This window comes from Lunatibacter salilacus (assembly GCF_009797935.1).
In the GTDB taxonomy this organism is placed as follows: domain Bacteria; phylum Bacteroidota; class Bacteroidia; order Cytophagales; family Cyclobacteriaceae; genus Lunatibacter; species Lunatibacter salilacus.
In genome coordinates, this window is the sequence record NZ_VOLC01000008.1 from 173,014 (window position 1) to 265,286 (window position 92,273).

The following is a 92,273-nucleotide window of genomic DNA, read 5'->3' on the forward strand; positions in this document are numbered from 1 at the left end:
AGCTAATCCCGACAAATTAATACAGGCCTTTGATAATGAGGTAAGTAGAAGGACTCCCAGGGACAATTTTGAAAACTGCCTCAAAAACTCTGCCGGGCAGTTTATCAGCAGGAGAAACGGAGAGACCCGCGTAATTGCTGGTTATCCTTGGTTTGGTTGGTGGGGAAGGGATACCTTTATAGCACTTCCCGGATTAACCCTTACACTTGGTGATACCAAGACATTTCTCGAGGTAATGGACACCATGTCTAGAGACCTTATGGGACCACTTTTCCCAAATGTTGGGAGTGGGGTAATGACCAACATGAATTCCATTGACGCACCGCTTTGGTATTTTTGGGCACTGCAGCAGTATGTTGTATTCACCGGAGACGAACAGACCATAAAGGACAAATATTTGGGAAAATGCAAGGGGATTATTGACGGCCTGCTTGAAGGCACCGAATTTAATATACATGTTCAGGAGGACGGCTTATTGTATGGCGGGATGGACGGTACTGCACTGACCTGGATGGATGCAGTGACAGCTGACGGACCTGTAACCCAACGGCGCGGGTGTCCCGTAGAGATTAATGCCTTATGGTACAATGCACTGAAATTCTACGAGAGTCTGACGGGTGATACAGAGATAGGTGATTTAGCAGAAAAAGTGGGAAAGAGTTTTGTAAAGGAATTTTGGGATGAAAAGAGGGGGTACTTGGCCGATGTGGTCGATGGAGATAAAAAGGACTGGTCAATCCGGCCCAACATGGTTTTTGCGACATCGCTTCCTTATTCCCCACTGTCCGAAGAGCAAAAGGACAGGGTTTTGGAAGTAATTAAAAGCAATTTATTTACAAACAGAGGGCTCAGAACTCTAGCCCCAAGCGACCCCTCCTACAAGGGATACTACCTCGGGAACCAATACGAGCGGGACAATGCCTATCATCAGGGCACAGTTTGGCCGTGGTTGATGGGGCATTTTGCAGAGGGGTATATCAAACTTCACGGCAAATCCGGTAAGAAGTTTATAGAAACTATGGTCAGTAGTTTTGACGGTGTAATGACCCAATACGGGATAGGAACTGTAGCTGAAATCTACGACGGAGACCCTCCGCATAGACCTAAAGGGGCGATCTCCCAAGCTTGGAGTGTTGGGGAATTGTTAAGAATGAAATCAATAGTCAAAAACTATTAAAAGGATCTTTCATGAAAGTATTAATGTTTGGGTGGGAATTTCCCCCTCATATCTCCGGAGGATTGGGCACCGCATGTTACGGGTTGGTGAAGGGACTGGCCCACCATAAGCAGGACATGATATTTGTTGTTCCCAAACTTTGGGGGGACGAAGATCCGCTGGCTGAATTTGTCAATGCAAGTGACATTGAAATTGACTACAGGGAAAAACGCTTCAAACAAATTTGGAAGAATCTGACCTATCTAGAAGTTAGTTCATATTTGGTTCCTTACCTAAGTCCTGAACAGTATTCGTCCTACACCCAGGGTATGAAGGAAGGCAGTGAAAACCTTGACGACAGTGTGTTCTCCACCAAGTTTAATTTTAGCGGGAAATATGGAAAGGATCTAATCCAAGAAGTGTCTAGGTATGCGCTTGTTGCCGCCCAGATAGCCAAAGATAAAAATCACGATATAATTCATGCCCATGACTGGCTTGCCTTTCCGGCGGGAATTGCGGCAAAAACAATCAGCGGTAAGCCCCTGGTAGCTCACGTTCACGCCACTGAATTTGACCGGTCTGGCCAGACGGTAAATCAGCAGGTTTATGCCATCGAGCGTGCAGGCATGGAGGCGGCTGATAAAATAGTCGCTGTAAGCCAGCTCACAAAAAATACGATTGTAGCCAAATATGGAATTCCTGAGGAAAAGGTAGTAGTGCTGCATAATGCGGTCTTGGATACCAGTGCCATCACGTACAAGGCTACCAAGATGGTACCCGAAAAGATAGTTACCTTTTTGGGAAGAATCACGTTTCAAAAAGGCCCGGAATATTTTGTGGAGGCAGCGGCAAAAGTATTGAAAAGGGACGAAAATGTTCGCTTTGTAATGGCTGGATCGGGGGATTTGCTTAATCCCATGATCCAACGGGTAGCTGAACTACGGATAGGAACCAAGTTCCATTTTACAGGATTTCTTAAAGGGAATGATGTGGACCACATGTTTGCCATTAGTGACGTATATGTCATGCCTTCCGTGTCAGAGCCATTTGGGATTTCACCCTTGGAGGCGGTTCGCCACAATACTCCGGTGATCATATCCAAGCAGTCCGGTGTGGCCGAGGTTTTGCAAAATGCAGTAAAAGTCGACTTCTGGGATATTGATGCCATGGCGGATGCTATCTTTGCCTTGCTGCATTACAATGGCATATCCAAGATGTTTAAGGAATTGGGTCGTGAGGAGCTCAAAAAATTGAAGTGGGAACACGTCGCTTTGAAACTTATCAATATTTACAAAGAAACCGTTAAAAAATAGTATATGAGAACCATCTGTTTTTACTTTCAGGTACATCAACCCTATCGCCTAAAACCATACCGATTTTTTGAAATTGGAGATGACCATAATTATTGGGATGATTTCTCCAACAAGAGCATCATGCGTAAAGTGGCCGAGAAATGCTACATTCCAATGAACAATTTATTGCTGGAGTTAATCCATAGGAATAATGGTGCCTTCAAAGTAAGTTTTTCGATCTCCGGAACCTTTTTGGATCAGATGCAGGAATATGCCCCGGATGTGCTCGAAAGCTTCCAAAAACTGGTGGCAACAGGTCATGTGGAGTTGCTAAACGAAACCTATGGACACTCCCTCTGCGCTTTGAAAAGCGAAAGCGAATTCAAGGACATGGTCCACTCACATCAGCAAAAAATAAAGGAACTCTTTAATGGATATACCCCCAAAGTATTTCGGAATACAGAATTGATTTATTCCGATACCATCGGCAAGATGGTATATGAAATGGGATATGAAGGGATTCTGACTGAAGGGGCCAAGCATATCCTGGGATGGAAAAGCCCCAATTATGTATATGTTAATTCCTTGGAGCCCAAGCTAAAGGTACTGCTCAAAAATTTCCGACTCAGTGATGATATCGCTTTCCGATTTGGGGAGCCCAAATGGTCTGATTACCCGCTGACCACTGATAAGTTTGTCAAATGGATCAATCAGATACCCCAAGAAGAGGAAGTGCTGAACTTGTTCATGGACTATGAGACCTTTGGAGAGCATCAGTGGGCGGAAACAGGAATTTTTGATTTTATGAAACACCTGCCGGAAGCGGTTTTTGCCGGTTCTGACTTTGGATTTTCCGCGCCATCGGAGGTGATTGCCCAAGCCTCCCCCGTAGGAATGATACATGTCCCTACTCCCATCAGCTGGGCGGATGAAGAGCGTGACCTTACAGCATGGTTGGGAAATGACCTTCAGGATGAGGCCTTTGACCGTCTGTATGAACTGGAAAAACGGGTCAAGAAATCCAAAAATCCGGATATCCACCGGGATTGGAATTACTTGCAGACCAGTGACCATTTCTATTACATGTGTACGAAGTTTTTCTCCGACGGTGACATTCATGCCTACTTTAGTCCCTACGAGAGTCCTTATGAAGCCTTTATAAACTATATGAACGTGTTGAGTGACTTTATGCTTAGGCTAAAGGAGGAAGAACAGGCATCTGTCGCCAATTAGACTATTCTATAAAAATTCAAAGCCTCTGCAAGATATTACAGAGGCTTTTTTGTGGTCCTCAAACTTTAAGGTTTTTATTCAGGTCTGTGGGTGAGTCGAAGCCCTCTCAAAAAATTCCTGAGAACCTGATCTTTGCAAGGTCGGTATTGGGATTGGGACGGATTGCGGAAAAACGCACTCAACTCGTGCTTACTGATATGTTGACCTGTCTTTGATAATATTTCCAACATGTCCTCGTCCTGAAGTGACAGGGCAATTCGGATTTTTCTCAACACGCCGTTATTACTTAGGGTTTTTTCAACTACGAGAGGTTTGTCATCCTTTTTACCCCTTTCTTTCACAATCCATCCATTTAGAAACTGGGCCAAGTCTTTGTCATAAATGGGTTTAAATGCAGGATCATCGTCTTTCTTTAGCCAGTCGGAGACCTCTGACCGGGTTGCTGGTCTTCCCCCCAATTCAAACAAGGACATCATTTGGTCATCACTGAAATCAAAGGTGTATCGAAGGCTTCGAAGGGTATCGTTATTATTCATGCAGCGGAGTTGAGTTCAAATTATTATATAGCCAAAGATAGGAAACTTCTACTATAGAGCTTACAGATGGTCTGCCTTGATGCAAAAAAAGGCCCTGGAAACGTCCCAGGGCCTTCGTTTGTACATTATTTGATTCTATTTTTGAGAAATTAGCCCACTTCCACAGCCTCGATATTTTTGAAATAAATCTGCTTATCCGAATCCAAATCCACCAAGACAGCACTGTCGTTTTTGATGTAGCCACTGAGGATTTGCTTGGAAAGCTCGTTCAATACAAGTCGCTGCATGGTTCGCTTTAGGGGTCTGGCACCATACTGCGCATCGAAACCTACCTCGCCCAAATGATCCAACACGTCCGTCGTTGCATCTATCTCGATGCCAGACTCCGCCAGTCTGCTTTGGATTTCTCTCCATTGTATGTCCACGATTGTCCGGATGATGGCTTTGTTGAGCGGTTCAAACATAATGACCTCATCGATGCGGTTAAGGAATTCTGGTCGCACTGATTTCTTTAGCAAGCCGAATACCTCCGCTTTGGTGTCCTCCATGACCTGCTCCTTGTTCCATTCTTCCATCGTGTCGAACCGTTCTTGGATCAGTGTTGAGCCAATATTGGTCGTCATGATGATGATTGTATTTTTAAAATTGGCCAATCTGCCCTTATTGTCGGTCAAGCGTCCGTCATCCAAAACCTGCAGTAGGATATTGAATACATCCGGATGTGCCTTTTCGATCTCGTCCAGCAGAACGACAGAATAAGGCTTTCTTCGCACTGCCTCCGTCAACTGACCTCCTTCGTCGTAACCAACGTAGCCGGGAGGTGCTCCTACCAGCCTGCTTACGGCATGGCGTTCCTGATATTCAGACATGTCAATCCGAACCATCGCATTGTCATCGTTGAAGAGGTACTCAGCTAGGGCTTTTGCCAGTTCGGTCTTACCTACTCCTGTAGTACCAAGGAAAATAAAGGAACCAATCGGCCGCTTTGGATCCTGAAGGCCCGCGCGGCTTCTACGTACGGCGTCAGAAAGGGCAGTGATGGCCTCCCTTTGGCCTGCCACCCGTTTGCCCAACTCATCTTCCAAGTGCAGCAATTTTTCACGCTCACTTTGCACCATTTTCGAAAGGGGTATGCCAGTCCATTTCGACACGACAGACGCAATATCCTCGATGTCGACTTCTTCTTTCAGCAACGGTGAACCTTCCTGCATCACTTTCAACTGCTCCTGAAAGGAAATGAGTTTTTTCTCACTTTCACCTATTTTCCCATATCTGATTTCTGCAACTTTCCCGAAATCCCCAGCCCTTTCGGCCTGTTCAGCTTCGATTTTTAGCTTATCGATGTGCTCTTTTTCCCGCTGAATACCCTGTATAACGGCTTTTTCACTTTCCCATTTGGCTTTTACGGTTTGTCTTTTTTCGGATAGGTCAGCGATTTCTTTGCTAAGTACGGTTTCCTTGTCCTTGTTTTTTTCTCTTCGGATCGCTTCCCTCTCAATTTCCAACTGCATTACGCGGCGGTTGAGCTCGTCAAGTTCCTGTGGAAGGGAGTCGATCTCCATCCGAATTTTCGCAGCTGCCTCATCCATCAGGTCAATAGCTTTGTCGGGGAGGTAGCGGTCGGAAATATACCGTTGGGAAAGCTCCACAGCGGCAATAACCGCGTCATCCTTTATGCGTACCCCGTGGTGGAGTTCATATTTGTCCTTGATACCCCGAAGGATTGAAATGGCATCTGCCGCATCGGGTTCGTCCACGATCACCTGCTGAAACCTACGCTCTAGTGCCTTGTCTTTTTCGATGTATTTTTGATATTCCTTGAGAGTGGTCGCTCCGATGGCGTGTAATTCACCCCGAGCAAGTGCCGGCTTCAGTAAGTTGGCCGCATCCATCGCACCTTCGCCACCACCTCCGGCACCGATCAGGGTATGAATTTCGTCAATAAAGAGGATGATCTGACCTTCCGAGTCCGTCACTTCCTTGATGACTGATTTCAACCTTTCCTCAAACTCCCCCTTGTATTTGGCACCGGCCACCAACAATCCCATGTCCAAGGAAATTATAGTTTTACTCTTCAAGTTTTCAGGCACGTCTCCGCTTACGATGCGTTGGGCAAGGCCTTCTACGATCGCAGTCTTTCCCACACCGGGCTCTCCCAATAGGATGGGGTTGTTTTTTGTCCTTCTGGCAAGAATCTGCAGTACCCTGCGGATCTCCTCATCCCTTCCTATCACAGGATCGATTTTGCCCTTCTTGGCCAGTTCATTTAGGTTTTTGGAGTATTTTTCCAAAGACCTGTATTTGGATTCTGCGTTTGGATCTGTCACTTTATTTCCTTGTCTAAGTTCTTTTATTGCCTCGGTTAATGCTTTTTCATTTACCCCTTGATCTTTTAATAGACCTGCGGCAGCCTCTGAACCAGCAAGTATAGCTAGAAGCAGGTGCTCTACCGCCACATATTCATCACCAAAGGATTTCAGGTAGTCTTTTGCCTTTTGAAATACTTGGTTGGTGGTATTGGATAGATAGGGTTGTTGTTGACCTGATACTTTGGGAAACCTTTTAATGATTTCTTCAAGCTTTTGTTGAATCAGATTGGGGTTGATGCTTAGTTTTTTTAGGATAAAACCGGTGACATTTTCATCTTCGAGTAGGATAGCTTTGAGCAGGTGAGCTGGCTCAAGTACCTGTTGCTGTTCGGCCGTACAAAGCTCCAATGCTTTTTGTACAGCTTCCTGTGATTTTATGGTGAATTGTTTGAAATCCATGCCTTTGATGAGTTTGTTTGAAGATCAGTTCAGTATTATCGCCTGTTTTACCCATTAAAACAAATATGTTACCAAATTTCAAAATTTGAATTACCCTGAAAAAACGTCCGAATACGAACAGGTTAAGACATAAATCCAGCCGTTTTGTCAGTCATTGAGATAGACGAATTCCCCTTAATCTAGATTGGTAATCACTTTCCGCACGTTTCTCAGCGGTCAGGAATGTACGAAATTTTTTGATTAAGTTAAAATTTGGTTTATTGAGCTACTTATTTATTGTTGGGTATAAAAAGCATAATCAGTAATAATCTGCTGAAGAAACTCCAAGGATCGTTGTTCATGGGTCACTGCAAGAAGAGAGGAGGTTTGTTCAGCAAGCTTTTTAATCACTTGGAACTCCCTTTTTACCAGTGCCTTGTCCAAAATGGTTTTTATCTGCTGAATTTGGGCATCCGTAAGCTGGGTTACCTGTGGGTAGCGCGGGGAGTAATTTTCCGGTAAGGAGACCATGAGGCTTGTGCCTAGAGTTGGGTTGTTTTTCTCGCTTATTACGGTAGTACCCGCAGCCATATCCCCCAGGCGCTGACCTTTGCCGCCGACCAAGATCACTAAGACGGCTATTCCGCCGGATGTGAGGGAAATGTCAATCAGTCGAAGTACCCAACGTATAAAAAAAGTAAACATGTCGGGTTTGGATCCGTCCAACTTGACGACACGTAGCTGCATGGCGGCTTTTCCGGGGGTACGGCCATTCATAAAGGTTTCGAAAAGAAAAAAATACAACAACAACGGCACGGCGAGAATCATGTAAATCACCCACATTTCGTTGCCTCCAGATGGATTCATGTTTCCCATGCCTATTAATAAAATTAGGATATAGGCGACTTGAACAACTATATCTATGAAGTAGGCAAGGATTCGGTCGCCAACTCCGGCAATTGTTTGCTGAATTCGGATATTTTGTGCCGTTTCTATTTGAAAATTATCCATTTATTTCTTTATTTGATAAAAAACTTTTTGGTACCTATGCGAGAGGCAGCATTTATAAAGGCAAATAAAGATAAATGGTTAGCATTTGAAAATGTGCTGCAACATAAAATAAATATTTCTCCGGATGAACTGGCAGATTTATATTTGGAAGTGACGGACCACCTCAGTTATGCCAGAACCTTTTACCCCCAAAGCAATACCTCCGCATACCTCAACCAATTGGCTACGCAATCTCACCTGCTATTATATAAAACCAAGAAAAATGCTTCTAGACAGTGGTTTTCTTTTTTCATCACTGACTTTCCGTTGATGTTTCATCAATACAGGGGTGTTCTGGCAGTTGCCTTTTTGGTGTTTGTTGTATTTTCCGCTATTGGTGCGTTCAGTGCAGCGACAGATGCGGCTTTTGTCCGAAGCATTTTGGGAGATGAGTATGTCAACCAAACGTTGCAAAATATAGATCAGGGAGATCCCATGGCCATTTATAAAAGTTCCGGATCCATTGAGATGTTTCTTGGGATTACCATAAACAATATCCGGGTGGCAATCACGGCATTTGCCATGGGAATGTTGCTCGGAATAGGAACTCTCTATGTCTTAATGAAAAACGGCGTGATGTTGGGTTCTTTTCAGTATTTCTTTGCCGATAAGGATCTATTTTGGGAATCATTCCGTACGATTTGGATTCACGGAACTATAGAAATATCCGTCATCATCATTGCCGGCTGTGCAGGGCTCGTGGTAGGGAACTCCATTTTGTTTCCAAGGAGCTACCCCCGGTTGCAGTCCTTTAAGCGTGGGGTGATGGATGGGGCGAAGATCATGTTGAGTACGGTTCCTTTTTTTATCCTTGCGGGGTTTTTGGAAGGATTCGTTACCCGGCAAACCCAGATGCCGGTAGTTTTGGCCTGGGTTATAATATTGGGTTCTTTAGGGTTGATTTTGTTTTATTTTGTTTTTTATCCATATCATTTAAACCGCAAACATTCTCATGGAAAACCAACACATTCAACTTAAAGCTGAAAGAAGCATTAGTGCAATTATTTCAGATAGTTTTAAATTCGCAAGAAGTAATTTTGAGGCATTGAAGTCCCTTTTTATCAAGGGCCTATTAATCCCATTCATCATTCTAATATTGCTAAGCGGCATTCAAGCCGCTTACACCCCTATCAATTTTTCCCCAGATCCGGATATTACTCCTTTTGGCCTGACTTATTTTTTAATAATGGTTGCATCCGTAGTTTACATGGTGTTGATGGTTGGTATCGTATTGAACTTTGTCAAAGCATACGCCAACAATACAAGGGAAATTGATCAGCCGACTGTAATTATTCAAGGGAGAAATGTAGCACTATCCTTATTGGGATATGTTGTTGTGATGGTGATTTTGGTGGCGTTGGGAATGATATTGCTCATCTTGCCCGGGATATTTATCTATGTTCCACTGATTGTGGGCTATGTGGCACTTGTGATGGAAAATAAATCCATCAAAGCGGCGATTTCCAGGGGATTTCAGCTGGTAAAGGGAGAATGGTGGGTGACTTTCGGTACACTCTTAGGTGTAAGTATTGTTTTTGGAATCATTTCCTTTGCCTTCCAACTGCCTGTTTTTGTTTACGGGATGTTGAGGGGATTTGGTGTGGCGGAGGAAGTCTCTGCTTCAGCAGGGGGGGTCGATATTGTTGCTGCCGTATTGACCATGGTGTCTGCTGCTCTCACCTATCTGTTGTATATAGTATTTATTATAGCCTTGGCATTGATTTACTTCGACCTTGACGAAAAAAAGGGAAGTACAGGCTTATTGGAACAAATCAAACATCTTGGAAAAGAGGAAATATAAGATCATACTTAGTTTGGCCTGGGCATGCTTAGGCCTATTATCTCTTGATTTATGCGCCCAAGGAGCAACTTCTTTGGGAGAGGAGCACTGGGACTTGGCACCGAGGGAACAAGTTGTTTTCGACAGTTTTTCCATAGAGAAATTTAAAAATGACCCGGCATTCGCTTATTACGAGGAAATTGCTGACGAATCATTCTGGAATAGAATCAGACGATGGCCGGAGAAAATTTGGGATAAATTTTGGGCTTGGATCTTGGCTGGTGAAGAAGCCACTGGATTGATAGCTTGGATGATACGGATCCTTCCTTATATAGCGGTGGCGGGAATGCTGGCCGTATTGGTATGGATTCTAGCCAACTTGGAACGGGACGTTTCTGGTAGAGGAGCCATGCAAAACAGTCAAGTCCGCATGCTTGCTGAGGAAGACATCATACACCATACTGCTATAGGTCAACTTATAGAACAAGCCATAACTGCTGGAAACTACCCCTTGGCGATACGGTATTATTACCTTCAAACCCTACAGTTGCTGACCCAAAAAGGGCTGATCACCTGGCAGGACCAGAAGACGAATGCAGATTACATGCGGGAAATTCCCAATGGAAACCTGAAGGATACTTTTGCCCGGGTTACCCTGGCCTATGATTCTATCTGGTACGGAAAATTCGAAGTGGATGAATTGCTTTTCTCCCGAACGGTACAATCCTTTGAACGGCTAAAAGCATTGCTATGAAAAAAGGACAGGTATTGCTAGCCGCTGGATTACTGATCATTGTCACTGCTATTTTTTTCTTTGAATCCTTCTCCGATCCTCCGGTAAATTGGAACGATAGTTTTTATAAATCGGATAATATACCCCGGGGATCCATGGTTTTCCATGAAGCCCTTCAAGCTTGGGCCGGCGAGGAGCGGTTTGTGGAGGTAAACATACCGGTGTTTGAATTTATGCGGGATTCTACAATAAAGGGTACCTACTTCCTATTTAACAGAAGCCTTACCTGGAATGCCACCACTACCCATCAGCTTATGGATTGGGTGGCTGAAGGAAATACGCTGTTTATGGCCGCCAGTGAGTTGGATGAATTTCTTCTTGATACTTTGGGCCTAATCATTGAAAGGCGATTGGAATATGATATAGCAGCGAGTTCCCTCTATCTGGACTTGATCAATCCCCACCTAAATCCACAAATACCGATTCAATACGACAGGGAAGAACCGCTTGTCGCTTTTACCGAAATGAAAAGCATTTGGTCCCCTCAAGTACTTGGCAGGGGAGCTAAGGTGTCGTCGGACCAATTGCCAGATTGGAGTGAAGCCGATATTAATTTCGTCTCTGTGGAAATGGGAGAAGGTAGGATTTTTTTACATACCTTTCCGGCTATTTTTACCAATTACTTTCTGTTAAAAGATGACAACTTCGCCTATATGCGCGGTGTCCTTGCCTATCTTCCCGATGATAATCCGCTGTATGTTGACAGTTACTACAAGGTGGGGAAGTCTTTTTACAGTTCTCCCCTTTACGTGCTTCTAGGCACCCGGTCGTTGAAGATGGCCTACTACATACTTTTGGCAATGGTTGTACTCTGGGTGTTGTTTGTAGGCAAACGCCGGCAAGCGGCAATTCCTGTCATCCTTCCCCCAAAAAACCAGTCACTTGCCTTTGTTGATACCCTGGCATCCATGTACCTAGCCAAAGGTGACCACAAGGCCTTGGCCACTCATCAAATCAATTACCTCTTTGAATACCTTCGAAGAACTCACCACATAGGCACGGAGCACCGGGATTCAGAGTGGCGCAGACGGCTTTCTGAAAAATATGGAGAGACCTTAAATGCGACTGAGGAGGCCGTTGATTTTATAGAAGAACTGCTAAAAAGCAAGACTGTTACACCAAAAGAACTTATCCGATTAAATCAACTTGTAACCAACTATACACAGCGCCATGACAGCACAACATGAAGATCCCCAAAATGACAGGGAAGAAAGCCAGCCAATGAATGAAGGGGACGACTTCCAATCCCGCCTGCCCTTGCATGAGCTGAAAGAAGCGGTGGATCAAGTAAAATCGGAGCTAAATGCTATTATTATAGGGCAGGAGTCCTTTATAGAGCAGCTTATTGTGGCTCTTTTGGCCAATGGCCACGTTTTGATAGAAGGAGTTCCAGGCATTGCCAAGACCATTACTGCCAAGCTATTCGCCCGAACACTTGATACCGGATATAGCCGTATCCAATTTACCCCCGACCTGATGCCAAGCGATGTGCTGGGTACGTCAATACTGAACAGGCAAAGTAGTCAGTTTGAGTTTAGGCCAGGGCCTGTTTTTTCAAACATTGTTCTTATAGATGAAATCAACCGTGCCCCCGCCAAAACCCAGTCGGCCCTATTTGAGGTCATGGAGGAACGTCAAATTACTCTTGACGGAAAACGGATGAGCATGGATTTCCCTTTTATGGTTTTGGCTACCCAAAACCCCATCGAACAGGAGGGCACCTACGCCTTGCCGGAGGCACAACTGGATCGATTTTTATTTAAGATCAACGTATCCTATCCTTCCTTGGAAGAAGAGGTTCTTATCCTCAAATCCCACCACCACCGAAAAGGGGAGGATCCGTTACCAAAAATTAGGCAAATCTTAAACCCCGAATCCTTGGCTACTTATCGCAAACTGACCGCAGAAGTATTGCTGGAGGAAAAGATAATGCGCTATATTGCCGAACTGGTTATCAAGACCAGAAATCATCCCCATTTGTTTTTGGGAGGTTCCCCGAGAGCTTCCTTGGCCATTATGCATGCGTCCCAGGCTTTTGCGGCTATTGCGGGAAGGGATTTTGTGACTCCCGATGATGTAAAAAAATCCGCGTTACCTGTGCTTTGTCATCGGTTGATCCTTACGCCGGAGCGGGAGATGGAGGGCATGACGGCCGAATCGGTCATTGATACAGTCATTCAGACCACACCTGTGCCGCGATGAGTATGGTCCGCTTTTTCAGGAGCCTTTACCTTCCTCCTAGGCCTTTTTATTTGTTAGCCGGGATCGGGTTGCTTTTTATGCTTTCCTATTGGGTGACGTTCCTCTACCCCGTTAGCGTTATCCTCCTATGGCTAATGTTGCTGGCGATTCTGGGTGATGCGGTGTGGTTGTTTGCTTCGTCAAAAGGAATTATTTCGAGTAGATTCCTGCCGGATAAGCTTTCCAACGGTGATCCCAACCCGGTAAGTATCCATGTAACAAGTGGATATCGATTTCCGGTAAATCTTGAAATTATCGACGAACTGCCTGCGCAGTTTCAGAAGAGGGATTTTTTGCTAAAGCTACGGCTGGAGAGCTTTGACACCCGGCAGCTAATCTATGAAGTGACGCCGCTTCAACGGGGAAATTATGTGTTTGGGTATCTACATGTCTATGTTTGCTCCCAATTGGGATTGATAAGAAGGAGGTTTAGTTCTGATCAGGGGCAGTCGGTAAAGGTGTATCCCTCCTTTATACAGATGAGAAAATTTGACTTTTTAGCTTCGGACAAGAAGAGCCTTTCTTATGGAGTCAAGCGGATTAGAAGGCTTGGGCACTCCATGGAGTTTGACCGTATCAAAGACTATGTAGCGGGTGATGATGTACGGGCTGTCAACTGGAAGGCAACAGCCAAACAGTCCGACCTGATGGTTAACCAATTTCAGACAGAGAAATCTCAACCAATTTACCTACTGATTGATACGGGACGGGTCATGAAGATGCCTTTTTCTGGAATGACCCTGCTGGACTATGCCATCAACAGTTCCCTGGCATTTGCCAACTTAGCCCTTAAGAAAAAGGACAAGGTAGGCATGATTAGTTTTTCCAATGGCATCCACCAGGCCTTGCCGGCAAGTAATAGCCGCTCCCAACTTCGTGGATTATCCGAGGCCCTATATCCCATAGCCACCCAGTTTCATGACACCGATTTCGGCGTAATCTACGGTACCGTCAAAAGGAAAGTACCGCAGCGGAGTCTGCTAATTCTGTTCACCAATTTCGAACATATGGGGGGATTAAGAAGGCAATTGCCCTTTCTGCAGGGATTGGCCCGTAAGCACCTACTTGTGGTGGTCATCTTTCAAAATACCGAAATGCAGGAATTGCTAGAGTCTCCAGCGGCAGATTTATCGGACATTTACCGCAAGACTGTAGCACAGAAGTTTGATGTGGAAAAGCGGCAAATGGTCTTGGAGTTGGGAAAGCGGGGCATCCAGGCAATCCTGACTCCTCCGGAGGAACTGACCGTAAATGCCATCAACAAATACTTGGAGATTAAGGCGAAGGGGATGTTGTGAAAAGTTATTTTCGAGTAGCGTTTTTGATATTGGGGAATTGAAATATGGCCTACGCCTGAAATATGGGGAATGATATTGCTAGATATTGGATATTAATTGATATTAGATATATGTTGAGACCGGAGTGCGGCGGTTAGGGGATATGGAGGAAATATGGTAGAAATATGGCCTGCGCCCGAAATATCGCCTAAGGTTTTAATATGGTAGAAATTGGAGAGTAGTTAGCTTTTTTTCAAGGGTGCTTGTGAATTAATTAATCGCATCGTAACATTTTTTCATACCTAATCCCTCTTTATTGAATGTCAAGCTAACCACTTGTTATGATGTTCTAGAAAGTTTTCACTACGAGTATATTGATTCTTCAGGTTTTACTTTCAGCCTATTATCTATTTGTTGTCTTTGCCCTATTTCCGACAATTTTCTCCTTTATAGATACCCCTTTAAATAGATAAAATCCTATCAATACGTAAAGCAGAAACTTTTCTTTGTAGCTCATCGGCCTCACGAAAACTCTTATCTTTTGAGCTATAAACACTTAGCTGTGAAAAATTGTACTATTCGCTGATTATTCCTAACAAGTAATACGTACCTTTGCAGGATGAATCAGGAAAGCAGTAGGAGAGACATTAGAAAGCTAAGCTTGCGGGAATTGGAGGAATTTTTTGTTTCCATAGGAGACAAAAAATTCCGGGCCAAGCAAGTATACGATTGGCTGTGGAACAAAACCCTGAAAAATTTTTCTGACATGTCCAATATTTCCAAGGCTACAAGGGAATTATTGGAAAAACATTTTATCATCAATCACGTCCATGTGGATCAAATACAGCGGAGTAGTGACGGGACTATAAAAAATGCAGTCAAGTTATTTGACGGAAATATTGTTGAGTCCGTGCTTATCCCTACGCCGAAGCGGATTACTGCCTGTGTATCCTCGCAGGTGGGATGCAGCTTGGACTGTAATTTCTGTGCAACAGCCAGGCTCAAGCGGATGCGAAACCTAAATCCGGATGAAATATTCGATCAGGTAGCTACCATAATGGAGGAGGCAAGCTTATATCATGACAGGCCTCTAACTAATATCGTATTTATGGGCATGGGTGAACCCCTACTGAACTATGCCAATGTGTTGGCAGCCATCGAGAAAATCACTTCACCGGAGGGCTTGGGAATGTCGCCGAAGCGAATTACAGTATCTACGGTGGGAGTGTGTAAAATGATCAAAAAGCTAGCGGATGATGACGTGAAGTTCAACTTGGCGGTATCTCTCCATTCCGCAATCAATGAGACTAGAAGCAGACTCATGCCTATCAATGATACGAATCCTGTAGAAGACTTGGCAGAGGCACTCCGATACTGGTATGCCAAAACAAGACGCAAGGTGACCTATGAATACGTCATCTGGAAAGGCATCAATGACGACGAACACCATGCCCATGCACTTGCCAAATTTTGCAAAATCATTCCTTCCAAAGTAAATCTTATCCAGTATAACCCTATTGATGATGGGGAATTTCAACAGGCCGATCCAGAAAAAGTGGACATGTATTTGCGAATTATGGAGGGTCAGGGCATCATTGCCAAAGTTCGAAAATCCAGGGGGCAGGATATTGATGCTGCTTGTGGACAGCTAGCCAATAAAAACGACTTGGAATTGATACCTGAATGAAGTGGACCAAAATCCTATATTATATAGGTCTAGTCAAAATTTTTAAAATGACCATTACACAATGAATAAAGCGGAAATGATTTCCATCGCTACATCTAGCTTCAACGAACATGGGTTTCGGTTGGCTGAGGGCGAAAAATTAATACAGCAAAGTGGCATACCCCTGCCCTCATATAGAGAGGAGTTCGGCTCATTACAAGCACTTGTTGCAGATATTTTCTATCAATTGTGTGAAGAATCTGACTGTATTTCGGAAGGGCTTGATACGGACGATACCTCACTTGCCAAGCTCCTAAATTCCACCAAGGAATCGTACAAGATTCAAACAAAATACCGGTTTATTTTCTTAAACCTCCATGAAATCATAGAGCATATTGAGCCAATCAAAGATAGGTACTACGAACTAATTTCCCTTAGAAAAAGTCAGTTGCTTCATCTCTTTCAACGTCTGGAAAACGAGCGGTTAGTACGGGGGGAAATGATATCAGGCCAATACGACAACTTAGCAAATCAAATGATTATTTTGTCAGACTTTTGGCTGACGCATAACAACATGGTTTTTGGTAAAGATAATTTTAAGCCGGAATACTACAGTAAATTGGTGCTATCCATACTAGTTCCCTATCTGACTGAGAAGGGATTGGAGGATTACAAGTTTATAGAGGCTTAAACTATTTATTGCTGAAGTCAAAAAGCTTTCTTTTTTCTTCCTTGCTCAGATTGTCGTAGCCTTTTTCAGCGATTTTATCCAATATTTTATCGATTTCTTCTTGGGTACTAGTAGTGGTGTGGGAGGAGGAAGAAGACGGAGAACTTGGCTTACTCTTCATCTCAGTTCCGGGTCTCCGATAGGTCACCTTAACGTTTGGTTTTTTGGAGAACAAATTTCTAACAAATGCCCCAATGGCTTGAATGGGCATACCAATATCCTTGCCTTTATTCAGCTGCAATACATAGTAATAACCTAAAATCGCTCCCCCCAAGTGGGCCAGTTCGCCACCAGCGTTGCTTCCTGTAGAATTTGCAAAAGCAACCAGCACATAAAAAATGGCAATATATTTAATCTTGACAGGGCCAAGCAATAAGAGTCGAAATTCTGTATCAGGCCTTAACGTCGCAGCTGCCACTACAACAGCAAAGACACCAGCACTTGCCCCGAGCATTAGTGATCGTTCAACCTCGTTGCTGAAATATGGAGCGAGGTTATAAATGATAACATAAAAAAGCCCACCTGCCAAGCCTCCCAGGATATAGAGATTCACCAATTTCCTACTTCCCAGAAACTCGTTGACCAATAATCCAAACCAATACAGAAAAAGCATATTGAATAAAATATGCAAAAACCCCTCATGCAGAAACATATAGGTGAAGAGTGTCCAGGGTTTGGTCAATAATGCCGGAATATGGGCTGGCATCATAAAGAACGAAATGATCGATCGGTATACTTCTCCCCCCCCCCCAAGTGTCAAAAACACCCGTAGCACCATAAAGGAGAGAAACAAAATAATGTTTATAGCGATGATCTTATAAAGACCGTTGTCTTTATGGTCGAAAGCATGCTTGAGATTAAACCAGAATCCTCCGTACATATTAGTAGAAATTTTTTCTATCCTGCTTCCAATACGTCACCAACCCCGCACCTACAGCCAAACCGGCCAGGTGGGCAAAGTGAGCAACGTTGTCAGCAGGATTACTTACAAATATATTATATACTGTGTATAGTCCATAGAACAACACAAGGTATTTTGCCTTTATTGGCATAGGTGGGAATAATAAGAACAACTGCGTGTTTGGAAATAACATGCCAAATGCGATTAATACCCCGAATAAAGCGCCGGATGCACCTACCATGGGAATGTTGACCATGCGGTCACGTATACCCAACATATTCATTTTAGCACGCTCAATAAGGTCGGTGCGGTCGGGATTATTACTGAATTCTTCAGTCAAGTCATATATACCGGAGTTAAATAGATGGCTGTTGTCTGACACGAACTCCCTGAATATTTCCGGATCAGGGTTCGCTACAAATGCTTCTATATGATTGTCAAGCTTATTGATTTTGTAAATGTTATATCCGTTGTATAGAATCCCTGATCCGATCCCACATACCATCCAAAGTATGATTATCTTTTTAGGTCCCAGAAATTGCTCCAAAAGCGGACCGAAAATAAACAGTCCAAACATATTGCTAAACAGATGCCAAAAATCCGCATGCATGAACATGTAAGTCAAAAACTGAAAGGGCATAAAAAAACGCGACTCTATATGATACAGCGCAAACAATGACTTCAATTGGGGCATGAAGAACTCGCTGATAAAGTGAATGCCAACCGTAATAATCAATAGGTTTTTCACGGTGGGTGTAAGCGATCTGAACATAGAAGAAGGTTTGTTATGAATGGGTAAAAAAACTATCTATTTTAGTTAAATCCAATTTTACAAAGGTTTTGTTCCCTGTAGGGCTATAATTTGGGTTTTGGCAGGAAAACAGTTGTCCTACCAAGTTTTCCATTTCTTGCTTATTCAGGGAACTCCCCCGTTTGATAGCGGATTTTTTCGCAAGGGAGCGGGCCAAATTTTCCCTTTTATCTAGGGAAAGCTCTGATTTGAAATGCTTGAACTGCTCTAGCAGGGATTCAAAAAGAGCCTTCTCATTGGTTATGCTAATATCAGCGGGAACTCCGTCGATCACCAAGGTATGGTTGCCAAAAGGGCTCACCAAAAACCCTAGATTAGCCAGCTCTTCTTGAAGGTCCATCACCAGTACGTAATCTGCTGGACTGAGGTTTACCGTTTGTGGAAAGAGGCATTGTTGTGAGGATGCTTTCGCCTGATGCAATTGCCGCACAAAACGCTCATAGAGTATACGTTCGTGGGCGGCTTGTTGATCGAAAATCAGTACGCCGGAAGCCATTTGGGAGACTATGTATCGGGATTCTATTTGAAAAGTGCTTCCTGATACCTCTTTTTCGGTTGTGAATTGCTCAGCGGGAAGCATAGGCTGGCTGGCTTTGCTGGAGAAGGTAATGGTTTCCTTGGCTGCATTCCGCCGGTCATCCAGGAATCTGTCCTCCCCCTCCGAAAAGGCCTCTTTTTTGCCGTCAAAGATCCGTTCCCATCCACTGACATCCTGTTTGCGGAATGCGGAGGAATGAAAGTTTTTGTAGGAATTTTCGGCACTTACTTCCTGTTTTTTTCCCAAGTCGTTTTTCCAGGTTTCAGTGAAATTCACATCCATGCTGAAGTCAATGGTAGGTACTACGTGGTGGGCCCCCAAGGACTGTTTGACCGCTGAGCGAAGTAGCCCGTATACCGTTCGTTCGTCATCAAATTTAATTTCCGTTTTCGTCGGGTGCACGTTGATGTCGATATGCATGGGGTCTATCTCCAGAAACAAAGCGTAAAAGGGATGCTGGTCTTGCGCCATTAGTCCCTCGAATGCATTCACTACAGCATGATGCAGGTAGTTGCTTTTTATATATCGGTGATTCACAAAAAAGTATTGATCTCCCCGAGTCTTTTTACCGCTATTGGGTGTCCCAATATAACCTTGAATGCGCAAAAGTGGAGTTTCTTCCTGACAGACCACCAGTTGATCTTTGTAGCCTTGGCCCAGCAGTCCTAATATACGCTTGCTCAATTTACCCGGGCCTAGCTTGAAAAGCTGCATGTCGTTTTGATAGAAAGAAAAACTCACCTCCGGATAGGAGAGAGCAACCCGCTGAAACTCCTCGACCAGATGTCTCATTTCCACTGCGTTGGATTTAAGAAAATTTCTACGTGCCGGGACGTTGAAGAATAAGTTTTTTACGGATATGGATGTCCCCTCGGGGCACACTATGGGCTCCTGCTTTTTCACCTCGGATCCTTCGATACACAGCAGTGTACCCAGTTCATCAGAACTCCGTTTGGTTTTCATTTCAACTTGCGCCACGGCAGCGATGGAGGCTAGTGCTTCTCCTCTAAACCCAAAGGTCCGCAGTCTAAAAAGATCATCCGATTGTCTGATTTTGGAAGTAGCATGCCGCTCAAAGGACATGCGGGCATCTGTGAGTGACATGCCAGCACCATTGTCTATCACCTGTATAAGTTGCTTCCCCCCTTCCTTTACCACTACCTGCACTTCAGTGGCGCCTGCGTCAATGGCATTCTCCAAAAGTTCTTTTAGAGCGGATGCCGGGCGTTGGACGACTTCTCCTGCTGCGATTTGATTGGCAATGGCATCAGGGAGAAGCTGAATCAGATCGTTCATTGGGAGCTTTTTCCTTTAAGCTTAAAAAGAACTACCAAAGATCCTATCCCCAAGCCTAAATAAATAAAATAATAAATGATATCTGGACCTATGTAAATATAACCTCCAAAACCGCCTATCAATAAAACGATAATCATAAGGCGTATGACGCCCGTACTTTCAAATATGCTGCTTGGCTTTTGTTTAATTGGGCTTCCTTTTGTAAATGCCCCACGAATGGAGGACCCCCTGCCTAGTCGTAGTGCTTCCTCCGCATCCTCGGAAGGTAGAACCCCATCTTTCTCAAGGTCTTTTCTTATTTGAGAAGTACGCATTTCGATCTCTTCTTTTACAGGATCGTAATGCCTGGGAACGATGTTAAACCGCTGAGGTTGACTGACTCTGAATATGGAAGGGAATTTCATAATATTGTAATGTTGTTGTTTATCGTATTACCCGACACATGGATTAAACTAAATATCTACCGGACGATTGGATCCTCAGGCAATGACCCCCTTTTAAAGGACATACTTCGCCCTAAACTTCAAAGGTTACTCTCAATATGCAATTACTGCCACGCCAAACTTGGCATATTACCACGGATTTTTAAGTAAGTCCTCTTTTAATAAATAAAATTAAACCGCTTACACAATTAGTTGTTGGTTCAATTGAGGAATTTCTGTATGTTTGGTTTAAGAGTATTAGACTTACAAATTTAGGTTTAATTTGTGTCAGATAAAATTTTAACGCCCACATGTACCAAAAAGTTTGTTCTGTAATTTTTGCAATGGTTTGTCTCGGTAGCATAGGTCTTTCTTCCTTTGTTCCTGCATCGGCCTATCGGGACCCATTCATCAGCGAGAATCCGTCCTCCCAATTGACGTGGGTGGATAGCATTTTTAATAGTATGACATTCGAAGATAGACTGGGACAGTTGTTTATGGTGGCAGCTTATTCCAATATGGACCATCGCCACGAAAATCAAATCAGTAAGCTTATCCAAGAGCAAAAGCTGGGGGGATTGATTTTCTTTCAGGGAGGGCCAGTGCGCCAAGCCCACCTCACAAACCGCTATCAGGAACAATCAACTGTACCACTCTTCATCGCTATGGATGCCGAATGGGGCCCGGGGATGAGACTGGACAGTGTGCTGTTATTTCCAAAACAGATGACGATCGGGGCTGGTCCAGACGAGAAGTTAACCTATGCTATGGGGTCGGAGATCGCCCGCCAATTCAAAGAGCTTGGCATGCATATCAATTTCGCACCTGTCGTGGATGTAAATTCCAATCCGGACAATCCAGTAATTGGTTACCGGGCTTTCGGAGAGGGAAAGGAGTTGGTCAGCCGCAAGTCAATCGCTTATATGAAAGGGATGCAGGACAACGGCATTGTGGCTAATGCAAAACACTTTCCTGGTCACGGCGATACGAGTTTGGACTCTCACCTCACCACGCCTGTTATCACCAACTCCAAGGAGCGGATAAAGGACATCGATCTATATCCATACCGGCAAATGATCCAGGAAGGCCTAATGAGTGTGATGGTGGCCCACCTGCATGTTCCCAGCTTGGGAAGTGAGAGAAACATGCCCACCACCCTTTCCCCCAAAGTCGTTACTAATTTGCTGAAGGAAGAGATGGACTTTAAAGGTCTTATTTTTACAGATGCATTGAACATGAAAGGAGTGAGCAGCCTACACCCCCCGGGGGAAGTCGACCTGTTGGCACTCAAGGCCGGAAATGATGTGTTGCTTTATTCGGAGAACGTTCCAAAATCAAAGGAGCTAATTCTGAAAGCCATTGAAAATGGAGAAATAAGCAGGGAAGAGATAGATGAAAAAATAAAGAAGATCTTAAGCGCTAAATATTGGTCTGGACTGGATAAAATGTCCAAAATTGAGCCACACCGAATCACTGAAAGAATAACTACTTTAGGTACGAGAGATCTTATTGAGCAAATGTATGCTGCTTCCATCACCGTAGCCAAAAATGAGGACTTAGTCCTTCCCCTTAGACATGTAGATGTCAGAAAAATGGCTTCACTGACCTTGGGGGAGAGGGGTAAGGAGTTTAAGGAACAATTGGATAAATACGGGAAGTTCACCCACTATACATTGCGGTCGTCAAGCGGGTCGGACAATTACGGTGGGATGGAAGAAAATCTCAAACAATACAATACGGTGGTAGTCGGGGTGATGGGAGTAAGCAATAATCCCAAGAAAAACTTTGGAATAAGCCCCGACGACGTTCGGTTTATCAGCCGCCTTAGTGAGACACACCAAGTCATTACAGTCGTATTTGGAAATGCCTATGCAGCCAAGAATTTCGAAAAGTTGCCAAGCCTTGTATTGGCATACGAAGAAAATGAATTCACGGAGAAACTTGTTCCCCAGATACTTTTTGGTGCAAGATCAGCCACAGGAACCTTGCCGGTCAGCCTCAGCGCAACACTTACACAGGGAATGGGTTGTGAGACGGTCCAATTGGAAAGGTTAGCATTTAGTTCGCCCGAATCCCAAGGCATGGATAGCGAAGTGTTATCACAGATCGACCGGGTAATGGACGATGCGATCGCTAAAAAAGCATTTCCCGGAGGAGTAGTTTTAGTTGCCAAAAATGGGAAAGTGGTAATGGAGAAGGGATATGGGCATCTAGATTATTCCAACACCCGACAAGTTAACAACGAGACTGTCTATGATTTGGCGTCCCTTACTAAGGTCATGGCAACTACTCAGGTGATCATGTTCATGCATGGAAGGGGATTGATTGATATGAATATGCCAATAGAAACGTATTTGCCTGAACTGAAAGTGACCAACAAGGGTAAATTGCTTATTAAGGATATCATGACCCATGAATCCGGATTGTTGGGATATATACCTCATTTTTCAAAGACGATGGAAGGTAATATCTGGAAGAAGGAGTTTTACAGCGGTACACAAGATGATGTTTTTAGTATTCCGGTAGCCGACGGGATGTTCGCTCACCGTTCGCTCCCAGATAGTGTGTGGCATTGGACGGTGCAGTCGAATCTCAAAAAGTCAGGGTCTAGAGGGAATGGCCGATTTTCCTACACCTATTCAGATATTGGCATGTATTTACTACAACGACTGATTGAGCAGCAAACAAGCCAGCCCATGAATGAGTTTTTGGAGCAGAATTTTTATTCCCCAATGGGGATTTATCGACTTGGATACAGACCGCTTGACAGGGTTGAAAGAGGAGATATTGCACCTACTGAACAAGACTTGCTTTTTAGAAAAACACTGGTTCACGGATATGTCCATGATCAAGGTGCTGCCATGTATGGCGGTGTCGCGGGACATGCCGGACTTTTTGGCACAGCTCATGACTTGGCTGTAATCATGCAAATGATGCTTCAAGGAGGCAAGTACGGCGAGGTGAATTTATTGACAGAGGAAACGGTAAAGTCGTTCACGACCGGTCAATCCCAGCATAGTCGCAGAGGTTGGGGATGGGACAGGCCAAATCCAGATCCGACAAAACGATCTGCCGTTGGCACATTAGCACCAACAAGCACCTTTGGGCATACTGGTTTTACTGGTACGGCCATTTGGGCTGATCCGGATAATCAACTCGTTTATATTTTTCTTTCCAACCGGGTTCACCCGTCTGCGGGCAATAATCTGATTACTAAGGATAAAATTCGGGGGAAGATTCACGACATTATCTATAAATCCTTTGCAAACGTAATTCTTTTGGCTTCCAATTGAACAAATCAGAGTGCTGGTGGTGTTATCCTTAATATTTGTCCGTAAATAACCTCATAAAACATGAACATAGGGATCGTTTGTTATCCTACATTTGGTGGTAGCGGCGTGGTGGCTACTGAATTGGGAAAGGCCTTGTCCAAAAAGGGATATAAGATCCACTTTATTACATATAGTCAGCCGACCCGGCTGGATTTATTCAACGAAAACCTTTTTTATCACGAAGTTGATATTAAAAGTTACCCACTTTTTGAGCATGCTCCCTATGAACTGGCTTTGGCAAGTAAAATGGTGAATGTGGTGAAATTTGAACAACTGGATTTGCTTCACGTGCATTATGCCATTCCCCATGCCTCTGCGGCATATATGGCCAAGCAGATTTTAAAGGAGCAGGGGATACATATTCCCGTGGTGACTACGCTTCATGGTACAGACATTACCTTGGTAGGAAAGGATCCAAGTTATGAACCTGTTGTTACTTTCAGTATCAACAAATCTGACGGAGTGACTGCTGTGTCTGAAGATTTAAAAAAAGACACTTTGAACCACTTCGATATTAAAAATCACATTGAGGTAATACCAAACTTCATTGATCTGGAGCGATTTAAAAAACAGAAAAAAGAGCATTTTAAGCAGGCTATCTGCCCAAATGGTGAGAAACTGTTAGTCCACACTTCAAATTTCAGAAAAGTAAAAAGGGTGGATGATGTGATTCGTGTATTTAATGAAGTGAGGAAAGTAATACCTGCAAAATTACTTTTAGTGGGTGATGGGCCTGAGAGGGACAAGATGGAAAGGCTTTGCAGGCAGCTAGGGACCTGTGATGATGTGCGATTTTTAGGGAAGCTCGAGGCTGTAGAAGAAGTACTTTCAGTGGCGGATTTGTTCTTGATGCCTTCCGAAAAGGAAAGTTTTGGGTTGGCTGCATTGGAAGCAATGGCCTGTGAGGTTCCCCTGCTTTCTTCAAATGCCGGGGGTATTCCTGAATTAAATATAGATGGCGTAACCGGCTATGTGTGCGAAATTGGAGATGTGGTTACCATGACTGCCCGGGCACTGGATATCTTGAAAGATGAGAATCTCCCCACTTTCAAAAAGAATGCACTCGAAAGAGCGAAGGAATTTGATATATCAAAAATCTTATACCTCTACGAAGATTTTTATAAAAAGACCATCGAAACGTCCTTTGCTGCCTTAGCAAAATAACTGGTTTCACTTTTAATTTAGGGGTAAAATGAAACTACTTGTGGTACCTATTACGTTAAAATGGCAATTGTTAAAAATTGTTAGCTAATTAATGGGCTCTTTTTGAACGAAAAGACCCATTATAAAAGGGGTCAGTAGATTGTTTAATAAAACCATAAGTAGTTTCTAATGAAGAAAATAGGGAGATTAGATCGACCGGACAATAATGGGACAGCTAAAATGTTTGCTAACCCGTTACTGGAAAAAATTAGTAGGACGCACATTAGCATACCCATTGCAATGTTTATAGGCGTAGGTATTTACGCTCTTTATATGGGCATCTCAGCCACCAGTATTTCAGGCTATACGGCAGTTTTATTGATTTTTGGCGGATTTTTGTTATTCACCTTCGTTGAGTACCTAATGCATCGGTATCTCTACCACATGGAGCCTGATTCCGAGGTGAAGGACAAGATTCAATATTCCATGCACGGTGTGCATCATGACTACCCCAAAGACAAGGATCGACTCGCTATGCCGCCCTTTATTTCGGGACTATACGCCTTTGTGGCCTATGTTGCTTTTAACTTTGTGATGGGGGATTATTCGTTTTATTTTCTTCCTGGTTTTTTGTTTGGGTATGCGGGATATTTAGGAGTGCATTATATTGTACACGCTTTTCAACCACCTAAAAATTTCCTGAAGGTGCTATGGGTGAACCATGCCATTCATCATTATAAAGATCCGGATGTGGCATTTGGAGTGAGTACTCCTATTTGGGACTATGTTTTCGGAACCATGCCCAAAAAAAGCTAAAAATTCTATAAATCAAGGCTGAGGTGTTCAGCCTTTTTTTTTGAGCTTAAATTAAAAATTTAAACGTGATTCTCAAGTTATGGTTGAAAAGAAACCAATTGTAGGGATTTTGGGATTGGGTTGGATTGGGGAGCCCTTAGCCCGCAAACTTCGTGACAGTGGACACTCCGTTGTGGGCACGACCACACAAACCCAAAAAAAACAACGGCTACAGGAATCCGGTATTTCAGCCAAATTGTTGCAGTTCAATCCTTTGCCGGAAGGGGAGGAAACAAAGGAAATATTTGATGTAGATATTTTATATATCAATATTCCGCCCTCAAGGAGAACCAATCCGGATAGTTTTCATCCCGAACAGATTACACAAATACGTAGCTTGGCTGTCAATGCCGGTGTTTCCAAAATCATATATGTTTCGGCTACCTCAGTATATCCCGATCTTGGTCAAGAAGCCTATGAATCCGATGAGCTAAACCTGTCAAATACCGGAAATCCTGCTCTCTGGCAGGCAGAACAGATTCTTTGGGAAAATAAATCGTACGACCTTACAGTTGTCCGCTTTGGAGGTCTATTGGGAGACAATCGGATTCCTGGCAAATATTTTTCAGGAAAAGAAAATGTAGCAGGGCATCCACCTGCCAACTACGTTTATAGAAATGATGCGGTTAGGGCTATTGAATGGATTATATCTCAGTCACTTTGGAATGCCACCTACAATGTAGTGGCTCCAATCCATCCAAAAAAAATCGAGATTTATGAGGAAAACGCAAAGTCTTTGGGTTTTCCTCCTCCAAAAAGTTATGAATCCGTATCTCTCAGTTCCTGGAAACAAATCAGTCCAGCATTGTTTTTGAAAACTGGATTCAAATTCGATTATCCGGATCCCTTGAAATTCCCATATACCCCATAAATACGTGTTAAAAAATAAATAATTATTTTTAAAAAAATTTCAAAGCCTCTTTCCGAACCTATTGCCAAAATCAACTGCGAATTTGAAATATTCCACATGAAAACGATTTAACTCAATATAATATTTGGTAACGAAAATTAAAATACAATGATAATCAGATGTATTTGTATATTCGCATAGACGGTTTTTAAAGAATAACTTATTTCTCTACTTTTGTAGGGAATAAAAAATAACCATGGATAAATATTCATATATCTCCAATGCCCACGTAGCCTATATTGATGAGCTATACGTGGATTATAAATCCAATCCTGACGCCATCGACCCAAGCTGGAAGGCTTTTTTTGACGGGTTCGATTTTGCCATCACCAAGTTTGGTGAGGATGAAAACGGAGGGGCTTTAGCTCAAGTACCGGAAAACGGTAATTTAGCCACTAAGGGTTCCATCATGGATATGGAAGAGTTGCCCAAAGAAATTAAGGTGCGGGCATTGATTCATGCCTATAGGTCGAGGGGACACCTACGGTCCGACACTAATCCAGTAAGAAAGAGAAGAGATAGAAGGGCGCTGTTAGATTTAGAAGATTTTGGTCTTGCCAAAAGTGATTTATCGACGGAGTTTCAGGCTGGAAATGAAATAGGAATTGGAACAGCAACCTTACAACGGATCATAGATGCCTTAAAGAAAATTTATGAAGGCTCTATGGGTTTTGAGTATCTCTATATTAGGGATCCTGAAATGCTGGATTGGCTGAGAGTGAAAATTGAGAAAGACGCCTTGGTATTCGATCCCCCATCTGAGGAAAAGAAGCGGATTCTGTGCAAGTTGAATGAAGCGGTAGTTTTTGAAAACTTTTTGCATACAAAGTATCTGGGGCAAAAGCGGTTTTCTCTGGAAGGAGGAGAAAGTACCATTCCATTTTTGGACGCATTGATTTCCAATGCCGCGGATTTGGGAGTGGAGGAAGTAATGATTGGAATGGCTCATCGGGGCAGGTTAAATGTTCTGGCCAATATAATGGGGAAAACATACGAACAGATTTTCTCTGAATTTGAAGGAACGGCGAAGCCTGATTTGACCATGGGGGATGGCGACGTGAAGTATCACATGGGATTTTCCAGTGAGGTGCCTACTTTTCATGACAAAATGATGATTCTTAAGCTCGCTCCCAACCCATCCCATCTGGAAGCCGTGAATCCTGTTGTTGAGGGATTTGTCCGAGCTAAAATCGATCATCAATATGCCAATGATGCCGGAAAGATGATTCCTGTTTTGATTCATGGCGATGCTGCGGTCGCCGGTCAGGGTATCGTTTATGAAGTCACCCAGATGGCAAACCTGAAAGGGTACCACACAGGTGGTACCATTCATTTTGTCATCAACAACCAAGTAGGTTTTACCACGGATTTTGATGATGCCCGTAGTTCTATCTATTGTACTGACGTCGCCAAAGTTATCGATGTTCCTGTCATTCACGTAAACGGAGATGACCCGGAAGCGGTGGTATTTGCTGCCAAGCTAGCCGTGGAATTCCGTCAGAAGTACCATAAAGATATTTTTGTAGACATGGTGTGTTACCGCCGTCATGGACATAACGAATCCGACGAGCCGAAATTCACCCAGCCGGAACTCTACAACATCATCTCCAAGCACCCTAATCCCAGGGAAATATATAATAAAAAACTTTTGGAAAGAGGTGATGTGGATGCTGAACTTGCCCAACAAATGGACAAGGAATTCAGGCAACTTCTCCAGGACAGGTTGAATATGGTAAAGGAAAAGCCCCTCCCTTACACATATTCCCCCTTTGAAAAAGCTTGGCTGGAACTAAGGAGATCTCTCCCAGAAGATTTTGACCAGTCACCGGAAACGGCGATTTCACAGGAGGTGATAGACAAAGTGGCTGAAGCCCTTACAATTACTCCAAAGGGGTTTAAGCCTATCAAACAAATCGAAGCGCAGATGAAGCAGCGCAAGGAAATGTTCTTCCAAAACAGGTCATTGAACTGGGCAGCTGCGGAATTGCTTGCTTATGGGTCTTTATTGATGGATGGTAAAACGGTCAGACTAACTGGTCAAGATTGTCAGCGGGGCACCTTTTCCCACCGACATGCAGTGATCCATGATGCCCAGTCAAACAAGCCCTATAATTCCCTAAAGGAATTGAAGGATAGTAAGGGCAAGTTTTATATTTATAATTCCCTGCTTTCCGAATATGCTGTATTGGGATTTGAATACGGTTATGCAATGGCCAACCCCTCTGCGCTTACGATATGGGAGGCCCAGTTTGGAGACTTTGCAAACGGAGCACAGACCATGATTGACCAGTTTATTACGTCTGGAGAATCCAAATGGCAGAAGATGAACGGGCTGGTTATGCTGTTGCCTCACGGCTACGAAGGCCAGGGCCCGGAGCATTCAAATGCCAGGCCGGAAAGATTCCTTCAAATGTCGGCAGAATACAATATTGTGGTAGCCAATATTACCGAACCTTCCAACTTTTTCCACATGATTCGAAGACAGATGACTTGGGAATTCCGAAAGCCTTGTGTGGTGATGTCACCTAAATCCCTCCTGAGGCATCCAAAAGTTTTCTCTCCGATTGAAGAATTCACTTCTGGCAGGTTTCGTGAAGTGATTTTGGATAAGACCGTTCAGAAAAAAGACGTCAAGCGGGTAATCCTTTGCTCAGGGAAGATTTTTTATGAGCTGGATGAATTAAGAGAAAAAGAGAAGGTAAAAGATGTGGCCATCATCCGTATAGAACAACTTCACCCCCTTCCTAAAAAACAGTTGCTGAATGCAATAAAGCAATATGAAAAGGCTGAAGTGGTGTGGGTTCAGGAAGAGCCGGAAAATATGGGCTATTGGGCCTACATGGTCAGAAACCTTTTTAAGGATGTTGTCATGGATGTCATTGCGCGAAAACCAAGTGCCTCGCCGGCAACAGGCTTCAACAAAGTCCATGTAGCGGAACAAAAGGCTATCTTGGAAATGGCGTTGAAAATTAATTCCTAAAATCATAACTGTAATAAATAGCAATAGGACAACGAACTTTTTTAGTTCATAGCCAAAAGTAACTAACACATGAGTATAGCAATCAAAGTTCCCGCAGTAGGGGAATCCATCACAGAAGTGACCATTGGCCAATGGTTTAAAAATGACGGCGACTATGTAGAAATGGATGAGGTCATCTGTGAGCTGGAGTCTGATAAAGCAACTTTTGAACTAGCGGCAGAAGCGTCAGGCGTTCTCCATACGAAGGCTGAAAATGGAGAAACGTTGGAAATTGGCGCGGTGATTTGTGAAATTGACACCAACGCTAAAGAAAGTACCGATAGTGCATCTACATCAAAATCAGCGGCCGCGGAGAAGGAACCTTCAAAATCCGAGGCCGAAAAACCGGCATCCACTGGAGAAACAAAGGAAATGGTTGTTCCTACGGTCGGAGAGTCAATCACCGAAGTGACGCTGGCTACTTGGGTGAAAGAAGATGGTTCTCATGTGGAGCTGGACGAAATTATTGCAGAGGTAGATTCCGACAAAGCGACTTTTGAATTGCCAGCCGAAGCTACTGGAATATTAAGGCATGTTGCCCAAGAAGGAGATACCCTTGAAATAGGTGGCCTTATTTGTAAAATAGATGTTTCGGGGCCTGGTACCGCCGACAAATCAGCTGAAAAGCAATCCTCAGCTCCTTCCAAAGCGGAGATTTCTGCCAATGAAACCTACGCCACGGGCCATGCTTCTCCGGCGGCTGCAAAAATTCTTGCAGAGAAAGGGATAAATACTTCTCAAGTAAATGGAACCGGTAAAGATGGCAGAATTACTAAGGAAGATGCGGAGAAAGCAGAGAAAACATCCAAGGAAGCAACCCCTGCTAAAAAGGAAGAATCAGTTGTAAAGGATACGACTCCATCCGTGAAGCAGGGAGACCGCAATCAGCGGAGGGAAAAAATGACTTCTTTAAGAAGGACTATAGCCCGTAGACTGGTAGCCGCCAAAAATGAAACGGCCATGCTTACCACCTTCAATGAGGTAAATATGAAGCCTATCATGGATCTTAGGAAGCAATATAAAGATCAGTTTAAGGACAAATACAACGTAAATCTTGGATTTATGTCCTTCTTTACCAAAGCAACATGTATTGCCTTGCAGGAATGGCCTGCTGTAAATGCGCAGATAGATGGCAATGAAATCATATACAATGATTTTTGCGATGTGTCAATTGCTGTATCTTCTCCAAAAGGATTGGTTGTGCCTGTGATCAGAAATGCGGAAAAGATGTCTTTTGCGGAAATTGAGAAGGAAGTTGTCCGTCTTGCGATCAAGGCCCGGGACGGAAAGCTAACTATCGATGAGATGACTGGGGGTACCTTTACGTTAACCAACGGGGGCATATTCGGATCTATGATGTCCACGCCTATTATCAACGCTCCTCAGTCTGCTATTTTGGGAATGCACAACATCGTGGATAGACCTATGGCGGTCAATGGTGAAGTGAAAATTCTACCGATGATGTATTTAGCCCTATCCTATGATCACCGAATTATTGACGGTAGGGAGTCAGTAAGCTTCCTTGTACGCGTTAAGCAGTTGTTGGAGGATCCGGCAAGACTGTTGATTGGCATATAAATCTTAAATATAAACTAGATTTGCCCTCCAGGTGTTAATTCCTTGGAGGGCTTTTTAACACATATACCAGTTACCAGTGCATTTACCGGATGCTTGTGGGCTGGTTCAACCATAAAAAAACCGTAACTCATGTACGACTTAATCGTAATAGGATCTGGTCCAGGAGGCTATGTAGCTGCCATTCGTGGTGCACAGTTAGGCCTTAAAACTGCCATTATCGAAAAGTACCCGACCCTAGGTGGTACTTGCCTTAATGTAGGATGTATCCCATCCAAGGCTCTATTGGACTCCTCGGAGCATTATCACAATGCAGCCCACGCTTTTCAATCCCACGGTATAGAATTAAAGAATCTGAAAGTCAACCTGAAGCAGATGATTAGCAGGAAGGGCGAGGTTGTCAAGCAAAATGTGGATGGTATAGCATACCTGATGAAAAAAAATAAAATTGACGTCCATCAAGGGCTGGGTTCTTTTGTCGATGCCAAGACGGTGAAGGTTACAGGAGAGGATGGCACATACAAGGAAATATCCGGAAAGCAAATTATTATAGCTACAGGCTCCAAGCCATCTAGTTTGCCTTTCATTACTTTGGACAAGGAGCGGGTCATTACGTCCACAGAGGCGCTTAACTTGACGGAAATCCCCAAACATCTTATAGTAATCGGAGGTGGAGTAATTGGACTCGAACTTGGTTCCGTATATGCCAGAATAGGTGCGAAAGTATCTGTAGTGGAGTTTATGGATTCCCTAATTCCTACTATGGACAGAACAATGGGTAAGGAGCTTCAAAAGTCCATGAAGAAATTGGGTGTTGACTTTTATCTAAAACACAAAGTGTCTGCAGTAGACCGAAAAGGTAAGGAAGTCACTGTCAAAGCTGAAAATAGTAAAGGAGAAACGGTAGAGCTGAAGGGGGATTATGTTTTGGTAAGCATTGGTAGAAAACCATATACAGAAGGGCTTAACGCTGAAGCGGCGGGTGTGAAAATAACGGACCGAGGTCAGATCGAAGTCGACGAACACTTAAAAACGACTGCGGATAATATTTATGCTATAGGAGATGTCGTAAAAGGGGCTATGTTAGCCCACAAAGCTGAAGAGGAAGGTGTATTTGTTGCCGAACAGCTGGTAGGCCAGAAGCCTCATATCAACTACCTGTTAATTCCAAATGTAGTCTACACTTGGCCTGAAGTGGCGGCGGTTGGTTATACCGAAGAGCAACTGAAGGAGAAAGGCATCGAATTTAAAACCGGTAAATTTCCATTTATGGCATCGGGCCGAGCAAGGGCTTCCGGGGATGTAGATGGGCTTGTAAAAGTACTGGCAGACGCTAAAACAGATGAAATTCTTGGGGTTCACATGATTGGACCGCGCACTGCCGATATAATCGCAGAAGCGGTAGTGGCTATGGAATTCAGAGCTTCTGCTGAAGATATTGCCCGTATGTCACATGCTCACCCTACCTATACAGAAGTATTTAAGGAAGCTTGTCTGGCAGCTACGGATAACCGCGCCCTGCACATGTAATGCCAACTTGGTTCTTATTTAAAACGAACGGTCTACAAATTTTTGTAGACCGTTCGTTTTTTAATACTATGGAAGGGAATTTTTATACATTCACATGCCGTTCTGCATGGTATGAAGAACGCACAAGAGGACCAGATTCGACATATTTCAATCCTCGTTTGAGTCCTTCTTCACGATAAGCAGCAAATTGATCTGGGTGGATAAACTCAGCCACCTCGATATGCCTTTTTGTCGGTTGCAAATATTGGCCCAAGGTTAATATATCACATCCGTGAGCTACTAGGTCGTCCATAGCTTGGAGAACTTCTTCCTTTTGTTCACCCAATCCCAGCATGATGCCAGTCTTGGTACGTTTGCCATAGGCTTTGGTGAGTTTTATTTGCTCCAAAGACCGTTGATATTTTGCCTGGGGACGGACCCTTCTATAAAGGCTGGCCACAGTTTCCACGTTGTGGGAAACTACCTCCTGTCCGGCGCTGATCATGCGGTATAAAGCTTCCCAATTTGATTTCACATCCGGGATCAAAGTTTCAATTGTCGTTTCTGGAGAAAGTCTCTTGGTCTCCACCACAGTTTGATACCAGATTTCAGCTCCTTTGTCTTTAAGCTCATCCCGATTGACGGAGGTAATCACCGCATGCTTGACTTTCATAAGTTGTATCGCCTCAGCTACCCGCCGGGGTTCATCGGTGTCATATTCAGGAGGTCGGCCGGTAGCTACCGCGCAGAATGAACAAGACCTCGTGCATACATTTCCCAAAATCATAAAGGTAGCGGTTCCCGCTCCCCAACACTCGCCCATATTGGGGCAATTGCCACTTTCACAGATAGTATGTAGTTTATGTTCGTCTACCAACTTTCTAACACTGGCATACTCTTTACCTATAGGAAGCTTTACCCTAAGCCAATCCGGCTTTTTTCTCTTGGTACGTTCCTCAGATATCACAGGTAATTCAATCATAATGTGCGTTTAAATCAGGTGCAATGATTATGGTTATAGAAAAGCTTTATCCAACCAACCTATCTTCTAAATCCATAAAATAGGGTAAAGTAAGCTGAATGAAAAAGCTGCCTATTTTCGGTAGTAGGCATAAGCTCTATTTCCTTACTAAAACCCTCGAAAAGGTAACCAAGTTCCACTCCGGTTACATTCGATTTGAAAAAGCCAAATTCAAATGCCAAAGCTGCCTTCGCATGTGCGCCAAAGGCAATTTCAGACTCTCCAATACCCTCAAATAGCCTTCCTGGGCCCAATACATCGAACCTGCTTTGGTGGACTTCTGGATTATATTGTTGCCTGACCGTTTCAGTCCGGCTTCTGTACACTTCAATGTAATATGGGGCTACCAGTCCCAGCGTAGGCCCAATGGCCGCCAAGGCAGAAACCTGCACCCCTTGATGGGGAGCTTTTTTGAACATTACAATCTCTCTTCCGTATTGCGGACGGATCGCATATAGATAATTTGATTTTCCGAAAATATAACTGTTGCCCAAGTTAGTGGTATACCTCACTTCTTTCGGGTTTTTTACATTTACCAACTCTACTTGAAAGAACTGATATAGGTTATCGTCTATAGCAGTCCCTATCTTAAGGCTTATGCCTCCAATAAGACCACCATTCGTATTCTTGTTGATTCCGAAAAGTACCTCTCTATCGTATTCATAGTTACCCGCATCCCCCCGCTGGGCAAGAAGCGGCGTACTACTGATCAAAAGCAGCAACAGTCCCGTAATATATTTCATGTTATTCCTCATTCAAGATCAGAAATTTAACGCTTTTTTCGTCCATATTGTTATGGAACAAAAACTAAAAATAACAGATTCTCCTAATTATCAAAAGACGAAGGTAAACTAATTTGGGCTTTTAAACCATCCTCGGCCCGCAGAAGCCCGATAAAGACAGGTTTTCCGTTGGACTGAAAAAAATATTGCCGACTTTTGTAGCGTTTGCGAAATGTTTCTCGTCATTACTAAAACTAGTTAAATAACGGCAGTCTGTTGGAGAAAGATCTCATACTAAAAGCAAAAAGCAGGGATCCCCGGTCACTTGAAAGGCTTTACAAGCACTTTTATGGCTACGCCATGAGTATTGCGCTGCGATATTCGGCAAATAGGGAAGAAGCATGTGAGATCGTAAATGATAGCTTCATGAAGGCATTTGACAAAATAGATCAGGTCGCCAATGAAGATTCATTCAAAGGTTGGTTACGAAGAATTTTGGTGAACACCTCGGTAGATTACTACCGAAAAAACCTCAAACATTCGGGAGCTATAGACATTGACCGGGTGGATGCTGAAACGTATCACCCCAATGTCATTGATGAACTATCCAAGGAAGACATACTTAATATGTTGAGGGAATTGCCCGAAGTATTGCGGGTTATCTTCAACATGTACGAAATAGAAGGGTATAAGCATGATGAGATCGCTGCAGCATTGCAAATTCCCTCCAGTACCTGCCGCACCTATTTGGCTAGAGCCAAAGAGAAATTGAGAGAGAAAATAACAGCATTAAATTATACAAGGAATGAAGGAGCAGTTCGATAAAAAGCTGGTGGAGAAAATAAAGGACTCCTTCAGCCATCATGAAGAGCCTTTTGATTCTAGACAATGGGAAAAGCTGTCGGCGGCTTATTTTAAACCAACAAAGTCGGTTTGGCAACTCTATTGGCCTTATATTACTACCGGCATTGCCGCGAGTCTATTATTGGTGTTGTTTTTTAGCCCGCTTGGAATGAATTGGGAATCAGGAAATACCGCTTCCAACGACGTTCCAGCTATTCCTGTGCCAGATACAATTCCTGATGATCTTTACTCGATGGATTCATCGATTGCTCTCCGGGATAAAAAAGCACCTGCTAAATCAAAACTAAAGATTGAACATATTCCTGAGAGCTTATCTTCACCGCAACAACCTCGTGATGGAATGGCAAAGAACGAGGCCAAGTCTGGGGGTGAGATACCGCCGGTTTTAAATCAACAACAGTTGGATCCAGCAAACGTGCAGCAGATCCCAATGGAACTACCCGAATTAGCGATCGGGGAGAATTTATCGGAAAAGGCATCCAAGGATCCTGCCACCCAAGCCACCACACCTATGGACCAATCCGAAGCGTTGGATAAGGTAAACGAATGGTTGGCTGAAAATGGAAGCATCTTGCCAGTGACTCCAAAAAAGGAACGTGCTGGCCCTCTTAAACTGGGGGTTATGGTTTCCCCGCAGGCCAATTCAAATGCAACGGGAGGCATGAATCTCGGTGCTGGTGTTATGTCTGAGTTTTCGCTTACAAGAAGGTTAAAGCTAGACGTGGGAGTAAACTATGCCAGACAAAGCATGGTGCCTGACCGCGCCCCCAATATGGTGATGGAAATGGCATCCTATTCTAATTCCAGACAACAAATGGACACGAAAAGCATAATGACTAGTTCGAATTTTATTGGCTCTGAGATGCAGCTCAATTTTGCCAGTTTAGATATCCCTGTTAACCTCAAGTACCGGGTATTGGATCGAAAAAACGCTGGCCTGTTTCTGATTACAGGACTATCCAGCGTGGTTTACCTAGACCAGCAGGCTACGGAGACGTTCCAGACTAGTTCCTTTTTTACCAGTTCGGATTTAGGCCTCAGTTTTGCGCCGTCGGTACAAAACTACACCTCTGTGTATACACCTGAAGGAGGGGGGAACAGCGTGGATGTAGGAGGAATGTTAAATCTATCCATAGGATATGAATACAATTTGAGCGACGGGATGTTCATTTCTTTGGAACCCTTTTATAAGTTACCTCTAGGAAATCTTACCTTTGCCAACCAGCAATTCTCCATTGGTGGAATGAACCTGAGAATGAATTTCAAAGTCGGGAAATAAACTTGTTTCCTTCAAATTCCGTCTTATTTTAATTATCTACACATATTCAAAACCATTTATTACTGATGAACAATAAGTTAAATTACCTAGGTGTCATTTTTATTCTTGCCATTATGACAGGTTGTCTACAGGAAACCGAGTCTGACCTGGACCGAATAATCGAAAGGGATAATACTGCCTTGGAGCGTTATATTGACGCAAATGGAATCGAAGCGACGAAGGTACAGTCAGGCTTTTATTATGAAAAAATCCAGGAAATTCCCGAGGCATCTCAGTTTCAAAATAATGATTTTATCGGGATTTATTTTGAAATTAAGTCCTTAGATGGACAGCTTATAAAGTCCCATCTGGACGAGACAAAAGAGCCAATTATCTTTAAGCAATCTATAGACGGTATATGGCCTTCAGTTATCGGATATTCTGCGGGACTTTCCCGATTAGGGGAGGAGTTGATGGTCTATTCCCCATCTTATTTGGCTTTTGGTAACTACGGATATCAGCAATTGATTTTGCCCAATTCAAACTTGGTTATGCGAATTAAATTTGCCCGAAAATATACCGAAGCGGAGTTAAAGGAAAGAGAAGAGCAACTTATTCTCGATTATATAGACGCAAACGAACTTGAAGGGTTTGAGAAAATTCAGGATGGTATCTACAGAAGAATTTTGGATGAAGGTGATGCGGATGAAGACCTTACCACAAATACTGATATAGTTAGTTTTGATTTCAAATTGTTCCACATGGGAGAGACTACTTCCACCTTTGAGTCTAGTGCGACTAACAGACCGAGCGTGACCTTGGGAAGACAGGAAAACCTACCTTTTCTCGAGCATGGCTTAAAGGGAATTCGAAAAGAAGCTAAAGTGGAAGTCTTGGCTTATTCCTTTGCGGCTTATGACAATTCTATCCAGATTATACCTTCTGATGTTCGGAAGGATTTGTACGAAAAAGGAGAGCAGATTGATTTGGTCAGACCATATACGCCGGTTTTATTTTCAGCAGAGGTCTTGAATGTTCAATAACGATCCTATTTGATAGCTGGAGAAACAAAATGTTATTTTCCACGACATCGAATTATTGCCAAAATCCTGACCATTATGTGTCAGGATTTTTTTTTAAAACGTCAACAACTTGGAAAAAAATGGAATGGCTAAAATATGTCGAATGGAAATGGCAAATACAAATGCCCAAAAAAGGCCACTAACCAGCATGACAGTGATTATTTTTGTTTTGTCAATCCCGAAAGAAGATAAAATGACGGTACCTCCGATAGGTGTTAATAAAATTGGAGTCAATGCAGCAACACCATAAACGCCGAATTTTTGCCAGATTTTAATAATATTTCGAGTTCTTTTAGTAAATCGACGAGGGTTTTTTCGGATTTTGATTGTCCAGGTATTTTTGATCCAATCGCCCAAATAGGTAAAGGCGATTACCGATGTCATCATGCCGGATACGGTGACCAGTTCAATTTCAAGGACTGAAAAGCCCGCTGCCGCTCCCAATACAGGTCCGGCGATAAACTTAAAAAGACACAATAAGTAGATGCCGAAGAAAGTGGCAAGATACTCTATCATAATAGCAAATAAAGATACACGCCGTAACCTAACAATAGAATACCGCCGCTTATTCTAGAAATATGCCAATTGATCCGCATTAATGGAAAGATCAACAACGTAAATCCAATCATCCAGAGATAATCATTATAGATAAATAGGGGAGAAACATCTATGGGTTTTACAATTGCAGTAATACCTATAATGCACAATACATTCATGATGTTGCTTCCTAGAATATTTCCGATGGCTATGTCAGTTTCTTTTTTGAGGGCTGCCATCACCGAAGTTGCCAATTCAGGGAGACTTGTCCCAATCGCAATTACCGTAACTCCGACAATCCGCTCGCTTATACCATGGGTTCCCGCAATTATAACTCCGTTATCCACAAACAATTCTGAACCGAAATACAACCCGGCGATGCCAACTAGAATCATCGTAACTGCAATTATTGGAGATTTCCATTTTAATTGGGAAGATTCGGCAGTGTCAATTTCTATTCTTTCGATTTTCTTAAAAAAGTACATATTTACGCCAACAAGTAACAAGACAAGTAAGATCCCCTCTGCCAAGCTGATTATTCCATTCCAGGATAAGAGGAGAAAAACCACAGATGTGATCAGCGTAAACGTATAATCCATCTTTAGGATCGGTCTTGTGATAAGTATTGGGTAGATCAGAGCGGTTGTTCCCAACACTAAAGTGATGTTTGAAATATTGGATCCGACCACGTTCCCTATGGCTATATCACTGCTTCCTTTGAGGGCTGCAGTGACGCTTACCAAGAGTTCTGGTGCTGATGTCCCAAAGGCAACGACAGTCAGTCCTATCAGCCCGGCACTTAAGCCTAGTCTGGCCGCAATTGCGGAAGCACCGTCCACCAAAATTTTCCCGCCGATTAACAGAATTAATAGACCGGTAATTAGCAATAAATAGGTCATCTTTGATTTAAATAAATTTATAGTTTTGGTCCAAAGGCCAGGTCACCGGCATCTCCCAATCCAGGGATAATATATGAAAAGTCGTTGAGGTTGTCATCCAATGCACATGTCCAAATCTCATGGGGTAAATCGAGGTGTTGTTCAATATACCGCATTCCTTCCGGAGAGGCAATCACTGAAAGAAGATGGATTTTTTTTGGAACTCCATATTTCCTCAATTTTCTCGTACTTTCTATAAATGACTTTCCAGTAGCAAGCATCGGATCAACCAAAATTACCTCGCGACCTTCTATGGAGGGAGCTGCTATATAACCTAGTTCGATCTCTATGGGGTCGTTGCCTTCACCGTCTTTCCTGAATGCACCGATAAACCCACAATCCGCATGGTCAAAAAAATTCAATACACCTTGGAAAAATGGAACTGCGGCACGCAGTACAGAAATGATAACTGGCTGCTTTTCGATTAGCGGGACCGAGATCTCTATAAATGGAGTTTCAATTTTTTGACTGGTATACGCCAAGTTCTTGGATATTTCATAGGCCATGATTTCCCCAAGCCGCTCTAAATTTTTCCTAAACCTCAGTCGATCTTGTTGTATATGTATATCTCGAAGTTCGGAAAGGTATTGTGAGGCGATGGAATTGGATTGGCTTAAGATAAACATGCACGAAATTAAACAAAAAAACCCGATCTGTAAAGATCGGGTTTTGAATTTTAATAATGTTATATCTTATCTAACTTCGAAGCTTACTCTTCTAGCTAATTGACGAGCATCCGCAGATCTCTTATCAACGCTGGTATCTTCGCCGTATCCTTTGTAAGAAAGTCTAGAGGCATCAATTCCGGATGCAACCATTACATCATAAACTGCTTTAGCTCTTCTTTCAGACAATTTCATGTTGTAATCCTCTGGACCCAACTCATCTGCGTATCCTTTAAGTTCTACACTTACTCCTGGATTTCTTTTCAAGAAATTAGCAACATAACTGATAGAAGAAGCGGAATATCCAAGTGGTTTTGCACTGTCGAATGCGTAATAAACATTCACATATCCGTCATTAATTGCTTTTAGCAAATAATCAACTTCTTCAACAGTATCCGGTGGAGGACATCCGTCAAGTGAGGCAGGACCTGGAACGAAAGGACATTTGTCCAAGTGATCAGGAATGCCATCTCCGTCTGAATCGAGGGTTCTACCGTGAGAATCAACTCTCGCTCCAGCAGGTGTGTTAGGCTCTTTATCCAAATAATCAGGAACGCCGTCTCCGTCAGAATCTTTCAGCATATCTCTGATTTCTCCAATCTGATTAGCCAACTCCTCTTTGGTAGCATATTTGTTTTCTCTGATGTACCAGTCAGCATGGGTAGATTTACTTCCTAGATAGAAAGAAAGACCCAACGTTCCAGTCCACCAAACCGCGTTAGCACCATAATAGCCAGCGTCTCCCATACCAATGGATGAAGCTCCATCAAACGCAACGTTTTGTCGCCCATTGATAATAGTACTGATGTCACCGTTTAATGATACTCTTTCACCTAGCTTTACCTGGCCGGTAAATCCTGCGATAAAATTATAAGTATTGTCTTTAAAGTCGGCCCACTCATTTTCCTGAGGGGTAACTTGTCCAATACCTGCGCCGAAATGTCCCAAAAGATTAACTCTTTGCGTAAACGTTTCCCAGTTCATAATCCTTCCTAAATTGGCGACCCCTTGCAAATTAAGTCGATAATAATTGGTGGAAAATTCAGGATTGTCTGCTGCATTTGAGAAACTTCCTAAACCAAAATCCAGTTTAGTTCCAAACTTTTCATTGAACATGTAACGGACGCCTAAGTCACCATGGCCTAAACCTATCACTTGGGAATGATACCCAGGTGTCATTGGTGCCATAGCTTTGTTAAATCCTCCATTAATGTCTATTGACCATTTGTTGAAGTCGTCCTGCGCTTGAGTTCCCATGACCAAAGCGCCAGCCATAAGTGTTGATAGTATTAATTTTTTCATGATAAAAAATTTTTTACACTTTTCAGATTTAGATTAATTGAATAAGATTTGTTTCGATGTAGAATTTCAGTTACAAATGTAAGATATTTTATGACAACTCTAAACTTATCTAGATTTTGTTTTACAAAATTAAATTTATAATCCGAAATTTGAAAGGAACTTTACCATATATTATGCCAGATTATAAATTATTGGAAGAAATTTTAAGAATTCAGAGTGTTTCCAGCGATGAAACCCGAATATCGGCCTACATTGTTGACTATGTTTTGAAACGGAAAACGGCATGGAAGGTTACGCCCGAAATTTTTTTTGGTGGAAATCTACATGAAAATATTGTTTTGGTATTTGGAGAACCTCGAACTGTCGTTTTTGCACATATGGATACGGTGGGTTTTATGGCCCGGTATGAAAACCAACTAGTCCCTATTGGTGGGCCAGATGTGATGGATGGGGACCTTCTGGAAGGGGTGGATGCCTACGGCCCTATCTCCTGCCGTGCCAAAATTGTGGAAGATAATCTTTTTCACGATTTTAAAAGAGGGATTGTTCCAGGAACCATCCTATCTTATTCCCAGCAAATTGATTTTGGAAAGGATTTTATCCAGGGGGCCTACTTGGATAACCGTCTTGGAATTTACAATGCGCTCAAGCAATGCGAAACGCTTGCAAATGGTCTTATCGTTTTTTCCACGTACGAAGAGCATGGCGGTGGGGCTATTCCAATGCTTTTGAAATTTATTTATGACCGTTGGGATATTAAGCAGGCGTTGATTTCCGACATAACCTGGGTTACTGAGGGTGTAAGGCACCATAATGGGGTTGTAATTTCTATTAGGGATAGGAATATTCCCCGCAGGACTTTTATAAACCGGATTTTGGTCCACGCCGAAAATAGTGGGGTTCCTTATCAAATAGAGGTTGAAGGCAGCGGAAGTAGCGACGGTCGTGAAATACAGCAATCACCTTTTGCGCTTGATTGGTGTTTTATCGGGGCGGCGGAAGACGGAGTCCATAGTCCCCGGGAAAGAGTTTCGTGGAAGGACTTGGAAGCGATGGTTCAGATGTACCGCTATTTGATGCAGAGACTTTAATGATTTGCAAATTTCGTTTATTCCAGCATTATTGATTACATTTGCACGAGCTGAGCCCTGAGGCATTTTTACATAATTAGATGATATTCATACACAATAAGCCATTTACACCTTATTTAGATGCCCATACGATACAAGGAGCAGTGGACAGAATAGCGTCACAAATTTGTAAAGATTATGCTGCCGAGCCTCCGGTTTTGCTGGGTGTTCTTAACGGGGCTTTTATGTTCCTGTCTGATTTGGTGAAAAGGATCGATCTTCCTGTTGACATATCATTTATGAAAATCGCTTCGTATTCAGGCATTTCTTCCACAGGTAAGGTCGAGATGCATTTGGGAGTGAGTGACGAAATTAAAGATAGACATGTAATCGTGGTGGAAGATATTGTAGATACAGGTAGAAGTATGGCAGTCATCCAAGAACTCATCCGTCAAAAAGAGCCTAAAAGTATAGCTGTTGCCTCCTTGCTCCACAAGCCAGACGCCATGATCGAACCCGTGGAGATTAGATATCTTGGGTTTTCCATAGAAGACAAATTTGTAGTTGGTTATGGTCTGGATTTTGATGGGATTGGTAGAAATTTACCCGAAATATTTCAACTTAAAGATTAATAAATAAAATTTTAAAGAAATTATTATGCTTAATATCGTTTTGTTTGGACCTCCCGGCGCAGGGAAAGGAACACAAAGTGAGAAATTGATCGAAAAATATAAGATAGATCATATTTCTACCGGGGATTTGTTTAGAAAACACTTGGGGGAGGGAACAGACTTGGGTAAACTTGCCCAGAAATTCATGGATGAGGGCCGGCTGGTACCAGATGAAGTGGTGATAGGCATGGTAGATGAGAAGATTAAAGATAGCAAGGAAGCTAGGGGATTTATTTTTGACGGTTTTCCGCGAACAGTAGCTCAAGCCAAAGCATTGGATGAATTGTTGGAAATGAAAGAATTGGTTATTTCTGGCATGATTTCCTTAGAAGTACCTGAAGAAGAGCTGAAAAACAGGATCAAAGAACGGGGAAAAACATCGGGTAGGTCGGATGACCAAGATGAGAGCAAAATAAATACTCGGATTAAAGTATATTTGGAGGAAACGCTTCCGGTGGCTTCCTACTACGAATCCCAAGGCAAATTGACAAAGATCCAAGGTGTGGGAAGTATTGATGAAATATTTACCTCCATTTGTGAAGTGATAGATTCGTATTGATTGTCAAAAATAAACAGTAAATTTGCATGATGAATTGGCTAAGCTTCAGGGCTTAGCCAATTTCGTTTTTATGGAATGTGGACCAATTGAATTGTCCCTTCCGACCGTAAAATAATATTTAAATTAATTAGGGAGTTCCAGTGTCTGAGTCCAATTTCATTGATTATGTAAAGTTTTGTTCACGATCAGGTGCCGGGGGTGCCGGATCTGTCCACTTCCGCCGGGAAAAGCATGTTCCGAAGGGCGGTCCCGACGGGGGAGATGGAGGTCGGGGTGGACACATTATACTTAGGGGGAATTCCCAATTGTGGACACTTCTGCACCTCAAGTATAAAAAGCATGTCATCGCAGAAGCAGGACGGGGAGGAGAAGGAGGTAGACGAACAGGTTCAGATGGCTCGGATATGATTTTGGACGTCCCAATAGGAACTGTAGCCAAAGATGCGGAATCAGGGGAAGTACGCTGTGAAATTACAGAGGACGGTCAGGAATTTATTCTTACTCGAGGTGGACGTGGTGGTTTGGGAAATGACCACTTTAAGACTGCCACAAATCAAGCACCCCATTTTGCGCAACCCGGAGAGGATGGAATTGAAGAATGGATTATCCTTGAGTTGAAATTACTTGCGGATGTAGGCTTGGTAGGCTTCCCCAATGCTGGCAAATCAACCCTGCTGTCTAGCATATCTGCCGCAAAACCCGAAATCGGAGATTATCCCTTTACCACACTCGTTCCTCATTTGGGGGTGGTGGGATATAGAGATGATAAGTCCTTTGTCATGGCGGATATACCGGGAATCATTGAAGGGGCCTCAGAAGGAAAAGGCCTAGGAATTAGATTTCTTCGACATATTGAACGTAATTCAATCTTATTGTTTGTGATTCCTGCGGACGCAGAGCATATAGGAGCCCAATATGAGATTCTTCTTAAAGAATTGGGAAAATTTAACCCCGAACTGCTTGATAAAAAGCGCTTGCTGGCCGTTTCAAAATCGGATTTACTAGATGAGGAGTTGATGGATGCATTGAAAGCGGAAATTCCGGCTGATCTACCACAGGTATTTATATCGTCAGTCACAGGCTACAATCTGCCAGCCCTAAAGGATTTAATCTGGCAATCCTTGCAGGAATAATGTCAGAATGTCAGGTATTTATATCGTGGCAAATTAATTGATACGAGAATAAAGACTTTTATAAGCTACTTACAATTATGGAGGAGAAAGAAAACTTAGAACAAGAAGAAATGATCGATGCGTCGCAAACTGCCAATGAGGAAAATGCTGGCGAGGAGAAAGACAACATAGAAGGTAAAAGCAATTCGGAAGAAAAGGCACTTTCCATAGAAGAGAAACTCGGTAACGAAAATAAGGAGCTCAAGGAAAAGTACCTGCGGCTTTATTCTGAATTTGAAAACTACCGAAGAAGGACAGCCAAAGAAAGGTTGGACCTGATAAAAACTGCCTCTGAAGATGTCATTCAGGAAATGATCCTTGTTTTGGATGACTTTGAGCGTGCATTTAAAGCTGAGGATAAAGATAATGGCGAAAAGTCCAGTGAGGGTAGGCAACTGATCTACAATAAAATGGTGAAAATACTGGCCTCGAAAGGACTAAAATCCATGGATGAATTGGTAGGTGAAAATTTTGATGCCGATAGGCATGAAGCCATTACGCAGATACCTGCGCCCAGCGAAGATCTTAAAGGGAAAATCGTGGATGTGATAGAGCGGGGTTACCTGCTTGGAGATAAGGTAATCCGGTATGCGAAAGTGGTAATAGGAAATTAATAGTTATGGCAAAACGAGATTATTACGAAATATTAAATATAGCCAAAGGAGCAAGTCCTGAGGAAATTAAAAAAGCCTATCGAAAGATGGCGATAACTTATCACCCGGATAAAAATCCCGACAATCCAGAAGCGGAGGAAAAATTCAAAGAAGCAGCTGAGGCCTATGAAGTGTTGAGTAACCCCGAAAAGCGACAACGATACGACCAATTTGGTCATCAGGGAGTCAATGGCGGAAGCTATAGCGGCGGCGGTATGAACATGGAGGATATTTTCTCCCAGTTCGGAGACATATTTGGAGGCAGTGGATTTGAGTCATTTTTTGGCGGTGGCGGCGGTTCCCGCAGGACAAAGAAAGGAACCAACCTTCGCGTGAAGCTGAAGCTGACATTGAAGGAATTGGCGAATGGCGTGGAAAAGAAGATCAAAGTGAAGCGACACATGATCGCGGACGGAGTCACCTTCAAAACCTGTAGTTCCTGCCATGGTTCCGGTCAGGTTAAAAAAGTGGTAAATACCATGCTTGGGCAGATGGTCTCTGCCAGCACCTGTCCTTCATGTTCTGGAAGTGGACAGATTGTGGACAAAAAGCCCCATGAAGCTGATGCCAAAGGCTTGATTATTCGGGAAGAAATTATCCCCATCAATATTCCAGGTGGGGTAGGTGACAATATGCAACTAAGCCTGTCCGGCAAAGGAAACGAAATTCCGGGTGGGATACCTGGAGATTTGTTGATCGTCATCGAAGAGATTCCCGATGAGGTGTTGATCCGAGACGGTGTCAATGTGGTATATGACCTTTATGTTAGTTTTGTTGATGTGGCTTTGGGCTCTTCGTTGGAAGTGCCGACCATAGACGGGAAAGTGAAAATCAAACTCGACCCCGGTACTCAGAGTGGGAAAATATTACGTCTGAAAGGTAAGGGGATTAAAGAACTAAACGGTTATGGAAAAGGCGATCAGCTAATCCATGTAAACGTTTGGACACCCAAACAGCTAAATAAAGAAGAGCGGGAAATGTTGGAATCCCTGAGAGATTCAGAGAACTTCCATCCTAATCCTGGGAAATCGGAAAAAAGCATATTTGACAAAGTGAAAGAATTCTTTTAAGAGCTAAGCCGGGAAAATCTCCCGGCTTTATCTTTTTTTACCAAAACCTTTCTTTCTTTCGGAACGTAAGAATTGCGTATGCTTAATAAAGTGTTCCTTTTACTACTGGTAATTTATTCTCAAGCCTTACATGTGGACCTTTGTGCTCAAATTGCAAAGGAATTTACAGTCGTAGAGAGAGAAGGTTACGGGCTGGTTGCGCTGGATTTTTCCTGCTATAAGGGAATAACCCATGTAAGAAGGGAACATTCCGGCAATCCGGTTCATGCATCGGCAGAATTGGGTAAAGTCAATATTTTACCTTCATTCAGTCACCACATCACAGACGGGGTCCTTTTTGCTTATTTGGATCACAAAAACGTAGAATCTGAAAGTCTGGGAAGAAGTCTTTCCTATCGTTTGTTTTCAAATAGCGATGAAAACTTTGACCATCATTGGAAGCTGGGGTTGGATGCTAATTTTTTATATGACTTGAATCTCAATTTTGGGATTGGAAAGGCAAATCTTGACTTCTCACACTTACCTATTTCCAATTGTAAGATCCGCACAGCCTCAGCGGACGTTGTACTTGGGTATTTGAGCAAAATCCCCAATACTGTCAATATGGATACCTTGAGCGTTGTTATCAATATGGGGTCCTTGTATGCGGATGATTTGCAGTTTTCCAATGCCCACAAGACTTTCTTGGATGTGAAATATGGGACGATAAATCTATCCTTTTCAGATCTTATGGCTCAGCCCAGTATTATTTCAGCTACAGTAGGTGCTGGGTCGGTCAACATCAAATTGCCTGAAACGAAGCATCCCTACATTGTAAAGATTAAAAATCACGCGATGTGCAAAACATCTATTCCGCCTTTTTTGAAGGAAATGGACGATAAATCCTTTGTAAGTAAAGGATATTCCCCAGATGCCAAAAATCTAATGACTTTTTTGATTGATGTTTCCGTTGGATCTGTATCTTTGAAATAATGTTGATCAAGAGCCGTCAAAGACATCCAAAATTTTAACACAAAAAAACTTGCAGATTTTATCCATTAAGGGATTAAATAAGACCTATGGGAACCATGTGGCCCTCAAAGACTTCGATTTGGAAGTTGAAAAGGGAATGGTGTTTGGTCTGTTGGGACCTAACGGGGCCGGCAAAACAACGCTGATACGAATTGTAAACCAAATAATTGACCGGGATTCCGGTGAAATTCTCATAAATGGTGAACCCCTCAAAATGAACCATGTCCGCAATATCGGATATCTTCCAGAAGAGAGGGGGCTGTATAAAGGGATGCGGATAGATGATCAGTTACTGTATTTTGCCCAGATTAAAGGCCTGAAATCCACTGAAGCAAAAGCAAAAATCCATATCTGGCTGGACCGTCTCAATCTGCTTTCCTGGAAAAACATGAAGGTTGAAGAACTCTCCAAAGGTATGGCTCAAAAAGTACAGTTTATAGCCACCGTAATTCATGAACCTAAATTGTTGATTTTGGATGAGCCCTTTTCAGGATTTGATCCCGTGAATGCGGAAATCATCAAAAACGAAATCCTGGAATTAAAAAGAAATGGTACGACTATTATGTTGTCTACTCACCGTATGGAATCGGTGGAACTACTCTGTGACAATATTGCCATGATAAACCGCTCACGCAAAATTTTGGACGGGCCGGTGAAAGCGATTAAAAAGGCTGCAAAAACCAATCGGTTCGCAGTTGGGCTTCGACCTTTACCCGGATTGGTACTTCCAGCATGGGGGGACTTCTCTGAGGAGGAGGACTATGTTACTTTCTCCATCTCCCTTGACGGGCAGCGTCCCAATGATTGCCTGATTGATTTGATGAAATATGGCGAGATACTCCATTTTGAGGAATCTATCCCAAGCATCGAAGAGATTTTCATCCAAAAAATTAACGAAAGCCATGCCGAATAAAATTTTTTTGGTAGTGAAAAGAGAATATTTGGCGCGCGTTAAAAAGCGGTCTTTTATTGTCGCAACTATCCTAACACCTTTGATTTTCCCATCTATCCTAGGAGTTTTCTTATGGATAGGAATGAGTGATACAGGGGGTGATTCCGCTAGGTTTATTGAAGTGGTGGATGAAAATCAGGAATTTTTTCTGGAAAGTAACGAGCTTTTTGTCTTTTCTTATGGCATCATGACAGTAGCCGAGGCCAAGGAAATGGTCCAAAAGGGCAATCGATACGGGTTTTTGCATATTCCCAAGCTTAACTTAGCCCAACCTATAGGCATCACCTTTTACGCAGCAGAAACCCCCGGGATGTCGGTAGTCTCGGGATTGGAGAGTGAAATTAAAGCTAAGATCGAAGAAATAAAACTATTGAATTCAGGGATCGACCGAGAATTGTTGGACAAATTAAAAACCGAAGTGTCAGTTCTCTCTATTCGCCTTGGGCAGACGGGTAATGAGGCCGTCTCCAACACAGTGATCAACTATGCGATTGGGTTTATTTCAGGCATTCTTATTTACACGTTCATTTTCGTTTATGGCAACCAAATCATGCAGGGGGTGATCGAGGAAAAGTCCAGCCGGATTGTGGAGATATTGGTGTCTTCACTAAAACCCTTTCAGCTTATGATGGGCAAAATCATCGGGATAGGGGCCGTGGGTTTGACGCAGTTTTTAATCTGGATTGTACTCATCAGTGTAGTGTCCTCGGTGATTATGGGATTTTTCGGGATGAAAATGCCACAGCAGGAGCTGATGGAACAGGCAAATCCGGAGGGAATGGGGTGGATGTCGGAAGGTAGTGACCTCCCCGATATGATCCAATTAATACAGGGGATTGATTTTGTATCCCTCGTGATTTCGTTTTTGATCTATTTCGTTGGGGGCTATTTACTTTACGGTGCATTCTTTGCAGCAATAGGTGCAGCGGTAGACAGTCCATCAGATGCACAACAATTCATGTTTCCCGTCACCATCCCTTTGCTGATCGGATATATGGGGCTATTTATATTTGTGCTGGACGACCCCAACAGTAAGGTTTCCTACTGGCTATCCATCGTTCCTTTTACCTCTCCGGTTGCCATGATGGGTAGAGTAAGCTTTGGCGTTCCGCTTTCCCAGTTGGTGCTTTCAATATCTCTTTTGGTTGTGGGGTTTTTATTTACTACCTGGTCTGCTGGAAAAATCTACAAAATTGGTATCTTGGTGCACGGGACCAGAGTCAACTACAAGACACTCTGGAGGTGGATAAAGGAAAACTGACGATCCCAAGAATAAATTTCCCGCTACCTCAAGCAATATCTTCATGATGAATGGGGTTTTAAAGTGAGATTTTCATTGGAGACAGAAGCATTTGCTGATAAAAAATCATTTATTGATCACCCAACCCAAAATTAATGAAACATAAAATTCAGGATCTGGCAACGTTGGACTTTTATCAGAACAGAGGGAGAGTAAAGTGGGTCATTTTTGGGTTTTCACTTATTATCAGCGTAGGATCTATTTATTACACAAATACCTTGGTGGAGGAGCTCAAAGAAAGGGAGCGGCGCCAGATTGACCTCTATGCCTCCGCGTTGGAGTATGCGTCAGTCCATTCCGAAAACCTGACTTTCATATTTCAGGATATTATACAGGAGAATAAGTCTATTCCCGTGATCACGACAGATGCGGCTGGAAATCCCATTGAAAATAGAAACATTGTTATCAAAAAAAATAGTACTGAGGAAGAAACCCAACAACAGTTGCGGGCCGAACTTATCGAAATGAAAGCGGTATATGAACCCATCAAGCTGACGGAAGATTACTATATCTATTACAAAAATTCGGAACTGCTCACCAGGCTGAAATACTACCCCTACGTACAGCTTTCAGTGATTTTGGTATTCGGGGTACTGGCTTATGCGCTATTTAACCAATCAAAGGTTGCAGAGCAAAACCGCCTTTGGGCAGGCCTGACTAAAGAGACTGCCCATCAGCTGGGAACTCCGCTGGCTTCCCTGATGGCGTGGATTGACTACTTCAAAAATTCCCCAGTCTGGGAAGAAAACAAGGAAGTTATTATGGAACTTGACAAAGATGTCAAGAAGCTGGTCATGGTTACGGAGCGGTTCAGCAATATCGGGAGCACTCCCGTAATCAAAGCCGAAAATGTCTATCATGTCATAGAGGACACGATCGCCTACCTTCGTCCGAGAATTTCCAGTAAGGTAGAAATACAATTAAACACCCATGCCGAAAATATTGATGCTATGATCAATAAATCGCTTTTTGAATGGGTAATTGAAAACATCTGTAAAAATGCCGTAGATGCGATGAAAGGCCAGGGGAGTATACAGATAGATATCGTTAAGGAAAGCGAGAAATTTGTTTTTGTGGACATCAGTGATACGGGTAAGGGAATGGAAAAGGGGATGTTTAAACGGGTGTTTAATCCCGGTTTTACAACTCGTCAGCGGGGTTGGGGCTTGGGGTTGACACTGGCCAAGCGAATCATAGAAGGCTACCATAAAGGCAGGATTTTTGTCAATGCCTCGGAGCTGGGACGCGGGACTACGTTTCGGATCGTCCTACACGGGGTAACAGATCAGATCGTCTCAAAAAATAATGCTAACTGGGATAATCTGTGAGGTTTACGACTACTGGACGAGTAAAATGGATTTAATGAGTTTGAGGAAATAAAGAATTTTGCGCTCTGGTCGAAGTCGTCCACCTCTTGAGCTTTTCCTCTTAATAGGCCTGTAAAGGTTGATGTTCACAGTCCGAAGACCAAAGTCGTTCATTTACAGCGTTCGGCCATATCTTATGGCAGAATAATTTCAGGACGCCGGTAAATAAGAACTAGCATTCCGCAGACCTTTCTTTCTCCTTGATTTTCCGTACCTTTGCACGCTGAAAATAATTTCCATTAATTCATGAGTCTGATACAAGAGATCCAAAAGCGTAAAACATTTGGCATCATCGCCCACCCTGATGCGGGCAAAACAACCCTTACGGAGAAAATGCTGCTCTTTGGTGGAGCTATCAAAACGGCAGGTGCTGTAAAATCGAACAAGATTGATACTGCCACCAAGTCCGACTGGATGGAGATTGAAAAGCAACGGGGTATCTCCGTGGCGACATCAGTGATGGGTTTTGAATACAAAGGTCAAAAAATCAACCTGCTAGATACCCCCGGTCACCAGGATTTCGCCGAAGATACCTATAGGACGCTGACGGCTGTGGATTCGGTGATCATGGTCATAGACTGCGTTAAGGGTGTGGAAATTCAGACTGAAAAGCTAATGGAGGTTTGCCGGATGCGTAACACCCCTGTTATCTGCTTTATCAATAAGCTAGATAGGGAGGGTCGGGACCCTTATGAGCTTCTGGATGAAGTGGAGGAGAAATTAAACATTCAGGTGAGGCCATTGTCCTGGCCAATTTCCATGGGGAAATCCTTCAAGGGGGTATATAATCTTTATGACAAGCAATTAAATTTATTTACTCCCAGTCAGAGGAAGGTGAGCGATGACCGCATCGTCATCCAAGACCTTAGTGATCCGGAGCTGGAAAAGTACGTGGGAACAACGCTTGCCAATCAGTTGCGGGAAGATGTGGAACTGATCGAAGGGGTTTATCCGGATTTTGACCCCAAGGAATATTTGGAGGGTAAAGTTGCCCCGGTTTTTTTCGGGTCAGCTGTCAATAATTTTGGGATACAGGAAATGCTGGATACGTTTATCAAGATTGCCCCAGCTCCTAAAAGTCGGCAAACAGAACAGCGGGAAGTAAGACCGGAGGAAGAGCATTTTAGCGGGTTTATTTTTAAAATCCACGCCAATATGGATCCCAAGCACCGCAACAGGATCGCATTCTTGAGGATATGTTCGGGCAAATTTGAGCGTAACAAACCCTATAACCACGTCAGGGGGACAAAACCCCTTCGATTCTCCAATGTAACATCCTTTATGGCACAGGATAAGGAAATTGTGGACGAGGCGTTTCCGGGGGATATAGTGGGACTATACGATACGGGTAACTTGAAAATCGGAGACTCCCTGACCGATGGGGAGGATTTACAGTTTAAAGGTATCCCAAGTTTTTCCCCTGAGATATTCAGGGAGGTGGTCAACAAGGATGCCATGAAAACAAAACAACTTGAAAAAGGCCTGCAGCAATTGATGGAAGAGGGTGTAGCACAAATGTTTACTTTTGAGATCGGTGCCCGAAAGGTTGTGGGGACAGTAGGTCAGCTTCAGTTTGAAGTGATCCAGTTTCGATTGAAAAACGAATATAATGCCACTGCCGACTTTGTGCCAATGAATTTATACAAGGCCTGTTGGATATATAGTAAGGACAGGAAAAAACTAGACGAATTTGTACGCTCCAAACAGCGGCACATTGCCCGCGACAAAGACGGTAAACTGGTTTTCATGGCTGAAACCAAAGCATGGCTGCAAATGGTGCAGGACAATTTTCCGGAAATCGAATTCCGGTTTACTTCGGAATAACTGCTAAGATCGCAGATTCCTTTTCGTTATCTTTACCCTATCTATTTAAAACTGTCAAAAGATGAAACAACCGTTTAATGTAATATATGAAGACAACCACCTTTTGGTGGTGAACAAAAAGGCGGGCATCTTGGTGCAGGGAGATAAGACTGGGGACAAGACACTGACGGATTACTGCAGGGAATACATAGCTAGAAAATACAACAAACCAGGGGCTGTTTTCCTTCATCCCGTCCACCGTCTGGACAGGCCGGTAAGCGGATTGGTGATATTTGCCCGGACATCCAAAGGGCTTGAGCGAATGACCGAGTTGTTCAGAAAGCGGGATATCCATAAAGTTTATTGGGCCATTGTGAAAAAAAGGCCTAAAGAAGAAAAAGGAAAGCTTACCCATTGGCTCACGAAAGATGAGGTAAAAAATGTGGTCACCGCACATGACCGGGAAGTCCCGGATTCAAAAAAAGCGGAACTAAACTATAAGCGGCTCGGTACACTCAATGACCACTGGCTTTTGGAGGTCCGTCCAATCAGCGGGCGCCCCCACCAAATCAGGGTGCAGCTTGCGTCAATGGGTAGTCCCATCAGGGGGGATATAAAATACGGATTCCCAAAACCAAACTTGGATGCCAGTATCAACTTGCATGCGTTTCAGCTTGTGTTTGAGCATCCGATCAAAAAAGAAAAGTTGTTTTTGAGAGCTGCATTGCCGGAAGAATCCTTTTGGGAGCAGTTTTTGGAATTTGAAGAAATAAAAGCCAAAGATCAATACTTGAACAATACCTTCAGTGGCTAGGTTTTTCGTTAGAATGGCAGTAACCAATAAATCATGAAGAAAACCTTTTGGCTTAGCTTATTTTGCATGTTCCTTGGCAGTACGGTCCAAGCTCAAGATGAAGGGGTTTTTTGGCAAATTTCCGGAAACGGACTTTCCCGGCCTTCTTACCTTTTTGGGACCATACACCTGATCTGTGAGGAGGAATTTCATCTGGGCACGCAGGTGGAGGAAAAATTAATGGAATCCAAGGTACTTGTCCTTGAGGTAGATTTGGACGACCCCTCATTGGCACTCTCCATGCTTTCGAAAATGCACAATGCTGGGGGCGAGAAGATCACCGATTTCCTGACTGATGAAGAATATGAACGCACTAGAGGCCTGCTGATGGAGCGGACAGGCATGGATATAGGCATGCTGAAGAGTATGCGTCCCTTTATGCTGATGTCGTTAATCTACCCCAACCTCTTGGAATGTGAGACAAAGTCTTATGAAAATGAACTGATGCGGATTGCCAAGTTCAATCAAATGGAAATAAAGGGCTTGGAATCAGTCCATGACCAACTTTCCGTGTTTGACCAAATTCCCCTGGAAGATCAGTATAGAAGCTTCTTTGAGTATGCCGGCAATTTGGAGAAGGGCAAGGAGGAGTTTAAACAGCTTATTGAAGCCTACAACGATGAAGATATTGGGCAGTTGGTACAGATGGTGGCCGACAGCCCCGAGTACAGGGATTATCAGGATATACTTCTGGATAACCGCAACCGTAACTGGATTGATCCAATGGGTGAATTGATGAAAAAAGGCCCCGTTTTCTTTGCTGTTGGAGCGGGACATTTGGGCGGGGAGTTTGGATTGATCCAATTGCTCAAATACGAAGGGTACAAAGTGACCCGACTTAAAAATGACTAAACGAGACTAGTTACCACTATGAGGAGTGTTTTAAGTTTTTTCCTAATTATCGCTATGGGATGCCTGGTTTTGGCCGGTTGTCAGCGGGAAGCGGAGCGGAAGCTTTTTCTTTTCAGACACGCCGAAAAGATCATGACGGGGGACGATCCAGAACTAACGCAGGCAGGTCAAGAACGGGCTGATCGACTGGCGATGTCGCTCGGCCATAGATCCATTGAATCGATATACAGTACGCCAACCATTCGTACCCGGGCTACAGTCACCCCTTTGGCAAAGTCATTACGTGTTCCAATAATGGAATACAGCGCACAGGATCATGACGCCCTTATTAAAACCATTCGATCGGGTTCGGGAGACGTGGTTGTGGTAGGGCATTCAAATACCATTCACCATATTGCCAACTATTTCCGGGGAGATCGATCTCCCTATGACGAGCTGGACGAATCGGATTACGACACCTTTTTTGAGGTGGATTTGAAAAGAAATACGGTAGAGCGAAAAAGGTACTCAGACCTTTAAAGAGCAATTTGTTAAGCTTCAGTTTTGTTATCCTTCTTGACGAAACGCACTATGCCCCAAATACTCACTGCCAGGAGAATAATAAAGGTAATCCATTCCGCATAGTTGTCGTTATCCATTAAGGCCTGGTAGAGGGACCCGGCAATGGTACCTGAATAGAAGGCAAGGATTGTTCGGGGTAGCATTCCCCAGATACCCCACCACAATACCCGCCAGAGACCGGTTTTCAGCAAAGCAAAGAGTACGTTTGAGAATGCAAAAGGAATGACCGGACTCAGTCGCACAAAGAATATTAGGGAACCAATCTTTTCCTGCTTTTCCAAAACCATTTTTTTTGCCCTGGGGTAATATTTCAGGAGAATATCCAATTGGTGTTGGCTAAGAAATTTACCCAGAGTATACCCCAGCGAAGTAGCCAATAAATAAGCCATTACCAACCAACCAAAAGCATCCCAACCCCAAATGTATCCAGTCAGAATCGAAAGCAGTGTGGTGGGAAGTAGGGCAAGCCCCATTATAAATCCCGCTAAACAGACGAATATCGCAACGGTAACGATACCCGTCAGCTGGGGATAAATCCAGTCTTGGTCACCTGTAAACAAAATCTGAAGGCTTACGATTGATCCCATCGAAGGCATAATTGCTACCCACAAAACTGCCCAATAGAACGAGGGATTCTCTTGGTAAATATCTGCTAGTTTTTTGAAAATAGGTGGTTTTTTACGCATATTTGGCAAATCTAAGCTAAAACCGTGAATTTGCCTTTGTCTTACACCATCTTCTCTAAATGGGAACGTTTCTTGTGTAGGTGGACCAACAGAAGCGAAAAACTAAACAATTATCAACTTAAGATTTTTGATTAATATGAAATTTGGCACCAAAACCATCCATGCCGGAATTACCCCGGATCCTTCGACAGGAGCTATAATGACCCCTATTTTTCAGACCTCCACCTATGTGCAGAAATCACCCGGCAACCATCAGGGGTATGAATATTCAAGAACCCACAACCCGACAAGGACTGCTTTGCAACAGAATTTGGCAGCTTTGGAGAATGGAAAGTATGGGTTGTGCTTTGCGTCGGGATTGGCAGCCATTGATGCCATCCTCAAACTCCTGAATCCGGGAGATGAAGTGATTAGTACCAATGATCTTTATGGAGGCACTTACCGGCTTTTTACCAAAGTTTTTGAAAAGTACGGGATTAAATTTCAATTTGTGTCGATGGCCAACCCGGATACGCTGGAGCAATTCATTTCACCCAACACCAAACTCATTTGGGTAGAAACTCCCACCAACCCCATGATGAACATCATCGATGTGGTGGCCGTGGCTGCCCTGGCAAAAAAGCATCAGGTTTTGATGGCAGTCGACAATACCTTCGCCACCCCCTATTTGCAAAACCCGTTGGATCAGGGAGCGGATATTGTCATGCATTCAGTAACCAAATACCTGGCTGGACATTCCGATGTCGTAATGGGGGCTATCGTGGTAAATGACCCCAAACTTGCGGAGGAGCTGGCCTTTTTGCAAAATGCATGTGGGGCAGTACCGGGACCTCAAGATTGTTTTCTCGTACTGCGGGGAATCAAAACTTTACATATCCGAATGGAAAGGCATTGTCAAAATGGAAAGACCATTGCGGCCTATCTGAAAAATCACCCCAAGGTGGCTAAGGTGTATTGGCCCGGCTTTGAAGACCACCCCAACCACGATGTGGCAAAGCGTCAAATGAGGGATTTTGGAGGGATGATTTCATTCACCTTGAAATCCGATCAGAAGGAGTCCGCGTTTAGATTAATGGAGAATTTGGAATATTTTTCCTTGGCGGAATCGCTTGGTGGCGTGGAATCCCTTTGTGGACATCCTGCCAGTATGACACACGCCAGTATACCCAAATCGGAACGTGAAAAGGTCGGATTGTCAGATTCTCTTATTCGACTCAGCGTGGGTATCGAGGATGTGGAGGATTTGAAAAAGGATATCTCCCAAGCTTTAGATAAAATTTAACTGGGTAACGTCATTGAGGGCGTTTCTAGGAAAACACTTAATGCAGTACCTGGGTAAAGAGATAAACGGATTGGGTTGCCACATCTGTGGTTAGCCGTTTGTGGTTTTTCTTTATTGTCTTTAGCAGTTGAAGGTGTTTTTTGTCTACGGTTTCCTTTTCTCTGAGAAAGTGGCTGAAATGCTGAAAAAAGAGATGGTTCTGATACCAATCATACAACTGACGGCTTAAAAGATTGATTTTTTTGTGGACAGCATCGGTGAATATGGGATTCAGTCCCATGCTTGTCCGAATGTTTTCTATGGCGATTATCTTGTTCAGACCTTCATAGATATCCTTGATTGAAATCGGATCCAACTCATTTTTAGCGTCAAAGTGTGAAAAATCAACCTCTTCGTTAATGATCTGAGTAGTGGCGGTGTTTACTTGAAAGGGAGTAAGTTCGCGGACAAACGGGTAGACGGATAAGTAAAGGTCTTCCCATATTTTGATTGGAGCAGAAAGGATCGTGTCAAACAATTCGGTGTAGACACGTTTTTTATCTTCATCCAAGTCCTGTTTATAGTCTGTAAGCGGTTCATTGAGATTGATACGTTGGCTCTCGTACAAGTCGTTGATTATACGGACATGATGCACTAGTTTCAAATTTCGGTAGAGTTGGTCAAAAGATGAAAAAAGTTTTAGGCTAAGCTTCTTTTCTTCAAAGTGAATTTTACCAATTAGCTCGAGAAAGAGTTGATAAAAGAAAAGTTTTTCCTCCAAATGGATGGCTTTTTTGGAGCGAATTTTCTTGGCTAGTTCTCCAAACAAGGTTTTGCCCGCATCAAGTTGTTGTTCAAAAAGAAGCAGGGTAGGGGCTTTTCTCTCTAACATGATGGTTTACTCATTTATTTTCACCAAGGTAGCGCCATACCCAAAATTACTCTTATGGGTATCTTTAAAGAACTTGATGTGATTTAACTGACTTAAATAGCGGTGAATTTCCATACGCAATACCCCGTTGCCAATGCCATGTATAAATGTGATCTCATCCATACCGCTAGCGATGGCGTAATTTAGATTTTTTTCAAATACTTCCAGCTGAAGTTTTATTTTTTCTGTATTACTCAGAAGCTCGTACGTGGGACTAAGTTTCTCAATATGCAGGTCAATTTCTTTCGCAGGGCGGGTAAACTGACGTGTCAAAGGTTTGGCATCAACCTGCTCTGGATTCAGGTCCCTGTTTAGTTGACCTACATCAAGGTCTTTGACCTGAGTATCCAATTGAAAAAGATAGGCATCCTTGTCCAAGACAGGGGCGTTTCTCTTGCTCCTGAAAAAGGACGATGCCTTGAATTTTACTTTCCGCTCAAATGGTGAGATGGTTTTTTCAACTCTGGAATTGATGGGGATTATCTGAAAAAAAAGTGGGGGCCAACCTTCAAATTGCTGGATGGATTTCTCATCCAATTTATGGTAGGAATTGGCTGAGGCTACTCCGGCACCCAATGTTTTTGAGTTTTCACCAAACAGTTCAGATACCGCATAAACCATGTCTCTCTTGGTGTGGTTGATCAGAAATACGCCGTGGTTTTGGTCGTTGTAGGGCACATAGGCCAAGAATATTCCCTCCTGCGTCCCCGGTTTTACGCTTTTTTTCGCAGAGGGAGTCCAAGCGGCAATCTTCTCCTCCGCAGTTCCGAAAAACTGCTTTTCTGCCTGGCTTACTACGACCACCTCTGACTTTAGCGCTGGGATTCTGAATCCGTCTTCAATCTCTATTTCTACCTGGCCACTGCTGGATATTTTTGTTATGGTACCTTCTTCTTTGCCGTGCAGCAGTCTTACCTTATCTCCTATATTCATGTTTTTACTGACTTTATTCCCGGAATTCCCGGAAGAATACGTAAAGAAGACAATAATTTAGTGAATTACGTTCTAAATGTCCTAACGATTTATGATTTCGGGTGTCCTAGTCAAGTCGTAAGCCTAAGTGAATCTTCGATATTGGGGGGGGAATGGTTGATGGGTTGATAGGTTTATGGGTTGATAAGTCGATAGGTTGATAAGTCTGCCTCTCCCATCTCCGGTCTCCGGTCTCCGGTCTCCCCTCCCTCATTCTCTTCGTCCCTTCGTCTCTCATTCTCTAAGTCCCTCGGTCTCAAATTAAGTTGATAGGTTTATGGGTTGATAAGTCGATAGGTTGATAAGTCTGTCTATCTCTCGTCTCCCTTCCCCCGTCTTTTGTCATCCGTCCCCCAGTCTAGAAGAAATGTGATAAGTTGATAGACGCAGTCCCTTCTTCCCTCATTCTCTAAGTCCCTTCGTCCCTCCGTCTCAAATTAAGTTGATAGGTTTATGGGTTGATAAGTCGATAGGTTGATAAGTCTGTCTCTCCCGTCTCCCTTCTCCGGTCTTCCGTCCCTCCGTCTCCAAGTCCCTCCGTCTCAGGTTCTTTCCAAGGCATTTTTGTAGGTTTCCAGTGCTCTTTCCCGGGCAAATTTATGATCAACCATAGGTGTTGGGTACGAGGAAGTACCGTATTCAGGGACCCACTTTTTAATATACTTTTTCTCTTTGTCAAATTTTTCCATTTGGGACTCTGGGTTAAAAATCCGAAAATAAGGTTGAGCATCCGTTCCCGTGCCTGCAGCCCATTGCCAGCCCCCATTGTTGGATGCCAGCTCGAAATCCAACAGCTTCTTCGCAAAAAAAGCTTCTCCCCACCGCCAATCTATCAGCAGGTGCTTGGTCAGGAAGCTGGCGGTGACCATACGGACTCGGTTGTGCATGTATCCGGTGGCGTTGAGTTCCCGCATGCCGGCATCTACCATGGGATACCCGGTTTTTCCGGCACACCATAGCTCAAAATCATCGGCATTGTTTCTCCAGGGAATGCGGTCGTACGCTGGTTTGAACGCATTATCCACCACCTCCGGCTTGTGATATAGGATGCACATGTAGAATTCCCGCCATATCAATTCATTTAGATAAGTGTCGTTCAGCTGGGAGGCTTCTTGGGCAAGTATCCGGATACTTATCGTTCCAAACCGCAGGTGAATACCCAAACGACTTGTTCCATTGGATGCGGGGAAATTCCGGGTTTTGTCATATGTCCGGATTAGCGATTTGTCTACTTGCAGGGGAGGCATATAAAGATCACTTTTTTCAAAACCCAAATCAGACAGGGACGGCACTGGAAGGGGCTTAGTTTGGAAAAACGCATTTTTGCGCTTATCCAGTGTCACCGGAGAAAAGGAAAGTGATGCATATTTGGCCAACCACTGTTTGCTGTAGGGAGTATATACCTTATAAAATGCTCCGGCGTCGGTGGTAATTTCATCCTTTTCGAAGATTACCTGATCTTTGAAGTCTAGAAGTTCTATTTCATGGGATTTTAGCAAGTCACCCACCGCTATATCCCGCTCTTTGGCGTAGGGCTCATAATCCCTGTTTGTGTATACGGCCTGAATCTCATAATCTTCGAGAAGTTGGCGAAATACGTCAATGGGAGTTCCTTTTTTGACTACTAGCGAACTGCCAAAACCTTTTAATTCTTCATGTAGGCGGACTATTTGATCATGAATAAAAGTCACCCTAGCATCTCTCACATCTTCAAGCTTTTCCAGGATTTCCGTGTCAAAAATAAAAAGCGGCAACACGTTACTGTCCTGCGTATATGCATAATACAATCCCATGTTGTCTTCTAACCGTAGGTCTCTACGAAACCAAAATAATGTCACTTTTTCCATGTATAGGTAATCATTCTGCTAAAAAATTGTTTTAGAGACCGTGAGTTTCTGAGGGTTTTTCAAGGATATTGATGGCAGGTCTTTCCTCCAGCGGGTCAGGTCGGAAGAGGTCGGGAGCCACTTTATCCAGTTTTATCTCAAAATCATAGCGTAAGGATTCGTCATCATCCATATAGGGGTAAATGATACGGCCTCTTTTTCCGAAATTTTGAAAGAGTTCGCGGAAGGAGCTGAATAATAGGTTTTGGGAGAGGGAAACACCATAGGTATTGGGAGCCCGGTTATTGATGCTTAGGGCCGTTAATGTATTGAAATTATTCCGGTTGTATACTCTCATCCGGTATCTGCCGTCCTCGGTTAGCAGGTATTCTGCCTGCCAGTCTCCTGCGATGGTATTGAAGTCAGCATTGCCCTGCAAATCGGTAAATCCACCGTCACGGGCCACCCTAAGCCTGCCGTCAAAAAAGGTATAAGCCACTCGAAGTTGAAACGTCTCCAGCGCTGTCTCATCCAACGAAGTGAGGTCAAAATCAATTTCAAGATTTTGATCTACCTGGGCGATCAGGTTGTTAATCTGGGAAGAGATAAGCTGACTGAGGTTGGAAAATCCAATGCCTGCTCCGGTAAACTGTCCCTCGGGAGAAAACCTGCGCAGCATGATAAGAGAAAACACCTGCCGGTTTTTTTCCTGCTCGTCATTGGCAATCCGATTTTGAAAGGCTGAAATGGTTGTCTGAAGTTCCGTTCCTTCGGGAAAAGCAGAGAAGTCAAAGTCGAAGGAGATGTCCGGGGATAGCAACTGTCCGTCCAAGTCCATAATTACTTTCACCGGATACCTTCTTTTCAATTCCGCTGTCTCAAATTCACTGGCATTAGCGTTGGTGTGCAAACCGATCATGGAAACATTTTCCTCATAGATGGCCCGGATGTTCATGTTTCCCTCATATGGGTCTCCAAACCATGAAATTCTTCCTCCCGGTTCAATCTGAAAGCGTTTGTTGATAATGTTGTACAGGGAAAAATTGTATAAGGCATCCACGATCTCATAGGTGCCATACATATTGAAATTTCCTTGGGTATCTACGTTGAGATTGAGCTGACCGCGGCCTCTTCCTTGGATGGTTTCCCCAGTTTTTGGATCTATTTGGATTTCTACATAGGCATTTGGGTTTAAATCCATGTTTAAGTTGATGACCATATTATTGATTGCCAATCCATCCTGAAGACCTTCCGTCCCTGCAACCTGAACAGTGTCATGCACATTGATGATGTTGATAAAGTCCTCCTGAAACTGGCCTTGAGTGCTTCCGATGGGTATATAGATACGCGTGTTAGGCTGTGAGCTCGCATTGGCGGTGATCTCCAAATTATTCAAGGAACCAAAAACTGTCAGGTCGCCCGTGCCAAAAGCAGTTCCGTAAAACTGTTCGTTATTGGCAAGGCTGGTGTTAAGGACTTGGAAATTGGTAAATCCAGCGGTGAGGTCTATAATGAAATTGCTGAAATTATCATGGGTGATTCCCCCATTCAGAGTCGCGAGGTTGTTGTTGATATCCCGAAGCACCAATCCCCTGAAGCTAATCTGATTCGGGTCCATAATGACATTTCCGTCCAATTGGTAATAGGTGTTGAGGTAGTTAAAGCGCATCAACCCTTCCTTCACCTGTCCTTGCCCTGTGATTTCGGGCTGGGCTAAGGTACCGGCTATTTCCAGCTTTCCGCTGACCGTCCCATCCAACTCAGAGACCAGTGCGCCAAAAAAAGGTTCCGCTATAGTTAGGTTTGTTTCGTTCAGAATGGCTGTCATGTTCAGGCTGTTGTCAAGTTCCCCCAAGGTACCCGAAATTTCAATGGATTTTCGGCCTCCCCAATAGTTGTCAATTTGGATATTGATTTGTCCTTCCTCATAAAAAGCCGAAGCTTCAATATCCCCTATCAAAAAGTCATCGATATGGATATCCGTAATGGACAGGTTGCCTTTCGATCCCTCTTTTTGCTGATATTCGGTGAGGGTAATGGCTCCATTGGCAGTTCCCATATAATTTTTCAGGCCAAAAGAATTCAAAAGATCTAGGTTCAGCTCATTAATGCTGATATCCAGGGATTCATCAGGATTTGCGTTTATTTTCCCGTCGGCGGAAATGAATTGATTTTCATGGAAAAGGCGAATATTGTTGAAAGAAAGCTCGTTTGGTTTAAGAATGATGCTGTTGTCAGTATCAAATTCCCAATGGTTTTCGAGCAATTTGATATCGGAAGGTTCGAAAACTATAGAGGTATTCCCCGGTTCCAAATGGATTCCGCTGTTTATCCTAAGGTAACTTTCGGTTGCCAACTGATCGATACCTAGGGTGAGGTCTACGTTGGACTCGTTCCAGATGGCTTCAAGTGCGAAGTTGTGAAAATTAATCCCCGATCTCAGTTGTTGCTCTTTGGACAACAAATAGAAGGAGGCAAGGACATCCGTGGAGTTTTTCTTTTTGGACGTGTTGAAATCAATGTTGTTGTCTATCAAATAGTTGCCATCGTAATATATGGTGTCAATGCCAGAGAAAAAGTTGAAGACAGTATTTTCTTCCGTTTGGTAAAAAGCACCTTCTATTGCGGTTTGATTCGACAGGTAGAGGTTTGGGGCAACCAGATTAATAATGGGGTTGGGATCCCTTAAGTCCACAAAAATGTCTATATAATAATCCTCTTCATCGGCCACATACGATCTTATGGGTGGCGTTTCGTTGCTTAGGATATCAAGGTAATCGTCCCAAAGCTCCTGTACATCCTTTGCCAGTGTTTCGACTTCAAATTTTCCGGAAATGCCCGCAACCAATAGATCTGAATTGAGCGATATCACCCTGGTTTCACCAGTAAACAAGGACTGGAAAAGAAAATAGTCCAAAAATAGGTCCCTGCCCTCATAACTGACCAATACATCCCTGAAGCGGGTTACTCCCTCGATATTGTCCCAATGTATTCCTTTAGTATCCAATTCGAAACTGCCGCTGAGGAAAATGTTTTGATCAGTAAGTTTCAATTCTTGTAAAAAGGCCGTATCCAGCTTCATGACCAAATTGGCGGAATCTTTATTGTTTCTTAAATCCAACGTGCCGTCAACCTCCATCACCAAGTTTGGATCCTGGATGCTCAGTTGTCCTTTGAAGAGTTCCATACCAAAGGTGGCGTTCGTATTTATATTGCTGTATTGGTATTGGTTAATTCCAATGTTTTTGAAATCAGCATTCAGTTCTATGATAGCCGTTTCGGCATTTAACCCTGTCCCGCGGATGTTTCCGTTGAAATTGGCTTTCTGAAACATTTCCCTGTCTTCCATCAATATGCCCACATCCAGGTTAATCGCTTCAATCCGCCCATTGTAAGTGGGTAGATTATCGGTCAACTGATAGTTTAGCCTTCCACGCATTCGGCCAATTCTGGTTCGAAAGTCACCATTTGCAGTGAACTTTGCCAGGTACCCGGCAAAGTCTGAGTCAAAGCGGATATCTTGGAATTTGTCTAGTTCTTTTTGTGCGGCTGGGCTTACATAGGGGCGAAGGTCACTGCTGACCAGGGTAGAGTTAATCAGAGATAAATTAAAGTACGTATCGTCCACACGGGGCAGGCCCTGAATGTTGAAGGCTCCAAAAAGCGCACTTCGTTCTCCAAACCGGACCAGCAATTGTTCAGAAAACAGTTTGCTGATTTTTCCAGAAACCTCACCACTGAGAAAAAGCTTATCTTCCACGTTGGGATAATTGCTCGAAAAATACCTCAAATCCTGCAAGTCCAAAATGGACTCATCCAAGTTGGCATAAATCTCCACCTCCTCTACGAAATTACTTAAAGCCGCAGGACTGTCATAGCTGAATTTCAGGTAATTTTTGATTTCTGTTTGGTTGGATTTGAGATATAACTCCCTAAATTCCATACCTGATGTACTATAGGTAAAGACTGTCTGGAGTTGTTGGAATTCGATTCCCGATGTAGATTCCACTCCTTGCAGGTACCGTAAATCAAAGGAGACTGTATCGGACACGACGTAGAAATCATCGGCATCTGAATTTAAATTTCTAAACCTCAACTTCCCATAATCAAACGTAAGGGTATCCGTCAAGGTGTAATCCAATATATCCAAGGAGGTATTTTGAAAGGATATGTTGTCAATGTCGAACTTAATCCTTTTTTTCTCCTTTTTCGGCGTGCCGAAAACAAACATTTCTCGAAGACCGTCTAAAAACCCCATAAGGTTCATCCTCTCCCCGGTGTTATGTGTCAACATCCGAACATTTCCATTTTTGAGGTTAACCTCATCCAACCCGGGATTGTCGCTATCCAATAACCCCCTAATGGAAAAATCGATATAAACTTCATCCAAGTTGACCATCAGACTATCTCTCCGGTCGTAGATGATGACATCATCCAAACTGATCGCATCCCACCAACGGATGTTGACAGCCTTCACCTGAGTGTTGTATCCTGTTCGCTCAGAAATCCTTTCAGTGAGGTACCTGGCGACGCTTGTTTGAATCTTTGGTATCTGAAGCAATCCAGCCACTCCCAGAAAAAGTATTAACAGGAACAGCATAATCCAAGAAAGCATTTTGACCGCTTTCAGCAAAATTTCCGTAACTTTCGCTTTCTTTTCCAATGGATAATTAAATGACTGTAAATATACTAGCTATCGAGTCTTCTTGTGATGAAACGTCCGCATCGGTGATTTCTGATGGCAAAGTACTCAATAATATTATCGCCACCCAATCCGTCCATGAGAAATATGGAGGTGTGGTGCCGGAATTGGCCTCACGGGCGCATCAGCAGCACCTGATTCCTGTAGTACATGAGGCAATCACAAATGCGGGAATTTCAAAAAGTGAGTTGAGTGCAGTTGGATTCACCAGAGGCCCAGGGCTTATGGGCGCGTTGCTGGTAGGAGGGTCCTTTGCCAAATCCTTTGCATTCTCGCTGGACCTACCCCTAATAGAGGTAAACCATATGGAAGCGCATATTTTGGCCCATTTCATCGAAGATCCAAGGCCCTCCTTCCCCTTTATTTGTCTTACCGTCAGCGGTGGACATACCCAGCTTGTGTTGGTCAGGGACTATTTGGATATGGAAGTCATCGGTGAAACCTTGGATGATGCGGTCGGGGAGGCGTTTGACAAGACAGCCAAATTGCTTGGCTTGCCTTACCCGGGAGGTCCCTTCTTGGACCGGTTGGCCCAAGAGGGAGATCCCAAGGCATTTGATTTTCCGGTGTCATCGATGAAAGAACTGAACTTTTCCTTTAGTGGTATAAAAACTGCCGTGTTATATTTTCTTAGAGAAAAACTGAGGGAAGACGCGCATTTTGTGGAAAATCGGAAGGCTGATATCTGTGCTTCAGTGCAGCATGCCTTGATAGAAATGCTCCTAATAAAACTCAAAAAAGCGGTAAAGACCTTTGGTATTACCGAGGTGGCCATAGCTGGGGGCGTTTCTGCCAACAGGGGGTTAAGAGATGCCTTATCCGTCCTATCCCAAAGGTTGGGTTGGAACGTATATATTCCCAGGCTGGAATACTGCACTGACAATGCGGCCATGATCGCCATGGCTGCCCATTTCAAATACGAAAAAGGAATATTTTGTCCCTTGGATGTGAGTCCTTTGGCAAAAATGAAAATTGGAATCCATGAATAAGAAACCCACACTCCAGAAAATCATCAATATAAAAAATAAAAAGGCCAGCTATGAATTCGAGTTTATCGACAAGTTTGTGGCGGGACTTGTACTGACAGGCACAGAAATCAAATCGATCCGGGAGGGGAAGGTATCCCTCACGGAAGCGTTTTGCTATTTCCGAAGGGAGGAGCTATATATCAAGCAAATGCATATAGCCCCATATACAATGGCGGCAAGTTATAACCATGACGCGGTCCGCGAAAGAAAACTCTTGCTAAACAAGAAAGAGTTGAATAAATTACAAACCAAATTTGCTGAGAAGGGCTTGTCCATTATTCCGTTAAGAATATTTGTCAATGACAGGGGGCTTGCAAAGATGGAGATAGCGTTGGCAAAGGGAAAGAAAGTCCATGATAAGCGGGATTCCATAAAAGAAAAAGATGCAAAAAGAGACCTTCAACGAATGGCCTATTGATAAAAAATTCGGCATTTGCCGCCTAAGTCTTTTGACCCTGTACCGGGAGCCTGTTTTAGGATCTGGGATGACTACTCAATTGCTTTTTGGCGAGACCTATACCGTGATAGGCACTAGCCGCCTTTTGGACTGGCTGTTGGTGACTGGCGACTTGTTGGTTGGTTCTGGTTGGATTTCCGTTCACCAACATGAGGATATCAGTGAAGTCGATTATCAGCGGTACAAGGAGAGTGATTTTAAACTTACCAATTCTCCCGTGACACGCGTTAAGTTTCGTGGAGACTTTTTGAATTTGCTCGCGGGCAGTATCCTTCACATATCGTCTGCCGAACTTTTTGAACCTAATGAAACTTTGGAACTGTCTGGGGAAATGAGGGACTTTTCGTCCAAAGCCAATAGGGAGGAATTGGTACAGATAGCCAAAGGGTTTGTCAATGCCCCTTTTCTGTCCGGAGGCAGGAGCCTTTTTGGGTTGGATTTGGGAGCCATGGTTCAATTGATTTTTAAATTTTCCGGTTATATCGTGCCGAATTACCTTTCGGCTCTGATTGAGTTCGGAGAGAAGCGACAAATTCAGGATATCCAGAAAGGGGATGTGGTGGTTTTTTCCAACGATAACAAAATCCCCTATCACTTAGGCCTGTACTTGGGGATGGGTCAGCTGCTGGATCTCAAGGGAAGGGTGATCATTAGGTCCTTTGATCCGGAAAGTGAAGGTGGCAGCAGAAACAATTCCCGCCAAAATCAGGTTCATGAAGTTATAAATTTGATGCCTGCATGATAGACTCAATGGAAAAAAAGGTTTTGGTACTCAATTTGGACCATTCTCCGGTAGCCATTGTTACGGTGCAAAAAGCACTCGTGCTCACCATACTTCAAAAAGCCACCTCCTTGGCTAATTTTGACTACCTGCGGATCCGTACGATAGACAGGGAATTTTTCTACCCTGCTGTGATCCGGCTATATGAGTACAAAAATATCCCCTACAGAGGCGTCATGCTGAACAGGGCCAATCTGTACAAAAGAGACAATTTTAGCTGCCAATACTGCGGGTCCAAGAAAAATCTAACCATTGACCATGTTCTTCCCAAGTCAAAGGGCGGTAAAACTACATGGACTAATTTGGCTACAGCCTGTCATCGCTGCAATACGCTGAAAGGGGACAAGACACCCGAGCAGGCCGGGATGAAACTCTTTGCACTTCCGTTTAGGCCCACGCTAAGTTATTTTCTAGTCGAATATGCAGAAAGGCATGCTGAAGAATGGATCCCTTTCCTCCAAGTGAGATCCGTCTAGTAAGCCGATTTCTTTTCTATACAGGGGCGCCCTGAGATGCAATTGACCAATTTGTCCTAACATTTTGTCTACTAGATATTTCTATTCCTAAAAAAAGGTGTAAATTTGCAGTCCGTTCGAGTGAACGGTCCTTCTTTTGGAGGGTAAATCGAACTAAAAACCTCAACCCGAGAGCCCTAGGGTTGTTGATAGTCAGGGCTTTTATTATATGTCAAATAAAGAAGATTTTAATTGGGAAAAGTACGAAACCAAGGGTTTTGGAGAAGGCTACACCAAGGCTGAGCGTGCCGAGATGGAGAAGCTGTATGACAATACCTTGAATGAAATCACGGAAAAAGAGGTCATCAAAGGTACTGTAGTAGGTATCAATGACAAAGACGTGATCATCAACATCGGTTTTAAGTCAGACGGACTTGTTCCTTTAAGTGAATTCCGGGATTTGGAAGGACTTAAAATAGGAGACGAGGTCGATTTGTTCATCGAAGAGCAGGAGAACTCCCTTGGTCAGCTTGTACTTTCCAGAAAGAAAGCCAAAATGGTAAGAGCTTGGCAGGAGATCGAAGACGCATTGGAATTTGACAATGTGATCGAAGGTCTTGTGAAGCGAAGAACCAAAGGCGGTCTGATTGTAGATATCTATGGGGTGGAGGCATTCTTGCCTGGTTCCCAGATTGACGTGAAGCCTATTCGGGATTTTGATATCTACGTAGGTAAGAAAATGGAAGTAAAAGTGGTGAAAATCAACCACGCCAACGATAACGTAGTCGTTTCTCACAAAGTACTCATCGAGAAAGACCTCGAAAAACAAAAAGCGGAAATCCTCAACAACCTGGAAAAAGGTCAGGTGTTGGAAGGAGTTATCAAAAACATGACCAATTTCGGTGTATTCATCGATTTGGGTGGTGTAGATGGGCTTTTGCACATCACCGATATCTCTTGGGGTCGTATCAACCATCCGGAAGAAGTGCTTAACCTGGACGACAAAGTACAGGTTGTGGTATTGGATTTCGATGATGACAAGAAACGAATTTCCCTTGGTATGAAGCAATTGACTTCCCATCCGTGGGATTCATTGTCTGCCAGCCTTGAAGTAGGTTCTAAAGTAGAAGGTAAGATCGTAAACGTAGCCGATTACGGTGCGTTCCTTGAGCTTGCCCCTGGTGTAGAAGGTTTGATCCACGTATCCGAAATGTCATGGTCTCAGCACTTGAGAAATCCAGCCGACTTCGTCAAAGTAAATGACGAGATTGTTGCCGTTGTCTTGACAATGGACAAAGAAGACCGTAAAATGTCTTTGGGTATCAAGCAACTTACCGAAGACCCATGGACCAAGCAGGAAATGGCGCAGAAATACGCGGTAGGCACCAAGCATAAGGGAATCGTAAGAAACCTAACCAACTTTGGTCTCTTCCTGGAACTGGAAGAAGGTATCGATGGATTGGTTCACGTTTCTGACCTCTCTTGGACCAAGAAAATCAAGCATCCGTCTGAATTTGTGAAAGTAAATGACGAGTTGGACGTGATTGTATTGGAACTGGACGTAGACAACAGAAGATTGGCATTGGGTCACAAGCAATTGGAAGAGAATCCTTGGGATACTTTCGAGACGGTGTTTCCAATTGGATCAATTCACAAATGCTCTATCATATCCAAGAACGACAAAGGAGCAATCCTTGAGTTGCCATACGGATTGGAAGGTTTTGCCACGACCAAAAACCTCGAGAAAGAGGACGGATCACAGGCAGAAGCTGGCGAATCTCTGGATTTCAGAGTAACTGAATTCTCCAAAGACGACAAGCGCATTGTGCTTTCTCATACGTCTTCCTTCAAGGAAGATGCGGCTAAAGCCAAGAAAACCGCAGCTGCCGCTGCCGCATCCAGTGCTGCAAGTAAGAAGAAGTCCTCAGGTTCTGAGACATCTTCAGCACCTTCTGCAGAAAAATCCACCTTGGGGGATTTGGACGCCCTTTCAGCATTGAAAGAGAAAATGGACGAAGAAGCTAAGAAGTAAGCTTTAAGTTTTAATATAATTATTAAAAACGCCGGTCAGCAATGTCCGGCGTTTTTTTTTTTGCCCGCCGCATAGGATAATGAAATATGGTGGAAATATTGTAGAAATCGAAGCGAAGCGTAGACCCTGTGGAGCGTAGCGGTTCAGGGTATGCCTACGGCCGAAATATTTTGGGGATTGATATTCGTGGATACTAGATATTGATAGATATTAATAATCACGAATGTTATGAATGGTTTGTCAAAAATCTTAGAATACGGGGTGTAATCTTAATAGCCAGGTGTGTGGTTGCAGCGGAGCCCCTGCTTGGAAAAGAATATGCCGGTTTTTTTTTTGGCAGCGGGTACGGTTGAAGAAGCCACACTTTCCCGCCAAAACACGAATCTGTAAACCTTTGTCTTCCTGAAGTCGAATGGAACACGGATTTGGCGGATTAAGCGGATTTGTGCGGATTTTTTGGGGTAAATGATAAGTGCCGGATATCGTTATTCACCTTATTTGACGTCATTGATCGCTCTCCCCTACAGGGCGAGGGAAGGGGTGGGGCAGTTTTGGCACCGATAATGATTGCAGAAGCCATACGTTCCCGCCAAAACCCGATTCTGTAAACCTTTGTCTTCCTGAAGTCGAATGGAACACGGATTTGTGCGGATTTTTTGGGGTAAATGATAAGTGCCGGATATCGTTTTCACCTTATTTGACGTCATTGATCGCTCTCCCCTACAGAGCGAGGGAAGGGGTGGGGCAGTTTTGGCACCGATAATGATTGCAGAAGCCATACGTTCCCGCCAAAACACGAATCTGTAAACCTTTGTCTTCCTGAAGTCGAATGGAACACGGATTTGGCGGATTAAGCGGATATGTTCGGATTTTTTTTGGTTTTGCTATAGGTAGTTCCTTTCACTAAGCAATTCCCTGTATTCAATCTTTTCTTTTTATAAATCTTAAACCGTCGCTACGAAGGCTTTGGCAGTTTCCAGGTCGAAGGCACCGGCATCCCAATCTTCCCCCTTTTCAAGGCCCAGCCAGTCCAGCATTTCCTCATGCATTTCATGATTGGGGTCTGCGAGAGCTTCCAGTAGGTTTGCATATCCCCAGAAGCCTCCGCAATCTTCAGGGGGGCAGGCACCTTGTCCGTCAACCAACTCCGCCCGAATACCCTGCTGATCAATCAGTTTCTCCACCAGGATGGAATGTGTCCAGTCATCCCCAAAGTCGTAGATATAGGTGAATTTTTTTCCTTTTCGATTCAGATACTCGCTCAGTTTGACCGTTTCCGCATTTTTTGGTTCCTCATCTTCCAACTTGATAAGGGGTTTGGAACCGTATCTCTTCGGGGGAAAATAAGTATAGGTGATAATCTTCCCATCCAAAAGCCGCTTGTATAACCTGATGAAACCGACTGAACGTGAAATTATCCGGTACCATAAGTCTACGCCATACAGGGGGATTTGAAAGGCCGTTTATTTGAATTTTTAGTTGTAAGAGCATGTTGGAATTTATAAAATAGTGGAAGTGATGGGGAAAGTAAGGGGTTCATTAGATTGTTGCAAATGGTTGTCTTTTTTTACTTTGGATTAGAGTTACAGCGTACCACAACCTAAATTTTAACCAATCCGGCAATTCTCAATTCATCCCTCAGTGCGGATAATCGGGAGTAAAAGGAGTATATTCGAATAGCCAGCTTTTCCGCATTTTCTTTAATGGCAGGTATTTCCGCAGCTATCTTTAGCACCTCGGCGATCCTCTCTAGAAAATTCCGACCCCGTTCATCCACTAAGAGCTCCTCGATTTTCCGTTCAAGAAGGTCCAAAGCAGATGCTGGCTGAAACTGCAGGCAGGGAATCATAACATCTACCGGTCGGGCAGCAAGGCATAAATTAATATATTGCTATCCAATAATACCATCAATCCCTACCTAATAGTTTTTTGTCCTTCCGGACATCTTTCTGCCATAAAAGGGGATCTTTGATACTTTTGATGGGAGTAGAAGCCGCTAGTTGGTTCATGATTTCGACCAATTTTTCACTGCTATTGTTGGAAGATTGTTCCAATAGATAGGTGGCTTTTTCATCTTTGATCAAATTTGTGATTTGATCAATTAGCTGTGGGTCTTCCGTACAGATGGTGATCTTATGTTCCATTTGTTTTTATTTACAATATACTAATTTAACTCATTACTGTCACTTTCAGTTGCATAGCAAAAATCATAATAGCTGCATTTTTGGCAAATCGGTTTTTTAATCAGATCGGGGAAATTGGATTGGTGGATAACCTGCTTGGCATGGGTAATCCATCCTTCCAGTGTTTGAAGGTCATCCGTTTCCCATTCCACCTCGTGTCGTTGACGGAGTTTGGGGTATTCAATTATTGCTGAGGCATCAGATATCCCGTTTTTGATCAATATGTACAGGTAGTATTTCACTTGGGCAAAGTGGGCATGCTCTACCTTATCAGACTTCTTAACTTCATGGATGATCATATTCTTGGCATCATAAAAGTCAATCTTGATGCCATCGATCCCCAGTTCGGTATATTTGACAGACCGTTCCTGATAGGATGTCTCACCAATCAGCTTTCCCTCCGCCACAATATCCGAGGTGTGCTCCATCTGAATGCCATGGGCAGAGAGCCAGAGTTTGCTGCGGTGGCAGGTGTGGAGATAGGCGATATGGGTTCCGGTGATCATGTACAGGAAAGCCAAGTCAAAAAGCTTTAATGTGCAGTACCGTTCTACCTCTTCCACATGTCCTCCTATGACCTCGGCGATCTCATCTTCTGCCAAGTGTTCCATGGCTTCATCTACCGTCTCCGGTCTCCTGTCTTCCGAGGCTGTGTGAAAAGACTAATTATAAAAACTTTCGACGTACAATAATTTGTTTCAATAAATTATTTCAGTTATAATGAAATAAAATGTCAATAAATCATAAAATCCTCTGCGTAATTCTGCGAGATCAGCGGGAGATTTTGTTTTTACACAGTCTCTTCGGACTCCCGTCTCCCGTCCCCAATTCCCTCCGTCCCTAAGTCTCTGCGTCTCCCTACTCCGGTCTCCGGTCTTCCGTCTTTACCTATTTCAATTCCAGTATGGAGCGATTAAGGGCCTTTTCACTTTTCACTTTCCACTTTTTACTTCCAATATCGTAATTTTTAATTCGTAATTTTTTCATTAAATCTGCTGAAACCACCTCATCAAAAGTGTATCGTGAAGGCGGTAGTGATCGTTTTGGTATACTACAAATTCTTTTTTTACCAGCAATTTGAGGGCTGTACTTACAGAGCTGGCAGCGCCAAGTTTATATTTTGCAAGAAATTCCTGAGAGGTGGGTGATTGTACAGTCTCATGCAAGGCGATTGCTTTTAGGGTCCGCCACTGAAAATCCGTAAGCAAATGCTGATAGGTGCTGAATAGCGGCGCTTCCTGCTGCACAGTTTCCTGCTGTACTTCCAGAAGCAGCTCATCATTGACTGTCTGTCTCCTGCCATATAGTTTGTTGCAAATAAGCTGTACGTAGTAGGTCTGCATACGGCACCATTCGAAGATTTTGTCAAGTAGCGGTTCACTTATTTCAAGGTTTGCCTTTTTGAAAAATGCACGGATAAAGGTAGCATAGTCCATTTTGCCTATCGGCTCCAAGGACCACAACTGCGCACTGTTGTAAAATGGACGGTTTTGGTCGGTAAACATCGTCTGCATCATCTGCCGGTGACTGCCGCTAAAAATAAATCGTATCATTGGAAACTCCTGCGTCCAAGAACGGAAAACAGCTTCTGCCTTTTGCGTGGCGTATTCGGTGATTTGCTGAAATTCATCAATGGCGATGACCACAGGCTGCTTAGTCTCTTTGAGGAAGCTGCCAATCGCCTCCATGGACCGTTCCACTTCGGTGGGTTGTACCAGGCCAAATGTAACCTGGGGTGCCCCACTTATTGGGTCCAAACCTATGGTAGCTCCCAGTGAACTGAGCATGGCCAGCATTTTTTTACCGATACCGTCATTGATGTTTCCAAACTTCTGAACGATGGCGTTTGCCAGTTTCTTATTTGCTTCCGGCATGCTGCTGGTACCCAAAAGATCCAAAAATACTGTTTTAGCCCTTTTTTCTTTTTCCAAGTGATAGAAAAAATGCTTGATCAGGGCAGTTTTACCCATTCTTCGATAGGCATAAAGTACGGCATTACGTTCGTTCCGAAACTGCTCCTCCAGCCAAGCCAATTCCATCTGTCGGTTGCAGAAATAGGCAGGACTGTGATAGCCGCTAAGTATAAATGGATTACTGGGTGCTCTCATGTTTCGTAATATGCGTTACGTAAATTGCGTAACGCAAGATATGAAAAAATCGGATCTTGACAAAGTGGATGATCAATTACGAGTTTTCAATTACGAATTACGCCATTTCAATTAGAGCATTGAGCGATTAAGGGAGCGGTCTACCATTTGCGTGTTTTATAAACAACATTTATTGGTAAAAAATGTTGTTTTGAGAAAACGTTTTTGAGTTTATTCATACCCTCACGGCTTGGTGCCAATGACACTGGTGGGAGGCGTTATTGGGCTATGAAAAAACTGAAACGTGGCAAAGTGGTTTTCAGATTTTCGTTTGGGTATGAATGATTTACTCTCCGATGTTCCTGGTTAGAGGAAATTATTTTCGATCTGTTTTAGTGGTGATGGATTAGCCTGGGCAAGACCTTTGAGGTCTTCCCGACCTCGAAGGTCTTTGAGAGTTTTAATTCTTTATTGAAATAGATTTGGCTTGGGAGGAATACTTGTTTTATGGATTAGTTATTGATAGTAGGAGGAATTGTACGATGTTTTAGTTTTTTAAAAGAGTTGTAAATTCTCTATCCGTCGTAGTTGCAAAATGCGTTTCGGTGAAGTTGATTCTTACAATATCTTCTCAAAATCGACCGTCAGTCCTAAATTATTATTAATTGATTTACTTTTTCATTACTTTGTCAATTACTTTAAAAACAAAGGAATTCTTTTATTCAATCGTCTTTTTACACAATTTAATAGTTTAATTATGCTAGATACCATTTTTTGGAAACTGTATAAGTCCAAAACCGAGGCTGATGTGGATAAGTGTATTGCGGAAAACGATGCAGTTTTTAAAAGTGAGAACTGGAAACCGATCGGAGATACTGAATCGAACTACAGCATAATTGAAAATCAACAGTCCAATCCTATTGCTGCCTTGGTGGAAAAGGTAACCAACTCTATTGACGCCCTCTTGATGAAAGAATGCCTTGGAAAAAAAATAGACCCCAAAAGTTCCGATGCCCCGAAAACAATGGACGAAGCCATTCAAGTATTCTTTGGCAAGGAATCTAAAAATTGGGATCTTCCTAAATTTAGAAGAAAACAGGCGGAAGAAATACAGATTCTTGCAGATGGACCTACAAAGGAAAGTGCAGTTATAATCTACGACAATGGCGAAGGTCAACATCCAGACCAATTTCCAGGAACTTTTTTGTCGTTAATGAGGGGAAACAAGAATGAAATTCAATTTGTGCAGGGGAAATATAACATGGGGGGAAGTGGGGCGATTGTTTTTTGCGGCAAAAAAGGATACCAATTGATAGCTTCGAAAAGATACGACGGCAGCGGAAAGTTTGGTTTTACTCTTACCAGAGAACACCCGCTGTCTAAAGAGGAACAAAAAACCAAAAAAAACACATGGTATGAATACCTTACGGTAGAAGGCGAAATCCCCGCTTTTCAAATAACGGAGTTGGATCTAAACCTTCACAACAGAAAGTTCAAGACAGGTACGGTCATAAAGATGTACTCCTATCAGATGAAAGGTGTATATGGATTTGCCCAGGATTTAAGTCAAAACCTAAATGAGTTTCTTTTTAAGCCGGTACTCCCTTTTATGACAGTAGACAAAAAGGAGCGTTATCCAAACAATCCAGTCTTAGAGGCTTCGGTATATGGGCTGCAACGGCGATTGGAGGAAGAAGGGGATTACATCGATGAGTGGTTTTCCGAAACCTATACCGACAAAATTTTCGGTAGCATGAAGGTAACTTGCTATGTGTTTAAATCAAAGCGGAATGGTAGGACAGTCAAAGAAACCAAAGGAGATATAAAAGACCGGTTTTTCAAAAACAACATGTCAGTCCTCTTTTCGATGAATGGTCAGGTTCACGGACATTACACTTCCGAATTTATTACCAGGGGACTTAAATTCAACCTGCTGAAAGACTATGTATTAATCAATGTTGACTGCTCGCAGCTGAACTATGAATTCCGAAAGGAGTTATTCATGGCATCCAGAGACCGATTGAGGCAGGGGGATGAATCCAATAAGTTAAGGGAGTATTTAAGAAAGCAGTTGGTCAAATCCCAATTGTCCGAATTAAACAAAAGGCGAAAAAATACGATGGGATTAGAGTCGGAGGATACCCAGGAATTGGTTAAATCATTCGCCAAAAACCTCCCGAAGGACGGAGAACTTTTCAAACTTCTACAAAATACCCTCAAAATTGAGGAGAAAAAACAATCTCCAAAATCTAATGGTGCGACTCCCAAAAAATCTCAGCGGGTTGAAAAAGAATTTAAGCCTGAGAGATTTCCAAGCTATTTTAGATTGTATAATAGAAAGGACGAAAACCAGACATTCAGCGTTCCAATTGGGGGAGAAAAGACCTTAAAGTTTGAGACGGATGCGGAAGATCACTATTTTGACCGCGTTGAAGAACCTGGGGATCTGCAGATTTCCGTTCTAAATTTAAAAAGGAGCAAAAATGACGCTTCCGGTGGGGATAGTGCAGGAAAGGCGTCAGAGCCTAGAGACGTACTAAACATTGCAGTTTCAAGCCCCCAAAAGGGCACCATCAAAATTACTATTAATCCTAACACCGAATTACGCCAAGGCGATGAAGTTGAAATTAAAGCGTCTTTAAAGGGACCGGGAGATTCATATCAAGATGAGATTGTTTTTCTAAAGATTGTAGATCCGGAAATAGCTCCCAAAGTAAAGGTAAATGAGGATAAGGACGATTTTGAAAACCTAGGTCTTCCGGAATTGATTAAAGTGCATGAGAAGGATTGGTCTAATTTGGAATTTGACATGGATCACAAGACAGTAGTTTACCCTTTGGCGGAAGGAGATAAGCTTGAAAAGCTGTACATCAACGTAGACAGTTCTGTATTCTTAAACCACAGAAAAAAGCTGACTAGTGAAGACCAAATTACCACAGCTGAACGAAAATATCTTGCTTCGGTTTATTTTCATTCGCTTTTTCTTTATTTGACTACGAAAAACAAAGGTGTAAATCTTCAGAAAATGGAGGACGGAGAGTTTAGGGATCTTACTGTCGATGAATATATACGTGAAATTTTTGAAAGTTATTATTCTGATTTCCTCCTCAATTTCGGAATGGAACATCTCCTAAGCGTTTTGGAGGATTAAAACCTTCATCAGGAACTGATTCCGAATAATTCAGTTTTCTTTAAATCCAGATCATGCGATTTTAGCTAGTTCTAAAATGCAAAAATCGCTTATTTTGTATAAAATATTATTTTCAATATACGCATGATGTTAGAAAAACTCACCTTTACCGGACACGACACCTTTCACTGCCGAAGCTTTTGGCTCAAGAAGGGCGTTGATTTCATGGGAAATGGTGGGGATTTCGGAGCGGATGACGCTATATTAAAACTTGGTGTCGGCAAAAACATGGTGGCAGCCATCCATTTTTGGTTAAAGGCTTTCGGCGTCAAAGAAGAAGAAGGCAATTTTTCGAAATTGGCCGGCAGCATGTTGGTTCCCGGAGGATGGGATGAATTTCTTGAAAATCCCGGTAGCCTTTGGATTTGGCAGTATCATCTGGTATGTCTGGGGAGGGCAAGCATATACAGCTTGTTTTTCAAAGAGTTCAGAAAATCAAGACATCGGAATCAGTTTAATCAATCACAACTGCGTCAGTTTCTCAACCTGAAGGCAGAAGGGAAAGTGGCGGAAAAGACGTTGCAAAATGATATTAAGGTATTTGTCAAAATGTACCTTGTGGAAGAAAAAACAGGGAAAGCCATAGAGGATGATCTTTCCTCCATGTTTGTTGAGTTAAATCTGATTTCAAAAGTTCCGATTTCAACTGGCGAACAAACTTATCAATTGCGGGTCGATCTTAAAAAGGAGATTCCCTCCCCGGTTTTTCTCTATTGTGTGTTGGATTCTTTCCCCGATCGGGAATCGATCTCGGTGGACGAAATCATTGATTCCGTAGGAGATGCGTTGGTTTGTACCAATGAGGGGGTGGAGTGGCATGTAGGCAAACTCTGTGAACTATTTCCCGGTCAGATTGTCTTCAAGGAAGATGCGGGACGGAAGGAAGTACAGCTTGACCGGTTTTTGGACAAGTGGGAAATTTTAGAAAGATATTACAATGGCTGAGTTTTCAGTATCTACCAATATAATTCGTGATCAGGCCAGGGATATCCATTATATCGCTACCCCCAACGCCAAGCAGGTCTTTGAGCGGATAGCCAACAACTTTCGGACAGGACACAGAGCTTTTAATATTATCGGTTCCTATGGAACAGGCAAATCCAGCTTTCTTTGGGCGTTGGAACAAAATCTCGAAGGAAAGAACGAGGCCTATTTCGGTTCAGTCAACGGGCAGTTTAACGGCATAAAATCGTTTGAATTCTTCAATTTTATTGGAGAAAGCCGTTCTTTCAAAGAGGCTTTTGCCGAAAAACTTGACGTCAAGAAGGATACCACAAAAGCCATTTTGCAGGGACTATCCGCAAAAACCAATACAGACACTTGTACCGTTATTTTGGTGGATGAATTTGGTAAATTTCTGGAATACGCAGTTGCTAATGATCCGGGATCGGAACTATATTTTATTCAGGAACTCGCTGAATTTGCCAACAGTCCCGACCACAACGTCCTGTTGATAACAGCCCTCCACCAGAATTTTGGTTCCTACTTCTATAATCTGAAAGCCAACGAGCGGAATGAATGGGAAAAAGTTAGGGGACGACTGCTAGATGTCAGCTTCAACGAGCCGATAGAACAACTGCTCTTTTTAGCGGCGGAGCGACAGCAGCAGATGAGATTTGAGGTTAGAGATGAAGATAGGTTTGATGAGTTAAAGCACCTAATTCAAACATCCAATCTAATCAACAATACGGGGATTCTTGACGCTGATCTCGCCAGGAAACTATACCCCTTGGATTACCTGTCTGCCTACGTCCTAGTAAATGCGCTGACCCGTTATGGCCAAAACGAACGGTCTCTGTTTACCTTCCTTTCTTCAAACGAAAAAATTGGACTAAAAGGATGGGATCCTCAAGGCAATGAGGGATTTCACTTGGGTAAAGTCTATGATTACCTCTATACCACTTTATCCACCTATCTCTTGGATAGAAAATTCAACAAGGACAAAACTCAATGGGAAAGTGCCTTTGTGGCCTTTGAGCAAATAAGTCTCATTGCCGCAAATAGCGTGGAGTCAACGCAGATGGCGAATCTGCTCAAAACGATACTGCTTGTGAATTTATTTGCGAGAGAATTTGGGACTTGGGATGAAAACGTGCTCTCCGAATATGCCAGGTTAAACATGGGGATTGAAGATTCCAAAAGGCTGATTAAGACACTAAAAAGCCAGCGGATCATATCCTTTTCCTATGCCTCCAAGAAGTTTAAATTTACTACGGGGACTTCGCTCAATATAGAGGAAGCCATTGAAAATGCAGGTAAAAACGTAAACCGGGACCTGCCTATCACGGGGCAGTTGAGGCAATATATTGATTTACCAATTGTACAAGCCAAAGCCTACCAATACAAATTTGGTACACCAAGGTTATTCAAATATCGCTTTGTGGAGGAACTGGTCTTTCCCGAACCGGAAGGGGAGCTTGACGGTTATGTGAACATTCTTTTCACCGATGGGGAAATCAAAAAGCAGCTTATCGAGATTTCCAAAAATCTAACCTACCCCCAGCTATTTGTGGTGGTCAATTCACTGGATACTGTCAAAGGGCTGCTTTTTGAAATTGGGAAAATTAGAGAGGTAATGGAGACGGTCGCCAAGGATGATAATTTGGCACATGAAATGCTTTTGGAGGAGCTTACCCACGCAGAGAGCGAAATCTCCATGCTGATTGAAGGCTATCTATTTAGTAGTTCTCCGGAATCCTATTGGATTTACAACGGTGAAGAGATTCGGATAGTGTCGAAAACCGACTTCAATAAAAAAATCTCCCAGTTTTGTGAGGAGAAGTATGCGCTTACACCCAAATTCAGGAATGAACTGGCAAATCGGGAATACCTGAGTACCCCGATCATGACGGCCCGGAAGGCACTGCTTTCTGATTTGCTTGAAAATGCCCACCTTGAGGATCTCGGTTATGTAAAAGACAGGTTTCCGCCTCAAAAGACCATTTACCTATCCTTGTTAAAAGATACCGGCATTCACCGGTTTAATGAAGGAATATATGGGCTTGGATCCCCAACGGAAGATAGTTTTTTCCGGCTGTGGGAGCAGAGCATGGAATTTTTAGAGTCAGCCGTTTTTTCAAAGAGAAACCTAAATGAGTTCTACGAGCAGTTAAGATCAGGTGAACTTAAATTGAAGAATGGATTCGTGGCATTCTGGGTGCCGGTTTTTTTAATCATTAAAAAAGAAGATTTTGCACTCTTTCACAACGACCGCGGTTATGTGCCCTATATCGATAACGACGTACTGGACCTGATACACAAAAAGCCGGGTGACTACAGTATCAAAGCCTACAAAATTGAAGGAGTTAAAATCGATCTATTTCACCAGTATAGGGAGATTACTTCCATCGCCGAAGGGGTAGGGCAAAGCACAAGCTTTATCCGGATTTTCAGTGCATTTGTACGCTTTTATAGAAACCTTCCGGCATATACCCTGCAAACAAATAAATTAACAGCGCAGGCCAAAGGGTTTAGAGATGCCATCCAAAAGGCAGAAGATCCCGCTACGGCGCTATTTGAGTCAATCCCCACGGCGTTGGGGTTTGGAAAAATTAGCTTTGAGGAAGACAGTGCCTTACTCAAAGGGTTTACTGACCAATTAAATGGAGCTATATATGAGCTGCGAACGGCATATGATGAACTCTTAAATCGAATAGAATCCGGTTTAGTTCAAGTAACCTCATTAAAGGAAGGGGATTTTACGACCTATAAACTGGCATTGCAGGCCAAATATAAAGGAGTCAAATCGCATTTGCTGATTCCAAAGTTCAGGGTCTTTCATACCCGGCTAATGTCCAAACTGGACGACAGGGATAGTTGGCTTAAGTCACTGGCGGATCAACTCCTGGGGAAATCCATTGAACAGCTAAACGATCAGGAGGAGCGTATCCTATTGGATAGCTTTAAAGAGGCTTTTTCTAATTTAGACCGTGTACAGGAAGTTCATGCATTTTTAAAGCAGGAGGAACATGAAGCATACACGTTTGATTTGATTGACAAGACTGGGAAAGTCTTTCATGATAAGGTTTCATTGAGTCCGGAGCAACAACAGAAAGTCAGTGAATTATATTTGAAGCTGAATTCTTTATTAAAAAGTGATGAAAAGTTGCTTAATAAAGCCGCTTTGGTTAAATTGTTGAAAGATTTTTTATAGATGATAAAAGTGAGACATGTTTTAGGGATTTCGGGAGGCAAGGACTCGGCTGCCTTGGCGCTATATCTCCGTGATTTATACCCCCGATTGGAAATCGAATATTACACAAGTGATACCGGTAGGGAGCTTGGTGAGACCTATGCGCTTATTGAGCGGCTAAAAAGTGCGTTGGGTAAGGACATCAAAGAAATTAAGTCCATTGAGGAGAATTACACCAATGCCGAAAGCAATTTTGATCATTTTCTGGAATTGTATGGCGGATATCTTCCCAGCTCTATGGCCAGATGGTGTACCAAAAAGCTTAAATTAGAGCCTTTCGAGGCCTATATTGGAGACGAACCGACGATTTCCTATATTGGGATAAGGGGAGATGAAAATCGGGAAGGCTATATTTCCAAGAAGCCCAATGTACAGTCCATTTTTCCTTTCCGGGAAAATATATGGAGTGAAGACGTGATCAAGAAAGTGCTGTCCAACCAGCATATTGATCAACTCACCCAGTTGTATGCGGATGTAATGCCGTCAAAGGAAATGAGTGAGGCCTTTTCGTACATCGTCAGGCCGATTAATACAAGCTATACGCAAAAACAAAAATTGGAAGCCCTGCTAAGGATAGGGATAAGGGCATTCAATCAAGTAGTTTTTCGGTTCCTTCAAACAACCGATTATCCCGTGGGCAAACTGCATTCATTTCCGCTCATAGACAATGAGGATATTATTCGGCTGGATGATGTATTTAAAATCCTGGAGGACTCAGGAGTAGGGGCACCTGGCTATTATAAGAAACTGGAATATAAGGTAGAGATAGACGGGGAGCTAAAAACGGGCGTATATGCCCGTAGTAGATCCGGCTGTTTCTTTTGCTTCTATCAGCAAAAGATCGAATGGGTATGGCTTCTGGAGCAACACCCCCAGCTATTCGAGAAGGCAAAGACCTACGAAGTAAATGGGTATACGTGGATGCAGGAAGAAACCTTGGAAGAACTCGCTCACCCCGAGCGAGTGAATGCCATTAAACGAGAACATTATTTAAGAACCCACCGCGAGCAAAGCAAGGCTATAGGTAGCTGGCAAGATGATATTTTGGCTGCTGAGGGAGTGGGATGTGCAAGCTGTTTTATATGAGTATGGTTTTTAATGGAATAGTTTACAATAAACTATCTTATTTAGAACAATTTTATAAGGATCCCTTTGATGGCATTCCGGAAGAAAGTGGTATTTATTTTTGGGTATACTGGCCTGAATATGACCCACAGATGATAAACCCAAATGATTTGATTGACAAACTTGCTGAATTCTCCTGCAAATCATTGCAATCTCCGGAAGAAATTCTCGGAAGGTATAAGTTTAAAGTAAAGGTTGAAGAACAAAGGTTTGGAAAGAAGTCCAATCCATTCGGAATTAGTGATAAACAGAAAATTAAGCTATTAAAATATTTAATGGATCCATTGAATGTTAATCCATTTTTTGATTTTTTTAAAGAAATTTGCTTTGCGAGGCCATTTTATATTGGCAAAGCGATAAATTTAAGGAATAGGCTGGCAAATCAGCATTTTAATTCAAAAACTCGTATAATTCCCGAAATTGACGCCCAAAATATACTACACTCTGAAATTTGGGTTGGATATAAGAAAATTCCGTCGCATGGAGGGGACGAGATAAGTACTCTCATGGAGGAAATTCTTTCTCGCAATATAAAACCAGGACTAACAATTAAACCTAATTAAGTATGGATGAACTAGAAGATTTTGATGAGATTGAGGAAGCTGGCTTATCGAATGACAAAATCGAAATTTCAAATATTTATAGTGTAAAGGTAGGTGGATTTGGTAAGGAGAATGAAGTTGAGACTTATATAACTTCTGCAAGGGTTCAACAATTGAAGCAGGACATATCATTCTACGAAACCTTATCAAAAGATAAAACTTGGCCAGTTAGTCAAATTGTTCAAAGAGAAGTAGATAAAATTAGAGTTTCTGAAATTTCGAAAAACTATATATTAGGAAAGGGAAGGAAGGTAAAATACTTCCCACCCATTATTGTGGCTCTAATGCCAAAAACAAGTGAAGGAAAATTTTCTGAACATCTAGACTTAAATCCTGATAATTCTCAAAAATTGAAAGAACTTATTTACAATAAGTCAGTTTTTAATTCAAATAGTAAAATTGAGAAATATATTGTTGGATCAGAAAACCTTAGCAAAGTAAACCATGTTTATTTGCTTGAAATTTCAAAGGTTTTTGATATGAAATTATTTGCATGGAATAGAGAAAGAGTCTTTGCAATTGTTATTGACGGTCAACACCGCCTAGATTCATTATATAAAAGTGCAGATGAAGAATCGAGCATATTAGAATATGAGCAAGACGTGGTATTTTTGGACTTTTCCAAGTTGGCTATCAGGGAATCTTTAACCCCCGTTGACATAGTCCGAAGAATATTTGTTGACATAAATACAAATGCTAAAAAAGTGAGTTTTGTACGACAGATATTAATGGATGATAAAGATCTGTCAGCACTCATTGTTCAGTCAATGGTTGATTCTGCTAATCATATTGGGGAAATGAAAGCAAAGTTTGATTATTTAAAGCCAGAGATTGTTGATTGGTATGGAGAAGGTTTAAAACCTAGATTACCTCATTTAACAGGGATATTGTCATTATATCAAATTATTGATGACTATTTCATAAAAGTTTCCTTATCAAGAATGGGAGACTTTAGGAGCCTTTCTAAGGCGAGGAATTGGGTAAATAGATTGAATACTTTATTTAATATTGATATCATATTAGATAATGAGTATCCTGAAATTGAAAGGCTTGGAGAAGCTTTGAAATTATATGAAAAAAGTATTAAAAATAACAGGGAATATGAAGTTGATATTGATGATGAATTTAAGGAATCAGAGCTGTTTAGATTTGATTACAGGATCTTAGAAATTGTTCAAAAACAATTTGAAGACAAATATTTGAGGTCGATTGTTTCTTTTTTCGAAAGACTAGTTCCATACAACTATGTAATTTTAGAGATTAATAACGAAACTAGTGAAAGTAATTTAAGTTTTGCACTTACTTTAAGTAGAAAGAAGCTTGGTGAAAAACGAGATATGAGAGACCTGGTAGAAAAATTTCGTAAAGCTCTTGAATCCAAATTTTTCCCAAAGTTTTATTTAATATACACTGTGTTGGCTCAAAAGTCTATATTTTTACTTCTATTCAAAAGAATTTTAAATAAATTGTCCCCCTCTCCTACCTTTTTCGAAATTGAGAAATCTTCTAATGAGTTAATTGAGGAGTTAAATAATCTTTTTACTAGCATAGAAAAAAAAGAAATTAGTCTTTTTCAGAAGAAGGATGGTATCAATATAGCTTGCGAAGAAAGTCCTTATGTTGATTTTGGTAGTATTTATAATTCATTCTATGATGGAATGATTTATGAAGGAAATTCTATAATTTATAACACTCAAGGAGTAAGATCTTTTAGTTCCTTTATAGAATATCTAATTGAGATTAATGAAGGTAGAGTCTTGAAAAATGATATTTCATTGGCAACTATTCCTTATTTTAAAGTAAGAACAAAAAGAATTTTAGAGAAAGGGTTTAATCACCTTCCTCCAGACGCTTTAGATGATATTGCAAATGGGATAATTGCAGAGAAGAGTTCCTTTTTAGCGGACTACATGTTGTCGGTAAAGGAATAATCATTGGTAAAATTAATAATAGTAAATATCTATTATTACGTGAAATTTCAGTTTAATAACTTACGAGTTGTTATTGTTTAGAGCAAATATTAAATATGAGTGACAATAAATTAAACATATTTTTGGCTTTTAATGTATTTCTGTTGGTGTTTCTCTATGACTAAAATACGTTTATGGAAGTACTATAAAGGGAATTGTTTTTAATCCAGTGTTTTCTTTCTTATGGTTTTTTAATCAACTCCTTTAGGTTGAAATTTTCGTGAATTTTTATATTTTTTCCAAAACTTACCCTAATTGAGTTTTTTAATTCTTCATTATCTAATCCCATCGCCTTAAGTACATGTGAAGGCTGAATTAATGCCGAATTGCACGCCGACCCTTGTGCAACAGCTATTTTATTTCTGTTTCGGAGGATAAAAGAATCAGCGTCTTCGCTCAACAGTTGAAAATTGCTAAAATGTGAAAGTCTGGGAGCATTTTTTGCATTTACTTTTATTTTTCCAGCTTTTTCCATTTCCGTTTCAAATGTATCCCGGATCTTTTTCATGTGTAGAGATGTTTCCTCCAACGTATCGTGGCACAGTTGGGTTGCTTTTGCCAATCCGACTATGCCAGGAACATTTAATGTCCCCGATCGAAGTCCAAACTCATGTCCTCCTCCATGGATTTGAGGTGTTAGGTTGATTCCTTTTTTTACATAAAGTCCTCCAATACCCTTCGGACCATAAATCTTGTGCGCACTAAAGCACAACATATCAATATGCTGATCTACTACATTTACCGGGATCTTACCAAAAGCCTGAGTAGCATCCGTAAAGAAAAATACCTTGTTCGATTTACAGATCTCGCCAATTTTCTCAATGTCCTGCAAAATCCCGGTTTCATTATTTGCGGCCATAATACTTACAAGTAAAGTATCAGTGCGAATGCTAGTTTCCAGCTCCGACAGATTTATAAGGCCTTCCGAATCCACGGGAAGGTAGGTGACCTCTGCTCCGATTTCTTCAAGATAACCACATGTGTCCAATACGGCCTTATGTTCCGTTTGGACAGTAATAAGATGTGGTTTCTGATGACCGTACGTAAGGAAAGCTCCTTTTAGTGCCAGATTAATGGCCTCTGTGGCCCCGGAGGTGAAGTGAATTTCCTCCGGCAACGATCTTATTGCCTCGGATAGCGTTTGTCTAGATGCGTTGACAGCCGTAGCGGCCCGTTCCCCGAAAATATGTGTATTGCTCGATGCGTTGCCAAACTCTTCCAAAAAATAAGGCATCATAGCCTCAAGAACCTTTGGATCGAGGGGGGTAGTGGATGCATAGTCGAGATAAAGGGGAGTAGAAATCAAGAGCGATTTTTTAATTTGTTGATGGCTTCTATGGAGTCAGAGATAAGCCCATGCCCCCATTCATGAAAGCTTACCGCCCTTCTCAAAAACAATATTGAAAATATCAATGCAAATATACATACAAATATGATTTCATGGGTAACTGAGAAGTAAAGGCTTTGGTGAATAAGAAGTCCTAGGGCAAAAACAGTCAGTGAAAAAAAAGCATTATAACACATTGTCCTATATGCGAAGAAAGTGTTCAAAACTTTAGAGTTTTCTACTGCTGCTTCACGGATCAATGAAATTTCCTTTCCACGTTTTCCAAAACTAACGGGAAAACCTTTCATTCGTTTTTTACCCCATAACTTAACTAGCTTTTTGAATACCTCATAGGAGAGGTACTGCATTGAAAAGCCGCTTAGATAGCTGATAATGACGACTAAAAATATAGAGACTAGATTCATCCCCTGCATTTCAATAAATAAACCGTTAAACGAGAACTGTTCATGTGCAATAATTCTTGAAAGAAGGATGACTATAGGGAGTCCAGGAATTATGGCACCGAAAAGATCGAAGATGCTAAGCTTTATTGAGTCCATTTTTGGGTCAAAATCGTAGTAGGTTAACTAAATTGCAATATATGCGGATTTGCTATTTCTTCATGCCTCCGTTAGGATATCATAAACTAGATTTTGTCTGATTCTGCCTTTTCTCGGATGCCGGTATATGAATTAACGGTTGGTTCCTACACAGGATGCCTGAACTTTCCGCAGGTTTGGCGCTTTGTCTACAAGTGGTTAAGGGTTTCAGCTACCAAATTATGAATTTCATCGATCCTGTCAAGCCGACCCCTGATTTTTTTGTTGGGAATCAGCGCAAAGTAGATTCATTAGAGCGCCGTCCCATTGGGTAAAACGGAAGCCTAAATCCCGTGGTGGTTACCAAGTGGACACAATAGGGGGATTGATTGGAATGAAAGGTACGGGGAACGTTGAGATGCGCGAGCTATTTTATCGAAACCGTAATTTCAAATTCCTTTTGACAGGAAGGTGTAGTGGCAAACTCACCTAGTGGGGGGGTCATTCACTTTTTTTTGATTATCAAGTTCATTTTGTAAATGTCGTATTTCCGCCTTTAGACTAGATACCTCAACTGATTCTTTTTTCTTATAAAATAATCCTGTTGCTTGCTTAATTTCGTCTTTGTAGGGTAAAAGCGGGTTGTATAGTTTAAAGTAGGCACTGCCGATTGCCCCTTTAAAAAGAATTAATTCCGGGTTATTAGTTCCGCCATTCAAAATGTGGGAAGTTGCTATTCCTGGGTAGGGATCTATATAATAGATTTTTCTTATTCCTAACTGATAGGCTTTCTTAGAGCAGAGCTCACAAGGACTTGCGGTTGTAAATAGGTTTCCATTTTCGATTCCACTGTTTCCATATTTTGAAAGTTGTAAAAATGCGTTTTCCTCTGCATGGAGGGACCTAGTATGGACTTGGTTTTTTTCTCCTTCTAAACTATTTTGTATATCTTTAAAACAATAGGAAATATTATTTCCGCATTTTTGATAATCTGAAACTTTTTCATCATTTAAAGCATGAATCGCCAGATTTCTAAATTCTGAGTTATTCTGTTCGTATTTACTGAAGGATTCTAAGTCTTTCATATTGAAAAGATTTTCAGAATTTCTTAACAGACAGGGGACTTGAAATTGGGGGGTGTTATTCCAACCTATAGCCTTAATGGAGAAATTTTTGTCAGTAATTGCTGCTCCTACTTGTCTAGAAATACATCCGGAATTTGATTTTGCGGAATAGGCTAGCTGCATAACCCGTTCAGATGCTGTTGGAGGAACTAGTCCCGGTTTCATAATCAATGAATAGTACAACAAGATTTGATAATGGAGAGTTTTCAGCTGATTTTGTGGATTGTTTATATGAATATCAGAAATCTCGATACATCGTTGAATGTCTTGGGATAAATACAGGTCCTTCCCAATTAAATTTTTGGGATATTCTTTTTGATCCAGTTTATCTAAACTTGAAGTGCTTACACCTAATTTCCCTAGTCTCTCCCTTCGGTGTTCATCGTCCGTATTGATAGATAGTAAATAAAATGAATTGTATCTTTCTCTTAAAAAATAGACTTCAAATGGATTTCTCAGCGCATCCAATACAATTAGACATTTTTTGTTGTCGAATTCAGCGCTTTTTTTAATTAACTTAATTAGCTTATTCATTTTGCTAACTATTGCGTCAGCATATTGTATAGTAAATGGGTCCTCTTTAAATGCATTTCCTGATGACCTTATATTGTTCCCAATACTTTGAAAAATCGATGTAAACTCACTATTGGAAGCCTCTTCGATTGCCTGTTTTAATTTATCGGTGAAGGATGGTAGAAGTTTAAAGTGAAAATCAAATTTTTCCTTTATTTTTTCTTCGGTTATTTCAGCGGATAATTCAGTTTCCTTATTTTGAACCTTAGTCCTTAGATTATGAAGTATTTTAAATTCCTGCTCTATTGAAGCAAGTCTTTGAATGTATGAAGACGAATTTTGCTCGCTAAACAAATTAACATTCAAAAATGACAGGAAATCTTCATAGGAATTTTCTAAAATATATGCGGTAATAATATCTTTTGCCCTGATACAATAAAATTGTTGCCAATTTTGTTGGGAGAAATGTTTTATAATATTTTGTTTTCTATCTTCGTTGGTTCTGGGATCAGTTATTTTATAATCACTAAATCCAATGTCTATACCACTTTTTGATAAAAAATTTGCTACTGTGCTGCATCCGGATCCTGTTCTTCCGGTTAGACCTATGACAAGGAAATTCTTTCGATAGGAATACAATTTTTCAATACCTTCTTTCATTTTTGGATTTATTGGTGATATTTGGCAACTAATTTATACTTTTTTGTATGTGTTTACCTCATTTAATTACGTTAAAATCATGATAATGATCTTTAAAATGAACAAGCAAAACTTCTACAAATCTGCCCAAATAGTACCCTTTCATCACCTCTGTCGGTTCTTTATTTTTCCACCAAGTGATGTGAGCTTCAAATTGATTTGGTCAAATAGCAAATCCTATCAGGGCTCGGTCGTACCATTGTTCACGTTTATGCGTTAGAAAAATTATCCCTTTAGCATCCTTTCTTACTACCCAAGTATTTAGGTTTTGGTCATCAACATATTTAAATATTATGTTTTTCAACGCTTCACCTGTTTTTGTTTGGATTATTATTTTCATGATTAACGATGTATTTGATTTTACTTGTGTGTACTCCATAGACATTTTTGATAAAGGCGCATCACGCAATTTCGCCGCCTACAGGTCAAGATATTTTTTGAAGTCTAATCCGCATGCACACCTTACGTTAGTGGGCAACAGGCATGCAGTAAAGAATTGGGTTTCCCTTATCCGAATAGCTTCGCACAATCTCTTTACTAAAAAACGCTTCAATCCAATTGAAAGAACAACTATTGAAGGAAATGTCAACCAGTTATCTATACGATTTCTTTTCGCACTATCGCAATAAATGAGGGGACCGCTGTCCTATAGTCTGTAGCATCCACACATTATGGCAAGGTTGATATTACTGTTGCGATGTCTTTCAGTATATCAGCTAATTCCGCATTACCCAATTGCTTTTTGAGAATACTTTGTTTAATCATTAATTTGAAGTCCTTCCATGGAATTTCTCCTGATCCTGCTTTATTAAATTTACCGGTAATGGCGTTATCAAATCTGTTTCTGATAGAGAAGTCATTTACATCCCAGGTAGCATTTCCCCACTCAATTGAATGGCTTGCGGTATCAATAAAATTTACTTTTACATCCATATGATATTCTGATTATTAGTTATTTGTTACAATTGATTCCTATTCCCTCAGATCTATTTGGTCTTTTTTGCCTAAACCATTCTTACAATCGTTGTATTTATAAGTTTTTATTCAGTTAACCGTAACACTCTGGCTTATAGCCCATAGGCGTCAATCTTCTTTATCAATAGAATTCCAATCGTTTTCGGAGTCAAAGTAAGAAATTTGTATGAAGGAAACGTAGCATTTTCTAAATAAGGAAGATTGATAATTATAATTAAACTAATTCTAATCAATTATAGATGGAAAGAGAATTAAATCTGTCGGACATCCAATTCAAAGCATGAAACAGTGTTAATGATGTCGCTACAGTTCCTCCGCCTTAACTCCTGTAAATAATTTGCCTATTTTTTGTTTTTTAGTTCGATTAGCGGAGTTCGTAAGATAAGGTTATATTTTTTTAGAAAAAATACCCCGATCAGGGTATTTTTAATAAGTGTTTTAGGTAAATTACCATATTAAATAGGGGATTTCAATGATATCCGCTAAACTGGGACTGCAGGTGAAATAGATATCAAAGCGATCGGCACCTACTTTGTGGATTTAAGCGTAGCGTGAAAACAGTACAGTCAACCTATATCTGAGCTATGAATAAAAACACAAACCCCTTCGCCTTCACCGGAAGAAAAAGAAAAGGTATGGAATTCACTCAAAAGTAAAGCCCAGCGTATTTCAAAAGAAGAAGGGGAGAGGTTAATTGAAGAAGCGATTAGACTGCAGAGGGAAGAGAAGAGTCGGTAGTCTGTGAGGGTCGGCAGTTGCGGAGCGTGAACTTTCTATACCGAATCGTTGCGATATAGTGGATATCTCCGTCTCTTAGTCTTTTAGTCACTCGTTAGGGGTCAGGCAGTTCCGGAGCGTGAATAGCAAAGTCAGTCGCAATCTATTGGCAAAGAAATTCCAGGTGCAAATGATCATTTTTTTTGTTCATATTTGTTTTAATAACTATTCATCAAGTCGGAATGTCTAATATCAAATCAAAACACATTTCCTCACCGTTCCCAATGAGCGAAAAAGAACTCCGGGAGCGAATGAAACACGCCAAGCCACTTACCCCTGAACAGTTTATGGAAAGGGTTAAGGAGGTTAAGTCTGGGAAAGCAAATGAAGAAGAGTAATTAAGCTATTCGATAGAACATTCCCCTTGAAAAAAAGAAAGCCACTGAATAGACGAATTCGCTGAACGCTCGTAAATTGATCGATGAGAAAGTATGTCCCATATAGCTTTGACGATCGGAATTTGCCGACGGGAGAGATTTCACTAGTGAGGTCACTAGAAATAGATCGGCTTATGAAATCGAGCATGACGTACCCGTCGCACTCTGGGATGTATATAATGGCGAGATTCCATGTGACCTTTGAAAAACAAATTATAAACACATGAAATCGAGCATGACGAAAACGTCACACAGTGGGATGATTATCATAGCGAGATTCCATCTGACCGTTAAAAAACAAAAAATAAACAGATGAAATCGAGCATGACGCAGGCGACGCACGGAGGGATGATTATAATTGCGAGAT

The 92,273-nt window shown here is 42.4% G+C and carries 75 protein-coding genes and 1 pseudogene (1 of these 76 running past the window's edge); 47 read left to right on the top strand and 29 right to left on the bottom strand.

The features are described from left to right. The 3 genes in view from FQ608_RS12710 to FQ608_RS12720 are tightly spaced (at most 11 nt apart) and all read left to right on the top strand, a layout consistent with a single transcriptional unit that may run on beyond the window. A protein-coding gene (locus tag FQ608_RS12710; RefSeq protein WP_158858610.1) for an amylo-alpha-1,6-glucosidase crosses the window boundary here: on the top strand, positions 1–1,177 show its 3' portion. The gene continues 740 nt to the left of window position 1, outside the view; 1,177 of the gene's 1,917 nt are visible here — the last part of the coding sequence; its start codon lies beyond the left edge, outside the window; its stop codon occupies positions 1,175–1,177. Between the two features lie 11 nt (positions 1,178–1,188). Further along, the gene (locus FQ608_RS12715) at positions 1,189–2,469 is read left to right on the top strand and encodes a glycosyltransferase family 4 protein (RefSeq protein ID WP_158858611.1); all 1,281 of its coding nucleotides are present in this window, start codon (positions 1,189–1,191) and stop codon (positions 2,467–2,469) included. Between the two features lie 3 nt (positions 2,470–2,472). After that, positions 2,473–3,681, top strand: a complete 1,209-nt coding sequence (locus FQ608_RS12720) for a glycoside hydrolase family 57 protein (RefSeq protein WP_158858612.1) — start codon at positions 2,473–2,475, stop codon at positions 3,679–3,681. A 74-nt stretch (positions 3,682–3,755) separates the two neighbouring features. Here the strand turns inward: FQ608_RS12720 and FQ608_RS12725 are convergent, their stop codons facing one another. The 3 genes from FQ608_RS12725 to FQ608_RS12735 form a co-directional block, all read right to left on the bottom strand. Continuing rightward, on the bottom strand, positions 3,756–4,217 hold the full coding sequence (locus tag FQ608_RS12725; RefSeq protein WP_158858613.1) for a YehS family protein: 462 nt from the start codon (positions 4,215–4,217) through the stop codon (positions 3,756–3,758). Positions 4,218–4,366: 149 nt separating this feature from the next. Further along, entirely contained in the window at positions 4,367–6,985 is a 2,619-nt protein-coding gene (gene clpB / locus FQ608_RS12730) for an ATP-dependent chaperone ClpB (RefSeq protein ID WP_158858614.1), read from the bottom strand. Positions 6,986–7,258: 273 nt separating this feature from the next. After that, positions 7,259–7,975, bottom strand: coding sequence for an RDD family protein (locus FQ608_RS12735; protein WP_158858615.1), 717 nt, complete (start codon positions 7,973–7,975; stop codon positions 7,259–7,261). A gap of 36 nt (positions 7,976–8,011) precedes the next feature. Between FQ608_RS12735 and FQ608_RS12740 the strand changes: the two genes are divergently transcribed. From FQ608_RS12740 to FQ608_RS12775, 8 genes are all read left to right on the top strand, one after another. Beyond that, positions 8,012–8,992, top strand: a complete 981-nt coding sequence (locus FQ608_RS12740) for a stage II sporulation protein M (protein WP_158858616.1) — start codon at positions 8,012–8,014, stop codon at positions 8,990–8,992. Continuing rightward, positions 8,967–9,815, top strand: coding sequence for a hypothetical protein (locus FQ608_RS12745; protein ID WP_158858617.1), 849 nt, complete (start codon positions 8,967–8,969; stop codon positions 9,813–9,815). The genes FQ608_RS12740 and FQ608_RS12745 overlap by 26 nt, the downstream gene beginning before the upstream one ends. Then, a complete protein-coding gene (locus FQ608_RS12750) occupies positions 9,796–10,548 on the top strand; it encodes a DUF4129 domain-containing protein (RefSeq protein WP_158858618.1) in 753 nt (250 codons plus the stop codon). The genes FQ608_RS12745 and FQ608_RS12750 overlap by 20 nt, the downstream gene beginning before the upstream one ends. Beyond that, positions 10,545–11,774 carry a DUF4350 domain-containing protein gene (locus FQ608_RS12755; protein ID WP_158858619.1) on the top strand — a complete coding sequence of 410 codons (1,230 nt, stop codon included), beginning with the start codon at positions 10,545–10,547 and terminating at the stop codon, positions 11,772–11,774. Before FQ608_RS12750 ends, FQ608_RS12755 begins: the two co-directional genes overlap by 4 nt. Then, positions 11,758–12,789 (top strand): AAA family ATPase, encoded by a 1,032-nt coding sequence (locus FQ608_RS12760; protein ID WP_158858620.1) that lies wholly within the window; start codon positions 11,758–11,760, stop codon positions 12,787–12,789. The genes FQ608_RS12755 and FQ608_RS12760 overlap by 17 nt, the downstream gene beginning before the upstream one ends. Further along, positions 12,786–14,126 carry a DUF58 domain-containing protein gene (locus tag FQ608_RS12765; RefSeq protein WP_234364186.1) on the top strand — a complete coding sequence of 447 codons (1,341 nt, stop codon included), beginning with the start codon at positions 12,786–12,788 and terminating at the stop codon, positions 14,124–14,126. The genes FQ608_RS12760 and FQ608_RS12765 overlap by 4 nt, the downstream gene beginning before the upstream one ends. A 598-nt stretch (positions 14,127–14,724) precedes the next feature. Continuing rightward, positions 14,725–15,792: a 23S rRNA (adenine(2503)-C(2))-methyltransferase RlmN gene (rlmN, locus tag FQ608_RS12770; RefSeq protein WP_158858621.1), complete on the top strand. Its 1,068-nt coding sequence runs from the start codon at positions 14,725–14,727 to the stop codon at positions 15,790–15,792. Positions 15,793–15,853: 61 nt separating this feature from the next. Beyond that, positions 15,854–16,462, top strand: a complete 609-nt coding sequence (locus FQ608_RS12775) for a TetR/AcrR family transcriptional regulator (RefSeq protein ID WP_158858622.1) — start codon at positions 15,854–15,856, stop codon at positions 16,460–16,462. A 1-nt stretch (position 16,463) separates the two neighbouring features. On the opposite strand, the gene FQ608_RS12780 is transcribed toward FQ608_RS12775, so the two are convergent. From FQ608_RS12780 to FQ608_RS12795, 4 genes are read right to left on the bottom strand one after another with little or no spacing between them, the layout of a single operon-like run. Further along, positions 16,464–17,381 (bottom strand): rhomboid family intramembrane serine protease, encoded by a 918-nt coding sequence (locus FQ608_RS12780; protein ID WP_158858623.1) that lies wholly within the window; start codon positions 17,379–17,381, stop codon positions 16,464–16,466. A gap of 1 nt (position 17,382) precedes the next feature. Next, on the bottom strand, positions 17,383–18,174 hold the full coding sequence (locus FQ608_RS12785; protein ID WP_158858624.1) for a rhomboid family intramembrane serine protease: 792 nt from the start codon (positions 18,172–18,174) through the stop codon (positions 17,383–17,385). A 13-nt stretch (positions 18,175–18,187) separates the two neighbouring features. Next, positions 18,188–20,047 (bottom strand): DNA mismatch repair endonuclease MutL, encoded by a 1,860-nt coding sequence (mutL, locus tag FQ608_RS12790; RefSeq protein WP_158858625.1) that lies wholly within the window; start codon positions 20,045–20,047, stop codon positions 18,188–18,190. After that, positions 20,044–20,451, bottom strand: coding sequence for a hypothetical protein (locus FQ608_RS12795; protein ID WP_158858626.1), 408 nt, complete (start codon positions 20,449–20,451; stop codon positions 20,044–20,046). The genes mutL and FQ608_RS12795 overlap by 4 nt, the downstream gene beginning before the upstream one ends. A gap of 329 nt (positions 20,452–20,780) precedes the next feature. Here FQ608_RS12795 and FQ608_RS12800 point away from each other — a divergent pair, with 329 nt between their 5' ends. The 7 genes from FQ608_RS12800 to lpdA all read left to right on the top strand — a co-directional run bounded on the left by FQ608_RS12800 (position 20,781) and on the right by lpdA (position 32,833). Next, positions 20,781–23,762 carry a glycoside hydrolase family 3 N-terminal domain-containing protein gene (locus tag FQ608_RS12800; RefSeq protein WP_158858627.1) on the top strand — a complete coding sequence of 994 codons (2,982 nt, stop codon included), beginning with the start codon at positions 20,781–20,783 and terminating at the stop codon, positions 23,760–23,762. Positions 23,763–23,822: 60 nt separating this feature from the next. Then, positions 23,823–24,965 (top strand): N-acetyl-alpha-D-glucosaminyl L-malate synthase BshA, encoded by a 1,143-nt coding sequence (gene bshA / locus FQ608_RS12805; protein ID WP_158858628.1) that lies wholly within the window; start codon positions 23,823–23,825, stop codon positions 24,963–24,965. 168 nt (positions 24,966–25,133) lie between these two features. Then, positions 25,134–25,760, top strand: coding sequence for a sterol desaturase family protein (locus tag FQ608_RS12810; protein ID WP_158858629.1), 627 nt, complete (start codon positions 25,134–25,136; stop codon positions 25,758–25,760). 79 nt (positions 25,761–25,839) lie between these two features. Beyond that, the gene (locus FQ608_RS12815) at positions 25,840–26,670 is read left to right on the top strand and encodes an NAD(P)H-binding protein (RefSeq protein WP_158858630.1); all 831 of its coding nucleotides are present in this window, start codon (positions 25,840–25,842) and stop codon (positions 26,668–26,670) included. Between the two features lie 235 nt (positions 26,671–26,905). Further along, complete coding sequence (locus tag FQ608_RS12820) at positions 26,906–29,689, top strand: 2-oxoglutarate dehydrogenase E1 component (RefSeq protein WP_158858631.1); 2,784 nt, start codon at positions 26,906–26,908, stop codon at positions 29,687–29,689. A gap of 69 nt (positions 29,690–29,758) precedes the next feature. After that, on the top strand, positions 29,759–31,306 hold the full coding sequence (odhB, locus tag FQ608_RS12825; RefSeq protein ID WP_158858632.1) for a 2-oxoglutarate dehydrogenase complex dihydrolipoyllysine-residue succinyltransferase: 1,548 nt from the start codon (positions 29,759–29,761) through the stop codon (positions 31,304–31,306). Positions 31,307–31,435: 129 nt separating this feature from the next. Continuing rightward, positions 31,436–32,833 carry a dihydrolipoyl dehydrogenase gene (lpdA, locus tag FQ608_RS12830; RefSeq protein WP_158858633.1) on the top strand — a complete coding sequence of 466 codons (1,398 nt, stop codon included), beginning with the start codon at positions 31,436–31,438 and terminating at the stop codon, positions 32,831–32,833. An 82-nt stretch (positions 32,834–32,915) separates the two neighbouring features. Here lpdA and lipA read toward each other — a convergent pair whose 3' ends face one another. Both lipA and FQ608_RS12840 read right to left on the bottom strand, forming a co-directional pair. Then, a complete protein-coding gene (gene lipA, locus FQ608_RS12835) occupies positions 32,916–33,794 on the bottom strand; it encodes a lipoyl synthase (protein WP_158858634.1) in 879 nt (292 codons plus the stop codon). A gap of 59 nt (positions 33,795–33,853) precedes the next feature. Further along, a complete protein-coding gene (locus tag FQ608_RS12840; RefSeq protein ID WP_158858635.1) occupies positions 33,854–34,576 on the bottom strand; it encodes a hypothetical protein in 723 nt (240 codons plus the stop codon). A 255-nt stretch (positions 34,577–34,831) separates the two neighbouring features. Between FQ608_RS12840 and FQ608_RS12845 the strand changes: the two genes are divergently transcribed. The 3 genes from FQ608_RS12845 to FQ608_RS12855 all read left to right on the top strand — a co-directional run bounded on the left by FQ608_RS12845 (position 34,832) and on the right by FQ608_RS12855 (position 37,720). Then, complete coding sequence (locus FQ608_RS12845; protein WP_158858636.1) at positions 34,832–35,380, top strand: RNA polymerase sigma factor; 549 nt, start codon at positions 34,832–34,834, stop codon at positions 35,378–35,380. Beyond that, positions 35,361–36,698 (top strand): outer membrane beta-barrel protein, encoded by a 1,338-nt coding sequence (locus FQ608_RS12850; protein ID WP_158858637.1) that lies wholly within the window; start codon positions 35,361–35,363, stop codon positions 36,696–36,698. Before FQ608_RS12845 ends, FQ608_RS12850 begins: the two co-directional genes overlap by 20 nt. Before the next feature lie 65 nt (positions 36,699–36,763). After that, the gene (locus FQ608_RS12855) at positions 36,764–37,720 is read left to right on the top strand and encodes an FKBP-type peptidyl-prolyl cis-trans isomerase (RefSeq protein WP_158858638.1); all 957 of its coding nucleotides are present in this window, start codon (positions 36,764–36,766) and stop codon (positions 37,718–37,720) included. Positions 37,721–37,813: 93 nt separating this feature from the next. Here the strand turns inward: FQ608_RS12855 and FQ608_RS12860 are convergent, their stop codons facing one another. From FQ608_RS12860 to FQ608_RS12875, 4 genes are all read right to left on the bottom strand, one after another. Continuing rightward, the gene (locus tag FQ608_RS12860) at positions 37,814–38,275 is read right to left on the bottom strand and encodes a hypothetical protein (RefSeq protein ID WP_158858639.1); all 462 of its coding nucleotides are present in this window, start codon (positions 38,273–38,275) and stop codon (positions 37,814–37,816) included. After that, positions 38,272–39,195 (bottom strand): calcium/sodium antiporter, encoded by a 924-nt coding sequence (locus tag FQ608_RS12865; protein WP_158858640.1) that lies wholly within the window; start codon positions 39,193–39,195, stop codon positions 38,272–38,274. The genes FQ608_RS12860 and FQ608_RS12865 overlap by 4 nt, the downstream gene beginning before the upstream one ends. A 17-nt stretch (positions 39,196–39,212) precedes the next feature. Continuing rightward, positions 39,213–39,860, bottom strand: coding sequence for a uracil phosphoribosyltransferase (gene upp / locus FQ608_RS12870; protein WP_158858641.1), 648 nt, complete (start codon positions 39,858–39,860; stop codon positions 39,213–39,215). A 66-nt stretch (positions 39,861–39,926) separates the two neighbouring features. Then, positions 39,927–41,201, bottom strand: coding sequence for an OmpA family protein (locus tag FQ608_RS12875; protein WP_158858642.1), 1,275 nt, complete (start codon positions 41,199–41,201; stop codon positions 39,927–39,929). A gap of 173 nt (positions 41,202–41,374) precedes the next feature. Between FQ608_RS12875 and FQ608_RS12880 the strand changes: the two genes are divergently transcribed. The 14 genes from FQ608_RS12880 (at position 41,375) to FQ608_RS12945 (ending at position 55,053) form a co-directional block, all read left to right on the top strand. After that, positions 41,375–42,292 (top strand): M20/M25/M40 family metallo-hydrolase, encoded by a 918-nt coding sequence (locus FQ608_RS12880; RefSeq protein WP_158858643.1) that lies wholly within the window; start codon positions 41,375–41,377, stop codon positions 42,290–42,292. 80 nt (positions 42,293–42,372) lie between these two features. Further along, positions 42,373–42,903 (top strand): hypoxanthine phosphoribosyltransferase, encoded by a 531-nt coding sequence (gene hpt / locus FQ608_RS12885; protein ID WP_158858644.1) that lies wholly within the window; start codon positions 42,373–42,375, stop codon positions 42,901–42,903. A 25-nt stretch (positions 42,904–42,928) separates the two neighbouring features. Beyond that, on the top strand, positions 42,929–43,501 hold the full coding sequence (locus FQ608_RS12890) for an adenylate kinase (protein ID WP_158858645.1): 573 nt from the start codon (positions 42,929–42,931) through the stop codon (positions 43,499–43,501). A 140-nt stretch (positions 43,502–43,641) separates the two neighbouring features. Further along, entirely contained in the window at positions 43,642–44,634 is a 993-nt protein-coding gene (obgE, locus tag FQ608_RS12895) for a GTPase ObgE (protein WP_158858646.1), read from the top strand. A 77-nt stretch (positions 44,635–44,711) separates the two neighbouring features. Next, on the top strand, positions 44,712–45,287 hold the full coding sequence (locus FQ608_RS12900; protein WP_158858647.1) for a nucleotide exchange factor GrpE: 576 nt from the start codon (positions 44,712–44,714) through the stop codon (positions 45,285–45,287). 5 nt (positions 45,288–45,292) lie between these two features. Further along, on the top strand, positions 45,293–46,396 hold the full coding sequence (dnaJ, locus tag FQ608_RS12905; protein WP_158858648.1) for a molecular chaperone DnaJ: 1,104 nt from the start codon (positions 45,293–45,295) through the stop codon (positions 46,394–46,396). A gap of 78 nt (positions 46,397–46,474) precedes the next feature. Next, positions 46,475–47,368 (top strand): hypothetical protein, encoded by an 894-nt coding sequence (locus FQ608_RS12910; RefSeq protein ID WP_199856370.1) that lies wholly within the window; start codon positions 46,475–46,477, stop codon positions 47,366–47,368. A gap of 49 nt (positions 47,369–47,417) precedes the next feature. Next, on the top strand, positions 47,418–48,320 hold the full coding sequence (locus FQ608_RS12915) for an ABC transporter ATP-binding protein (protein WP_158858649.1): 903 nt from the start codon (positions 47,418–47,420) through the stop codon (positions 48,318–48,320). Then, positions 48,310–49,620, top strand: a complete 1,311-nt coding sequence (locus tag FQ608_RS12920) for an ABC transporter permease (protein ID WP_158858650.1) — start codon at positions 48,310–48,312, stop codon at positions 49,618–49,620. Before FQ608_RS12915 ends, FQ608_RS12920 begins: the two co-directional genes overlap by 11 nt. Positions 49,621–49,754: 134 nt before the next feature. Continuing rightward, positions 49,755–50,987 carry a sensor histidine kinase gene (locus FQ608_RS12925; protein WP_158858651.1) on the top strand — a complete coding sequence of 411 codons (1,233 nt, stop codon included), beginning with the start codon at positions 49,755–49,757 and terminating at the stop codon, positions 50,985–50,987. A gap of 285 nt (positions 50,988–51,272) precedes the next feature. Next, positions 51,273–52,850 carry a peptide chain release factor 3 gene (locus FQ608_RS12930; protein ID WP_158858652.1) on the top strand — a complete coding sequence of 526 codons (1,578 nt, stop codon included), beginning with the start codon at positions 51,273–51,275 and terminating at the stop codon, positions 52,848–52,850. Between the two features lie 61 nt (positions 52,851–52,911). Beyond that, on the top strand, positions 52,912–53,643 hold the full coding sequence (locus tag FQ608_RS12935) for an RluA family pseudouridine synthase (RefSeq protein WP_158858653.1): 732 nt from the start codon (positions 52,912–52,914) through the stop codon (positions 53,641–53,643). Between the two features lie 33 nt (positions 53,644–53,676). After that, the gene (locus tag FQ608_RS12940) at positions 53,677–54,534 is read left to right on the top strand and encodes a TraB/GumN family protein (protein ID WP_158858654.1); all 858 of its coding nucleotides are present in this window, start codon (positions 53,677–53,679) and stop codon (positions 54,532–54,534) included. An 18-nt stretch (positions 54,535–54,552) separates the two neighbouring features. Further along, on the top strand, positions 54,553–55,053 hold the full coding sequence (locus FQ608_RS12945; RefSeq protein WP_158858655.1) for a SixA phosphatase family protein: 501 nt from the start codon (positions 54,553–54,555) through the stop codon (positions 55,051–55,053). 11 nt (positions 55,054–55,064) lie between these two features. Here the strand turns inward: FQ608_RS12945 and FQ608_RS12950 are convergent, their stop codons facing one another. Further along, the gene (locus FQ608_RS12950) at positions 55,065–55,781 is read right to left on the bottom strand and encodes a TVP38/TMEM64 family protein (RefSeq protein ID WP_158858656.1); all 717 of its coding nucleotides are present in this window, start codon (positions 55,779–55,781) and stop codon (positions 55,065–55,067) included. 136 nt (positions 55,782–55,917) lie between these two features. Between FQ608_RS12950 and FQ608_RS12955 the strand changes: the two genes are divergently transcribed. Then, the gene (locus tag FQ608_RS12955; RefSeq protein WP_158858692.1) at positions 55,918–57,063 is read left to right on the top strand and encodes a cystathionine gamma-synthase; all 1,146 of its coding nucleotides are present in this window, start codon (positions 55,918–55,920) and stop codon (positions 57,061–57,063) included. 37 nt (positions 57,064–57,100) lie between these two features. Here the strand turns inward: FQ608_RS12955 and FQ608_RS12960 are convergent, their stop codons facing one another. The 5 genes from FQ608_RS12960 to FQ608_RS12975 form a co-directional block, all read right to left on the bottom strand. Then, positions 57,101–57,934 carry a hypothetical protein gene (locus FQ608_RS12960; RefSeq protein WP_158858657.1) on the bottom strand — a complete coding sequence of 278 codons (834 nt, stop codon included), beginning with the start codon at positions 57,932–57,934 and terminating at the stop codon, positions 57,101–57,103. Between the two features lie 6 nt (positions 57,935–57,940). Next, positions 57,941–58,906 carry a Smr/MutS family protein gene (locus FQ608_RS12965; protein WP_158858658.1) on the bottom strand — a complete coding sequence of 322 codons (966 nt, stop codon included), beginning with the start codon at positions 58,904–58,906 and terminating at the stop codon, positions 57,941–57,943. Positions 58,907–59,079: 173 nt separating this feature from the next. Continuing rightward, entirely contained in the window at positions 59,080–59,205 is a 126-nt protein-coding gene (locus FQ608_RS27785; RefSeq protein WP_262885500.1) for a hypothetical protein, read from the bottom strand. A 282-nt stretch (positions 59,206–59,487) separates the two neighbouring features. Beyond that, a complete protein-coding gene (locus FQ608_RS12970) occupies positions 59,488–60,792 on the bottom strand; it encodes a cryptochrome/photolyase family protein (protein ID WP_158858659.1) in 1,305 nt (434 codons plus the stop codon). Positions 60,793–60,823: 31 nt separating this feature from the next. Continuing rightward, positions 60,824–65,434 carry a translocation/assembly module TamB domain-containing protein gene (locus FQ608_RS12975; RefSeq protein WP_234364187.1) on the bottom strand — a complete coding sequence of 1,537 codons (4,611 nt, stop codon included), beginning with the start codon at positions 65,432–65,434 and terminating at the stop codon, positions 60,824–60,826. An 11-nt stretch (positions 65,435–65,445) separates the two neighbouring features. On the opposite strand from FQ608_RS12975, the gene tsaD reads away from it, so the two are divergent. The 5 genes from tsaD (at position 65,446) to rpsA (ending at position 70,226) form a co-directional block, all read left to right on the top strand. Then, positions 65,446–66,462, top strand: coding sequence for a tRNA (adenosine(37)-N6)-threonylcarbamoyltransferase complex transferase subunit TsaD (tsaD, locus tag FQ608_RS12980; protein WP_158858660.1), 1,017 nt, complete (start codon positions 65,446–65,448; stop codon positions 66,460–66,462). Further along, complete coding sequence (gene smpB, locus FQ608_RS12985) at positions 66,455–66,919, top strand: SsrA-binding protein (protein WP_158858661.1); 465 nt, start codon at positions 66,455–66,457, stop codon at positions 66,917–66,919. Before tsaD ends, smpB begins: the two co-directional genes overlap by 8 nt. Continuing rightward, entirely contained in the window at positions 66,885–67,700 is an 816-nt protein-coding gene (locus FQ608_RS12990; protein ID WP_158858662.1) for a C40 family peptidase, read from the top strand. The genes smpB and FQ608_RS12990 overlap by 35 nt, the downstream gene beginning before the upstream one ends. Before the next feature lie 8 nt (positions 67,701–67,708). Beyond that, positions 67,709–68,215 carry an HNH endonuclease gene (locus FQ608_RS12995; RefSeq protein WP_158858694.1) on the top strand — a complete coding sequence of 169 codons (507 nt, stop codon included), beginning with the start codon at positions 67,709–67,711 and terminating at the stop codon, positions 68,213–68,215. Positions 68,216–68,423: 208 nt separating this feature from the next. Further along, complete coding sequence (gene rpsA, locus FQ608_RS13000) at positions 68,424–70,226, top strand: 30S ribosomal protein S1 (protein ID WP_158858663.1); 1,803 nt, start codon at positions 68,424–68,426, stop codon at positions 70,224–70,226. Positions 70,227–71,170: 944 nt separating this feature from the next. On the opposite strand, the pseudogene FQ608_RS13005 reads toward rpsA, so the two are convergent. The 5 genes and pseudogenes from FQ608_RS13005 to FQ608_RS13030 all read right to left on the bottom strand — a co-directional run bounded on the left by FQ608_RS13005 (position 71,171) and on the right by FQ608_RS13030 (position 74,517). Then, positions 71,171–71,717: pseudogene (locus FQ608_RS13005) on the bottom strand (plasmid pRiA4b ORF-3 family protein). Positions 71,718–71,826: 109 nt separating this feature from the next. Next, positions 71,827–72,075, bottom strand: a complete 249-nt coding sequence (locus tag FQ608_RS13015; protein ID WP_158858666.1) for a hypothetical protein — start codon at positions 72,073–72,075, stop codon at positions 71,827–71,829. Between the two features lie 58 nt (positions 72,076–72,133). Then, a complete protein-coding gene (locus FQ608_RS13020) occupies positions 72,134–72,370 on the bottom strand; it encodes a hypothetical protein (protein WP_158858667.1) in 237 nt (78 codons plus the stop codon). Positions 72,371–72,390: 20 nt separating this feature from the next. Next, a complete protein-coding gene (locus FQ608_RS13025; RefSeq protein ID WP_234364188.1) occupies positions 72,391–73,020 on the bottom strand; it encodes a CRISPR-associated protein Cas4 in 630 nt (209 codons plus the stop codon). A 375-nt stretch (positions 73,021–73,395) separates the two neighbouring features. Then, positions 73,396–74,517: an AAA family ATPase gene (locus FQ608_RS13030; protein WP_158858668.1), complete on the bottom strand. Its 1,122-nt coding sequence runs from the start codon at positions 74,515–74,517 to the stop codon at positions 73,396–73,398. 736 nt (positions 74,518–75,253) lie between these two features. Here FQ608_RS13030 and FQ608_RS13035 point away from each other — a divergent pair. The 6 genes from FQ608_RS13035 to FQ608_RS13060 all read left to right on the top strand — a co-directional run bounded on the left by FQ608_RS13035 (position 75,254) and on the right by FQ608_RS13060 (position 85,536). After that, positions 75,254–77,647, top strand: a complete 2,394-nt coding sequence (locus tag FQ608_RS13035; protein ID WP_158858669.1) for a hypothetical protein — start codon at positions 75,254–75,256, stop codon at positions 77,645–77,647. 123 nt (positions 77,648–77,770) lie between these two features. Next, positions 77,771–78,631 carry a DUF4007 family protein gene (locus FQ608_RS13040; RefSeq protein ID WP_158858670.1) on the top strand — a complete coding sequence of 287 codons (861 nt, stop codon included), beginning with the start codon at positions 77,771–77,773 and terminating at the stop codon, positions 78,629–78,631. Next, positions 78,624–81,839, top strand: coding sequence for a hypothetical protein (locus tag FQ608_RS13045; protein ID WP_158858671.1), 3,216 nt, complete (start codon positions 78,624–78,626; stop codon positions 81,837–81,839). Before FQ608_RS13040 ends, FQ608_RS13045 begins: the two co-directional genes overlap by 8 nt. Beyond that, entirely contained in the window at positions 81,840–82,964 is a 1,125-nt protein-coding gene (locus FQ608_RS13050; protein WP_158858672.1) for a phosphoadenosine phosphosulfate reductase family protein, read from the top strand. Then, positions 82,961–83,566: a GIY-YIG nuclease family protein gene (locus FQ608_RS13055; protein WP_158858673.1), complete on the top strand. Its 606-nt coding sequence runs from the start codon at positions 82,961–82,963 to the stop codon at positions 83,564–83,566. Before FQ608_RS13050 ends, FQ608_RS13055 begins: the two co-directional genes overlap by 4 nt. A gap of 2 nt (positions 83,567–83,568) precedes the next feature. After that, entirely contained in the window at positions 83,569–85,536 is a 1,968-nt protein-coding gene (locus tag FQ608_RS13060; RefSeq protein ID WP_158858674.1) for a ParB N-terminal domain-containing protein, read from the top strand. 220 nt (positions 85,537–85,756) lie between these two features. On the opposite strand, the gene FQ608_RS13065 is transcribed toward FQ608_RS13060, so the two are convergent. The 5 genes from FQ608_RS13065 to FQ608_RS13085 all read right to left on the bottom strand — a co-directional run bounded on the left by FQ608_RS13065 (position 85,757) and on the right by FQ608_RS13085 (position 90,710). Then, positions 85,757–86,881, bottom strand: a complete 1,125-nt coding sequence (locus FQ608_RS13065; protein ID WP_158858675.1) for a cysteine desulfurase family protein — start codon at positions 86,879–86,881, stop codon at positions 85,757–85,759. After that, positions 86,878–87,462 (bottom strand): hypothetical protein, encoded by a 585-nt coding sequence (locus FQ608_RS13070; RefSeq protein ID WP_158858676.1) that lies wholly within the window; start codon positions 87,460–87,462, stop codon positions 86,878–86,880. The genes FQ608_RS13065 and FQ608_RS13070 overlap by 4 nt, the downstream gene beginning before the upstream one ends. A gap of 464 nt (positions 87,463–87,926) precedes the next feature. Then, positions 87,927–89,738 (bottom strand): hypothetical protein, encoded by a 1,812-nt coding sequence (locus tag FQ608_RS13075; RefSeq protein WP_158858677.1) that lies wholly within the window; start codon positions 89,736–89,738, stop codon positions 87,927–87,929. 202 nt (positions 89,739–89,940) lie between these two features. Then, positions 89,941–90,117, bottom strand: a complete 177-nt coding sequence (locus tag FQ608_RS13080) for a hypothetical protein (protein WP_158858678.1) — start codon at positions 90,115–90,117, stop codon at positions 89,941–89,943. A gap of 329 nt (positions 90,118–90,446) precedes the next feature. Next, positions 90,447–90,710: a hypothetical protein gene (locus FQ608_RS13085; RefSeq protein ID WP_158858679.1), complete on the bottom strand. Its 264-nt coding sequence runs from the start codon at positions 90,708–90,710 to the stop codon at positions 90,447–90,449. Between the last annotated feature and the right edge of the window lie 1,563 nt (positions 90,711–92,273).

Coding starts and splice junctions, on each gene's coding strand:
- FQ608_RS12715 (WP_158858611.1), top strand. CDS start 1,189: ATGAAAGTATTAATGTTTGGGTGGGAATTTCCCCCTCATATCTCCGGA.
- FQ608_RS12720 (WP_158858612.1), top strand. CDS start 2,473: ATGAGAACCATCTGTTTTTACTTTCAGGTACATCAACCCTATCGCCTA.
- FQ608_RS12725 (WP_158858613.1), bottom strand. CDS start 4,217: ATGAATAATAACGATACCCTTCGAAGCCTTCGATACACCTTTGATTTC.
- clpB (WP_158858614.1), bottom strand. CDS start 6,985: ATGGATTTCAAACAATTCACCATAAAATCACAGGAAGCTGTACAAAAA.
- FQ608_RS12735 (WP_158858615.1), bottom strand. CDS start 7,975: ATGGATAATTTTCAAATAGAAACGGCACAAAATATCCGAATTCAGCAA.
- FQ608_RS12740 (WP_158858616.1), top strand. CDS start 8,012: ATGCGAGAGGCAGCATTTATAAAGGCAAATAAAGATAAATGGTTAGCA.
- FQ608_RS12745 (WP_158858617.1), top strand. CDS start 8,967: ATGGAAAACCAACACATTCAACTTAAAGCTGAAAGAAGCATTAGTGCA.
- FQ608_RS12755 (WP_158858619.1), top strand. CDS start 10,545: ATGAAAAAAGGACAGGTATTGCTAGCCGCTGGATTACTGATCATTGTC.
- FQ608_RS12760 (WP_158858620.1), top strand. CDS start 11,758: ATGACAGCACAACATGAAGATCCCCAAAATGACAGGGAAGAAAGCCAG.
- FQ608_RS12765 (WP_234364186.1), top strand. CDS start 12,786: ATGAGTATGGTCCGCTTTTTCAGGAGCCTTTACCTTCCTCCTAGGCCT.
- rlmN (WP_158858621.1), top strand. CDS start 14,725: ATGAATCAGGAAAGCAGTAGGAGAGACATTAGAAAGCTAAGCTTGCGG.
- FQ608_RS12775 (WP_158858622.1), top strand. CDS start 15,854: ATGAATAAAGCGGAAATGATTTCCATCGCTACATCTAGCTTCAACGAA.
- FQ608_RS12780 (WP_158858623.1), bottom strand. CDS start 17,381: ATGTACGGAGGATTCTGGTTTAATCTCAAGCATGCTTTCGACCATAAA.
- FQ608_RS12785 (WP_158858624.1), bottom strand. CDS start 18,174: ATGTTCAGATCGCTTACACCCACCGTGAAAAACCTATTGATTATTACG.
- mutL (WP_158858625.1), bottom strand. CDS start 20,047: ATGAACGATCTGATTCAGCTTCTCCCTGATGCCATTGCCAATCAAATC.
- FQ608_RS12795 (WP_158858626.1), bottom strand. CDS start 20,451: ATGAAATTCCCTTCCATATTCAGAGTCAGTCAACCTCAGCGGTTTAAC.
- FQ608_RS12800 (WP_158858627.1), top strand. CDS start 20,781: ATGTACCAAAAAGTTTGTTCTGTAATTTTTGCAATGGTTTGTCTCGGT.
- bshA (WP_158858628.1), top strand. CDS start 23,823: ATGAACATAGGGATCGTTTGTTATCCTACATTTGGTGGTAGCGGCGTG.
- FQ608_RS12810 (WP_158858629.1), top strand. CDS start 25,134: ATGAAGAAAATAGGGAGATTAGATCGACCGGACAATAATGGGACAGCT.
- FQ608_RS12815 (WP_158858630.1), top strand. CDS start 25,840: ATGGTTGAAAAGAAACCAATTGTAGGGATTTTGGGATTGGGTTGGATT.
- FQ608_RS12820 (WP_158858631.1), top strand. CDS start 26,906: ATGGATAAATATTCATATATCTCCAATGCCCACGTAGCCTATATTGAT.
- odhB (WP_158858632.1), top strand. CDS start 29,759: ATGAGTATAGCAATCAAAGTTCCCGCAGTAGGGGAATCCATCACAGAA.
- lpdA (WP_158858633.1), top strand. CDS start 31,436: ATGTACGACTTAATCGTAATAGGATCTGGTCCAGGAGGCTATGTAGCT.
- lipA (WP_158858634.1), bottom strand. CDS start 33,794: ATGATTGAATTACCTGTGATATCTGAGGAACGTACCAAGAGAAAAAAG.
- FQ608_RS12840 (WP_158858635.1), bottom strand. CDS start 34,576: ATGAAATATATTACGGGACTGTTGCTGCTTTTGATCAGTAGTACGCCG.
- FQ608_RS12850 (WP_158858637.1), top strand. CDS start 35,361: ATGAAGGAGCAGTTCGATAAAAAGCTGGTGGAGAAAATAAAGGACTCC.
- FQ608_RS12855 (WP_158858638.1), top strand. CDS start 36,764: ATGAACAATAAGTTAAATTACCTAGGTGTCATTTTTATTCTTGCCATT.
- FQ608_RS12860 (WP_158858639.1), bottom strand. CDS start 38,275: ATGATAGAGTATCTTGCCACTTTCTTCGGCATCTACTTATTGTGTCTT.
- FQ608_RS12865 (WP_158858640.1), bottom strand. CDS start 39,195: ATGACCTATTTATTGCTAATTACCGGTCTATTAATTCTGTTAATCGGC.
- upp (WP_158858641.1), bottom strand. CDS start 39,860: ATGTTTATCTTAAGCCAATCCAATTCCATCGCCTCACAATACCTTTCC.
- FQ608_RS12875 (WP_158858642.1), bottom strand. CDS start 41,201: ATGAAAAAATTAATACTATCAACACTTATGGCTGGCGCTTTGGTCATG.
- FQ608_RS12880 (WP_158858643.1), top strand. CDS start 41,375: ATGCCAGATTATAAATTATTGGAAGAAATTTTAAGAATTCAGAGTGTT.
- hpt (WP_158858644.1), top strand. CDS start 42,373: ATGATATTCATACACAATAAGCCATTTACACCTTATTTAGATGCCCAT.
- FQ608_RS12890 (WP_158858645.1), top strand. CDS start 42,929: ATGCTTAATATCGTTTTGTTTGGACCTCCCGGCGCAGGGAAAGGAACA.
- FQ608_RS12900 (WP_158858647.1), top strand. CDS start 44,712: ATGGAGGAGAAAGAAAACTTAGAACAAGAAGAAATGATCGATGCGTCG.
- dnaJ (WP_158858648.1), top strand. CDS start 45,293: ATGGCAAAACGAGATTATTACGAAATATTAAATATAGCCAAAGGAGCA.
- FQ608_RS12910 (WP_199856370.1), top strand. CDS start 46,475: ATGCTTAATAAAGTGTTCCTTTTACTACTGGTAATTTATTCTCAAGCC.
- FQ608_RS12920 (WP_158858650.1), top strand. CDS start 48,310: ATGCCGAATAAAATTTTTTTGGTAGTGAAAAGAGAATATTTGGCGCGC.
- FQ608_RS12925 (WP_158858651.1), top strand. CDS start 49,755: ATGAAACATAAAATTCAGGATCTGGCAACGTTGGACTTTTATCAGAAC.
- FQ608_RS12930 (WP_158858652.1), top strand. CDS start 51,273: ATGAGTCTGATACAAGAGATCCAAAAGCGTAAAACATTTGGCATCATC.
- FQ608_RS12935 (WP_158858653.1), top strand. CDS start 52,912: ATGAAACAACCGTTTAATGTAATATATGAAGACAACCACCTTTTGGTG.
- FQ608_RS12940 (WP_158858654.1), top strand. CDS start 53,677: ATGAAGAAAACCTTTTGGCTTAGCTTATTTTGCATGTTCCTTGGCAGT.
- FQ608_RS12945 (WP_158858655.1), top strand. CDS start 54,553: ATGAGGAGTGTTTTAAGTTTTTTCCTAATTATCGCTATGGGATGCCTG.
- FQ608_RS12950 (WP_158858656.1), bottom strand. CDS start 55,781: ATGCGTAAAAAACCACCTATTTTCAAAAAACTAGCAGATATTTACCAA.
- FQ608_RS12955 (WP_158858692.1), top strand. CDS start 55,918: ATGAAATTTGGCACCAAAACCATCCATGCCGGAATTACCCCGGATCCT.
- FQ608_RS12960 (WP_158858657.1), bottom strand. CDS start 57,934: ATGTTAGAGAGAAAAGCCCCTACCCTGCTTCTTTTTGAACAACAACTT.
- FQ608_RS12965 (WP_158858658.1), bottom strand. CDS start 58,906: ATGAATATAGGAGATAAGGTAAGACTGCTGCACGGCAAAGAAGAAGGT.
- FQ608_RS12970 (WP_158858659.1), bottom strand. CDS start 60,792: ATGGAAAAAGTGACATTATTTTGGTTTCGTAGAGACCTACGGTTAGAA.
- tsaD (WP_158858660.1), top strand. CDS start 65,446: ATGACTGTAAATATACTAGCTATCGAGTCTTCTTGTGATGAAACGTCC.
- smpB (WP_158858661.1), top strand. CDS start 66,455: ATGAATAAGAAACCCACACTCCAGAAAATCATCAATATAAAAAATAAA.
- FQ608_RS12990 (WP_158858662.1), top strand. CDS start 66,885: ATGCAAAAAGAGACCTTCAACGAATGGCCTATTGATAAAAAATTCGGC.
- FQ608_RS12995 (WP_158858694.1), top strand. CDS start 67,709: ATGGAAAAAAAGGTTTTGGTACTCAATTTGGACCATTCTCCGGTAGCC.
- rpsA (WP_158858663.1), top strand. CDS start 68,424: ATGTCAAATAAAGAAGATTTTAATTGGGAAAAGTACGAAACCAAGGGT.
- FQ608_RS13015 (WP_158858666.1), bottom strand. CDS start 72,075: ATGATTCCCTGCCTGCAGTTTCAGCCAGCATCTGCTTTGGACCTTCTT.
- FQ608_RS13020 (WP_158858667.1), bottom strand. CDS start 72,370: ATGGAACATAAGATCACCATCTGTACGGAAGACCCACAGCTAATTGAT.
- FQ608_RS13025 (WP_234364188.1), bottom strand. CDS start 73,020: ATGGAACACTTGGCAGAAGATGAGATCGCCGAGGTCATAGGAGGACAT.
- FQ608_RS13030 (WP_158858668.1), bottom strand. CDS start 74,517: ATGAGAGCACCCAGTAATCCATTTATACTTAGCGGCTATCACAGTCCT.
- FQ608_RS13035 (WP_158858669.1), top strand. CDS start 75,254: ATGCTAGATACCATTTTTTGGAAACTGTATAAGTCCAAAACCGAGGCT.
- FQ608_RS13040 (WP_158858670.1), top strand. CDS start 77,771: ATGATGTTAGAAAAACTCACCTTTACCGGACACGACACCTTTCACTGC.
- FQ608_RS13045 (WP_158858671.1), top strand. CDS start 78,624: ATGGCTGAGTTTTCAGTATCTACCAATATAATTCGTGATCAGGCCAGG.
- FQ608_RS13050 (WP_158858672.1), top strand. CDS start 81,840: ATGATAAAAGTGAGACATGTTTTAGGGATTTCGGGAGGCAAGGACTCG.
- FQ608_RS13055 (WP_158858673.1), top strand. CDS start 82,961: ATGAGTATGGTTTTTAATGGAATAGTTTACAATAAACTATCTTATTTA.
- FQ608_RS13060 (WP_158858674.1), top strand. CDS start 83,569: ATGGATGAACTAGAAGATTTTGATGAGATTGAGGAAGCTGGCTTATCG.
- FQ608_RS13070 (WP_158858676.1), bottom strand. CDS start 87,462: ATGGACTCAATAAAGCTTAGCATCTTCGATCTTTTCGGTGCCATAATT.
- FQ608_RS13075 (WP_158858677.1), bottom strand. CDS start 89,738: ATGAAAGAAGGTATTGAAAAATTGTATTCCTATCGAAAGAATTTCCTT.
- FQ608_RS13080 (WP_158858678.1), bottom strand. CDS start 90,117: ATGAAAATAATAATCCAAACAAAAACAGGTGAAGCGTTGAAAAACATA.
- FQ608_RS13085 (WP_158858679.1), bottom strand. CDS start 90,710: ATGGATGTAAAAGTAAATTTTATTGATACCGCAAGCCATTCAATTGAG.